This is a genomic window from Pontibacter kalidii (assembly GCF_026278245.1).
Classification (GTDB): Bacteria; Bacteroidota; Bacteroidia; order Cytophagales; family Hymenobacteraceae; genus Pontibacter; species Pontibacter kalidii.
In genome coordinates this window covers 773,873-889,215 of the sequence record NZ_CP111079.1, presented here as the reverse complement: position 1 = coordinate 889,215, position 115,343 = coordinate 773,873, and the positions used below count along the sequence as shown (strand labels likewise).

Here is a 115,343-nt window from a genome sequence, read left to right as displayed (position 1 = left end):
CGCCGGCATTGGCGGGGAGACGAACCCTGTAGGCGACATGAGCATAGAGGGCTGGGACAAAGTGATTGCGATTAACCTGAACAGCGTGTTCTATTGTATGCACTACCAGATCCGGCAGATGCTGCAGAACGGCGGCGGGGCCATCGTGAACAACTCGTCTATACTGGGGCAGGTGGGTTTTGCCACCTCGGCGGGCTATGTGGCAGCCAAGCACGGCGTAGTGGGTCTTACTAAAAGCGGAGCGCTGGAGTACTCGGCAAGAGGCATACGCGTGAATGCGGTGGGGCCAGCCTTTATCAGAACGCCTTTGATAGCAGATATGGGGGAAGAAACCCTGCAGATGCTAACACAAAAGCACCCCATCGGCCGGCTCGGTGAGGCAGAGGAGGTGGCAGAACTGGTGATCTGGCTGAGCTCTGATAAGGCCTCGTTCGTAACCGGCGCTTATTATGCCGTGGATGGCGCTTATCTGGCGCAGTAAGGTTAAAGCGACGCTGTCACCTGGTTGCCCCTGCGCCGTAATTGAACCCCTTGCAGGTAAGTATGCTCCTTACAAAAACAGGAAAACCTCCTGCCCTCGAATTTTCACTGCGGCAGGAGGTTTTCGCTTACTATTGCTTTGCAAAGGAGCTTAAATAGCCGGATCGGGTGGTGTGTTCGGGTTATTGAGTCGCTCTTGGTCCGGGTAAGGATAGAAGTTTCTGTTACGCTCTGCCGTACTTTCCGGAGGTCCCGGACGACCGAAACGGCGGCTGTCTTCCCATTTCTGCCCCGTTAAGAATAGCTCGGCAGAACGCTGCTTGTATACTTCCAATAACAGGGCCTCCCTTGTAACCGGGCCACTATACGCCGGCAGCGCAGCATTAACCCCAAACGGATCTCCGGATGTCTGTGTCCGCACTTCATTGATCAAAGCCAAGGCCTCTTCCAGCGAGCCATCACTACGAAGTATAGCCTCTGCTTTAATCAGCTTAATTTCGTCAGGCAGGTACACCGGAATAGGATCTGTTGGCTCTGAAAAGAAGCCTGTAAGTGTTCTTACCGGATCTCCGTTCACAACTGCGCTCGGATCACTCATATAAAAATCCTCTCGTGCATCCCCTTCTTCAAACAATTCTGCCGGTAAGCCAAAGTTATCGCGCGGCCTGAAGTACCCAAGTATAGCTACGGTATTATAAACTGGATTAGGACTAACCGTACTGTAAACAAACTCCGACGTACTTTCCAAGTCTACAAGATTAGCATTGGCCAGTGCCGCTTCGTAGTTGCCGGCATACAGGTTATACCTTGCATTATAGGCATAAAGTATATTTTTTAGATCAAAGGATGATCCTGTAACAAGCCTTGTGAATTCCGTAGAAACCGGTGTTTCATCAAGTATGGCAATGCCCTGGTTAAGGTGTGATATAGCCTCCGCCAGCACCTCTTCTCTGGGCTTAAAGGTCACTTTTTCGCCCCTGCTGGTTTCGGTATTTGCCTGCTCAAAAGTAGTGGCGAGTGTTGCAAGCGCGATAGCTTTAAATAAATGTGCGTTTGCAAGCATACCACTTAACATACCGTCTGTGATAGTCGGAACATTAGGGGCATTCTCCAGAATCTGCTCACTCATCAGCATCACCCGTTGCATCCTCGACCAGATACCAAGAATATTCCCGTTAAAACTGGGTAATGCCGTGCCTCCGGCCTCCAGTTCCAGCACGTTCGTGAACGTGGCCACCCCTTTCAACTCCCGGCCGGTAACTCCTCTGTACAGGTAGGCGGCTTCGATCCCGGAGGTGGAATAAAACTGCCTTACACCAACACTTAGTGCGATCAGGCCTTCCCGGGTTTCGACCACCTGCTCTTCATCCGGAGCGTTGGGGTTGGTGAGGTCAAGCTCACAACCGCTTATTAACAGTAGCATGCCTGAGAGGACACCTATTTTCAGGTTTTGAAGTATATTTTTCATGTTCGTATCGATATCAGGTAAGACAATTAGAAAGCCACAGTTACACCTAAGGCATAAGTTCTGGGTATGGGCACCTCCACAAAATCGAAACCGCGTACGGCATTGGTTTGCCCTGCAGCGTTCACTTCCGGATCGTAGCCGCTGTAATCATCAATGGAGAAAAGATTGCGGCCTGCCAGGTTTACGCGCACGCTGCTGTTTCCCAGAAATGCAGGCTTAAAGTCATAGCCAACCGATACTTCTCGGAGCTTGATGTAGGATCCGTCTTCGATGTAGTTTTCAAAAATACCGAACAAGGCAGCCGAAGTCCCTTTTGGCACCTCTCCTCTCAGTTCAGGCTCATATCCTGCAAGGCCACCGTACAGGTCGCGCTCTCCTACGCGGCGTGTAAAGTTAAATACATCAAAACCGTAGGCAGCATCAAACTGCGCCCGGAAAAAAAAGCCATTCGTCAGGGATATCTCGTTTATCCAGGATCCTGTCCAGTCGGGGTTAGGATCACCGATCACTTTCGGCACGGTTGCCCCAGCAGGTTGCCCTGTTTCGGGGTTTCGCCCTACACGTTCGGGCTGCGGCAGCCCCGCAGGGGTCAGTAAAAGCGATCCGTCAGGGTTTCTGGCAAAATAAGTACTGTAAAAAGCCCCGATCGGATACCCGTTTACAGCAGCCACCTGCCCGAAGCCGCCAGGAAAGGTTACTACGCCTCCCGGTATGTCGTTTAGCCTGTTCTTGTTCCTGGAATATATCAGCGTTGACGTCCACTTAACGCTCTCTTTTTGAAGCGGGGCGCCGGTTAGCAGAAACTCAACGCCCTTATTGGTCAGGGTGCCAATGTTTACATACTGTGTCAGGTAACCGGTGGTAGGTGCCAGCGAAATGTTGAGCAGCAGATCTTCCACGTCTTTGGTATAATAGGAGAACTCTAAGCCCAGGCGACCGTTGAGTAAGCTCATGTCCACGCCAAACTCTGTTTCTGTTTGCCGCTCGGGTTTGATTTCCGGGTTACCCAACAGGGTTGGAGAGGACACCCCGGGGAAACCAGGCAAGGAGGCGCCCACAAAGTTTGTTAAGCGGTCGTAGGCCTGAATAGCTGTTAAATTACCAGATTGGCCGTACGATGCTCTAAGCTTCAGGGTAGGCACCACCGAGCTCCAGCGCTGCCAGAACTGCTCATTGGAAATCAGGTAGCTGGCACTCACTTTGGGGTAAAACTGCCACCTGTCGTCGGGCCCGAAAACAGAGGACACATCATACCGGCCTGCACCTGTTAAGAAAAAACGATCACCGAACCCAAACGTCTGCTGGGCAAAAAAGCCTAGTATGTTGATGTCGGATCTTGCCTCACCGGTAACTATAATGGCGGCCGTAGAAGGAGTCTGTGCCTGCGGCACGAGCTGTGTACCTGTTATGCCTGTCGTGTATATTTTCTCAGTCTGAGCCGTAGCTCCCACACCGGTGGTAGATTCCAGCCAATCAGACAGCATCGTTCTGTAGGAAATGTTGAGGTCATTGTTCAGCAGGTAGGCCGTTCTGTCTGCACGTCGAGAATAACCTGCATCGTAGGAGGGAGTGGTGTTGCCTACCGGAATAAATCCGGTGGCTATCTGCGTAGAATTATCATAACCTAATGTATAGTTGATGTTAAGGTTGTCAATAGGCGTTACCATCAACTGGAAGTCACCAATAAACCTGCTGGTACGCTGGCGGAAGTCAAACCGGTTGATGGCCTCCAGTGGGTTTGTTCTTCTAAGTATAGCCGTAGGGGCCGTAGAGGGATATACTCCTGTTACCGGATCCGGCTGCGGATCAATAAAGTTGTTGCTAAAGATAAAGCCTGTCAGGGCACCATATGCCTCACTTAAGCCGCCGTTTGGTATTTCCTCGCTGGTGCTAAGCACATAGTTTGCCCCCACCGAGACGGATATCCAGTCTTTCAGAGTCTGGTCAACCCGGATGCGGGCGCCTCCCCTGTTAAATTTAGTGTTATCAATAATCCCCTGATTCCGTAAGTAGTTTCCGCTAAGAAAGTACTGTGTATTGGCGCTACCTCCCGAAACCGAAACGTTGTTCTCTGTTCCAAATGCTGTCCGGAAAATCTCGTCCTGGTAATCGTAGCGCTGCACCGGCTCCTGCGTCAGGTCAGTGGCAGTAGTATTTATAAAACGAAAAGGGTAATCGTTATACTCCAGTGTTTTGCGCACTTCGCTTACTCTGAATTGGGTAGATACCTGTATTTGTGGCTTACCTTCTACACCACGCTTGGTAAATATCTGCACCACACCATTGCTCGCCCGTGAGCCATAGATTGCCGCTGCTGCAGCGCCTTTTATAATTTCGATGCGTTCTATATCATTCGGGTTGATATCTACCAGACGGTTTTGGGCATATCCTCCCAGGTCAATCAGTTCCGGAGAGCTGTTGTTGATGATCACACCGTCTACGATATAGAGCGGGTCGCCGGACCCCACTACTGTACTGGTACCCCTCAGGCGCACACTGATACCACCGGCAGGGTTACCGGAATTCTGCGTGATCTGGGCGCCGGCCACTTTACCTGCCAGGGCCTGGTCTATGGAAATGGCAATGCTGTTTTCGATCGCTTCCCCGGATACAGTAGAAATGGCATTCCCTAGCTGCTTTTTACTTGTAGCTACCGAGGTACCTGTTACCACCACTTCATCCAGCCCCACAATATCCTCGCTTAGCTGAACGTCCAGATCAACTGCCTCTGCAGTACCCAGTACAACCGGCCTGGTCTCCGGTTTAAAACCGATAAACGAAAAATTTAGCTGGTATGTGCCCGGCGGTAAATTAGCCACTAGGTCGTACTCACCATTGGCATCTGTTGCCGTAGCGGTGTTGCTATTCTGAAACTTAACAACAACGCCCGGAAGGGGGCTTTTTGTACGGGCGTCTGTCACAGTCCCCGAAATGGTGTAGCGTGTGTTCTGTGCCAGCGCCGCCTGGTTTAGCAGACCAAGTAGGAGCAAACACAAAAAGGAAGCCTTTACATAAGACTTCCTTTTAATGTAGATCTTTTCCATAGTTAGGTTATTTTGTACTGTTCCTTCGCATTTATACTTTAATCCGGCAAGCTGATCTTCCCCATGTGCACAGAAGGGACACCTGTATGTTCAGGCCCGAAGTCGATGGCATTTCCTACAAGGCACTCGTTGGCAAGTGTGGCAAACAATACTGCCTCCTTTGCGTCCGGCGACACACCCAGTTCTGCCGTATTTCGTATCGTTACGCCTGTTATCATTTCCGCTATATTCTCCATCAACAGCGGGTTGTGCATGCCGCCTCCACTCAAAAATAGCTCGAAATGCTCCTTATTCATGGTTCTTTCCAAGGCCTCACAAATACCCGTTGCAGAAAAGCGGTTTAGGGTAGCCATTACATCTTCCGGAGAAAGATGCGTTGTCTCAGACCTTTGTTGTGCCTGTTCCAGGTAAGCAAGGTTAAAAAGCTCCGGACCTGTTGTCTTCGGAAAGCCTTGGTTAAAGAAAGGGTGATCTAAAAGGGCACTTAGCAGCCTTGTATTATACGTTCCTTTTTTTGCAATATCCGAATTAGCATCAAAATATTTACCCGGGTACTGTGTTTGTACATAAGCATCCATAAGGGTATTGCCCGGACCTACGTCTGTTGAGAAGATTCTGGAGGTGTTCAGGTCGCCGGGCAAGAACGTGAAGTTGGCTATACCGCCGATGTTTAGCATGATCCGGTTTTGCCCTTTTTCAGAAAACAGCAGGTAATCGCCGTATACTGCCAAAGGTGCGCCTTCGCCGCCTGCTGCAATGTGCTTCTGCCTGAAATCGCTTAAGGTTATAATGCCCGTCTTAACAGCGATATGGTCGCCATCCCCTATCTGCAGGGTAGCATTGGGCATCCCCGGGATCTGGTGCAAGGAGGCAGGAGCGTGGTAAATGGTCTGTCCGTGGCTGGCAATAACATCTACTTCCCGTGGCTGAATATTCCACGTTTGGAGGCACTCGTTGATTAAATCTGCATGGAAACTGCCAACGTAGGCATTCATCAGGCACACTTTCTCCAGGTCAGCCTCTCTTTTGGAAAAGATCGATTTCACCTGCGCTTTAAATGCGGTGTCATAGGGCATAGTAGCAAATTCAAGAAGCGTCATCTGTGTATCTGTTCCATGTCCCGTAAATTCGCACAGTGCAACATCCAGTCCGTCGAGTGATGTGCCGGACATAAGACCGATGATCCTTCTTCTATCTTTGTTCACGACATCGAATAAGCTGCTTAAACCTTTATTCATTCAAGTCCTCCATTGTACAGTTACAAAATAAATTCTCTTTCGTAGTGCTTGCTCCAGCACTATGACATGCATCCCATTTACTATTGATTCTAATCTAGAGAAAAGGAGCAAAATAACCACCTATCCTCTCTGATTTTAACCAGCTTTACCAGCCATAGCATGGCGGCACTTCCTCATTTTTTGTGCCTAGGTGTTTCCATGCTGTTCACCCTTGTATCAGTTGAGAAGAACATATACTATAAGGTTGCCAGGCGTAAAAGCGAGGCTGCCGAGCTAAAAGCTTAACCGCATACAGAATAAAAGCCATCAGGCGCAGATTTGCGCCTGATGGCTTTTATTCTGTATGCTTACCAAGCTTAAGTACCCGGCAAAGGCATGATGCTACGGAAGGATCAGCGCTCCATCAGGTTATAGAACCACTTTTTACGCTTCTTCTCCCCGGCGAACATAAGTACGGCAACGCCCACGACAGCGGCTCCAACGGCCATCTTGGTCACAAGGCTGCCCTTCTCATACTTCCATTCGGCTGGATAGCCTTTTTCGGCAAAGATGTTAGGCGCTTTCCCCTCCTTAAAATCCTCGATGATGCCCTCTACCACGTTCACGCGGTCGGCCAACAGGAGCGGAAGCCAGTGCAGGTAGCTGTTCTCACTATGCTTAAAGGCAAACCTGCGGATCATGCCACTCAGCCCGCTTGGAGGCATAGCCGTACCAAACACGGCGCTGATATTGGGTCGTTCGATAGAATGCAGCACCTCCATGTTGATGGGCTGCTGTGGCGGCCGCTCCCAGGAATAGCCGCTGTGCTCCTCGTTGGTACGGCGTTTCATGGGGTACGTAGGATCATTCTTCGGATCGGCGTCTATACCCCAGCCATTTATATGCGAATAGTCTTTTGTTGTGTCTTCCATAGTACTTTGATTTACATGTTGGCTGATGGTGGAATAAGCACTGGCTTGATACAGTTGTCCAGCTTATCAGAGAAAATGCGGTAGGCATCGGCCACCTCCTCCAGCGGCACGCGGTGCGTGATGAGCTGCTTCGGCTTGATCACCCCATTCATCACGTGGTCGATCAGGCGGGGAAGCAGGCGCTTCACAGAGGCCTGGTTGGCCCGTATGGTAATGCCTTTGTTCACCACGTTGCCGATCGGCACCAGGTTATCGGTAGGTCCGTACACCCCTACAATCGAAACGATGCCGCCTTTTTTAACCGAATTAATGGCCCAGTGCAGCGCCGTGGCGGACCCTGCCTGCAACAGCAGCTTGCGGCCCGTGATGGTCTGCAGCACGTTACCAGCGGCCTCTGCGCCAACGGCATCAATACACACGTCGGCTCCCATCCAATCGGTGGTCTTTTTCACGAATACCGCCGGGTCGTCCATCTCCATAAAGTTATAGGCCTCGCACTGGGAGTAGTTGCGGGCAAACTCCAGGCGGTACTCTTCCTTGTCTATCACGATCACGCGGCCTGCCCCGAAAAGCCAGGAGCACTTCGCCGCCATGATCCCGATAGGCCCGGCCCCGAATACTACCACGGTGTCGCCTTTCTGGATACCGCCCATTTCAGCGGCCTGGTAGCCGGTGGGCACAACGTCAGTGAGCATCACGGCATCATCCAGGTCCATACCCTCCGGGATGACGGTTGGCCCTACATCGGCATAAGGCACGCGCACATACTCTGCCTGGCCTCCGTTGTAGCCACCCGCAGTGTGCGAGTACCCGAAGATGCCTCCTACCGCCGAAGCCTGTGAGTTGGCCTCGTGGCAGTTGCCGTAAAGCTCCTGCTTACAGAAAGCGCACTTTCCGCACGCAATGTTGAATGGTACGATTACTTTGTCGCCCACCTTCAGTTTCTGTACATCGGGGCCAATTTCCTCCACTACCCCTACAAACTCGTGTCCGAAAGTAGAGCCCACGCGGGTGTCGGGTACGTTGCCGTTGTAGAGGTGGAGGTCAGAGCCGCAGATGCAGGAGCGGACTACCCGGACGATGGCATCCTCAGGATGCAGAATCTCGGGCATGGGTTTGTGGTCTATGCGAACCCGTTTGGGCCCACGATAATTCATTGCCAGCATAAGCTTGTTTTCTAGTTTACGTTATAAAAATCTTTGAACAGGTGCGTTTCCAGCTCTAAAACCATCCTTTCGGAGCAGAAACAGGTTCCAACAGCTTGGATATGTAGATACTTGTATACAGCCTCAAAGTTTCAATAACAGCATTTTTATCAGATAGCACTATATTTAAAAAGTACTATAAAGTAGAGCGAATCCGTTGTGCGGGAAGTATAAATCGGAAGGAGAAAACAGATACTCCAAAGTAAAAATTACCCCATGCCTTCCGGGATGGCAGGTGTACAGAAGCCTATTAGCTTACTTCCGGATGATCCTGCCATCCTCCATCTCGATGATGCGGCCGCTGCGTTCTGCGAAGCTTTGGTCGTGGGTAACGATGAGCAAAGTATGGTGGAGCACCTCTGTCAGTTTCTTGAAGATATCGAATACGATTTCGCTGTTGCGCACGTCGAGGTTGCCGGTTGGCTCATCGCCCATCAGGATAAGCGGGTCGTTGATGAGGGCACGGGCAATGGCCACGCGCTGCTTCTCGCCACCGGATATTTTATAGGCCTTGTTCTTGGCCAGGTGACCGATGCCCAGCATTTTTAACTTTTCCATGGCGCGGTACTCCACTTCCTGCTCGCTATACTTTGCCAGTTTCATGCCGGGCAGCATGACGTTCTGCAGCACCGTAAATTCGTTGAGCAGGTAATGGAACTGGAACACAAAGCCGATCTTCTCATTACGGACGCGGGCCAGCTCCACATCACTTCTGCCCGTCATCAGTTCCTGATCAAGCAACAGTTCGCCCTGATAATCGGTATCCATGGTGGATAGGATGTAGAGCAGCGTGGACTTGCCGCTACCCGATTTACCGATCACCGACACAAACTCGCCTTTCCGCACCGAAAAGGTAATATCAGTCAGCACCTGCACCGTTACCGGATCATGGAACTCCTTGTTAATATGCCTTGCCTCAAGTATGATGTCGTGCATGAGATGCCTGTATTCTATGCTATAAAGTATAAATAGTTTCGCTACGCGCGATGTCCCGCTTCCGGGAACAGCGCGGTTAAGTTCTACCCATTTGTCATCCTGAAAGGATCCTGGTGGCCAATTGCGATAGCTTAACCTGCCGGAGGAAGGGCCCTCTATTTCTACCAAGTTTCTTTACAACGTGACTGAATTTTTTGCTCAATCGTTTTAAGCTGAGCGGCCCTTTACTCACAGGGGATAAAAATTTATCCTGCAAGCTCTTGCCCTTTACTTCCCTCTTATGATCTCCACCGGGTCCACTTTACTTGCCTTTCGGGCCGGGAAGAAACCGGCAAAGTAGGTGGTGATCAGCGAGAAGGAAGCACCTATAAAGTAGAACATCGGATTATAATTAATGGGGTACGTCTTAATGGTGGGCAGCGCGGCCGTGTCGAACGGGATGTTGTCGATGATGACAGAGAAAATAAAGCCGAAGAGCAAGCCCACCAACCCGCCGAAAAAGCCTATACTTAAGGCTATCAGCAGGAAAATACGGTTCACGTCGGCGCCCGAAAAACCGGTGGCTTTCAGGATGGCGATCGAATCCATCTTCTCGTAGATCATCATGTTCAGGATATTGAAGATGCCAAAGCCCGCCACGATAAGCAGCACAATGCCTACCGCGTAAGAAATGATCGAGCGCACGCTGCTGCCTGTTTCAAACTGCGCGTTGGCCGTCTGGATGTCTTCTGCATCGATGTCAAACAACCGCTCATACTCTTTTGCCACGGCAGGCGCCCTGTCCAGTTCGTGCAGCTTTACCTGAATGTCGGTGATGTAATTGGCGGGTTTGCCCAGCAGCTTCTGGGTCGTGCTGATAGAGGCATAGCTCTGCACTTTATCGATCTCCTGAATGCCGGACTGGAAATAACCCACCACCTTGAGCGGGATACGTTCGCCCTGAATGGTGGTCACCTGCACCACATCGCCGATATCAGCAACCAGGATATCGGCCAGGCCTTTACCAAGTATAATGCTGTTGGCTACGTTCTTGGCGTCAATGGCATTCCCGGCAGTCACATAATCCCGGAAGTTGAACAGCCTGCTTTCTTCCTCCACATCCACCCCGTTTATCGTGCCGGTGATCTCGATGGTGCCTTCGTTAAAAAACACCTGGGCCGTGAGCTTGGGCGTTGCGCCCAGCACCCGCGCATCGTCTTTTACAGCCTGCAGAATGGGGCCGCTGTTGTAGATCTCCTGCCGCGAGATCCCGGACTTAACTGAGCTGATAAAGTTGTAGAAGTGTTTATACTCGGTCGCAGCATTTACCGGTTGGTTTTCGCTTGGTTTTATCTCGTTGTAGAGGCGCACGTGCGGGGTACGGTTCAGTATAAGGCCGTCGAGCAGGTCGTTAAGGCCGTTCATGAAGCCAAGCAGCGTGATGAACATGGCAATACTGAACGCAACCCCCACGGCAGCCACCAGCGTCTGGCGCCAGCGGGCCAGCAGCAGCGATTTTGCTATGCCGTATATGAGCCGGGTGTTCATCGGGCAGGTTTGAGTAGCACGTCTTCCTTCGTGATGCCTTCCACTATCTCCACTTTCTGATAATCTTTCAAGCCTGTCTTAACAGGTACTTTTTCTTCGCTTTCCGTCAGCACAAATGCCCCATCCACCAGGTATTCACGTGGGATAAGGAGCGCATCTTTTTTGGTCTGGATGAGGATATTGGCTTCGGTGGTAAGGTTCGGATACAGGGCCGGAGGTGTAGTAACAAAGCTGGCTTCTACGGTAAAGGAGCGCGTCCGCTCGTTCATGGCCGGGTTCACCTTGTATACTTTGCCCTCAAACACCTGTCCTTTGTAGCTGTCCAGGTTAAGCAGCACTTTCTGGCCCGGCTTTACACGGGCAATATCATACTCATCGACCTGCAACTCCAGTATGAACTCATCGGCATTGCCCACCACCGCCACCGGGGTCTGCGGAGTCACCAGTTCTCCTTCCTCCTTCAATACGCTGTATACTTTTCCATCGGTTTCGCTCCGGATCGTGTAATCTTCCGACATCGTCTCGCTTAGCTGCAGGTTTTTTTCTGATTGACGGGCCGCGAAGTTGAGTTGCTTTTTGAGGTCGTTGTAGCGAAGTATGGCCGATTTGTAAGCTGTAACGGAGTTTTTATAGTTTAGCTCCCGCTGCTCCAGTTGTACTTTCGTCCCTATGCGGTTTGCCCATAGGTTGCGCTGCCGCACCAGCAGCAACGAGTCATTCTCTTTCTTGCTCCGGGCCAGGTCGATGGCTTCCCGCAGCTCGTTCAGTTTTTCGGAGTTAGCGCTCACACGGGCGTACTCGGCGGCAATCCGGGCATTTTCGGTGCTCAGGCGAGCTGCTTTGTTGTCGAGCCTGAAAAGCGGATCGCCTTTTTTCACCACATCTCCCTCGTTCACCGGAATATCCAGAATAACACCACTCACCGTCGGGAAAACCTGGTACTGGCTGCGGCTCTTTACTACCCCGGAGGCATACACCGATTCTGTGATATCTGCTATAGTTGGCTGCGTTTTTTCCCGCTTCCCGGAGCAGGCGGTAAGTATAATCAGCAGCAGGGTGACAACAAAGTATGGCTTCATGGGCGCAATCCGGGTTCTGAGGTCGCAACAGCAAGGTATGTATTGGGGAGTCACACAGTGGCTCCCGCAAGTATAGATTTCTATACCCACCCGCCTTTTAAATTATGTCTCAAATGTACGGTATTTATATAACGGAGATATCTCAAAAAGCTTTCTAGGACTGCTTCTTTTGTAATGCTGAACACTGCTTCAGAAGGCACAGGAGCAAGGCTACTGAACAGCTTCGCTATTTCAACAAGGGCGATGCCTTAAATGGGTTCCAGGTCTAAGTAATCGATCATCAGCTTTTGGCCGAACCCCTCTGCCGGCAGCCATCTGAATTCCAGCACCTGTTTTCCCGGCTTCAACTCAAAGGTACCCAGTTCCACCACGCTGGCTTCAGCAGGGGTTACCTCACTTTTGAGGTTTAGCTCCTGTTGCACTTGCTGCCCGTTGAGCGCCAACCGGAACTTGCCGCCTTCCGGATTCCGGGCCACGTGCGCCCGTACCCTGTATTTGCCCGGCTTATCCACCTGAAAGCTCGTGGTGAGTTTGTTTTCTTTTTGGGGCTCCCCATGCCAGAGCAATAGCTTGTGCCCGCTTATCTGGTCGAACATTTTTTCATGAGCAAACTCGTCGGAGTTGGCCCATCCACCTGTGTTATTCTCCACCTTCAGATCCTCCCCTTCGATCACGCCCGGCTCGCGGTATACCTGGTAGGGGATTTCAAAACCATAAAGTTCCGCCGCAGGGGTTGGCCCGATAGGGTCCTTCCCACCTGGGTTGAGGTACCAGTAGGTAGTGACCGCATACTGTGTCGGCCACTTATCAGGGAAATACTTCTCCAGATAGGCCTTGAAAGACTTCTGAAATGGCACGTTATCAATAACCTGCCAGCGGTTCAGGGACTGGTAGCCCATGTTTTCCTCTGTATGGCTCTGGCTGTGATAAGCGTGGGTAAAGTAATTGGGCATGCACCAGGCATAGCCGAAATAATCCTCGGTGCCGGTACCAAAAGTAGAGGGAAATGTCTCGTCATCCACAAAGAACTTCTCATCGCCCTCGCCCCACCAGAAGTAGCCATCGCCGCCATACTGCCGACAGGAGCCGCCTTTCGGATTCCAGACCATCAGCGACATACCCAGGAAACGCCCTTTACCCTCGGTTTCCAGGACCGTCCAGTCGGGCCAGCGGGCGGTGTCCGCTATGGCTTCCAGGTTACGGTGCCATTTGGCATGGAAGCGGCTCGGGTTCTTTTCCTTACTGCTCAGGTTTTCCAGGCCTACGGTCAAGTTCAGGTCAACAGGCTGGTCAAAGTGGTTTATCAACGTTATCGTTGCCGACTGCTCAAAAGGCATATACCAGTAGCTGTACATATTTTCCTTCGTCATGCCCATGGGCAAGGTACGGTAGAGGTTGTAGCCCGGGGCAGAACCAAAGAAATCGCCGATCGGGGACCAGACGGCAGGCTCCTTTTCATTGTCCCACCGGATCTGCAGGATCAGCTTGCGCATGGCCTCCTCCAGCCGCTTTTCATCCGCAGTATTTAAATTAGCTTTGAGAGCATAAATCGCTTTCCTGCCCTTAAGGGTTATAGTTTTGGTTTCGCCAGGCGCTATTTTTTCCGCTATTTCCCTAGTCTCGGCCTCCTGCACCGGATAAGGGAGTTCTCCCATCTTGTTTTTGAAAAAACTGTTGACCTTGGCTAAGGCAGCCCGGCTCTCCGGGGAAAGCTTTGGATTGAAAGCTTCTGGTTGTACCTCCTTCGGGAAGGTGATGTAGTTGAAATGGTAATACTGACCCCACTCCGGTTCAGCCACTATTTTGCAGGATTTTTGATAAGTGATGGGCACGTAGTTATTGAAGCCCCGGGCAGCTGTTTCGTACACCAGCTGCGGATACGCAAATGCAGGGATGGCCGTTGTGTCAAAATATTGGATGAAGGGCATGTCGAGCACCGGTATCTGCTGCCCGTCGATGTAGACCTTTACGCGCCCCTTGGCCGGGTTGGCAGACCACATGCGCACAATAGCCCCCGGCCCCTCCATCTCGGCCAGCACCATGTTCTCCCCTTCCTTCCGGATGTACTGCGGGTTCAGCCCATCGTCGTTGGCGCCCCACGCTACGAACCGGCCGGTAGCTTCATCCACCTTCGTGCGCCTGTCATAACTCGACTCCATGCCGCTGCGCTCGCCCTCAACCGGTGGTACCGCCAGCGCCTTCAGGTCCGTGAGCCTGCCCACAAGCTCCGCATAGCTGATCTTTTTCCCCTGGCTCATGAGCGGAAAACTGACCAGCAGTAAGACGACAAGTACAAGTAGTAGCAGTTTTCTCATAGCTATTTCTTCTTATGCTCCTCTCTAACTGATGGCAGGCAGGGGCACTACTTCTACTATATTTTTCCACAATTAATTACGTATGCTACTTAAAGTTGATGTTGCCAATACTGCTGCCTTGCTTAAAACTTTATTCAGAACGGGACTTATACTTGCCACGCTATACCTGCTACTCATGGGCATATTATCTTTTCAACAGGAGCGCCTAATCTTCTTTCCCGAGAAGCTGCCCGACAATTACGCCTTCCGGTTTGAAGAGGACTTTGAGGAAATATTCGTGACAGCCGAGGACGGCACCCGGCTGCATGGACTGCTTTTCCGGGCACAGGAGCCGAAGGGGCTGGTGTTTTACCTCCACGGCAACGCAGGCTCTGTGGCCTCCTGGGGTTGGGTTGCCCAAACGTATACCGCCCTCCACTACGATATTTTTGTGCTCGACTACCGCGGCTACGGCAAAAGCGAGGGCAGGATCAGCAGCGAGGAACAGTTTTACGGCGATGTGCAGGCAGCCTATGATCACCTGAAAGCAAGGTATGAAGAGAAGCAGATAATCGTGATCGGGTACTCCATAGGTACGGCGGCAGCAGCCAGGGTGGCCGCTACCAATAGTCCCAGGCTGCTTATACTGCAGGCACCTTACTACAGTCTCCCCGACCTGATGCAAAGCCTCTACCCTTTTGTGCCCACGTTTCTGCTAAAGTATAGATTAGAGACGTTCCGGTTCGTGGAGAAAGTGACAGCGCCTGTCGTGCTCTTCCATGGCGATCGGGATGAGATCATTTACCACGGCTCTTCCGAGAAACTGAGACCCCACCTCAAGCCCACCGATCAAGTGATCTTGCTGCAGGGGCAGGGACATAACGGTATGAACGAGAACTCCGAATTCAGGCGGGAACTAGCCAGGGTGCTAAAGGAGGTGGAGTAGGCTTTTGCCCCTACTTCGCGCTGCTGGGGCAAAGGGAGAGCTATTCTATCGCTCGAAAGTAGATCATTTCCGGAAACTTCTGCAGCGCAAACAGCGTCACATCACAAAGCCAGACAGACTGGATGCTGTGATTCACAGGCTTGTAGTATGCTCCTCCCCCTGGCTCCCCCATTCTGACCAGTTCCAGGATAAGCGCGCCCGCAAACGGCTGCTCGCTCATCTCCACCTCCACCCTTTTGCCGCCCCTGGCCAGGTAGTCGAGCATATCATCGGCCCCGGCCACCATCGCCAGGTCTCCCTTCGGCCCCGGATAATCCGGCAGGTCGATGTACCAGGTGCCATGCGCCTCTTTGTAGAAGCTAAAGTTATTTCGATCAGCAGACATCTTACTTCCTCCTTACCCCGGATAACGGCTATACACCTTATCCAAACCTAATTACAGCTCACCTATTATACATATACTTTTAAGCGAGAAACCACGTCACCGCCTTTTCAGAAATGAAGCCCGGTATCTCGTGCTTTCCATCAAACTCCGTGTAGTTTACCTCGATTCCCTCCCGCCGGAGTTGCGGCACAATACGCCTGCCACAAGGGTCAATAGGCAATACAGGGTCATCAACACCATGCGAGATGAACACCTCGGGCTTCCCGTTTTTCTCTACTGTATGTGCAAAACCGGGGGAGAAAGCAAGGATGTGACTGAACAGGTCGCCATTGGTCAGGCCCAGGGACAAGGCATAGGAAGCGCCGTCAGAGAAGCCGCCAATAGCTACGCGTGCCGGATCAATAACGTAGTTTCGGAAAACCAGCGCCAAGGCCTGATCAATCAGCACGACATCCGGCCCGAAGGCTCTGCCGGCGATGATGTCCCAGGAGTAGGACCTGGAGGCCGGTGCCACAAGTATGAGGTTGTTGGCATCGGCATGGTTCCGAAGCAGAGACAGGCCCTGCTCTGCATGAGCGCCGGCACCATGCAGCATGACAGCCAGCGCCGCTGGCCTGCTGCTGTCATACCCTTTTGGAAGATAGATAAAGCCATCCTTGTGGCTGTCTAAGTCGAGTCGCTGCACTCCTGCCTGCTTTTTACCGCTACCGGCGGCGGCTACTCCTGGCTTTGTGGTTAACCTACCTGTTTTATAGCTGTCTCTTGCTGTTGCCATCGCATCACCTGAAAAATAAGGAATACCTACCTATCATACGGCATAGTGCCCTAATTATGCGCCTGAAACAAGGCATGAAAGCAAAAAAGGAGCGCCAGGCTCCTTTTCTGTTTAGTGATGCAGGCATTATATCCTGTTGGATGTATCGGCTTTGCCTACTGCTTCAAAATGCGTCGCTTGCTTGATGGTTTTTTCTTTGCCATCGGCATCTTCATAGTTGCGTTCTTCTACTTCAATAGAGAGGGATTTCCCTTTCAGTTCCTTCGAGTCTACCTCCTGTTTATGGATGCCTATTGCTTTGAGGAAAGAAGCCAGTATCGGTTGGCCTGGCTCGCTCAGGTAAAAGCGCTGGTTCACAAAACCATCCTCATTTTCCATTCGGCAGTTAATGAACGGAATATCTTTGTTTTCGCTTCTACCTTCTTCTACTTCCGTTATTTTCACCACGTGCCGGCCTTCCGGTAGAAATGGTTTTTCATCTATTTTCAGCTTCATACTTTTCTGTTTTTGCTAATATTTTACGCAAAACAGAACATCATGTTTCCATTTTAAAGTTATTACAACCCATAATACTAATATTATTAGTAAACAACCTATTATTTGGCCATTCTATGCAAGCTTTCCGAGTTGATGCAGTAACGCAGGCCCGCTGGCTCCGGGCCATCCGGAAACACATGCCCTAAGTGGCCACCGCATACATTGCACAGCGCCTCTATCCGCTCCATATGATGGCTGCTGTCGAAGGCATACCTGACGGCGCCCCTTTTGGCGGGTTGAGTAAAACTAGGCCAGCCGGAAATGGCATGGTACTTTTCGGTGGAGTTAAACAAAAGGCTTCCGCACCCGGCACAGGTATACTTGCCGGGTTCATACGACCGGCAGTAGGCATTTCGGTAAGGAGGCTCGGTTCCCTTTTCCCGCAGCACACGGTACTGTGCCGGCTTCAGCAGCTGTTTCCACTCCTCCTCCGTTTTTTCTACCCTACTGGCAGGTTCCGGATTGCTGTATTTAGCATAGTAAATGATGTCTTTCCAGCGTAGCATTTTCTCTAAGCTTACGCACTTAGCCTATTGCTAAGAACATAATTCCGCCCCGGTGTTCTTTACCGCACCTTCTTTGCAGCTTGCTATCATATCACCCGGTGGTGAGTTTCAGTGCCGGCCCGTACGCCCGTATGCCTGGCAGCATCCACGCTCCAGATACCGGAGCCCCGTGCGGCCATGTAGAGGAACAGGAAAGCGTACAGCAGGGCCAACTCGCCCTGGTTCAGGATAGGCCATGGGCCCTGTGGAACATGGGCCATAAAATAAGCTACTGCCATCTCGCCGCTGGCAATAAAGGCAGCCCAGCTGGTCAGAAAGCCGAAGGCGATCAGGAGGCCGCCCACCAGCTCAATGATGCCCGCCAGCCCCATCAGCGACGCCAGTTCCACGGTTTCGCCGTCTCCGGGCCATCCAAAAAGCTTCTGCGTGCCGTGCATGGCAAACAGCAGGCCGGCAACAATACGCAGCAAGGCGTAGAGCTGCGGGCTGTAATTTCCTAAAAATCTTTCCATAGTTTATCGTTTGTTAAACCAGGGCCACAGCAGGACAAATAACCCGCTGTAAGCCAAATAATTACACAACACAATAAACGTATATATGAAGCATTAGGTTAGTAAACGACAATCCGCAAAGGAATTGGGCGGGGGCAGTAAATTGTGCTGTTATCCGGCGGCTGGGGCTACTGGAAAGTATGGATAGCTATTGGATTTCGGTGAAGGCGGTATCGATCTGGTAGTGCTGTAGCACATCCATGAACTCATCGCAGAGCACCTGCGAGATATCTTCTCTTTCTTTGCTGTTGCTCAGCTTCACCTTATACTTTTCCTCCTCGCGCACTAGCAACAGGTGCTGCTTGTTCTGGCTGCTGTTCAGGGATAGCGAGTCTTCCTGTATCTGCCCTATGCGGCGCTCGTTATTCCCGAACAGAATATTGAACACATTCACGTCTAGACTTAGGCGCGCGCTACCTTTCATGGTATAGGATCCCCGCAGGTCGAAGGCCGACAGGTTGTTGTTCAAGCTGAAACCGGGTGCCACGAATTTGTTTTTGTAGAGCACGAAATCTGCCGCCACATCCTCAAAGTACAGGTGCCCGGTCCGCTCCTCCCGCATAAAGCCGAGCGCCTCCTGTATGGGTTTCACATTGATCAGTTCCATGTCACGGAAAGTAGTGCTGGCATAGGCGACCGTGCGGTCGAAACTTGGAACAAAGGCTTGGTCGAGTTTGGTAAAAACGGCCACGTTGCAGTCAGCCTTGCCTTTGATGTTCCGGCTCTCCAGCATATCCAGCTCCATCTGCTCGGCCACGGCAAACAGCTGCTCTAGGTCCACCTCCTGTACCTGCGCCTTCAGCCGGACCGGGATGGTGTCGGAAGGCTCGTTGAGGTACATCACGCCCTGTGCGTAGATGGTTCCCCCGAAAGCGTTCAGGTATAGCTTGTCCAACTGTGCCTGCTCCCGGTTCATGCGGGCGTCGATGGCCAGGTTTGTCCCTGTAAGGTACTCATACCGGAGCTCCTGCGCCTTCACGTGCAGGCCCAGGTCGTATACTTTCTCCCTGCGCTTGTCTTTTCCATTAGTCTTGTCCGGCAATGGCTCGGCCTCCGCTGGCGGAAGCAGCGTTTTGAGTGCGGCGATGTTCTGCATAAAGGCCTGCAGGTCGAGGAAACCATACTGCATGGTCACATCCAGGTAAGGCCGGGTAATTGTCGAGTTGATGAGGTAAAAGCCACCGTAAGCAGTAGCAGCACCACCTTTTGAGGTTTGAAAGAGCATGTCCCGCATCAGCACATGGCTCCTGTTTTTATTCAGCTGCACCGACAGGTTTTCCAGGTCTTCCGCCCCCGGCAGCTTTACCTGCTTTACATGCAGGTTGATTTGCGCCTTTTGCAGTGGCAGTACATAATCCAAGCCGCTCCCTTTTGCCGCTGCAGACTTTTTAGGGCCGGCTGCGCTGGCCAGGGAGTTGATCTGCTCCATGTTGGTCAGGTCCAGGGTATCGAGCCGGGCGGACAGCTGCAGGTCTGCGGCATACAGTTGCCTGCTGTCATTCAGAACCGACACCTTGCCACTGACCGCTATACCTTGCGTTGTCAGGCCAATGTCCGAGAGGGTCAGCCGCCGCCCATCGCTCCTTAGCCGGGCCCGCATGTTTTGAACGGAAGCCGACGGCAGCTCTAGTTGCTCGCACTGCAGGCGCATGTTCACGCGCAGGAAACCGGGAAGTATAGTTGTGGAGGCCTCCCCGGCGCCAGCATCTGACTTGGCAGGTATGGTCTTATTCTCCGGCGCCAGCTTGATCCAGCCCGTCTGTACCTGCTTTAGTTTAACTGCCCCCTCTACTGAAACTGTAGGGTGCTGTCCCAGGAGGTAATTCATCACATTTTTCACGGAGCCCTCCACGGCAAACGCCCGCCCGCCGACCTTGCCCCTAAGCTGGTGCAGTCGCAGCTCATTACCTGCCAGCCTGGCTTCGCCATTTACTTCTGTGCAGGGCACGGTTAGCTTTGCCGGCTGAAAACCGACCCCGAGCAGGCTGATCGCCCCCTGCCACTGCAGGTCCTGCTCCTGCCGGCGGTCCCCGCTGGCGTGCAGGTTCCCCTTAATGGCCACGTTACCGGAAAGCATGCCCCGGGGCAGGGAAACATATTCTGGCGGCAGAACCTCGGCCAGGCTGTCCAGAGTGTAGCGCCCACTCAGCTGGGCATCGAGGTATGGCTTGTTGAAGTTGGTGATGTTGGCTTTGAGCTGCAGGCTGTCGTTGCCGGTGCGGGCCGACAGGTGGTGCAGCGTAAAGGAGCTCGACTCGGGGGAGTGCTTTGGGCCGTTATCCAATTGCCCGGCGATCTGTATTTGCGACAGGGTGATGCGGCTGGTGGGCCAATGCAGCCTGCCGTCCTGTAACTCGAAGTGTAACCTGCTGCGGGGCCTTTGCGTGGGGCTGGAGTGGCCGGCAATATGGTACTGCAGCTTCACGCGGCCATCGCTCTCCACCTGCTTCAGCAAAGGGATAGACCGCACAGAGGCCATCTGGTTTAGCAGAAAAAAGAAAGGCTGCTCTCCCTCAAAATGAAGATCCAGTTCTGAGCCAACGCCGTGAACGGCCTTCTGGTGCGTGCCGAAGATCAGCACCTCGTTCCCGTTGAGGATGACGCGACTGTCTTTTATCCGACCCTGCTTCTTGTGGCGGTCGAAAGTATAAACGGCGTCGGCTGTAAACGCCCTGTCCCGGAAAAGCTGCAGGTCCCGGCTGGAGATATGGTTGATTCGGCCTTGTAGTTTGCCCTTCAGTTCCAGCCGGTTGCCCTTTACTTCCGCAGACAGATCAGAGTCTAGGAGTTGCAGGGAGAAAGCGCTCTGTTTGAAGTGATTTTCGCTTAATATTTGAGCACTCCGGATGCGCAGCTGCCGGATATCTAGCGCAAAGCCGCCCGAGTCCTGTTCCTCTTTCTCATCTTTCCTGAAAGAGATGCTGACCTTGTTGCCGGCAGAGTCTACCCGCTGGTGAAAAGACACCCCGTCCAGAGATACTTTGCTGATCCGGATGCCCCTGTTTGGCAACTGCAGCAGCGGCAGCAGCACCTCTGCATGTTGCACACGCAGCACCTCCAGGGGGTGGGCCTGCGTGGTGTCTGTTAAGGAGATATTGTCGAATGAAACCGTTAAGTAGGGGAAGTTCTTCCAACTGGAGATTTCCGTCTGTAAAGGAGCCAATACCATGTCTGAGTTACCAGCCAACTTCGCGCGCAGGTAGGCGGGTGCTTTTGCCTCGTAGAGCGGGGGAAGCAAAAGAAAAGCACCCAGAACCAGTAATAGGATCAGGCCCGTAATCAGCAAAAGGAATTTAACCGCAGGGTGCGTTTTCATATAGTAAGCGAAGGCATCTCCGGAAATAAACTCTTCCGGCTAGCTTATCCTTTAACTTACTTTTCCTAAATAAGTTTGGTGCTCGCAAAAGCGAACGCAGGCCTCTGTTATACTATAGCCTTGTTCTATATTTACAGGACTTGCTGGTACTGCTCCCGCCTTCCTACCCTATTGTAGGCAAGGTGTACGGTACCCGATGCTGAACCGGCAGAATTGCACTCTTTTTTAACCCTCTCCGTACTTTCATGCGTACAACAAGACTACCACGGAGCATTCCGATGGGTGACAATTTTAATCTAACACGAAAGGAAACAAACTATGAGTAGCAACAACAGAAATATCTCGGAAGACCCAAATTCAAGAAAAGGCGAAGGCGTGAGCGGACTAGGCAAGGGCAAACAGACCGGCCCTGTGGCTGGCGGTGCCGACAATACCCGTGGTGAGAACAAGCCAAGCCATGAAGGCAGCAGCGGCGGTGCCAAAAAGGGCAAGAATACGGATGGCAGAAGAGACGAGGTAACGCCACAGGACCCGCACGCGAACCTGACCACCACCTCCCGCGGCGCCGACAGCACGGACAAGGAGTTCCGCAACGACCAGCCTAACTCCAGCACCCTCAAGAGCCACAAAAGCAGTGCAGATATCAAGAAGAAGAAATAATTCTATACTTCAACTAACAAAGAAGGCCCGGTAATTCCGGGCCTTTTGCATTTATAGTATACTTTACCGAAAAGGCCTACTTGAGCTCATCGAGCACCTGGTACATCTTCTTGACAAGCGCGGAGGCCGAGCCGTTGTAGTTGTTGACGATAAAGGAAAAGACATACTCCTTGCCGTCCTTACCCTGATGGTAGCCGCAGAAGCCTTTTACGCCGCGTATGGTGCCGCTTTTCATCTTCATGCCGTTAAACACCGGCAGCGAAGCATAGAAGCCGTTGTACCAGGGCTGCGACTGAGCGTGCTGCAGCAACTGTACCTGGGCATGGGTGGTCACCCGGTTCAGCGGCGACAGCCCCGAGCCATCCACCATGCTCAACTCTGTTTCCGGTACGCCCCGCTGCTTCCAGAAAGTACGGATCTCCTTCAGACCATTACCTGTCTGGCTGTCGGAGGTATGCTTGTAGGCAATTGTCTTCACCAGCGCCTCGCCGTAGAGGTTGATGCTCTTGCGGTTAAACCAGTAGATGATGCTATCCAGCGGAGGGGATGTGACGGTGTGAAACACAGTATAGCCATTAGGCAACGGGGCGTTGTGCTCTACCGGCTGCTTTGGCAGCTTGATGCCCAGCGTCTGCAATGTATCGGATAAAGTGCTCACAAACTGGCGTGCCGCAGAGGGCATGGCACCCGAGATTTTAAAGCTGCTCTCGTTTACCGGGATAGTACCCCGGATGGTGGCCGATGGCGCGCTAAGCGGAAAGTAGATGTAGGCATTGTCGCCGGTGCCGGCCGCGGCTGATGTTAGCTCGGAGCGCAGGCCATAGCCGTTCAGCTCCGGCACCGTTTTCACGATCGCCACCGGGTCGCCTATACTTGTTCCTGACCTGAGTATAACGTCGTACTGGTTTTCGCGCCAGTTCAGCTTGGCCGGGCCTGCGCCGTAGTAGTTGGCAATGTCCTGCCACATCCAGCCGTCGGGCACGGTCTCGTCGTTCCAGCCTTCGTTGGCAACCGTTACATGCTTATAGGATTTTATACCTGTGCGCTGCAGCGATTTCGTCAGTCCCGCCAGTACCTGGTCTTCTTTGGTTTCGGCCCAGCGCCAGCTGCCAAAGGTAGGGTCGCCGGAAGGAAGTATGACGAGCTCGTTGTTCCCCTTGTTTTTGCGGTAGGCAAACTTTGTCTCATACCTGAAATCCCTGCCCAACAGCTCGTAGGCGCTGATGCTGGTGATCACCTTCATGGTGGAGGCGGGCGCCAGCCCGATCCGGCTGTTGCGGTCGAAGATAACCTCTCCGGTCTTGGCATCTGTGATGTAGAGGGAGGCAATGGCATTCTGCAGTTGCGGGTCCTGTTCGAACTTACTATAGGCAGCGGCCAGCTTTTGGGGCACCGCCTGCGACCAGGCAACGGTGTGCGCCAGCAAACAGGCCAGCACAAGTATAGCTTTGGGTGTAAAGAGTTTCATAGCCAAAATGTAAGCATTTCAGTGGACTTATACCTACCCCTCCTGTGATTTAGCTCCATAAGCCACGCTAAAACAAAAACAGCCGCCTGTTTCTCACAAGCGGCTGTTCAGATTCATACGCTAAAGTATAAATGTCAGTAAAAATTTGGTCTAAGCCTTATATGACAAACCGGGCTTGGCTACTGTTTGCTAGTTTTTGTCTTACCAGTTCTGGTGCCTGTTGCTGTTGCGCTCGTTGTAGCGGTGGTCATCTTCCTCACGATAATCACGGCTGCCGTAGGCGCTGCGCATGCGGTCTTCGTCGCGGTTGTTGTAGCCGGTAGCGCCGTAGCCGGTGCCGCCAAAATCGCGGTAGCCGCGGTCGTAGCCGTAGTTTTCGCGGCGCTCATTGCCATAGCCCTGGTTGCCCTGGTAGCTGTCGTCGTAGCGGCGCTGATAGCCACGGTTGTCCCTGTTCCGGTTCTCGTTTATATAACCGCCGTCGCTGCTGCGGCCAAAGCTGTCGCTGAAGCGCTGGTCGCGGTTGCGGTAATGCTCCGAGTCTCCGTAGGCATCGTACTGCCTGCTTTCATCCCAGCCTCTGTCGTGCTGCGTAAAACGTGGCCCCTCCTGGCCGGATAGGCCATAGTAGGAGTGGCCGTAGGCCGAACCTCCGCCCTCGTAGCTACCGCCTTCGCCGTAGCGGGTGCCGTGGCGCATGTCACCGTAGGCGCGGGCCGAGTTGGAGGTGTATTCTCCGTGGCGGCGCTCATCGCGCGCATCCCTGTCGCTGCCGTAGCCTCCTTCGGGATTATAGTGTGAGAGGCTGTTCCGGTTGCCGGTCAGCGGATTGCCGTGCTCGTCGAAATCGGCGTAATGGTTTTTGCGCTGGTAGTTGTTTTCATCGTATCTGTTCATAGCGTCGGTTCTTTTAGGTTAAAATACTTTCCCTACTAACGCAGCGAACAAATACTTGTTCCTTCAGCCCGGCCACCTCGCCTTTTGCCCAGCTTATACTTTGGTGTTACAACTTGTGCAGCTGGAAGTACCCCAGGTGCAGCTCGTCTTCTGCCGCGTTGTTGGTTTTGGTGACCAGCAGGCTATACTTTTGCTTCACGGCCTCCGGCAGAATATCCTGCACTTCAAAAAACTCATCCACATCCACGCCATACTTATCGTCGATGTGCGAGGTGGCTCCTTGAAAACCGGTGTGCTTGTAAAAGGCGGTTTGCTTGGCCTGTTGCACGGCACCGGCGGTATCCCCGGCCACAGCCAGCATCTTGTAGTGGAACTCATCAAACTCGCCCGGCTTGTACCCGCCCAGGTTCAGGAAGAAAAGCTTGTCTGTGGCTTCGGTCGCCTGCTCCTTCGGCACCACGTTTATACAATAGCCATTTACCTGCGTCACCTCGCGCCAAGCGTCTATGTGAATCTTGCCTTTCGCCTCGGGCCAGAAAGCCTTGATCTCAGGCACCAGGTCTTTTACCGTTTCGGCCACACTGAAGAACATGTCGTGCTGCTCGGTGTTTCTGCCGGCGGGCCTGCAGCCCAGCATCAGCATAAAAAGTTTAGGTGTTTGCATACCGCAAGATATGCAGAAGCAAGGGCAAAAATAAGCTCATGAAGCTTTCACCTCATGAGCTTTCCATTTCTCATCACACCTGCTATACTCTTGTAGCACAGGCCAAGGCTTCTATTTGCCGCTTTTCCTGATGAAGATGTTGCCGTTCATACTTTTCACCATGATCTCGGCACCTCCGCCGTTTACTTTTCCCGTCACGAAGTTTGCCGTGCTCACCCGGTATACGCCTCCCTCTGTTCTGGCGCCGGATTTTACCTGTGTCGGCTTGGTGTCTTTCGTGAGGTCGAAATCCGTGTATATCTCCCCTCTGTCGGAATTCAGCTTAGCAGTGAATTTTGAACCCGCCGGCAGGGTAATGTCCACGTCGCCGTTCAGGGTGGAGAAAGCCATGGGCGACTTGTTATCCCACTTCAGGAAGTTAGCCTTTACTTTGCCATTGGTGGTGTTGGCCAGCGCGTTGCCCGATACGTTCTCTAGCGTAATCGGTCCGTTCACGTTGTCCAGCTCAAAATTGCCGTTCACGTTGCGCACCAGAATCTCGCCATTGTTCACGGTCGAGAGTTTCAGGTTGAAGTTCTGCGGCACCTGTATCTCCAGGTTTACAATGCGGTTCATGGCCTCCGATAATACCTCCACGTTGTTGTTATGCTCTTCCACCGTAATGCCCAGGCTGGTGTTGGCAATTCTCCGCAGGCCGCCTACCTCCTCACTTGCCCTTTCTCGCCCCTGCCGCCTGGCGTCTCTTTCCCCCAGGCTGGCTTTGATCACCACCTCTTTAGCCTTCGTGCCTGTAACCCGGATCGCTCCGGAAATAAGCCCTACTTCCAGGGTGCCGGCTTCGTTGGGCTTGGTCAGGGGCACTACAATTTCTTCGGTTGTACTACTTTGGGCAAAGCCGTATGTGCTCATAACCAAAAGTAGTAATACAAGTATGCTGCGTTTCATTATGCTGTTTGTTGTGTTGGTTGAATATGATTCAGGGTAATAAATTAGCCTCTCGCCTTCACGATCACTTTTCCGTTAAAGGTTTTCAGCTCCAGCCTGGCTGCGCCCGCACCTGTTTTGAAGGATGCCGCCTGCCCCAGTTTATAAGTAGTCCTTGATCCGTCGGAGCTGCTGACCTTCTCCACCTTGGGCGAGAGCTTTTGCAGGTCCTCCAGGTCGGTATAGAAGTCGCCGTTAAAGGAGCTGAAGTCGATGGTGGCTGAAAGCGCTTTCTGGTACAGCAGCTCAATGTTGCCGTTCAGCGTTTCCAGCCTCGCCTGCTTTTTTGGGTTCTCGCGGTAACTCACCACCACATTCCCGTTGATGGTTTTGGCGTCCACTTCCGCGGCAATGTTCTCCAGCAGGATCGCCCCGTTAATGTTAGAGGCCTCAATGTAGTCCGTGGAGATGTTCCGGATCTTGATGTCCCCGTTGTTGATGGTGATGATGGAGAGGTTCGTGTGCTGCGGTACCTTGATCGTATAGTTGTGGGTAAAGCCGTACTCCAGCTTCCGGTCTATGTTAATCCCCCGGTTGCCTTTTGCGTTTGTTCGGTGGGATTGGATATAGGGCGCCTTCAGGTAACTGATGATGCTGTCGCCGCTTACCTCAAACTCCACGCTCAGCTCCTTGGCCTTCTCCAGTCCGTTTGCGGCTTTGGGCCGGATGATGCGCTCCACCTCAAACAGCACCTTATCGCCGTTGTAGGGCTCCACGTGCACGAAGCCGTCTATGTTCTCCACCTTCAGCACATTGGCCGCCGACTTACGGGCAAAGCTCAGCTCCCGCACGATCTTCTCGGTGTGGTTTTGCGCCACCAAACTTACCCCGTTTAGCAGGAATAGGAGCAGCACGATCAAAGACTTCATGTTTTCCATCATTTCTAGATTAAGACGTTTATACTTTCCTTGATTTTATCTTTTACCTGTTCGTTGGTGTTCTCATCCTGCAGCAGCTGCTTGAGCTGCGGCACCGCGTTTCGCTCCTGCAGGTCCTGCATCAGGTCGGCCAGTGCAATCTGCACCATCGGCGACTCCTGCTTGTTGATCGACAGGATGAGCTGCTCGCGCACCTGAGGGTTGGCGGTGTGCTTTTTCAGGGCCTCTACGGCGGCCAAACGCACGTTCACGTTCGGGTCGTGGTTGAGGGAGTTAAACAGGGCACCGATTACTTTCTCGTCGGCATCCACTATCTCGCTGGAGATGTTTACCGCCCGCAGCCGGTCTACTGCAGCCGGCTGCTCTATCAGCGTGGCAAACAGCATCTGCCTTACCTGGCTCAGCTCCATGGCCAGCATCTGGGTGTCTGTGTTTGGCTGCTGTTGCTGGCTTGGCGAGAAAGCCAGCCAGGCGGCAAAGAAGCCAAAGGCGAATACCACCAACGTATAAGCCAGCCGCACAGGGCTCAGAAGGGTCTGCATACTTTGCCACAAATCGGCCCAGGTATACTGCGGCTTTGCCAGCTCCGCCTGCTCTATTTTGGCGGCCAGCATGCGGTTGAACTTCGCCTGCAGGCCAGCGCCTGGCTGCGGGTCTGGCAGCACGCTCATACTTGTGAAGGTAGCCTGCAGCGCCTGTAGCTCCTCCTCACGGATCTCCCCTGTCTGCACCAGCGCCTCGAACTCCTTTTGTTGCGCCTCGTCCAGGTTTCCTTCCAGGTAATCCAGGATCAGCACCTGTTGTCTCTCGTCTCTCATATGTTTATACCCTTCGCTTGTAGTTTCATAAAGACCTCCCGCAGGTCGTTTACCGCCCGGAAAACCTTTACTTTCACATACGTCTCGGTGCAGTTGTGCAGCGTGGCGATGTCCTTGTACTTGAGGCCCTGTAGCTTGGTGAGCAGCAGCAGCTCCCGCTTCTCTTCACTCAGTTGGTCCAGTGCCCGCTCCATTAACTGCAGGTGCTCCTCTTTCTGCCTTGCCTCCTCCGGCACCGACAGGTCCGGCAGCTTGTCCTGTTTCTGGTCTATGTCTGTGCTGATACCGGCACGCTTTGTCTTCTTCAGGTGATCGGCCAGCACGTTGCGGGCCAGGTGGTACAGCCAGGTGGTGAACTTTCCGTCACCCCGGAACGTGTGGCGGTACTTCAGCACCCGCTCAAACACATCCTGCACCAGGTCCTCGCTCAGCTCCGCGTTCCGGGTCATGCGGAAGTAGAAGCCGTACAGGCTTTTACCGTACCGCTGGAACAGGAGGCCGAGCTTGTCAAGGTCACCGGCTTTTACCTTGAGCATCAAAGCATTGTCAGTAAATATTTCCAAATGATCAGGTTTGGTTTTGTCTTCCATAAAGGAAACTGCGGTTTTGGGAAAAGTTACAGTATTTCTGCCGTTTTTTTTCAGGAGCTGGATCAGGAACTACCCGGTGCCTATAAAAGCAAGAGGGACCCATAGAGCCCCACTTGCTTTTATCACTAAAACAAACAATGCTAAATCAACCTCCGGTGCGGTTCAGCTCCTCCAGGTTATTGCGCTTGCGCTCTTCCAACTTCGCGCCCCTGCTGAACTTGTAGCGAAGCGTTAAGCCTACGTTGCGCTGCCGGAAGTACTGGTCCCAATCACTCACGTTGCCTTCGCCCACATTGGCCCCGATGATGAGGTGCTGGGTATGGAAAATATCGTTGGCGTTGACGGTCAGATCCAGTTTTTCGTCCATAAAGCTTCGCTTCAGCCCCACATTCAGCCACCAGCGCGGGTCCACCCGATACAGCGCGTAGGCGCCGGGCCCCTGGTAGGTGCCGTTGATCTCAGCTTTCAGCTTCCAGGGCAGCAGGATGGTATGGTTGGACTGCAGCATGTAAAACACCTGATCATTCGTCACCTGCTGCCTATCCACGATGGTGCTAAACTCGTTGTAGGCCACCACCAGCGTGTTGCTCGTGTCCCACTTCTTCATGATCTGCACTGGCACTACCGCTGTCATGCTCAGGTTGATGGCGTCGTCCACGTTGCCTATGGTGTAAATGGTCGTGGAGGTTTCGGCATCAATGATAGGAAGCTCCGCAATCACGTCCTGCTGGAGCTGGTAGCTGAGCGCCAGGCTGTAGTTTTTCTTATAGGTCTGCGTGATGCCGAAGGAATGGGTGTACTGCGGCCTCAGGTAAGGGTTTCCGAGCCAGTAGGTGTACGGGTCGCGGTAGGAGAAGAAAGGGTTGAGCGAGCCGTAGTTTGGCCGGTAAATGCGGCGGCTGTAGTTGTAGTTCAACTCATAGTCGTCGCTCACCTTTTGCATCAGGAAAAGGCTCGGGAACAAATCCAGGTAATCGCGTTTGGTCACCTGCCCCGTGGTCAGCGACTCCCCTTTGGATACGGTTTGCTCTGCCCGCAGGCCAGCCTGCAGGTTAAAGCGCTCTCCGAGTTTGCTGCTCCAGTTCACGTAGGCCGCGTAAATGTCCTCGTCGTAGAGGAAGTGGTTCGTGCGCGAAAGGTCCGGCACACGCACATCGCCGTTGTTAAAATAAAAGCGGGAGTCAGCATCCGAGGCCACCCGGCTAGCTTTCACGCCTAGCTCCAGCTTGCGGCTATTGGAGAAGGCTTTGGTGTAATCTACCTTCCCAGAGAAAATATCGAAACCGGAGGGCGTCTCCGTGTAGAGGAAATCCTGTCTGTCGGCCCCCTCCCCCGTCAGGTCGTAGAAGTAGTTATAAAAGTAGGCGTCTCCCCTGTTTCGGATCTTTACCAGGTCCAGGTCCGCGCTCAGCTGCGTGCCCAGCGTATCGAACTTACCCACGTAGTGCACGTTGCCGGTATAGTTCGTGAAACGGTTCTCCCTAAAGTTATCCGCATCTATAAACTGCGTTGGCTGGCCCGGCGCATTGCCCAGGTAAGTCTCCGTTAGGAAATCAGCATTGAACTTGTTCGTCACAAAGTAGCCCATCACCCCCACACTATGGCGCTCGTCTATGCTATAATCGGTACCCAGGCGCACCGCTGGCGGTCCCTGTACCTCATAGTCCTCGGTCGCTTCCTGGTCGAAGTATACGGATTCTTCTTCTCCCTTGAACACACGGGTAAACGTAGCGTCGCGGCCTCCCACACGGCGGGCCGCATCCAGGTTCAGGAAGGAGTTCCAGTCACCGGATTTGTAGTTGATCGTGGCGCCGCCCGAATAGCCTACCTGCTTGCCGTTGTAGGTCGTGCCTGCATAAACACTGCCATTCACGCCCTGTTGTGTGTTCTGTTTCAGGTTAATGTTGAGGATGCCGGAGGATCCCTGGGCATCATACTTGGCGGAGGGGTTGGTGATGATCTCGATGTTACGGATGTTCTCTGCCGGCATGCCTTCCAGCAGAGAGCGGAGGTCGCGGGCCGAGAGGTAGGTGAGCTTTCCGTCCAGCATCACAGTTACCCCGCTCCTGCCATTGAGCTGTATATTGCCCTCCTGGTCTACAAACACACCCGGAGAGGTAGCCAGCACATCATAGGCCGTTTTGCCCGCTGCCAGGGCGGTGCCCTCTATACTGACCACCAGGCGGTCTGCCTCCTGCGTAATAGTGGGCCGCAGCGCCTGCACCTGCACCTCCTGCAAGGTGGTGGCCGTGGAGGTGCCCAGGGCAACCTTGCCTATACTTACCTGCGGCTTGCCGGCTGTTACGTTCACCTGCCGAACGGTCTTCGAAGTATAGCCAATAAAGCTAAAGGCCAGGTCATACGTTCCGAAACCGATATTTTCGAGCTTAAAGTGCCCTTTCTCATCTGTGAGGGTGCCGCCCACAGCCTGTGCAGATCCTTGTTGCAGCAGAGCCACAGTGGCATATTCCAGTGGTTTGCCCGTGAGCGAGTCGGTTAAGGTGCCTGTTATGGCGCCGTTTCCCTTCAGACTAGCCCCGGCTTGCTGCTGCGCGCCATCCTGTGCCAGGCCTGAGAAGCCAAACAGGCTGAGGAGAAGGCATAGTTGTCCCAGCAAGAAGAGTCTTCTTTTTTTCATAGTTCAGTAGTTAAGATGTGAATGTGATAATGTTGTTAAGGTATAGCGTAAAGACAAAAGCTGTGAGCCACAGTTGCACGCCTACCTGAATTCCTGTAAAATTTTACGCTATCTTCTCAAACCCGACAGATGCAGCATGGCTTCAGGTATGCTGTCTGCATTTCTAAACTTCCTTCTCAGCTGCTGCCACGCAAGGGTATCCTTACCAACTGGCCGGTGCTCAATTAGGTAAACTCGGGTTCTCGGAAAGGTTACAGCATCCGGAGCGATTTATTTTTGAAAGCTTGGCGAAGTATAAAAAAATAAGGTGCCCGCTATGCCTATTGCTTTCCTCAGTAAAAGCAATAGGCATAGGGGTATACTTAATCAAACCGAAGATTGGCGACCGGGTTCATTGATGCGGCTTTCAGTGCCTGATAACTTACTGTCAGGAAGGCCACCAGCGCGGCTGTTATTCCTGCCGCAAAAAACACCCATACGGGGATATCGATGCGATAGGCAAAGTTCTGCAGCCATATGCTCATGGCGTACCAGGCCAGCGGGAAGGCGATGAGGGCGGCTACGATAATAAGCGCCAGGAATTCCTTGGAGAGCAACGCTACAATGGTTGCGTTCTCGGCTCCCAGCACTTTGCGGATACCGATTTCCTTTTTCCGGCGCTCTGCTGCATAGGCTGCCAACCCGAACAAGCCCAGACAGGCCACAAAAATGGCGATGCCGGTGAAAATCCAGAGCAGCGTTTTCAGCTTGTCCTCCGCCTTGTACATTTTGGCAAAGTTCTCATCCATAAACACATATTCGATCGGGTAATCCGGCGAGAACTTGCTCCATACCTGCTTTACCTGCGCTATCGTGCCGGCCACATCGGCCGCGTCCATCTTTACGGCCACTTTCCAGTAAGCGCCCGGGAAAATCTGAAGCACCGTCGGTTCCACCCTCTCGTAGAGGCTCTTGAAGTGGAAGTCTTTTACCACACCGATGATCTTTCCCTCCTTGATGGAGTCAGGGTTCACATCGTTCCAAATGTTCCAGCGCAGCGGCTGGCCAAGGGCTTTCTCAGGAGTGCCGAAGCCTAGTTCCCTTACCGCTGTCTCGTTGATCATGAACGCCTGGTCGGCATCTGTCCGGAACTCTTTCGAGAAGGCCCTGCCCGCCCGCAGCTTCACGTCCAGCGTGTTCACATAATCATAGTCCACCATGAGCTGGGTCACGCTGTGGTTCGTTTGCTCTCCGTCTTTAATCGTGGTAATTCCGTCGCCGGCCGTGGCGTCGCCCGGAAACCCGTAGCCGATCGACACATTTTTAATACCGGGCACTTTCTTCAGCTCGTTCTTGAACGTCTCATAGTTTTCGAACATCTGCTCGCCCCGCATCTGAAAGAACATAACCTGCTCCCTGTTAAAACCCAGGTCTTTGCTGTGCAGATAGGTCACTTGCTTGAATACCACAAAGGCACTGATAATGAGAAAAATAGACAGAGCAAACTGCACCACAATCAGCCCATGGCGCAGCCACTGTATCCGGCCCACCCTGCTATCTACCATCACGGCGCTTTTGAGTACTTTTACTGGTTGGAAGCCGGATAAGACAAGCGCTGGGTAAAAGCCTGCTAAAACGCCTACTACCACAGTTAAAAAGAGCAGCAACAGGAGCAGCAAGGGATTGGTGAAGATGTTAAAGCTCATTTGTTTGCCAGTGAAAGCGTTGAGCGAAGGTAGCAGCAGCGAGGTAAGCGCGGCGGCAAAGATAACGCTGATGAGCGTGAGCAGCAGGGTCTCAGCGATGAACTGCACCACCAACTGGCTGCGGCTGGCGCCCACCGCTTTTCTCACCCCCACCTCTTTGGCCCGCTGCACTGATTTAGCCGTTGCCAGGTTCACGAAGTTAAAGCAAGCGATCAGCAGTATAAATACAGCCACAATGCTCAGGGCCTTCACATAGGTGATGTTTCCTCTTATAGCCTGGTCATACTTAAAATCGGCGGAATGCAGGTACACGTCGTGCAGTGGCTGAAAGTGCGGCACATAATCATACGGCCTGTTCTGGGCTGGGTCGATCTGCTTGCCCACAACATCCCGGAACTGTGCCTCCACGAACTGCGGATCTGTGCCCTCCCGTAGTTTAACGTACGTGTAAAACTGCTGCCAGCTCCATTTCTTCATGCGCTCGGCCGGAATCTCGGCAGCCTCCATCGGCTGAATAAAGTTCACGGGCAGGTGAAAGCGGTCGTTGCTGTAGAACACACCCCGCACAATGTACGGTATCTTGTTTACACTGATCTTCTCCCCCACCGGGTCTTTGTCGCCAAACACGCGCGCGGCCATTTTATCCGACAGCACAATGGAAGATGGGTCGGCCAGGGCCTTTTCGGGGGAGCCATACTTGAAGGGCAGCTGGAACACCTCAAAAAAGGTAGGATCGGTAAAGGTGCGGCCATTTTCGTACAAGCGTTTCTCCCCTACTTCCACCAGGTTGTTGGCATCAAACTGCAGCATCAGGATACGGGCTACCTGCTCTACCTGTGGGAACTCCTGCTCCAGGGTGGTGCCGAACATGGGGGGCACCGGGGCAACCGTGGAGCCCGCCTCTCTTGCCGACATGTCGTTATAGATACGATACACCCTATCCCCTTCTGGCAGGAACTTGTCATACTGCAGTTCGTCGTACACAAACAGGCCGATGAGCAGACAGGTGGTAAGCCCCAGAGCCAGGCCGGCAATGTTGATCATGGAAAAGGCCTTGTGGCGTACAAGGTTCCGGTAGGCGGTTTTCAGGTAATTCCTCAGCATAGTTTTATGGAATAAGAGCTTTGACTGTAACAGCAGTACAAGCGCGGCCACTTGGCGCCTCATCTGCCACAAAGCTGGCTTGCACACGCAGTGCCAAAACAAAATATCCTTGTTTATCAAGCCATTACCGCGTATGTATACTTTTACAGCGTGCAGTATCGCGCAGCAGGTGTGCGATTTCGCACGCTCACCCCTTGGCTACCATTGCCCTAGGGGCTCTGGTTGAGGTAGTTGTATCAATGGCATAATTATAGTTTCTTTAGGTGCTGTAAATGTAAGTGTATGCAGTTAAAAAAGGCCTCCGTACTGTTAGTAGATGATGACACCGATGTGCTGACCGCTGTTCGGCTGTTGCTGCGGCCACACGTGCGGGACATCGCCGTGGAGAAAAACCCGGACGCGCTTCCCGCCCTGCTCCGGCAGCAAAGCTTCGACCTGATCCTGCTGGACATGAACTTTAAGAGCGCCCTGAACACGGGCAACGAGGGTTTATACTGGCTCCGGAAGATAAAGGAACTGAAGCCGGATGTGGCCGTGATCATGATCACAGCTTATGGCGACATCGACCTGGCCATACGCTCCCTGAAAGAAGGCGCGGCAGACTTTGTGGTAAAGCCCTGGCATAACGACAAACTGCTGGCTATTCTGGCCGACGCTGTAGGAACAAAAAGTAAGGGTACCCCCTCCAGCGCGACAGAAAGCACTGCGGAGATCTTTGGCACGGAGCTGTTGGGTACTTCAGAGGCCATGCAGGATATCTTCCTGAAGATCCGAAAGGTAGCCCCCACCGATGCCAATATCCTGATTTTGGGTGAGAACGGCACCGGAAAGGAACTGGTGGCTAAAGCGATACACCATTTTTCCCTACGGGCAACTAAGCCCTATGTTAAAGTGGATGTGGGCGCCCTGACCGAATCGCTGTTCGAGAGTGAGCTGTTTGGCCACAAAAAAGGCGCTTTCACGGATGCCCGCGAAGACCGCGCCGGCAGGTTTGAGGCAGCCAACGGGGGTACGATTTTCCTGGATGAGATTGGCAACATCTCGCTGCACCAACAGGCCAAGCTGCTTAGCGTGCTGCAGAACCGGCAGGTTATCCGCCTGGGCACCAACGAGGCGGTGAATGTTGACGTGCGCCTGCTTTGCGCCACCAACGTGCCCCTGGCAGAGCTGGCGAACGAGTCCCGCTTCCGTAAAGACCTTGTCTACCGCATCAACACCGTGGAGATCACCATTCCGCCCTTGCGGAAAAGGGGCAATGACATCCTACTGTTGGCCAGACATTTTGCCGCTGTGTATGCCGATAAGTACATGAAACCTGCACCTGAGCTCAGTAAAACCGCCCTGGAGAAGCTGCTGCAATACCACTACCCGGGCAACGTGCGGGAACTGCAGTACGCCATAGAGCGCGCCGTAATCATGGCCGATGGCCCCGTGCTGCAGGCCGACGACATTATTTTCTCCCCCATCGAGTTGGCACCGGTAGAGGAAAAGCAGACGGAGGAAAGTAACCTGGAGGAACTCGAGCGGGTTACCATCAACCGGGTGCTGCAAAAGCATGGCGGTAACCTGACCAGGGCCTCCAAAGAGTTGGGTATCACCCGTACCGCCCTGTACCGAAGACTTGGCAAGTATGGGCTTTAAGGGGTTTGACTGGGATGTGCTGCTGCGGGTGGCCTTGCTCCTCCTTACCCTGAGTGCGCCGGCAATCGCCATCATCAACGGCTGGTCGGAGGCGCTCGTGTTCATACTTCCCATCATTGCTTACCAGGTGGCCGACCTGATCCGGTTTGTCAGAAAGTCGCAGGATGAGCTGAACCAGTTCATCGAGTCGGTGCATTACCGGGACTTCTCCAGGTTTTATAATGAGCAGTACCCCAGCGCCAGGCTACAGTTGCTGCACAAGGGTTTCAACGAGATCAACTCCACCCTTAAAAGTATCAACAAGGAGAAGGAAAGCCAGCACCTGCACCTGCAGAAGATCATGGAGCTGGTCGAGACCGGCATCCTGTCTTACGACACCGAAAGCGGTGAGGTGGTGCTGATGAACGACTCGCTGAAAAAGCTCCTGCACCTGCCTTTCATGAAGACGATCCACCACCTGGAGAAGCGGGACCAGGAGCTCTACCAGGCCGTGCAGGAGCTGCAGCCAGGCCGCTCCAAGATCGCCACGGCTTATACTTCCAACTTCGAGAAAAGCACCCTGAAAGTACTGCTCTCGGCCACCGCCTTCCGGAGCGAGGGACGCACCTTTAAACTGGTGGCTTTCCAGAACGTGAGCGAGGCCCTGGACGAAACGGAATCCCGAGCTTGGCAGAAGCTGCTGAACGTGATGACGCACGAGATCATGAACTCTGTGGCCCCTATCGCCTCCCTGGCCGATACCTTGAAAACCCGCCTGCACGAAACGGCCGCCACCGGCCCCTCGCCGCACGACCTGGAGGACTTTGAGCTGAGCGTGACCACCATTAAGAACCGGAGTGTGGGCCTGCTGCGCTTTGCCGAAGTATACCGCAACCTGAACCGCATCACCAAACTGAACCTGGCAGATGTGGCGGTGAAAGAGGTGTTTGCCAACTTAAGACACCTGATGCACCCGACCATGGCTCAGAAAAACATTGCGCTGGAGATCTCGCTGGAAGACCCTACGCTGCGCCTGCAGGCCGATAAAAACCTGCTCGACCAAGTGCTCATCAACCTGCTGGTGAATGCCATGGAGGCGGTAAAAGGGCAGCCGGAGCCGGCCATTGTGTTGTCGGCCTATACTTCTGGAGAGAACACGTTTATCAGAATTGCGGACAATGGCGCCGGGATGTCGCGAGAGGTGCAGGAGAAGATCTTCATCCCATTCTTCAGCACCCGCAAGAATGGCACCGGCATTGGCCTGAGCCTGTGTAAGCAGATCATCATGCTCCATTCCGGCTCTATCCAGGTGCAGTCGGCTGAGGGAGAGGGGACGGCATTTCTGCTGCGCTTCCCGCCTAACCGGTAATTGGTTTATACTTTCCTGCACCCGCTTTTATACCTGCATTGCCATACTTTATTAACTACCTTTGTAGCTGCAAAGTATACTAGCACATGAAGCTGATCGGAAACATCAACGATATAAAGTACACCCGCGAGAACAGGAACCAGGACATCGCCCTGCACATCAGCAGGATGGAGTACATCACGCACAAAAAGGACGGCCGCTTCTTCCAGCCCTTCGACCTGGAGGTGGAGCTGGAAGACCCTATAGTGCTTACCGGCGACCGCCTGGCCCGCATCCAGAACAAACTCCTGGCGGAAGGCGAGTATGAGTTTGAGGTGTACGATAAGGAAGGCGATGCGTACACGCTGAACCCCGATAAGCAGCTATCCTTAAGTATAGAATACGATTTTGACGCGGATGTAACGATCCTCTCCTCTTTATACTATACCGTGACGGTATCGAACGAGGAATTTAAGGAGTTGAAGGCGGAGCACATCAGGCAGAAGAAACAGCAGCAGAAAGGGCGCGGCAAGAAAGGCAGGTAGTTTATACTTTACCTAAAGAGACACGGCCTCTGCGCCTGCTAAAGTTTATACTTTATAGCGGGCGCAGAGGCCGTTTTTATACTTTGAGGGTGCTTAGGGTTTACTGCCCTTGCTGGCTTGTTTGACCCACCAGCAGTGCTTCGGAGGGCTTAAAGTTCTCCGCTCCAGTTACTTTATACTTTGCAGCAGCCGCGCGGAGAACTTTATATACTTTACACCTTCAGTTCATACTTTTGGACAATAATCAGGAAGCAAACACCTCCTCCGGGTTTTTGAATGCTTTGAACTCCAGCGGATTGCCGCTCAAATCGAGAACGAACATGGTGCGCTGCTCCCCCACCTGCCCCTCGTAGCGCGTGTGCGCCTTCACCACAAATTTAATATCATGCTGCTGCAGCCTTTCCTGCAACTGATCGAACTGCTCATAATTCAGGATGCAGCCAAAGTGCGGCACCGGCACGCTCACGCCGTCTACCTTGCCGCAGTAATCCAGCTCCGGGATGTTAGCGCTTACGTGGCCCGAGAGCTGGTGCCCGAAAAAGTCGAAGTCGATCCATTGCTCGGTGCTCCGGCCCTCCCGGCAGCCCAGGATATCCACATAAAACCTGCGGGTGGAAGCGATGTCTCTTATCTTGAAAGCGTAGTGGAAAGGGTTCATGCTAGTATCCTTTGATTCGTGAAACAAGATTGAGGAGCGGCTCGCCGTTCCGAAGCCTGTCGTAGTTTTCCAGGATCTGCCCCACCGCCGACTCGGGGTTGGTCACGCTGGCGATGTGCGGCGTCACGTGTATCCTGGGGTGCGCCCAGAACGGGTGGTTTTTCGGGAGCGGCTCCTCCCGGAACACATCCAGGCTGGCGCCCGCCAGATGGCCTGCTTCTATCATCTCCAGCAGGTCCTCATCGACCAGGTGCTCACCGCGCGCCACGTTGATCACGTAAGCGTTCTGCGGCAGCTTCTGGAACGTTTCTTTGTTCAGGATATTGGCCGTTTCCGGTGTAAGGGGCAGCAGGCAAATGAGGACATTGGCGGTAGCCAGGAAGGCATCCAGTTCCGCAGCCCCCGCGTATACTTTTATACTTCCCAGCTGCTTGGGGGAGTTTGCCCAGCCCGTTACCCTGAAGCCGATGCTGCTGAGGCGGCGGGCCACCTCCGTGCCGAGCGTGCCGATTCCCATCACGCCTACGGTTACTTCCTCGTTTCTCCTGTACCGCAGCGGCTCCCAGTTCCGCTCGTGCTCGGCGGCTTTGTACTGGTGCAGGTCGCGCAGGTGGTTCAGCACTAGGGCCATGGTAAAATTGGCCATGTCGCTGGTCAGGTTCTCGTCTTTGATGCGGGTGATCTGCACCGGCTCAGGTATGGCCGGATCCTTCAGGATATGGTCTACCCCCGCCCCTAAGGAAGAGATGCATTTTAGGTTCGGGTATTCGGTGAAGGCCCCCAGTGGGTGGTTCCAGGCCAGGGCAAAAGTTACGTCCTCGCGCGGCTGGTCATCCGGGTAGATGCGCACATCCAGCTCCGGCCTTTCCGCTTTCAGCGCTTTCACCCAGGGATTCAGGTCTCTGCCCTGGCTAAAAATAGAAATTGACATAAGTATGTTTCAGTATCAGCAGCTGCTTTATATTTTAGGATAGGAATTTGCAGCTACAGCCTCTAAGTTACAACCTATCCGCTTAAGAGCAGGCATGAAGTCGCCTAAAAATCAGGAATGCTTTGGGTCAGGATTAAAGTTTGAAGGCACCCTGGCCCGGGTACTAAAAAAATAACCTGCCTCAAGTCGGACTTGAGGCAGGTCTTTCTCTTTGCTTTCCGAACAAACGTAATTGTAATCGTCGCAAAGCTTCTACAAGCTTTAATCAGGCTTTCACCTGTCTGATCGAAAATAAAAGATGTATACTCTTTATACGAAGCACCTTACGGGAGGTTATGCTGTCGTGTCCTGCCCCTGTTGCCTGCCCAGGTAGATGGCATAGCCAATCAGGCCGAAGGCGGCGGCGAAGAGTAGATACTGCTGCTCCTTAACCGATAGCCCTTTGTAAAAGTCTAGTCCCTTTGTTGGGTCTTTGATGATGTCTGCCAGTTGAGAAGGGTCCTGTACAAGACTCCGCAGGGAGGTATTTGTCAATGAGTTTTCCATGTGTTCGTAGCTGTTTTAATGATCTTTTAGTAGATACGTCAGCAATAGTGGATTAGATATACCCGGCGCTGTTCTGTGTGAGGTGGAGGAGGCTATGAGCCAGGATTTCCGGAGTTGTACGGACAGGCAGGATGGATAACCACGACCATTTATACTTGCCGCGCCGGAGCATAATAGGAGCCAAGAGGTATAACACAAGAGTAAAAGGGCAATTAAAGCCTTCCAGGACAAGTATAAACTACCAAGTTTTGAAATAAGATTAAGAGCATTCCCCAACTAATTCCGCCTCATACTTGTTACCTTCAAGGCCACGCAAGTATACGCGCGTGCGGCAGAACATCCACCTAAACCAGAAACCTATGAAGAGCCTTCGCTCCGACAACTATAAAAAAGAATTCGTGACCACCTTTCCCGGCGACGAGACCGGCGACCTGACGCCCCGCCAGACCCCGGGCGTGCTGTACAGCAAAGCCGTCCCCACCCCTGTGGAGAAGGTAACCCTGCTGGCCTGGTCTGATGAATTGGCCGCAGAGCTGGGAATAAAGAAACCGGAAGAGCAGCAGGAGCTGGATATACTGGGCGGCAACTATGTGACCGATGCCATGTACCCCTACGCCGCCTGCTACGCCGGCCACCAGTTCGGCGGCTGGGCCGGACAGCTGGGCGACGGCCGGGCCATTACCCTGGGCGAGTGGCAAGCGCCGGAAGGAAAGACCTTCGAGCTGCAACTGAAAGGCGGTGGCCCTACGGCCTACTCCCGCCGCGCCGATGGCCGGGCGGTGCTGCGCTCCTCGGTGCGTGAGTACCTGATGAGCGAGGCCATGCACTACCTCGGCATCCCGACCACCCGCGCCCTGAGCCTGGTGGCTACCGGCGAGCCCGTGCTGCGCGACATGTTCTACAACGGCAACGCCGCCTACGAGCCCGGCGCCATCGTGATGCGCGTGGCTCCGAGCTTCCTGCGTTTCGGCAACTTTGAGCTGCTGAACGCCCGCAAGGAGCACGAGCACCTGCGCCAGCTCGTAGACTGGACCATCAGCCGCTATTACCCCCACATAGCGGGTGAAGACAAAGTGATGACGTTCTTCAAGGAGGTGGTGGAGCGCACCGCCAGCCTGATGGTGGAGTGGCAGCGCGTGGGATTTGTGCATGGCGTGATGAACACGGATAACATGTCCATACTTGGCCTCACGATAGACTATGGCCCCTACTCCTTCTTGGACGATTACGACCCGGACTTTACCCCCAACACCACCGACCTGCCGGGCAGAAGGTATGCCTTTGGCAAACAGCCTAGCATCGCCTACTGGAACCTGGGTTGCCTGGCGGCAGCGCTACTGCCCCTGGTGGAGAAAGATCAATTACTGACTGCGCTGGAAAGCTACAAGGAAGTATACTGGCGGAAGTACTATGCCATGATGGGCAACAAGCTGGGCCTGGATAAGCTTAAGAGCGGCGATACGGACCTGATCACGCAGTTTGAGCAGACGCTGGCCGCCCTCAAGCCCGACATGACCATCTTCTTCCAGCTCCTGATCGATCTGCCGCTGTTCATGGGCAGTGCCCAGGAAGTGGCCACCTACTTTAAAGAGAGTTTGTACGATGAGCTGAGCGAGGAGCAGCAGCAGGCGCTGTATTCTTTAATTGAGAACTACCTGGAGCGCCTCAACACGAATACGATCACGCGCCAGGCCTCGCAGGAGTTGATGCGCAAAACCAACCCGCGCTTCATCCTTCGCAACTACCTGCTGCACCAAGCCATAGAGGAGCTGGAGAAAGGCGAAACGGCGCTGTTCGAAAAATTGCAGCAAGCGCTTCGGGAGCCATACTCCGATAAACATGACGAATTCTTTGAGACAAGGCCGGGGTGGGCCACGCAGAAGGCCGGATGCTCCATGCTGTCGTGCAGTTCGTAATCATTTCCTGCAGCAAGCCTTTTACCTCATGCCTGAAATACCAATGGGTAAAAGGCTTGCTTTCGGTTGAACTATAACAGAAAAACCTTCAACTCTTCACTAGCCTCAAAGCTACTCCTGCAGAAGCCTCATTAAACAATCTATTATATTTTTCTCACCTTCTACCGTTTCTATTTGGCCCATTCTTTTTACCTGTTAGCTTTGTTTTTTTCAACTCCCGCAATTAAAGCACCTGATACCCAAACAGAAAGTAAGAAGCAATCGTATTTAACTTAACAAAGTTTAAATAAAACTTAACAAAGACAACACAATATCACCTTTGTTGTTTCTTTATTAAATATTTATAAAAAATATTCTTATAATCATTTTTTACACCCTAGACCCATAGCAAACTCGTTAAAACCGAGATTGGTTCATGGTATAGAAAATTAGGCTTGGTATGTTTCTGACTGCATAGCCTTCCGATATTAGTTCCATTTGGCTTCACCTAAGCATCAATTAGTGCAAATTGTACGCTCGATTCCGTGTTCTCAACCTACTTATACTCTTTATAGTATGCGAAGCCCTGAAAACAACCTGTTCTTAACTATAATCTACAAATACCAGCCATACTGGCCATTATTTTTAGCGATCTTAATTGTTTCCCTCATCGGGACATGGGGGTATCTAAGTTTTTTTGCAACCCCTACTTATGAGGTCTCAGCTTCATTGATCATCAAAGATGAAAAGAAGGGAGTTAACGATTCTAAAATGACGGAATCTATAGATGCATTTACCTCTAATAACATTATTGAAAATGAGATAAAAGTACTCTACTCCCGTGCGTTAATGAAGAATGTAGTAAATGACCTGCATCTGTATGCACCGGTGTTTGAAGAAGGAAAGCTAAAGACCACTTCGGCTTATACTTCATCTCCTGTCCAAATTAGAGTGCAATCCCCGGATAAGCTTAAAGAAGCATCAAAAATATACTTCACTGTGGACGAGGTGCATGGAGAAATTAAGATTGATAGTGACGTTTATCCTCTCGGAGAATGGGTTAGGACACCATTTGGTGTGTTACAATTTGTAACCAATGAAAAGCGGACTAATTTGGATACAAACCCGCTCTACTTTTCTCTAGTCAAGCCGAAAAAAATAACTGAAGAGTTATTTAAAAGCATAAATATTGAGGCGGAGAATAAACTTTCCACAGTTATAAATTTCACCATGTATGATCCGGTGCCTGAGCGAGGCGAAGACATTTTGAATGCGCTTATAAAGACCTACAATAGGGTAGCAATTAGCGAGAGAAATAGGCTGGCCGCTAATACACTCGAGTTTGTGGAGGGCCGAATTAAGCTTGTAGAAAAAGAACTAGAAAACCTTGAGAGTCAGGTTGTAAAATACAAATCAACAAAAGGCGTAATAAATCTAAGTGAACAGGGAAGATTATATTTAGAAAGTGTAGGCAACATTGATCAAAAATTAGGTGAAATCAGCCTGCAGCTAGCCGTTCTTGAAAAGGTAGAAAGTTACGTAATCTCAAAAAACAAATCGGCAGGTATAGTACCATCTACCTTGGGTGTCAACGACCCTGTCCTGTCGCAGCTTCTACACAAATTGTATAACGCAGAAATTGAGTATCAGAAACTAAAAAATACAACAGCTGAAAATAACCCTATATTGATTTTACTAGCTGAAGAGATTGAAAAAGTGCGTCCCAGTATACTGGAAAATATAAGCAACCAACGTGCGGCACTGCTGGCGAGCCGTGCCAACCTTACCTCTACAAACAGCCAATATCAAACCTCTTTAAAGTCTATACCTCAACAGGAAAGAGAGCTAATGGAGATTAGCCGACAGCAAGCCATAAAAAATAATGCCTACAGTTTTCTTTTGCAGAAAAGGGAGGAAACGGTTCTCTCGTACGCCCCGAGCGCTGGCGATAGCAGAATCGTGGATATGGCTGAATCTTCATCCATACCTGTCAGTCCTAAACCTACGCGTTTATATCTGATAGCGGTAATTTTCTCGCTTGCTTCGGCTGTTTCTACTGTCACGGTTAAAGAACTCTTCAATAGGAAGCTCTTATTCAGATCAGAAATCGAAGAGCATGTGCATGCACCTATTGTTGCGGAACTGTCTCTCATGAAGCAGGAAAAGGGAGGAATATTTAAGGCACCTACAGCGATTCCGACTGTGGAGCAGTTCAGAAAGCTAAGAATTAACATGGGACTGTATGGTAAATGTAACAAGAAGAAGATTATGGTTACCTCCAGTATCCCTGGCGAAGGCAAGAGCTTTGTCAGCTCGAATTTAGCTTACAATCTGGCCTGTTCTGGAAAGAAAGTGGTGCTTGTTGATTTTGACTTAAGGAATCCTAATACTTCCGTGCTTTTCGACATGTACAAGCAGGAAGGCATCATAGAGTACCTTTTTGGTGGAGCAACGTCTGAATCAATAGTAAAAAGTACCCCATTCATCCATCTGAACGTGGTGCCGGCTGGTATAGCTATAGGCGACCATACAGACCTGATCTTGAATGGAAAATTTAAGGCGCTCTTCAGCTACTTAGAGAAGAAGTTCGATTACATCATTGTAGATACGCCACCAATAGACCTGGTTTCAGATGCCTATGTTCTCTCTAAATATTGTGACGTAACACTGCTGGTAATGAGACATGCCCATACACCCAAAAACTTGGTTCAGGACCTTTCTCAAAACGATGTACTGAAGGCATTAAACAATGTGGCATTAGTATTTAATGGCGTTAAACCCAGGGGCTTTGTAAAAGGCCAATACGGCTATGGCTACGGTTACGGACGGGCAAGTATGTACAAAGACAAGACTTACCAGGCAAGGAAAGTGAAAGTTGGAGCATAATCTAATTTATACTTTGGAAGTAGTGCCATATAAGTACTTATTCTAAACATTTCTGATATGGATAAAGGTCTTACTTTGCCTTAGTACATATAAAGTGTTCAAGTTCAGAAGGGGAATTAAGCTTCCCACTAATCACCCATTTTAAGTTTCCTACAACCATTTTTCTCCGGTTACCAGATGTGACTGAGATAGGCGAAGCCTTGGACAATTAGGAAGATCGAGATACCTTTTTGGAACCAGGCTTTATTATGTGCTAGTACTGTACAGCTAAATTCACAAACATCGAAAAACTGAAAATGCTAAGGAATAATTTCTCTGCAAACTTAGAAGTAATGGGGCCAATTCAGTTAAAGCAAGAACTACAGGAGAAACTGAAATTACTAGGTGGTAAGCCTATGCGAGATGGCCTTGTTATAGGAATATTAGGCAGAGATGGGTGCGGGAAGTCTACTTTTATCAACGAGATAGCGGCAGGGCCATTAGGTTCTCTATTCAAGAATACAGTTACTTTCAAAAAAATGCCTGCTATTCTCTATAAAGGCGCTATACTAAACAAGAACGAAGGCTATCATTTTTCTAAGCCACACCAATATAAAGAAAGAGGTATCCTTGCTTCTTTCCTCAAGCTAAACCTTCTTCTAATTGAATTTATGCTTGGTTACTGGTTAAAAGTATACCCTTTTAAGGCAAAGTCGCACCTCGTTTTGTATGATCGTTACTTTGTTGATGTATTAGCTGATCCGCTACGCTATCGCATAAAGGGGAATAAATTTTATATCAAACTCATACATCATATTCTCCCGAAACCGGACCTCTGGATAATACTTGACCTTCCGACAGAGGTGCTACTACAACGAAAACAGGAGCTAAATTTCGAAATGGCAGAGAAGTTAAGGTATGAATATTTGAACCTCCACAGATTCCTCTCTAACTGCACTGTCATTAACAATGAACAAGATATGAAACAAACGGCACAACAAGCCACAGCAGTCATTTTGGATCATGTGTTACAAAGTAAAACGACCTTGAATTAGTGAGCCTTTATGAATTTCGAGCACTTGATTCCTGATGAGAGAGAGAAAGGAGAAACGCGCATAGAGCAATGCCATCTGGTACTGCTGAGAATGTTTAAGATATTCGATTTGCTGTGTCGGAAACACCAGATTCAGTATTTTTTATGCAGCGGCACACTAAAAGCGGCTGTCATTTACAAAGGGTTCAAGCCTTGGGACGATGACCTGGATGTAGGCATGACACGGGAAAACTATGAAAAGTTTGTGCAGCACGCCGTGCCCGAACTTCCTGGGGATATCTTCTTTCAGACACCCGAAACAGATGCTTTCTTTCCTGACTGCCACCGGGTGGAAGCCAAATTGCGAGACAAGTATAGCAGCTACAATATGCCGGAAAGTATGCAGCAGGTAAAGTGGCACTGCGGTTTAATGCTCGACATACTTGTTTTTGACAAAGCGTTTCTGCCACATAATTTTTTCATTTACCTGCAGAACCGTCTGCTCATCTTTTTCCTGCAGCGCAATGGCAACAAGGCCCGCGCTCGTGTGCTCCGCTGGATAACACAGCATACACCGATTCCGCTGGTGTATGCTAGCAGCTTTATCAACAGCCGCCAGATGGTAAAACTCGGGGCAAACTATTTTAAAGAAGAGGAAATCTCGGAGCTAGTAGAAATAGAGTTTAAAGGCGTAAGCACCTATATCCCAAAGGGCTGGCACCGTTACCTAACTAGGCGCTACGGCAACTACCTGCAGCCGCCTCCACCTGAAAAGCAAAAAGGTCACCACAGTATCGGTATACCTGATCCTTTCACCCCCTGCCACCACACTGAGGTTCTTCACTGGAAGGACAGACAGCAAGCACACGTCGTTGTTGAGCCGATAAAAGTATAGCAGGCATGTATCAAAATGTTTATGTCATAGGCGTCTTCGACCTCTTCCATAGAGGACACACCGAGCTACTGCGTAAAGCTAAAGCCCTCGGGCAAAGGCTCATCGTTGCGGTAAACGGAGATGAGATGGTAGCAGAATACAAGCGAAAGCCATTCCACTCGGAACAGGATAGGCTTGCCATAATCAAGGCCTGCAAGTATGTCGATGAAGCCTTCATCATCAGAGAGTACGATAATAAACCCTACCTTGAAAAGTATAAAATTGAGGCGATCGTGCACGGTGATGATTGGGAACGGCACAGCTATTTAGAGCAGATAAGGGTTACAGAGCAATACCTGAAAACACGCAACATCGAGATGGTTTTGGTTCCTTATACCTCCGGTATCAGCACCTCCAGCCTCATTGAGAAGATCAAAGGAAACAGGTATTGCCAAAACAAAACGGTTCAGCTTCCCACCATTTTCCAGGTGAATGAGAACATCCTCGATAAAATTCCGCTCTTTTTAAAACAAGCCAAGCTTACCTTCAAGCACATACTGGTTATATCCGGCAGTACCAGCTCGCTGGTCTATGCCAAAATCATACTTCAGACCCTGGAGGCAGATCACTTGATCGCTTATCGGAACAACGAGGAGACGGTAGAAGAACTAAAAGAATATTGTTTAACAAAAAACATTGACTTGCTTATTGGTGTTGGCGGCGGCTCTATCCTGGATATTGCAAAGCGGGTAAGTTTGCTGGCCGATATAGAGAATCTGCTTGTTCCCACCATTATCTCGAACGACGGGCTGGTGTCGCCCATAGCCGTTATCAAAGACAACCAGGGCCAAACCCTAAGTTTGCCTGGCAGAACTCCTTTCGGCGCGGTTATAGACATCAGCATCATCCGCAACTCTCCAACTAAATTTCTGCAGGCTGCCGCAGGCGATATCCTTTCGAATATTTCGGCAACAAACGATTGGGTCTTGGCCGCTCGAAACAAGGGAGAGCCGATTCATGACTTGGCTTACATGCTGTCGCGAAGCGCTGCCTTTGCACTTGTTCACCACGAGTCGAAAGACATCCGAAACAGAAATTTCTTAAAACAGGTGATCTATTGCCAGATCAACTCCGGTCTGTCTATGGCCCTGGCAGGTACCAGCCGCCCATGCAGCGGAAGCGAACACCTGATCAGTCATGCCATAGATTATAATAACCTTTCCGAAACGACGCTGCACGGGTATCAGGTCGGCTCCATCAGCATCTTTTGCCTTTACCTGCAGAAAAAGCTGGATGCCAAGTGTATCAACTACGCCCAGGAGCTTAATATCCCGCTGGCGTTCCATCTGCTGGATGAAAAGCTGGCAGACAAACTTTCCATGATCTATGAAACTTCCTTTAAGATGAGGCCCGGGCGGTTTACGGTGCTTGATACCTGTAAAAACATGCAGTTTGAAGATGTATACAACGAGTTTCTTGTCTTTCTGGAAAGATTTAAAGTATACGACACCTCGTACCATTTGTCCTGATCTTCTAAGTGAAGTAGGAACGTTAACACCAAAAGTATAATCTAGGAAGTAAGTCTACTCTAAAAAAGCCTGAGATGAATTTTGAACACCTCTTCCCTGACGAGCGAGAGAAAGAAAGTGACCGTTTCAGGCAGTGCCAGCTGGTAATGTTGAGAATGTTCAAGATCCTGGATTTCCTGTGCCGCAAACACCAGATCCAGTACTTTTTAAACGGAGGCACCTTACTGGGCGCCATCCGCCATCAGGGCATGATTCCGTGGGACGATGACCTGGACGTGGGCATGACGCGGGAAAATTACGAGAAGTTCGTCGAATTCGCTGTTCCCGAGTTGCCACAGGATATTTTTTTCCAGAGCGATGAGACCGACCGTTACTTTCCTGCAGGTCATATAATTGAAGCAAAGCTAAGAGACAAGTACAGCAGCTATGTCCGTCGTGCTGAAGACAAAGCATCCTGGTTGAAATGGCATGATGGCTTGCAGGTAGATATTGCCGTTTTTGATCAGGCTTATTTGCCGCATAATTTTTTCATCTACCTGCAAAACCGGCTGCTCATCTTTTTTCTGCAGCGCAAAAGCAATAAAGCCCGCGCGCGCGCGCTCCGCTGGATAGCCCGGCATTCACCGATTCCACTGGTGTATGCCAGCAGCTATATCAACAACCGCCGGATGGTTAAACTGGGCAAATATTATATCAAGGAACAAGAACTGGCAGAACTGCTTGAAACAGACTTCGAAGGCATGAAGGCTTACATCCCTATAGGCTGGGATAATTACCTGGCCAGGCGGTATGGCAACTATATGCAGCCACCTCCTCCCGAAAAGCAGAAAGGCCACCATAGCATTGATGTTCCGAACCCGTTTATACCATGTGATCATACTGAAATCTTGTATTGGTAACAAAACATCGAATGGAGCACTTCAATTGAGCGAATAGTTCGGCATTTAAATGTCAGCATTATGATATGTTAACTAAAACCACGGTGTCCGGGAGGGAAGATGTACAAATAGCGGAGGTTTCCGTGACTGTAGAAGTATTGGTCGGTTCCAAGGCACTGGAATTATTATCTGATAATCTGTTTTTAGAGAAGTGGGATTCACTTTACCATACTTGTCCGTGGGCCACCATTTACCAAAGCAAAGAATTTGTCATCAATTGGTATAGAGTATACCACGAGAAAAATACCCCCATACTTGTCAGAGCTGCTTGCGGAGCAGAATTAGTAGGCCTTTTACCTCTATGTAAGAAAGAAGCTGATTTGATTCTTGGGATTGGGGAGTATCATGTTTGGATTTCAAAAGTATGGAATGGAAACTCTTTTATAGAAAAAGCACTGCTAGAAATATGGAAGGAGTTTCCTGGCGCAAACTTCCAATTCAGGTTTTTACCTGGTGCAGCACCACTCAAGTGGTTAGCAAGACCACAATGGAAAAAAAGGTGTGTGCTCTTAACGTATGCTCAACCATTATTAGCTCTTGATAAGACCTATATTTCACAAGAACTCAGAAAGAAAAACAGGCGCGAAAAGATCAACCGGCTAAAAAGATTGGGGGATCTTCAATTTGTGCACGTCGAAGATAAAGAGACCTTTTCAAACATATTCGATGATATTGCTGCGCAATATGATTTTCGCAAAGGAGCGATGTACAACAAATCGCGCTTTTTCAGCTCTCCTTTAGCAAAACAATTTCTGTTGGCTTTATTCGATGCAGGACTCGTTCATGTCACCATCTTGAAAGTTAACGATGCTATCATTGCCTCCAATGTCGGAACAATAGGAAAACCGTGGGTACATCTATGCGGCATGAACACGCACTCCCCGCCCTATTCAAAATACTCTCCCGGTATCCTGCATTTTTTGATGTTGTGCAGGTTCTTGGCCGAAGAGGGTTTTAAGACGTTTGACTTAACTCCCGGAGGTGATAGTTATAAAAACCTTTTAGCAAATAAGCAGGCTGTCGCATATGAATTAAGAATTGCGGGGAGCACGAAGTATTATTTGCAAAGTGTCGTTACCATGAAGGTGGATGAGCAACTAAGTAATGAGAGTAGTATTTTAAACAGGCTGGTTAGAGCAGGTATTTTGCCTGCGTTTCCGAGAAACGACAAGCAAAAAGCGTTTCGAAACTTATTGGTTTATCTGGAACGACTACAAAACGCCAAACGAAAAGGACCGGGTCCTCTTTTCAGAGAACTAGTACCTTCTACAGGAAAGAACAAAAGGTATACTATCTATAAAGTTAATGCTCACGCAGTAGGTAACAACAGAGCCTCGGTTCAAAAGGATAATCTTCACGATCTGCTAAATTATAAGCCAACCGGGCGGGATCTGACAAAGTATGAATTTTTATCTGACGCCATGAGGAAGCTGGAAAATGGTTCTCATGTTTACACCATTTCAGATAATCATTCCTTGATATTTTGTATTTGGGCTATCAACCAATCCAACAGCATGGCTCCTTCCATTGCTTATAGTGCGATCCCTCCCCAAAGCGATTCTATTATCCTTTATGATAGTTATTGTCAGTATCAATTGAAGGATCAGATAGAGAGCTTCATCGAGGCGACCGTAGTAAGAATGCTAAGTGAGTGCCTTATAAGTAGTATCTATTTTGCTGCTGATACCAGGGATCGTATCCTGAATGAAAGGGTTAAAAAAGCTGACTTTGTTCAGATAGTAGGTAAAAATGAGATACCGAGGAAAGACTAAATATATTTCGCATTGCTTTAGTTATTGCCTCAATTTGAAAGTTCCGATGACCTACCACTTCAGAAATGACTTTTAATCCACGATAGCGTGGAGCCTAGAAGTTCATGGATAGAAGAACTTTTAAGTATCCTTAATTTATATGAGCCTGAATGAGCTATTTCCGGATAAGAGAGAAGAAGGTGAGACACTGATAAAGCAGTGCCAGCTGGTGATGCTGCGCATGCTCCAGATTATGGACCATCTGTGTAACAAGCACCATATACAGTATTTCTTAGTAGGTGGTTCTTTATTAGGTGCTATTCGCCATCAGGGCTTTATTCCCTGGGACGATGATCTGGACGTGGGCATGACCCGGGAGAATTATGAAAAATTTGTAGAATTGGTCGTACCGGCACTTCCACAGGATATCTTTTTTCAAAACAGTGAAACGGATCGAAATTACCCTTATAGTGAGCAGGTCGAGGCACGTTTAAGGGACAAGTACAGTAACTATACCCTCAACAACGACCAATGGCATGAAGGGCTGCAGGTTGATATCTTCGTTTACGACCGGGCGTTCCTGCCGCACAACTACTTCATCATTTTACAAAACATGCTCCTCGGCCTGTTAGGCAGCGATGCCAAAAGGGCAAAAGCGTTGAAGTGGATTAACAAACACGTGCCCCTCCCTTTGGTATATGCCAGCAGCTACCTGCAAAAACCGGGGATGTGGAAATTTGGAGCAAATTATATCGAAGAAGAAGAGCTCCGCAAACTGATCAAAGTCAAATACGAAGACATGCAGGCCACCATTCCTGCCGGATGGGACAAGTGTCTGAAAAGGCAGTACGGAAACTACATGCAACTCCCCCCTCTTGAAAAACAGAAAGGACACCATAGCGTAGCAGATCTGCCAAATCCTTTTACACCGTGTCGGCATACAGAAATACTCTACTGGCAAGCAGCAAAACAAGCTTAGCTCTACTATAAAACAGTTTTATACTTCAGTCGGAAATTAAATTGGCAACGGTTCGGATGATTGGGATTGCGAAAGAAGAAATGGAGGAGAGAAAGGTCGCTATAAAGGCTGCTGTGCCCTGTAGTTTCATAGAATTGCTTGCAGGACATGATGCATTGGAATTGTTGTCTGATCCTACTTTCCAGGCCGCGTGGAACGAGCTCTATGAATCATGTCCCTGGGCTACTGTTTTTCAGAGCAAAACGTTCGTGCTAACCTGGTATTCGCTTTATACAGAAGAGTATTTACCCATTCTTGTTAAGTCTTCCACCAACGATAAACTAACGGGCCTTCTCTTGCTGGCAAAAAGTAACAAAGGAACTATCGTTGGAGCGGGAGCAAACCGAGCCGAATACCAGACCTGGTTGGCTGAGGCTGCGGAGGGAGTAAAGTTTATAAAAGAAGCACTGGGTGAGGTCAGAAAAGCCTTTCCAACGTGCGACATAATACTCAAATTTATACCTCCCAATGTACCTCTGGAATGGGCACGTAAAGAGGCGCCTTGGAGGAGAATATGCGTCTTACGAGCTTTTAATCAACCTCTATGGGAACTTGAAAACGAAAAGATTGCAAGACGTTTAAAAAAACAAAAAAGTAAAATCAACCACTTAAAAAAACTGGGCGAACTGACGCTGGAAGTGATCACCACTGTCGAACAGTTTAGATCTATTATAGACTTTATTATAATACAATCAGATTTTAGAAAAGGAGCAATTTATAATACCACACCTTTTCAGGAAGATCCACAGCGAAAAGAGCTCTTACTAAAACTATTTGAGAAAGATTTCCTACATGTGAGTATCATCAAGCTGAATGAGAAAATCATCGCGGCTAAGGTTGCCACAAAAGCTGACAATTGTATCATTTCGCAAGGTGTGAGCTCTTACGCACCCGCTTATGCGCCTTATTCCCCCGGCATGCTGCATTTCCTGTTCTTGGCAAAGCGTTTGATGCACGAAGGCTGCTCTACATTTGATCTTACGCCAGGAGAAGACGCTTTTAAAAAGGAGTTGGCAACAAAAAACTTGCTGGCTTCTGAGTTACATATTACCGGTACTGCGAAATCCTTGGTGACCGCCCGATGCACGAAGCTATACTTTGATAATGTAGTAAAGAAGAAGGCAAAGATCTATGCTCTCTTTTCAAGGATTGGCATTAGCCCTAAGACATTAAGACAAACTATACGGAAAATAAAGATAGTTGCAGAAACAGTACGGCACACTAAACCCAACGATTCTGAGGCCACACTTTGGGGAAGTCAGTTTCTGTTGAAAAGCAGAATCTCCCTAAAGTATAAAGTCTTTAAAATCAGAGCAAGCAGTGTTGCCAAGCTCAAAGAAAATATAAAGATAGATGATCTGGAAGATCTGTTAAAGTATGATTCAAGTTCTAAATTATTGCGCGGAGAGTTCTTGACTAACGCAATGGGAAAATTTGAACTGGGCCAACATGCTTATACTTTAACAGAGGGCACCTGTTTACTCTGTTGTGTATGGGTAAAAGAACAGGCCCGTAACTCTAAGGGTTCTGCTGTTGAGTTGAAACACGCAATTCCGGATGGATCGAAGCTAATCTACAATGTGTACTGCCACCCCAAAGGCAGGAGCCAACTCCAAGATTTTCTCGCTACTGTTTCAAATTTAATTTCATCTGATAGAGAAATATATGCCGTGATTAATGTTGCAGATAAGTTTCTTTGTTCAACTCTTCAGAAAGAGGCCTTTATAGAAAGGGTTTCTTAACAATGTATAACCCCATACCCAACGTCTTACAGAACAGCTATAATGCCTGTAGGAAAACGCCCTATTTTTCTTGAAGTGAAACATAAAGATGAGCATGAAATTAACGGTCTAGCTGGTGACAGTACGACAAAGGACCTAAAACTTTCCTCGGTTAAGGCTACAGGACTTGTCTTAGGTTTTATCATGCAGCTAGTATTTACAAGAGTTATCGGGGTGAGGGAGTACGGTCTTTATGTCCTTTTCCTCACATGGACTAACTTCTTTTCTATACTTTTATTCCTGGGATATGACAGACTGATCATTAAAGAACTGAGCTATTTGTATCTTCAGAAGAAACAAAACACTTTCAAAGCAACACTCGACAAATTAATGCACATGGTTGCATTGAATAGCGTTATTTTTCTTTTGTTTGCTTTTTTAGTGCCGCACCAAGTATTAACGTCTAGTTTTTTTTCGAAAGAAATATCCAGAACTACCTGGCTTCTGGTTGCGACAGGAACCGTTTTATCCACTGCTTTCACCCTGTTTGGAAAAGTACAGATTGCAACCCAAAGAGCCGAGTTAAGTTCTATAAGATCAGAAATTGTATACAAAGTCATCTGCTTCTGCACCGTCTTACTTCTTTACTTCAATGTAAGAAGTATTGTAGGAGATAATATCATTATCGCTGGTGTAGTAGTTGCTTATTTCTTCTCTTTACTGCTGTATGTCTTCATCATAGACTGGAAAAAAATAAAACAGTATTTAGCCATTAAGAAAGAAAACATTATAATTAGCAGAGAAAACTATACCTTCTTTTTCACTAGTCTGAACTACTACATCGTACTTCAGCTAGACAAAATAATCCTTAGTAAATATGTTTCTTTAGAGACGTTAGGGGTTTATGGACTTGTTTCAACCTTGGTTATTCTTATATCTTTTTCGACAGTAGTTTATAACCGGTTCCTTCCAAAAATTTCAAATTATATCTTTTTAGGTAGGATTAGCGAATTGGAAAAAGAATTTAAAATTACTACCAGAAACTCCTTGTTGATCGCCCTCCCCTTCATTATGTTCCTCATCATTTTCACCGAGGATATTCTATTATTTTTTGGTAAAGAGTTTACCTCTGGCACACCTATTTTAAGGGTGCTGATATGGGGGCAATTGTTGCAGTTTCTGACAGGACCTAACGGGAGCCTACTTGTTATTGGCAAATTTGCGAAGGTGGATTTAATAAACTCCATATTATTCGTCGTGTTAGCTATTGTATTAAACTTTATAGGCTTTAGATATTATGGAGTGCTCGGTGTTGCCGCAGCGTCTAGTCTTAGTCTGGCTTTGATCAACCTAATAAAGGTGATCGAAGTAAAATATTACTATAACATCTTCCCATACGAGCTTGAAAATTTGGTACTGATCGTACTTGCCTTTATGGCCTTTTATGCGGTAAGCCTGCTGCCAATTACAATTGATAATTTATTGCTGAGGCTATTAACAAAGTTTACCCTAAGTTTTGCTTTAGCAGCTATACCGATAGCATTTTTCTTCTTCTTAAAGTATGGGGATAAACCGAGACTAAAAGGGCTTCTGGGTTAACAATTCCTAACTACTTCTTCACACCTTTTTCCGAAAAGTGCATCAGATATGAAGGTAAGTTTACTGGTGCTTGCATTGCTACTGGCAGGTCTTGACTATTTTGTAAGCAAGGAGCTTAATTTCCTGATAATCTGTGGGGTATTGCTTCTGCTGTTGCCACAAGATAAAGCAGCAGTGTATGGGCAATTGTTCAGACTCCTCTGGCCAGTTACACTTTTAATAGGAATTGGTTTTCTAGCGGGTTTAATGAATCTGCAAGAATTGAACAGAGACTTTTACCGGGATATTTTCCTGTTTGCAGGTGTGCTCGTCTATATAATTGGTGGTGTGCTGTTAAGCAAGTATGTCCAAAGCTCCGATACCTTTTTCCAGTACTTTTCTTTGGTAGTGGTTTTATCCTCTATCCTTCACCTCGGGCTGGTGGCAGCCAACTTTGGTCACTTTGAGTCTCTTCAGAAATACCGGGAGGCAACAGGCATGACCAATCTGAGCGAAGCAATTTATGTTAGTTTTCTATTCGCCCGCCTTTTCAATAAGGAATTTCGAAAACTGATTCCCTCTCTTTATGGGGTTAACAAGATTTTTGCTGCTGTTATCCTTGTTTCTTTTTTGCTGTACTTCTCCAGAACAATGATCTTAACATCTGTCGTACTTACTTTTTTCTTAAGCAACCTAATTAACATCCGGTACTTTATTTCGAGCAGAAACAGACGTCTGCCCTATGCTGTGCTCTTCTTAGCACTCATCATTGTCTCTTCTGGCTTTGTCGTTTCTTTACTCCCACCACAGGGGTTTGTCACCACTTTGGTTGAAAAATTTGAAAGGGCTCCTGAAGAAGTACTCTGGGAAGATAAAAATAACTATGCCACGCCCCTGGCTGATATTCGGGATAACTGGAGAGGGTATGAAGCCTCACAAGGTTTAAAGATGTTTTACAAGGCGAGTGACCTAAAGAAATTTTTTGGTCATGGCTTCGGAGCATTAATTGATTTAGAACTTAGAATGAGATTAGCGGGAAAAGAATATGAGAAGGTACCCATCATACATAATGGATATGTAGCCTTACTAGTGAAGAGCGGAATCTTAGGCTTACTATTTTACTTAGTCTTTATTTACAAAGTTGGCTTCTCTAAAATTGATGAGCATGCTAATCAAGATGTAGAACTTTACTACTATTACCAGATGCTTTCCGGGATAAGTGTTGTACTCATTCTAAATACGTTTACTATGACAGGACTTTTTAGTCAAGGTAGTGCCTATATATCCATTATCATGGGACTGTTTATAGGAATTATTAAGAGAAAGGAGCTTTCAGGCTCAATCAATTCCTTGCATACAAGTTCACATAAGAAACATGTATACTCTACAGTAAGAGGGTAACTTCCTTAGGCCTGCATCAGGTACTCCACTTTTGCCAGTGTATTTCGCTGAAGTGATATCTCCTTTACCCATGTATTAAATAGAAACTCCAATGTATAAATTGTCATTTCTTTTACTGGTTATCATAATTGTACTATTGTCATTTCAGAACCATAAAACGGCTACTGAGCAACCTGTCGCCTTAGGAGCCTATTATTTTAATGGTTGGAGGCCCGACAGTACCCATATAACCCAATACCTTGTTGATTCTTTTCCTGAAAGAGAGCCTATTTGGGGATGGGTTACTAACACTCAGGAAATTATGGATGCACAAATAAACGAAGCAGCCAATGCAGGTTTGACCTTTTTTAGTTTTTGCTGGTATTACAACAAGCGAAAGCCACTGGAAGAATCCAACCCCATTATTAAAGTATACCTGAACTCACCAAACCGCGAGCGCTTAAAGTATTGCCTGATGGTTGCTAACCATCCTCATAATGAAATAGGGCCCAACGATTGGAACAAAGTGACCACAGAATGGATAAAGCTTTTCAAGGGTGATTCGTACATGACTGTAGATGGAAAGCCCCTGCTAATTTTCTTCGAGGTTAGCTCTCTAATCGAAAGGTTTAATAGTGCTGAACATGTAAAGGAAGCTTTTGACTTGCTGCGAAAGAAAGCTCAGAAAGAGGGTCTAAAAGGAGTTGTAATAGCTGTGTGCGCTTCTCCTTCTACAAAAGGCATCGCTAAGGCTGAAGCCTGTGGCTTTGATATCATAACTGCTTACAATTATCCCAGTGTTGGTTTCAATGAAGGAGAAAGCCGCCAGACTCCGATTGATAGTTTAATTGTATCAGAAAAGAGAATTTGGGACAGAGTTGCTCAATTGAGTAAACTTCCTTATGTACCTGCCTCAACGCTTAACTGGGATGCCCGCCCATGGGCTGACTCTGCTGAATATCACACCAAGCGTTATTACACAGGTTTTTCATCTAACTCTGTCTACAAGTCAACTAAATCATTGACAGCATGGATAAAAGAGAATAAAGAACAAACAACAAAAGATCCGATAGGCTTGCTTTATGCATGGAATGAATATGGAGAAGGTGCTTGGTTAACACCTTCTAAAAATTCAGAAGATAATTTGTTGGATGGGGTTAAAAAAGCGCTGACGGAGTAATTCGTTTTTTGCCTCTTTGAGCATTAGGTCCCATTACCTGAAAAACAAATAAAGATCAGTTCTATGGCAATTCTGATGATCGCCCGATCCACCCTTTACAAATCTCCGGGTGGAGATACGACCCAGATTGAGATGACAGCGAAGTATCTGAGGCTTTTGGGTGTAGAAGTTGCCATTGCTTTAGCCGATGAGACGATAGATTACACCAAGTACAGGTTAATACACTTTTTCAACCTGATCAGACCAGATGATATTTTACCCCATTTAAGCAGTGGCTTGCCATTTGTCATTTCTACAATCTTTGTCGATTATTCGGAATTCGATAAACAGGCAAGGAAAGGGCTATCGGGATTGCTTTTCCGACTTTTATCCAAAGGGCAAATTGAATATCTGAAAGCTGTTGCCAGGTATTTTGTTAAGGGAGATAAGATTAAATCCTTATACTTTTTACTGCATGGACAAAATAAATCTATTGAGTACATTCTTAGGCGCTCCGAATTACTTCTGCCCAATTCCCATAGCGAGTACAGGCGCTTAAGTAATTGTACTACTCTGAGGCCTCCCTATCTAAAAGTAGTCAATGCAATAGATCATCAGGTTTTCAGCGCTTCAGTTAAAAGAAATTTAGCTTATGATAACCATGTCCTATGTGTCGGCAGAATTGAGGGTTTGAAGAATCAGTTGAATTTGATAAAGGCCCTGCTAGATACTGCTATCCCACTTGTAATAATTGGGAAGCCTGCTTTAAATCAGCAAGCCTACTATAATGAATGCAGAAGATTGGGGGCCACAGCATCTAACATCCAATTCATTGAACATATTGATCATACAAAACTGGCAAGTATCTACAAGGCCGCAAAGGTTCATGCGTTACCCAGTTGGTTCGAAACGACCGGCTTAAGCTCCCTGGAAGCTGCTGCAATGGGATGCAATGTCGTGATCACAGAAAAGGGCGACACCAAAGAATATTTTGGGAACATGGCATTCTACTGCGAACCCGACGATGTAGGATCTATAAAAAGGGCTGTTATAAGGGCGTTAGAAGCACCTCGTAACAGTCAATTACAGGCACACGTTCTGCAGCATTATACCTGGGAGAAAACAGCCAGACAAACCCTGCGTGCCTATGAGCATGTATTGAATAGTGCTAACATTCGAACCGGTCAGGAAATCACAGTTACTTATTAGCAAGCGATCACAGAAACACTCGATCGCCTTGGGCTACCAGCAGCCTGCAAGTTGCTAAACTTGATTACGTCCTTCTAGTTTCAATGAGCCAGAACTGGAGCCTACAGTCGTTGCAGCTATACGCTGCTCCTACAATGCTGGGAAAGTTGGATGCCATTGAAGACCTGTATCCCTTTTTAAGCCTGCACAACTATGAGTGGAATGTTATCCAGCTATTATCTTTCTAGGGCAACAGGGTCGGATTATTTAACCCACTGTTCTCCGTCATAGCTTTCCTGGCCATCCGGAAAAATACTGTCATCAAAATCAATGCCTTTACTATCATCAAAGCTGGCAGCCTGCCTCTTGCCAAGTACTACCTTGATCCTAACATATCAATCATAATTAAAACAAACATCCTATGGTAACTTCCTTAGTAACTGGTGGCGCTGGCTTTATTGGCGGCCACGTAACAAATGAATTAATCGGCCTTGGTCATCGGGTAATTGTTGTTGATGATTTAAGTGGTGGCTATGAAGACAACATCAACCCCAAGGCTGAATTTATACTTGGATCTATAACCGATCATGAGCTGGTCCAAAAGATTTTTGCTGATAACCGGATTGATTATGTTTATCACTTGGCAGCCTATGCCGCTGAAGGATTGAGTCATTTTATCAGGAGGTTCAACTATACTAATAACCTCATTGGTAGCATCAACCTGATCAATGAATCCATTAAAGCAAAGGTTAAATGCTTTGTTTTTACATCTTCTATAGCTGTTTATGGTGCCGGACAGCTCCCGATGAGTGAAGACATGGTACCTGCACCAGAGGATCCCTATGGTATATCAAAATTTGCAGTGGAACAGGACTTAAAATCTGCACACAGCATGTTTGGTCTGGACTACATTATCTTCAGGCCACACAATGTTTATGGAGAGTATCAGAACATTGCGGATCGCTATCGAAACGTTCTGGGCATTTTCATGAACCAGATACTTCAGAACAAACCTCTGACAGTTTTTGGAGATGGATCTCAAACCCGTGCTTTTAGTTACATAGGGGATGTAGCTCCTTACATAGCCAATTCGGTTAACGTTCCAGAAGCGTACGGTCAGACTTTTAACATCGGTGCCGATCAGGACTATTCAGTCAATGAGCTAGCTACTACCATCATGGAGATAATGGGAAAGGAAGTAGCGATAGAGCATCTACCTCCCCGAAACGAAGTGCTCCATGCCTATTCAGACCATACCAAAGCTAAAGAAGTCTTCCACATTACAAACTATACAACATTAAGGGAAGGGGTGGCTCGAATGGCTGATTGGGTAAATCAACATGGAGCTCGTAAAACCAAACCCTTTCATGAAATCGAAATTTTGGAAAAGCTTCCATCGGTATGGGTTAGTGATCAGGAACCTGCTAACATTGTTTCCTCAGATAACAACATTTTAAAGTAGAAAATTATGAAAATAGCAATATTAGGTACCAGAGGTGTCCCAGCCAATTACGGAGGATTTGAGACCTGTGCTGAGGAAATAAGTGTGGAATTAGCCAGAAGAGGCCATGAAGTTTTGGTATATGGTAGAAAGGGAAACTACAATGATCAGGAAAATTATTACAAAGGCGTCAGAATTTATCACATCCCGAGATTGAAAGGGAAAGTCACTGAGACATTTTCAAATACATTGCTTTCAATGTTTCATGTATTAGCCCAGAAAGTAGATATTATCTATGTAATGAATACCGCCAACAGTCCCATTTGCATCATACCTTGGCTCTTAGGGAAAAGGGTAGTAATTAATGTTGATGGGCTGGAGTGGAGGCGAAAAAAATGGGGTTGGTTTGGTCGTAATTATTATCAGTTTGCGGAAAGGCTGTCTACTATTTTTTCAGACAGGGTAATTTCAGACTCAATGGGTATCAGAGACTACTATCTTGAAAGGTATAAAACAGATTCTACATTTATCGCTTATGGTGCCCAGATAGAACAGTCTACAAGGCCTGAGATACTACAAGAATATGGGTTAGAACCAGGCAGCTACTTTTTTGTTGCGAGTCGACTAGAGCCAGAAAACAATGCTGATTTAACGGTAAAAGCTTTTGAAAAAGTAAAGACAGACAAACAACTGGTGATTGCGGGTGGTGCTAATTACAAAAGCAGCTTTATTAAAAACCTAGAAAAAACAACAGATAAAAGGATCCGTTTTTTAGGTCCTGTATACAAAGAAGGGCACATCAAAGAGCTGCATTGTCACTGTTATGCCTACGTCCATGGAAATGAAGTTGGAGGCACCAATCCAGCTCTGTTAAAGGCCTTGGGATATGGTAATACAGTTTTGGCATTAGACGTGCCTTTCAATGCTGAAGTAATAAAAGATGCAGGAATTATGTATCAAAGATCATCAGAGGATCTTGCCGAGAAGATGCAATTTCTTGTAGACAACCCTTACGTGAGGTCAACCTTCAGTACGAAGGCAATCAACAGAATACTAGAAGATTATACCTGGACGAAAATAACTGACGAATACGAACAATTTTTTAAGGATGTAATGGCTGGTGCATTCAAGAAAGGTGTCAATGAAAAGGAGCTTATTCGTACTTCATAATCCGTCCTTACCATACTTCCAGCCCAGGCATAGCTCTTCATGTTATAGCGGCCCGCTTACTTATGGTGCAAATTCTTCAAAGCAACTAGCCAAGTAACTGCTAAAGTATAAACAGGTATAATTTGTGATATTCTTATACTTCCCGTTATCCATTACCTCTTCGTCTGCTGGAATACTATACCGACAAAGTAACTTTCCAATTACACATCACTCGCTTTTTACTACCTGAACTATAAGGAAGTGGTAAGGTGTGCATGTGGCTCCGGACGGTTTATACAGTTACAGATCTTTAATTTCTGCTCACCTTATTTGACAACAACATGAGCAAATTTATTTACCTAGCAGCCTGTGTCCTGCTGATTTCCTTTAAATTAACAGCACAATCAAGTGTCATACCCTTTAAATCTACCTGGAAATACCTCGACAACGGTACCAACCAAGGCACTAGCTGGCGAGACGTGTCTTTTGATGATGCGACTTGGAAAACAGGCAACGGCAAACTCGGCTATGGCATAAGCGATGCCGCCACGGTAGTCAGCTACGGAGGCAAGTCCAACAGCAAATACATCACTACCTATTTCCGGAAAAGTATAACCATTGCCGATGCTGCGCTTTTCTCTTCCTACCAAGCCAAAGTGAACCGGGATGACGGAGTGATCGTGTATGTAAATGGGGTGGAAGTATACCGCAATAACATGCCATCGGGTACGATTTCCTACACTACGCTGGCAGCAGGAACCTCCGGTGGCGATGACGGCGCTACCCCGATCCCTTTTACTATTACGGCTTCCGCCTTTAGAAGTGGAGTTAACACCGTTGCCGTAGAGATTCACCAGGCCAGTCTGACCAGTTCTGATATTGCTTTTGACCTGGAACTGTTAGCCACAGGAGTTACTGCTCCGACAAATCAGCCTCCCATAGTACAGATCGAGAGTCCTACAAATAATACAAGTTATACTTTAGGGCAGGATGTTCAAATCACAGCAAGTGCCTCCGATCCGGAAGGTTCTTTGGCAAAGGTTGAGTTTTTCGCCAACGACACCAAAGTAGGGGAAGATGCCTCCAGCCCCTACAGCATTTCCTGGAACCCTACAAGTGTGGGCACCTACCAACTCTCAGCCAAGGCAACCGACGGGGCGGGTGCCTCCACCCCGTCTACAGGTATAAGCGTCACTATCACATCTGCGACACCTGTAGATCAGACGGCACCTGCCGTACTTAGCATAAATCGACAGTCCCCCACCACGTCAATCACAGAGGCCACCAACATTACATTTAGGACCACCTTCTCAGAACCGGTGACTGGGGTAGACCGAGGCGACTTTAACCTCACCGAAGTTTCCGGCAGTGTAACAGGCATACTTTCACCCGATGCAGTAGCCGCTGTTGGCACAGCGGGTAGTACCTATGACGTAACTGTAAACTCGGTGAGCGGCAATGGCGTACTTCGGCTTGACCTGAAAAGCAACGAAACGGGCATTGCAGATACAGCCGGAAATGCCATCAGCAGCGGCTATACTGCGGGGCAGACATACACCATTGAGCAGGATCTGACCGGAGAAGAACCAACAGATCCAGCTCCTCCACAGGCAAAAGGCTTTGCTTCTTTAGTCCGTCTGAATCCCGTACCCATTTCTACCAGTACAGGCGAAAAGCCACAATCCAAAGTATGGACCTATGACGGAAAGCATTGGGCGGTATTACCCAACTCTTCGGGTACTTATCTTTGGCGGCTCGATGGAACATCCTGGACGAACGTGCTCAAGTTATCCTCCCGTACAACCACAAAAGCAGACTGTAAACTAGTCAATAACATAGCACACATTCTGCTATATCAGGGCCCTTCATCGCAAATGGCCTCGGTAGAGTATGTTCCTTCCCTGGGAACGTACAAACTCTGGTCGCGAAGAACTTCCACTGTAGGTCTTTCCCTGGACACCGGCGTTGAAACGGCCACCATCGACATCGATAGCGAGGGCAGGATGTGGGTAGCTTCTGCTGGCGTGAGTGACGTGAACGTGCGTTGGAGCGACGCTCCTTATTCAAACTGGAGTGCACCGGTCACCATCGCTACCGGTGTAAAGGATGATGACATATGTGCCGTTATCGCTCTACCCAAATCAAAAAAAATTGGGGTACTTTGGTCGAATCAGAACACCAAACGGTTTGGTTTCAAAACCCACAGCGACGGAGCAGCGCCTTCCGACTGGTCGGCAGATGAAGCGCCTGCTGCGAATGAGGCCTTAGAGGTAGGTAATGGCATGGCTGATGACCACATGAACATGGCGGTCGGAAGCGACGGCACCTTGTACTGCGCCGTTAAGACCAGTTACGACATCAACGGATATCCTAAGCTTATCCTGCTCGTTCGCCGCCTATCCGGCAACTGGGATCCTTTATACGAGGTATCTCCAAACGGTACCCGCCCTATCGTGATCCTGAACGAAACCAACAGTAAATTCAGAATAGTATATTCTTCTCAGGAATATGGAGGAGATATTTTATACAGAGAGTCCTCAACCTCCAATATTTTGTTAAGTACTCAACTCACGTTGATCAAGGGGGGCACTTATGATAACTCCACCAGTACTAAGGCCAATTTCAATACCGATGTAGTTATACTTGCATCTAGCAGTACGGAAGCCGTAGGTGTCCTGGCAAGTGATGGAACGATTGAATCGGTACCGTCGGTGCCTGTTTTGGCTTCCCCTACCAACGGCGCAACAGGAGTTGAGTCAGCTCCAACTCTGGGTTGGAATAGTGCATCAGGTGCAACTTCTTATCAGGTGCAGGTATCCTCAGTTGCTGATTTCAGTAGCGTAATATTTGATGACGGAACCACCAATACATCCGTTGACATCTCCGGTTTAGCTTTTAACACAAGCTATTTCTGGCGTGTGAAAGGTATCAATGCAGATGGTAGCAGCAGTTGGTCTAGTGCCTGGAGCTTTAAAACCAGTTCTGCCCCAACCAATACATTGGTAGGCCACTGGAAGATGGAAGAGGCAAGCGGCACAACACTTTTAGACGCCTCTGAGTATAAAAACCATGCCACCACGGTTGGAAACCCAACCTGGACTGGCGGAGTCGTAGGGCAGGCTTTGCAATTGAATGGATCTTCTCAATATGCAACTGTTCCAGATAATACCTCGCTGGATATAACCGGGTCTATCACATTAGCAGCCTGGATCAAGCCCGAGAAAGTGGCCACGCAGTACCTACTGAAAAAGGCAACCCAAAGCGGCACCAACGGCTATGAGCTTTCACTTTCAAATGCTGGCAAGGTATTCTTCAGGTTTAACCAGGCCTCTTCTGGTGATATGTACCGGCAAAACTCCGTAGCATCGTACCCTACGGATGGTACTACCTGGATGCACGTTGCTGCCACTTATGATGGCACGGTAATCAACATATATATAAATGGGAAACTAAACAGCTATAAAACTCTCTCTGCCCCATCTTCAATAAACGTCAACGCCCTTGCTCTGGGTATCGGAGCGCAGAGTGACGGGGGCAGTAAATTCCAAGGGGCAATTGATGATGCACGCGTCTATAATACGGCCTTAAGTGCATCACAAATTATGGAGTTGACTACAGTTTCCCCTTCCATGTTAGCCTCCGCTTCCTCTGCTTCCTTTGTCATATTACCAGAGGAAGGTGTACAAGGTAAATTGGCTGTTTTCCCAAACCCCTATCAAACTCAGGCAACAATTACGTTTAGCCTTGTTAAAGATGGAGACTATGTCCTTATGTTAAATGATAGCAAAGGCATGCAGATAGCTGAATTAAAAAGGGGAAGAGCCATTGCCGGTGAACAGTACCAAACAATTATTGATAGAGCGACACTATCTGTTGGCATGTACATTATTAGATTGCAGACTAATCAAGGCACAAAATCAATTAAACTATTATTAAGTAACTAACTTATAAGTCACATTTGTTGTGCTTCCCTATCAGTCTATAAGAACCTTTTTCTCAGGTACCTAAAGCCATCCAATACAGTAAAGCTATCGCTGAAATTATAAGTGTGGGTGCCTAGTATACCATTGCCCTTATCTGGTAAAATTTTTGTCAAAAGATGCTCATTATATTCTGTTTCGGACAGAGCCGTTACCTGGTTTATATTGATAGCTTTGCCATACATACCCGAACAATCCTGTGAAGGGCGATATATTTTGTTATCTTTCATGAAGATCCTGCCTGCTGGCCTGGCTCTGCTTACGTCTGTAATAATCGGGTTGCAAGGATGGCTTATCCACTCCGTAGAGAAGAGTTCCTCTGAGTAGTACAGGTGTAGTTCATCCAGCATACCAATGTTCTGATCTGTGCCATCGACACAACAGAACATCCACCACTTTCCATTGTAGAAAAACAGGGTGACGTCAGCAGTTAAAACATTTTCCATCAGGTTCATTACAAACTCCCACTTATAAGGAAACTCGGTACATCGGTAAAGCTCCACAGTTCTATTTGCCCCTGTTTCGGGTATCATATAATAGGTGTTGTTGTGGTTTAGAAGAAAAGGGTAAGACAAGTGATACTCCTTTTCAAGCACTTTTTCAAAATGAAGCACTTCCCCATTACTATTTGTCTCCACAACCGTTATATGACCTTTACCCGTCCTATTAAGTAACTCCTCAACAAAGAGGTAATGCTTTTCGGCATGAGTTACTAGGAATGGATCAGCCCAGAACCTGTCTGCGGGCTGGGCAAGCCTTTTATACCTGGAGAGAGAGGTTGTCAGTGGGTCTTCAGTTTGGGTGGAAAACAGGATGAACCAGTGGTCCCTATACATGATTTTTCTCCACACCCGGTACAGAAGATAGGTAAAATGACTGACGGCTTTAGTTAATGCTTGCACAGGGTTAGGTAGAGCTTCCAATCTGCCTTTGGGATCCTTGGTATCAAACCTCTTCGCTAGATTCTGTAGATAACCTTCTCCATACTTGAATAGGCCCTGCAAAATCCGGGGCATGGCAAGGGAAGTTCTCCAGTAAGCCGCGTGCTGTGTATTGATGATAGAAAGGTGGTCTGGCAGCATGAACGAGCGGTAAATGAGTTGGCCATTTGGAAAGAAGGGACTAAAAAGCAGTAGATCTGTGCGGAGGGTATCCTGCTGGTTAACTACCTCCATATAACCGACCGGGCAGTCGTTTACTTTATGTTGGTAAGCCCACACACCATACCTAGGAACAGAAAGAATTTCACCTGATAATTTGTCTCCTGCCAGTTGAAGTATCACATCCAGGTCATAGTAGTTTATCTGTGAAACTATTTTTGAATTAGAAATAGCACTCCCCGCACTTTCTTCTTTCAGGTATACACTTAGTATATCAGTTTGACCAAGTGCTTCCTTCAGGTCCGATGGTCGGTCAAAATTTGTAGTGCTGCCAAACAACATTCTATCCACTTGCAAATGGAGGTTCACTACAGCAGTATACTTCTTTCCAGCCGCCCTTTTCCTGCACCTTTTGTTTGTAGCAAGGGAGGTGAGCATCAGCACCAAGCTTATCTCAGCATAAGCTGATTTTACTAAAGTTTCAATCAACTGGTACTGCCATAGTGGAATTATCTCCTGGTCTAAGATTAGGGCGACTTTCAGCTTTTCAAAATTCATTTCAGAGTTCTTGTTACCTGGGAAGCCCCTATGACTACCAGTGGATTTGCCTCCTGAGACTTGCCTATGGCAGCTAGATTATGTTTATTTTATCATAAATCGCTCTGAAACACATCATTAGCTAGAACATCAACGAGTATAAGAATAAGTTAATTTAATCTTCGTATCATTAAAAAGATCATTTACTCTCCATTATATCTCTTTACCTAAAGAAAGATGAAAACTATGATCGTTTTCCCTTAAACGATGTATAAATTATCATGTTATATTTACATTAACTTTTACAAGTTAACATCAGCTTAACAAGCTGCTTATATAACTCCCAAACTGTGTTTCTGTATTGTATGTGTAAATAATACAAACTCCAGAATCGTCTATATTTAATATTTCAGTATACACTAGGTTAACATATATAGTTTACTAGAGAAGGTTTACTATGCAGCATAAATACACAACGCTTTTCAAGTGGATAAATATCTTAGTAGACTATTTAATACTAAATATTATCCTATTTATATCCTTCCTCATTTTTAACCCGAACCTGGGGGTAATGGGTCTGTATGACTTCAGATTGATTCTCTTGATATCTAATTTATGCTGGTTCTTCTGCTCCAACATTTTCGATCTTTACAACAATATCTTGAAGCGCGAAGCTGTCCCTACGATGACGGCTAACATTGCCTGCTTGGGGCTTTACATCCTCCTCTCGGTAAACCTCAAAATTATATTACCAGACCTGAACATTTCCTTCCTCTCCTTAGCATTTATGGCAGTATTCTTTTCTTTGCTGCTACTGCTATGGAGAACGGCATTTCTCTTACTAAGAAAATACAGGCGACAGTTCTGGATACAGTACACAAATGTAGTAATAGTGGGCACAAGTACTGTAGGCACTGGCTTGTACAAATACATAAGCACGAATACACAGTTAGGGTATAACGTTCTCGGCATCTTCGGCGAAGATACGCCTCAGCTTTCCCCTGATGTAAAATACCTAGGGCACATACAGGATTGTATCGATTATGCCTGTGCGCATGATGTCCAGGAAATATATTGCGCTCTGCCTACAAGTGATAGTGAAACCATAAACAGGCTCCTACAGGAAGCTGATAACCATATGATCCGGTTTAGGCTGGTGCCGGATGTAAAAGGTACGATTGACAGAAACTTTATGGTTGAACTCTACGGCTTTATGCCTGTACTCATACCTCGGCAGGAACCGCTAAATAATAAGGCTAACGAAGTAGTAAAAAGAGTTTTTGATATTCTTTTCTCCTCTCTCGTAATTACCTTTCTGTTAAGCTGGCTGATTCCTCTACTGGGCATTATTATAAAACTAGATTCCAGCGGACCTATATTCTTCAGACAATTGCGCTCAGGTAAAAATAATAAGCCATTTTACTGCCTTAAGTTCAGGAGTATGGCTCAAAACAACCAATGTGACGACCTGCAGGCAAGTAAAGATGACATGAGAATAACCAGGGTCGGAAGATTTATAAGACAAACAAGTATAGATGAGTTGCCCCAGTTCTTTAACGTGCTACTGGGAGACATGTCAGTGGTTGGTCCTCGCCCTCACATGATTAAGCATACACAAGACTATTCACAGCTCATCAACAGCTACATGGTTCGCCATTTACTGACACCTGGTATAACAGGTTGGGCTCAAATCATGGGCCACAGAGGCGAAACAAAAGAAACCAGCGCTATGATAAACCGCGTGCAGGCTGACCTGTGGTACCTGGAGAATTGGTCAATGTTCCTGGATCTTAAGATAGTACTGCTAACAGTATGGCAAGTGCTCAAAGGAGATGAAAAAGCATTTTAGCCCCCCACTCAGCACCTGTACTAGTGGCATTCTTTTCTGACTACTAATTGCTTAGGACACCTTCTCTCCCCTGATTCCCATAGCGAAGCACCTGACAGTGGTTCCCAATGCTGCTTCTCTCGCCCTGGGAAACCAACCCGCGCTTCATCCTTCGCAACTACCTGCTGCACCAAGCCATAGAGGAGCTGGAGAAAGGCGAAACGGCGCTGTTCGAAAAATTGCAGCAAGCGCTTCGGGAGCCGTACTCCGATAAGTATGACGAATTCTTTGAGACAAGGCCGGGGTGGGCCACGCAGAAGGCCGGATGCTCCATGCTGTCGTGCAGTTCGTAAAAATGCAAGTATAAACAAAGGCGGCTCCTGAAACAGGGTGCCGCCTTTGTTGTTTTATCAGCTTTATACTTCAGGTTTTGAAAAAGGATGATGTATTATCTCAAACAGCGCTAGAGGTTCTCTTAAAATCTCCCTGTGCAAACACCGAATAGGTCGTGCGCAAAATGACACCTTACTCCTTCTGAACTCACCCCTCCACAGGTTCCACAACTCCCTTGCTTATTACCTTCCCTTCTTTTAGCTGCAGCACCTTATCCACCGATTCAGGGATTTCTTCCTGGTAGTGGGTAACGTACACCAGTGTTGTGCTGCTGTGCGTGCAGATAGTATCCAGCAGCTGTTTAAAGTATAACTTCTGGTGCTGATCCATCCCCTGGCAAGGCTCATCCAAAATCAGCAGCGGCGGATTCTTGACAAGGGCCCTGGCCAGCAGGCACACCCGCTGCACACTCACAGGAACATGTTTCAGGAGCTTGTCTGATTCCTGCTCCATGCCCAGAAGTTTCATCCAGCGTCGGGCTTTTTCGCCATTAGCAGCCTCGCCCGGGCGAACGAGGCCAAGGGTATCATAGAAGCCAGACTCCACCACCTCCAGGCACGTACAGTTGTCAGGGAAGTACTGGTACAGCTCCGGAGACACAAACCCAATTCTTTTTTTAATGTCCCAGATGCTCTCGCCGCTACCCCTTTGGCGGCCGAAGAGTATGATTTTCTTAGCGTAGGCCTGCGGGTTATCGCCCGTAATGAGGCTAAGCAACGTAGACTTACCAGCACCGTTATGCCCCAGCAGTGCCCAGCGGTCGCCTTGCCTTATCCGCCAGTTTATACTATCCAGCACCAGCTTATCGCCATACTTGATCGACACGTCTGTCAGCTGCACCACTATACCGCATTGTACGGACGGATCGGGAGAAAACAGCTCCTGCAGCTCCTGCTTGGTTATGGTAACTGCAGGAAAGTTTCTTGCCTGCAGGGGCAAGTAGGCTTCTTTCAGTACAGCCGCCGCGATTTGCCTTTCTTCCAGCACCGCCACATGCGTTATTCCTTCCGGTATCTCCGTAGCGGAAGATGTCATGATCACCGTTATACCTGAGGCAATGATCTGGTTAATGACGTCGCTGAAAGAAGCGCGGGACTCCACATCCAGCCCCGTTAGCGGATAGTCGAGGAGCAACAGGCTGGGGTTCCGCAGCAACGCAGCAGCAACAAGCAACCGCTTGGTTTCCCCATTCGACAGCTTGATCAACTCTTTCTCCAGCAGGTTTCCCAGCCTGAACGTATGCACAACCTGGTCATAGTTCCAGACAGCCGGAGTAGTGGTGGCCGGCTTTATCTCCGATAGATACGTTTTAACTTGTGGAGCATCCTCAGAGTCACGGGCATGATAGCGTTGCTGGTAGTAAAACTCGGTGGCGTTAGATGACAGGTTTCGGAAGTTGTGCTTCTGCATAACCTCTGCCACCAGATCGGAAGGCGTGAAGGGCAACTTCTGCTGGGGATTCTCCTTCAGGTACTCCTCGTAATACACATGCCGCACGCTTCCCTGTGTTACATTATACTTCCCGGCAATGGTTTGCAACAAATCTGTTGCCCCCTCCCCTGTTAATGCCCAGTGCTCGCCTTTGTTAACCGTAAAGCTCAGGTTTTGGAAAAGCTGCTGGTTTAAATAGCGAACAGTAATGCTATCGAGGCTAAGAATAGTAGGTAATGTGAGCATGGCGTGTGTTATTTTGATTTTGCTGGCGTAGTTGCGGTTCACCCTGAGTCTTACAGGCAGCATGTTTCATGATGGGCTATGGTGCTCTCCCAGGCCGAAACTCCTCCCTAAATGCCTTGGGTTAAACCAATCCCGGGAAATCAGGGAGAGTTGTTCTTTAATCAGGCAAAATCAGCGCCTTACGTTTCCGGAGTATCGCTGTTATACTTCCTGACATTCATTTGACTTACCGCAGCAGGCGTTCATCCTTTCAGAGTACAGCACTTTAAGCTCCTGTAAAATATAAGTCTCCGCCCGATATGCACCCGGCGGAGACTTATACTTTCAGATAGGGTTGGTTTACACCAGCAGATTCAGGAAATCCTGCTTTCCGTTCAAGTATTCGTAGGCAAAACCCTCTTCGGCCATGCGGTGCTTGATGTTCTCCACATCGTGCGGCTGTTTTACCTCGATGCCGATAAATACAGGGCCTTTTTCCTTGTTGTTCTTCTTGATGTACTGGAAATGGATGATGTCATCGCTGGGGTGTAGCACCTGGTTCATGAACGTACGGAGGGCACCGGGCTTCTGGTTGAAAGTCACCATGAAGTAGTGTTTCAAACCCTGGTGCTGCATGGCCCGCTCCTTTATATCCTCCATGCGGGTGATATCGTTGTTGCTGCCACTGATCACGCAGACCACGTTCTTTCCGGCGATTTTATCAGCATACGTTTTCAGTACCGACACCGTAAGCGTACCCGCCGGCTCCAATACGATTCCTTCCTCGTTGTACATCTTCAGGAGGTCTTCGCAAACCTGTCCTTCCGGCACCAGCACGATGTCATCCAGCAGTTCCCGGCACAGCTCATAGGTCAGCTCACCCGGGCATTTCACCGCGGCCCCGTCCACAAAGCTATCTATGCTTTCCAGCGCCTGCCGCCTGTCCTCCCGGATGGAAGTATACATGGAAGGCGCCCCCATGGGCTGCACGCCCACGATCTTTGTTTTCGGGCTCAATTGCTTGAACACGCTGGCCACTCCGGACGCCAAGCCGCCCCCGCCTATCGGCACAAAGCAGTAGTCGATGTCGAAGGTAGCGTCCTGCAGCACCTCCAAGCCCACCGTTGCCTGCCCCTCTACAATGGCCATGTCGTCGAAGGGGTGAATAAAGGTGGCGCCGTGGCTATCACATAAATCCTTGGCAGCGGCATAGGCTTCATCGTACGTGTTGCCGGTAAGCACCACCTCCACCTTATCCTTTCCGAAAAGCCGCACCTTGCCCACCTTTTGGGCGGGTGTGTTGGCAGGCATAAAGATGTAGCCTTTAATACCGAGCAGCTGGCAGGCATAGGCCACTCCCTGAGCATGGTTGCCGGCGCTGGCGCACACTATCTCCCGCTCCGCCTGCTGGGCAGAAAGCGTAGAAATCTTGTTGTACGCCCCCCTGATCTTGTAGGAGCGCACGATCTGCAGGTCCTCGCGTTTCAGGTAAATGTCGGCACCATAGGTCTGGGAAAGCCAGTGGTTCTGCAACAGGGGCGTCTTGTAGATCACTCCCCTCAAATTCATTGCCGCCCGCTGCACCCTCTCCAGGGCTACGACGGTATTCTCTAAAGCTACATCTTTATCCATACTACTAATTACTTGGAGCGGAGCTTACGCACCGTTGCTCCCGTTTGCCATAATTCTGATTCGCGTATCTCTGCCAGTTCTGCCTCCAGTTCCTTGCGGTATCCCGGTGTAGAGCCGCGCTGAATGGTACGCTCCGCCTCTTTGCCGGAGGCCACGCTGTCGTACAGCTCGTTGAGCACCGGCAGTGTTGCTTCTCTGAACTTGCCTTTCCAATCCAGGGCGCCACGCTGAGCCGTTACCGAGCAGTTGGAGAACATCCAGTCCATGCCGTTTTCGCCTACCAGCGGCACCAGGCTTTGGGTTAGCTCTTCCACGGTTTCGTTGAAAGCCTCCGACGGCGAGTGGCCACGCTGACGCAGCACCTGGTACTGTGCCTCAATGATACCGGCCAGGGCGCCCATCAACACGCCACGCTCGCCTGTCAGGTCGCTGAATACTTCTTTTTTAAAGTCAGTCTCGAACAGGTAACCTGAACCAATGCCGATGCCCATCGCCACAGCCTTCTCATAGGCTTTGCCTGTGGCATCCTGGTACACGGCGAAAGAAGAGTTAAGGCCGCCGCCGCTCAGGAACAGCCTGCGCAGGCTCGTGCCGCTGCCTTTCGGGGCCGCCAGAATCACATCCACATCGGCAGGCGGTACAATGCTCGTGTGCTCCTTAAACGTAATGCCGAAGCCGTGTGAGAAGTATAGCGCTTTGCCTGGCTTCAGCCTTTCTTTCAGGGTTGGCCACACGGCAATCTGGCCGGCATCCGACAGCAGGTTGGCGATGATGGTGCCGCGCTCCGCCGCTTCCTCGATCGAGAAAAGGGTTTCGCCCTCTACCCAACCGTCGCTTTTTGCTTTCTCCCAGGAGGCCGAATCCTGGCGCTGGCCCACGATCACGTTAAAGCCGTTGTCTCTCAGGTTCAGTGCCTGGCCTGGGCCCTGCACGCCATAACCGATCACGGCGATCACCTCGTCTTTCAGCACTTCGCGTGCCTTTGCCAGCGGGAATTCGTCGCGGGTGATAACGGTTTCGTCTACTCCTCCAAAATTGATAGTTGCCATTGGTTTAATTTGTTTTAAGGTTGATTTATACTTTTGATGAAAGACTGTTTGACAAAGGACAAAAGACTAGTAGAGATCGATGCTTTATACTTCCCGATTGTGTTGTCTTTTGTCAAAACGTCCTTTGTCTTTTGTCTAAATAATTACATGGTAAAAACTTTCTCGCGGCTGCTCAGGTACTCGTTCTCCACCACCTCGTCGCCAGGCTCGCTTTGCTCGAACTCCTGCAGTTTACGGTGGAAGCCCTCGCTGTCTTTGATGATAGCGATGCGGGCGCTGCGCACGAACTCGATCAGCCCGTAAGGCTCCAGCACTTTGATCAGGTTGTCTGTCTCTTCGCGCTGGCCGGTGGTCTCGAACACGGTATAATCCTTGCGGATCACCACGGCGCGGGCACCGTTCTCCCGCAGCAGGCGCTCCACGACGGCACGTTCGGCAATTACATCGGTAGGCACTTTGTAGAGGGCCATCTCCTGCCAGATCACGTCCTGGTTGGTGTTGAAGTATACTTTCAGCACGCCCACCTGCTTTTCGATCTGCCCGGCTATCTTACGCACCACTTCCGCTGTTTCTGTGATCACGATGTTAAAGCGGTGAATGCCCTCGATCTCGGATGGTGAGGTGTTGAGGCTTTCCACGTTGATCTTTCTCCGGGAGAAGATGATGGCAACGCGGGTGAGAAGCCCGATGTGGTTCTCGGTATAAACCGTGATGTTGAACTCCTGCTTGTCGGTATGGGTCTCGTTACGCATACTTATACTTGTTTATGCGGCTACTATTTCAGCCTGATCTCACTTACACTACATCCCTGCGGTACCATCGGGAACACGTTGTTCTCTTTGGTCACCATCACTTCCAAAAGGAAAGAACCTTTGTGCGAGAGCATCTCCTGCAGCGCCATTCTTAGCTCCTCTCTTCTGTTGATGCTTTTGCCGCTGATGCCATAGCCGCTGGCTACTTTCACAAAGTCCGGGCTGGTGATGTCTACAAAAGAGTAGCGACGCTCGTGGAAAAGCTCCTGCCACTGGCGCACCATGCCCAGGAACCGGTTGTTGAGGATCAGGATCTTCACATCGATCCCGCTCTGCATGATGGTGCCCATTTCCTGCAGCGTCATCTGAAAACCGCCGTCGCCAATCACGGCCACCACGGTTCTGTCGGGTGTGCCGAATTTGGCGCCAATGGCAGCCGGCAGGGCAAAGCCCATGGTGCCCAGGCCACCGCTGGTGATATTGCTGCGGGTATGGTTCAGCCGGGCATAGCGGCAGGCTACCATCTGGTGCTGCCCCACATCCGATACCACAATGGCGTTACCGTCCGTCAGCTCGTTGAGCTGCTGCATCACCTCCCCCATCGTCATCTCCTCGGAGGTAGGGAAAAGCTCCTCCTGTATCACCGCCTCCACTTCCTGGTCGTTATACTTCCGGAACTGCTGCAGCCACTCCTGGTGCTCCTTTGCCTCCACCAGTTGGGTCAGGAGCGGAAGCGTTTCCTTACAATCGCCCCACACGGGCACGGTTACTGGCACATTCTTGCCGATCTCTGTCGGGTCTATGTCCAGGTGGATGACTTTGGCCTGCTTGGCATACTTGTCCAGCCGGCCGGTTACGCGGTCATCGAAGCGCATGCCGATGGCAATGAGCACATCGCACTCGTTGGTGAGCACGTTAGGGCCATAGTTGCCGTGCATGCCCAGCATGCCCACGTTCTGTGGGTGGTCAGTGGGCAGGGCGCCTGCGCCCAGGATGGTCCAGGCAGCCGGAATACCGCTCTTTTCCACAAAAGCTTTGAACTCCTGCTCGGCCGTACCCAGCATCACCCCCTGGCCCCAAAGTATAAATGGTTTTCTGGCCTGGTTAATCAGCTCGGCCGCCTCCACAATGTACTCGTGCCGCACGGTTGGCTTTGGCTTATAACTGCGGATGTGTCTGCAAGGCTGATAACCGGTAAATTCAAACTGCTGCAGCTGGGCATTCTTGGTAATGTCGATCAACACCGGCCCCGGACGACCGCTTCGGGCAATATAGAAAGCTTTGGCCAGCACATCAGGTATCTCACTCGCATCGGTGACCTGATAATTCCATTTGGTAACCGGGGTGGTGATGTTGAGGATGTCTGTTTCCTGAAAGGCGTCGGTGCCCAGCAGGTGCGCGAACACCTGCCCCGTAATGCAAACAAGCGGCGTACTATCGATCTGTGCATCCGCCAACCCGGTTACCAGGTTGGTAGCACCGGGGCCGCTGGTGGCAAACACCACGCCTACCTTACCCGAGGAGCGCGCGTAGCCCTGGCCGGCATGAATGCCTCCCTGCTCGTGGCGCACCAGCACATGGTTCAGCTTAGCTGTATAGTCGTACAGGGCGTCGTACACCGGCATGATGGCCCCGCCCGGGTAGCCAAAGACGGTGTCTACCTTCTCTTCCAACAGGGCAAGTATGAGCGCCTCGGCCCCGGAAATGGTTTTAGCCTCCCTAGGCGATGCTGGCGCTTGTTTCTCTTTCGTTAACATGAGATTCCTCTAAATCAGTTATACATCCGTTACTGGCGTCGCTCACCGTTCGCATGTACTTCAGCAGCACGCCCTGCTTTACATTAGGCGCTGGTTGCTGCCAGTTGGCACGGCGCAGCTGCAGCAATGCCTCGTCCACGTGCAGGTGAATGCTGTTGGTAGTAGCATCTAGGGTGATCAAATCATCGTTTTCCACCAGGGCGATGGCGCCGCCATCGTACGCCTCCGGGCAAACATGACCGATCACGAAGCCATGCGTGCCACCTGAGAAGCGACCGTCTGTGATCAAGGCAACCTTATCGCCCAAACCGGCTCCCATGATGGCAGAGGTTGGCTTGAGCATCTCCGGCATGCCCGGCCCGCCTTTCGGCCCTACGTAGCGGATGACGACCACATGACCGGGTTTTATCTTGCCCTGCGTGATGCCTTCGTTAAGTTCTTCTTCGGAATTAAACACGATCGCCGGTCCTTCGAACTTTTGCCCCTCTTTGCCGGAGATCTTCGCCACCGCGCCTTTCGTAGCAAGGTTGCCAAACAGCGTCTGTATATGACCGTCTGCCTTGATCGGGTTGGACAGCGGGCGGAGCAGGTCCTGCTCCTCGCCCAGCGGCTTTACATCGGCCAGGTTCTCGGCCACTGTCTGTCCGGTCACTGTCAGCAGGTCTCCCGTCAGCAGGCCCTCGTCCAACAGGGTGCGCATCACGGCAGGCACGCCCCCCAGCGCCGACAAATCCTCCATCAGGTACTTGCCGCTGGGCTTCAGGTCAGCCAGCACCGGCACCCGGTTGCTCACCTCCTGGAAATCCTGCAGCGAGAGCTTCACACCGGCGGCATGCGCAATGGCGATCAGGTGCAGCACGGCATTGGTGGAGCCACCTAGCACCGTGATCAGCACCAATGCATTTTCAAAAGCCTCGCGGACCAGTATATCCCTTGGTTTGATGTCGCGCTCGAGCAGGCGCAGCAGGTAGTGGCCTGTGGTGAGGCACTCGGCCTGCTTCTCGGCGCTGATGGCCGGGGAAGAGGAAGAAAACGGGATGGACATCCCCAAGGCCTCGGCTGCAGAGGCCATGGTGTTGGCCGTATACATGCCGCCACAGGCACCCGGCCCCGGACAGGCATTGCGGATGATGCCTTTGTAATCTTCCTCAGAGATGGCGCCGTTCAGTTTTTTGCCGTAGGCCTCAAAGCAAGAAACGATGTTGAGCTTCTGCCCTTTAAAGTCGCCGCCCTTGATCGTACCGCCGTACACCATCAGCGAAGGCCGGTTGAGGCGCGCCATGGCCATCAGGGAACCCGGCATGTTCTTGTCACAGCCCACCACGCAGGCCAGCGCATCGTAGTTATGCGCCCCAGTGATGGTTTCGATGGAGTCCGCGATCACCTCGCGGGATACCAGCGAATAGCGCATGCCCGGCGTGCCGTTGGTAATGCCGTCGCTCACGCCAACCGTGTTGAAGCGCAGCCCCACCATGCCCAGTTGGTTCACGCCCTGCTTTACCTCGTCGGCCAGGCCGTTGAGGTGCATGTTACACGTGTTCCCGTCAAATCCCGTGGAGCAGATGCCCACAAAAGGTTTGCGTAGGTCGGCTTCCGACAGGCCCGAGCCAATGAGCATGGCCTGTGAGGCCGGTAGGCTATCGTCTTGGGTGTAGATGCGGCTGTATTTGTTTAATGCCATTGTTTTAAGGTGGTTAGAGGTAAACTAAAGCTCTCCGAGGAGGGCTACGTTACAGGTTAATTCGATGCATGCCATAGTGCTGAGAGCAGCCAATCTATAGCATCTGCATCCGCAAGTTCAGGTATCTAAATAGTAGGCTGAGGCAATCTTTCGCCACTTCCATCCTTTCTAACCCTATAACTAAAACACATAACTAGTTGATTTTAAGCAAGTACAAAAAGAGCAAACTACCATCTCTAACTAGTGATTTTATATTTGCTCATGCGCAAACAGCTGTTAAGCCGGTACAAGCCCGCCAGTTACCAGGGCCGAATATCTCCGAGCTAAAAAGGCCCCAATACTTTCCTCAAACGGCTTTTTAAAAACATGCGCATCGATGGACTGCACCCCTACTACCTCTGCCGCGGTACCCGTCAGGAAAGCGGCATCCGCCTCTTGCAGCACGTCCGGAGTAAAGAATTTTTCATGCACGGTTATACCGGCTTCGCGGGCCAGATCGATGATGGTGTTGCGGGTGATGCCCCGAAGTATACTTCCGGGAGGCGCGGTAAAAAGCTTCCCGTCCTTCTCATAGAAGAAGTTCGAACCAGGGCCTTCGGCCACAAAACCGTTCATGTCCAGCAGCAGTGCCTCGTCATACCCCTTGGCCTTGGCATCGGAGCAGGCAACGGTCGAGTTCACATAGTGTCCCGAAACCTTCGCCTCCACCGGCACCGACTTTGGGTTTGGACGCTCGTAGGGAGAGACCATCACACGCAGCGTTCTATCACCCAGATACTTCCCCCACTCCCAGGCCGCAAGCATCAGGTTGCTCTCCTGCGGTGCGGTCAGGCTCATGTTCGGCGTTGCGGCATAAACCAACGGGCGGATGTAGGCATCCTGCAGGTTGTTCAGTTCCAGCAGCTGGTAAGTTAACTGCGTAAGCTCGGCCACGGAGTACTTTAGCGGAAGTCCAACCGTGCGGCAGGAGAAATGCAGGCGATCGTAATGCTCCTCAGCCTTGAAAATACGCGTGCCATCCGGCGTTTTGTAAGACCGGATTCCTTCGAAAACAGAGAAACCGTAATGCAGGCTTTGGGCATAAACGGAGCAGGAGGCATCATCGGCCTTCACAAATTTTCCGTCGAGGTAAACGAGCGTGTTACTGTTGAAATACATGGTTTTAAAAGTATAAGGTTAGATATTCATACATAAAAAAGCCCTTCCAACCGGGTGGTCAGAAGGGCGCATTCAGATAATAGTAGGCCATTCCTTCAACCCGGCGGTAGAGGACGAATGAGAATAATAATGACTACTACAAGTGCTAAAAACATAGTTTTCTTTGAATGTCAGCCTGAAACAAAAACAGCCATCTCTTTTAGGAGATGGCTGCAGTTCGTATAAACTTTAAGTTATATTCAGCGTCGGCATACCATCTCTACTTCACGTGGAATGACCACGCGAATAATAATAGAAATGGATAGGACTAGCTGCTTCATACTTTGAATTTCTTTTCTAATGAATGCAAATGTAAAGGCTGGTGCCGAAGATGCAAGATAAATTTGGTTTATTTTTTACGCAATCGTTTGCTTTAGAGGCAAAAGTGGCTGACCTTCTTTATACTTTGTGCACCAGGCTTGTTTCCTCCTCCAGCTTTATCAGGTCCTTTAGCAGCGAGAGCGTCACCTCCCCCGGCTTACCCGATCCGATCGCCTGCTCATCTACCTGCACAATGGGCAGGATGCGTTTGGTGGTGCTGGTCAGGAATACCTCCCTGGCCTGGTACACGTCCTCCAGCGTCACCGTTCCCTCTTTAGCTTTATACCTCTTGCCGGCCAACGCCAGTACATTTTTCCGGGTTACGCCCAGCAGCACGTTCTCAGCAGGTGTTATCACCGTATCCTCATGGGTTACGATGAACAGGTTGCACCGCGGAAACTCCGACACCACGCCATCGCGCTGGTAGAGTACATCGCTGGCGCCGCGCCTGCGGATTTCCTCAATCAACCGGATGCCCATGGTATAGTTGATGGTCTTGGCACGCGGCACCTCCCGCACATAGTCATGGGTGATAACTTTGATGCCCCTCTCCAGCATGTCCGGGCCGGGCAGGTTAAGCGGCTGTTGAAGTATAACCAGGCTTGGCTCGGCAGGGTCGAAGCCATTAGCAGAGTAGCCTCCCGTCAAAATCATCTTCATGCCGGACGCAGGCATAGCATTTTTATGGATCAACTCCTGGACTACCTCTTTCAACTCATCATCCGAGAGCAGCACCGGCAGGTGCAGCGCCTGTGCTGATGCGCGTAAACGCGCCAGGTAGTCATCCAGGAAAACGGGCTTGCCATTGTATACCCTGAAGTAATCGAACACGCCGTAGCCGCGTTGGATGGACAAGTCGCTGATGTGCAGCGTGGCCTGCTCGAGTGGCAGCACCTGGCCGCGCACGTAGGCATAGTTAGGGGTTGATTGCATGGTGTTTCTTTAACAGCTTTAGAACCTTGTTAAGCGGCAGCGCCTCCACCTTTCTACCATCTTTGCCGGTCATGGTCTCGGCCATAAACAGGGAGTTGATGATGGCCTCCTCGGTGGCCTCGATCACCGCCATAAAGAGCGGCGACATTTCATCGTTGCGAAGTATAGGAGTTGCCTGGGTTTTATCAGTTGAAGTATAGGGAATGCGTAAATCTTCGTTGGTGGAGAAGGCGATCACGTAATCGCCGCTGCCGTTGGAGGCGATACCGCCTGTTTTGGCAAGGCCCAGCATGGCCCGGCTGGCCATGCGCTCCAGGTTGCGCGCATCCACGGGCGCATCGGTAGCCACTATGATCATGCAGGAGCCGTCGGCGCTGTCCTTGATCTGCTGGTTCATGAAATACTGGTCCAGTTCCTGCCCCACCGGCACACCGTTTACCTGCAGCACACCGCCAAAGTTAGTCTGCACCAGTACGCCCACGGTATAGCCCCCCGCGCTCTGCGGCAGCTTACGCGACGAGGTTCCGATGCCGCCTTTAAACCCGAAGCACACGGTGCCCGTCCCGGCACCCACATTTCCCTCCTGCACCGCTCCGCCTTTTGCCTGCTGCATGGCCTCCAGCACATGCTCCTCCCGCACATGCCTGCCCCGAATGTCGTTCAGATAGCCGTCGTTTGTCTCTCCCACCACGGCATTCACCGACTGCACCTGCTCGTTGCCGGGCTGCTGCAAGGTATGGCCTACCACCGCGTTCAGGGCAGTGCCCACGCCTAGGGTGTTGGTAAGTATGATGGGGGTCTCGAGGTTTCCCAGTTCCTGCACTTGCGTGCTGCCGGCCAGTTTGCCAAAGCCGTTGCCCACAAAAATGGCAGCCGGCACCTTCTCTTGGAAAATATTCCCCGCATGCGGAAGGATGGCCGTGACGCCGGTGCGGATATGCTCTCCTTGCATAAGTGTGGTCTGGCCAACACGAATTCCGTCCACGTCGGTGATGGCATTATACTTCCCTGTTGGCAGCACTCCTATCTTTACGCCATAGTCCCTGGCCCGTTTGCGCTCCTGCCCCCATGCCTGCGTGTACAGCATCACCAAAAGTATAAGTATAAGGGTTGGTCTCATTTACGTCTCCTAAGTATGGCGCAGCCTAAATATAGAGAGGCTGCAGCAGAAATGCTATACTTTGTAAATTTGAATCACAAGCTACGCTGTGACAGGGACGCACACTTCTATACTTCCCTGTAAAATTCAAAAGCCACCGGGTAACAACCCCGGTGGCTTTTGGATGCAATCAGCATGCTTTATACTTAACACTATAGGTGCACGGGCTATCAGCCTTCAGTATTTTAACCAAGGCAGACCAACTGGCCAGGCATTTGGGCCAGCTTACGCACAGCACGCACTACCAATAGTGGTCGTAATGCTTACGTGAGCGCCCTTGTTTTTTACCATAACAGTAGTAGATGAAGTAGGCTACTCCATACAGGGCCAGAACCAAACCTATAATCAGCGTTTCCATACCCCCAATATACGTAATAAAAAAGAGAAGTTATAGTGTAAACAGAAGATAAATAGTGGCTATCAGCAGAAATTTAGGGGTAAAACCTCTTTCAAGAGGTTCTCTATCTACCTGAGGAACAATTTTTTATAAAATTCATATAATTTTTAGGCCATATATTTTAATTAATCGTATACAACGATATTCTTTTTGATCTCCCACCCAAAAAGCCAAAAGGAGGTAGCTATGGGCACAGTAAGGCATATTCTTCAGAAGAAAGGGCACACCGTTCTCTCCATCGGTCCATCCACCACCGTCTACTATGCGCTGGAATGCATGGTAGAGCAAAATGTGGGAGCCCTGCTGGTCATGGATGGGGAGCGGTTCGCAGGTATTTTTACGGAAAGGGACTATGCCCGAAAAATTATCCTCAGAGGCAAGGCATCCAAAGAGACGCAGGTGCGGGAAATCATGAGCGAGCACCCTGTCACTGTAACACCGGATGACACAGTGGAAAACTGCATGAACCTCATGACGCAGAAGTATATCAGGCACCTGCCCGTACTGGAGGACGGCAAGCTGGTTGGTCTGGTTTCGATCGGCGATATCGTAAAATACATCATTGAGGATCAAAAGTTCATCATCGACAACCTCGAGCATTATATTACAGGGCATTGAAACGGGTTGGCAACATTGCCACCCGGTAAAACCATAAACTCTATTCGCAGGGAGGCGAACAACTATGGATGCTACCAGTATGAACACAACCGTACTTTGGCCCTTGCTGGTGTATGGCGCCATTGTGCTGAGCCTGGTGGGGCTTATACTTGGCCTCTCTTACGTGCTGGGGCAACGGCATAAGGAGCGCGCCACCGGCGAGCCTTACGAGGGCGGCATCATAAGTGCGGGTGGCGCCCGCATGCGCTTCTCCTCGCAATTCTACCTGGTGGCCATGTTGTTCGTCATCTTCGACGTGGAGGTGGTGTTTATACTTTCGTGGGCCATCGCTTTCCGGGAGCTGGGCTGGTACGGGTATGCCGGCGTGGCGGTGTTTGTGCTGATGCTGGTGGTGGTGCTCGTGTACGAGTGGCGCAACGGAGCCCTGGATTTCGGCCCGGACGGAAACAAAATCCTGGCCGCCTACAAGCGCCTGACGCAGAAACCTGCGGCGTGAGCTAAAGTGTATAGTTATGGGTTATGGGTTATTAGTTGCTAAAAAGCCAATAAACCTGCAACAAGTAACGCCCCTCGCCCATACCCTGGTGCCCTAACAACGAATAACTAACAACGAATTACTATAACGCCCATGAAATGGTGGCTAAGCAAACCCGATGATCCTGTAAAGGCAACGAGCGGCACCAGCTCCTACGAGGAAACGGTGCAGCAAAGTATTATGCTCACCACGGTGCAGGACCTGGTAGCCTGGGGGCGAAAGAACTCCATGTGGCCCTTCCACTTCGGGTTGAGCTGCTGCTTTGTGGAGATGGCCACTAGCATGACGCCCAAGTATGACCTGGCCCGCTTCGGTGCTGAGGTAATCCGGGGCACCCCGCGCGAGGCCGACGTGATGATCATTGCCGGCACTGTTTTTATAAAAATGGCCCCGATCATCAAGCGCCTGCACGAACAGATGATGGAGCCCCGCTGGGTGATCTCGATGGGCAGTTGCGCTAATTCCGGCGGCATGTTCGACATCTACAGTGTGGTGCAGGGGGTGGATAAATTCCTGCCCGTGGATGTGTACGTGCCCGGCTGCCCTCCCCGCCCCGACGCCTTTATGGAAGGCCTGATGTTGCTGTCCGAGTCGGTTGGCAAAGAAAGAAGGCCGCTTAGCTGGACCATAGGCGAACAGGGCGTGATCAGGCCTGAAAAGATAGACGTGAAGGAAAGACGGCAGGAAACCCGCTCGAATATGACGGAGTTTCGCTCGCCGGACGAAGTGTAGGAATGTAGAGAGTTAGAAAGTTTAGGAGTTAGAGAGGTATAGAAGTTTAAAACACAGTGTCATTCTAGAAGAAACTTGATTGAAGGGGGGGTAAGCTTCTGAAAATGGCAAACAAAAACTTTGCAGGGTAACAAAAAAACACTGAGACACCTTACATCAACAAAGAATACAAAAAATTTTACTTACCATAAAAAATCAACTACAGAAGGCATAGCATGAGGTAGCATAGTACGGTCATTTTTCAGATTTCACCCATGGAAAACGGGAACAGTACATTAGAGCAACTGCAGGCGCGGTTCGGGGTAGATACGTTTACCCCACAAACAACAAAGGATGAGGTGCTCACCCTCTGGATGCCGCATGATAAGATCGTGGAGGTACTCACCTTCCTGAAAAAGGAGATTCCGCAACCCTTCCGTATGCTCTACGACCTCACGGCCATCGATGAGCGCACCCGCAGGCCCGAAAACGGCCATGTTCCCTACGCTTTCACCATCATCTACCATCTCCTTTCTTTTGAGCGCAACAGCTTTATCCGGCTTAAGATAGGCTTCCGGGATGAGTTCCCGACCGTGCCAAGTATAAGCAGCCTCTGGGCCAACGCCAACTGGTACGAGCGCGAAGTATACGATATGTTCGGCATCCGCTTTACAGGACATCCGCACCTGTACCGCATCCTGATGCCGCGCACCTGGGTGGGCCACCCGCTGCGCAAGGAGCATCCGGCCCGTGCCACCGAAATGGGTCCATTCCAGCTTTATGACGACAAAATGGACCTGGAACAGGCCGCCCTGCAGTTCAAACCGGAAGAATGGGGACTGCAGCGGCAAAGTGATGACAGTGATTTCATGTTCCTCAACATAGGCCCGCAGCACCCGGGCACCCACGGCGTTCTCCGCATCATACTTCAACTAGATGGCGAAGATATTGTAGATGCCATACCAGACATCGGCTTCCACCACCGGGGTCAGGAGAAAATGGCTGAGCGGCAGTCGTGGCACACGTACCTCCCCTACACCGACCGCGTGGATTACTTAGGCGGCGTGATGAACAACCTCGCTTACCTGATGGCTGTGGAGAAACTGGCAGGCATCCAGGTACCCGACCGCGTGAAGGTGATCCGGGTGATGATGTGCGAGCTTTTCCGCATTGCAAGCCACCTGGTATGGTACGGCACCTTTGCCCAGGATGTGGGGCAGCTCTCCCCGGTGTTCTACATGTTCACAGACCGTGAAAAGGTTTTTGACATTGTGGAGGCTGTAACGGGTGGTCGCATGCACCCCAACTGGTTCCGCATCGGCGGCGTGGCGCAGGACCTGCCCAAAGGTTGGGAAACACTGGTGCAGAACTTCCTGGATTACTTCCCGAAGCGGCTGAAAGAGTACGATGCCATGGTGCTGAAGAATAGCCTGTTCAAGGCCCGAACCAAAGGCATCGGTATTTTTACGTTAGACGAGGCCATGGAATGGGGCGTAACCGGACCGAACCTGCGCGCCTGCGGTATGGAGTGGGACTTCCGCAAAAAGCAGCCCTACTCCGGCTACGAAATGTTCGATTTTGAGGTACCTACTGCTGCCAACGGCGACTGCTACGACCGGGCCTTGGTACGGGTGGCAGAGATGCGCCAGAGCCTGCGCATTATTGAGCAGTGCCTGAAAAACATGCCGGAAGGACCTTATAAAGCAGATCATCCGCTCACCACCCCACCCCTTAAGAAGCACACGATGCACGATATCGAGACACTGATCACGCACTTTTTAGGGGTGAGTTGGGGGCCAGTGATGCCAGTGGGCGAAGCGATGAGCTGCATCGAGGCCACCAAAGGTGCCAACGGCTACTATGTGACCAGCGACGGCAACACCTCACCCTACCGCCTGCGCATACGCACTCCCTCGTTTCCGCATATGCAGATGCTGCCTTACATTACCAAGGGTTATACTGTGGCAGACTTGCTCTCTATACTTGGTGCGATGGATTATGTATTGGCAGACATTGATAGGTAAGATCTTATGAGTTGATAAATAAAGTATAGTTGTCGCTGGTGCGAGCTTGCAGCTCGTACCGCCTTACACAAAAAGCTTAAAGTATAGAAAAAGTACGAGCTGCAAGCTCGCACCAGCACATACACAAGTATAAAAACAACAATTTAACATTCAACAAATCAACAATTAACCACCATGCTAACCGCCGAGGAAAAACATCAGATCGACCACGAAATCAGCCTGGTACCGTCGCCAAAGAATGCCTGTATTGAGGCGCTCAAGATTGTGCAGCAAAGCCATGGCTGGGTATCGGATGAGAGCCTGAAGGATGTGGCCGAGTATGTGGGCATGTCCACGGCAGAACTCGACAGCGTGGCTACTTTCTACAACCTGATCTTTCGCAGGCCGGTTGGCAGGCACGTAATCCTTCTCTGCGACAGCATCAGCTGCTATGTGATGGGCTACGAAGACATCCGCAACCAGCTTTTTGAAAAACTGCACATACAGTATGGCCAGACAACAGCAGATGGCCGCTTTACCATACTTCCTAACTGCTGCCTTGGCACCTGCGACTGTGCCCCCGCCCTTATGATAGACCACGATTTGTACCGTAACCTGACGGTGGAACAACTGGATGAGATCCTGAGCAAGTATACCTAAAACCAAAGCGGGCACCTATGGAGAAGCCCCTGACCCAATACATTGTACCAGGCCGCAAGCCACTCAACTTAAAGGAGTATGAGAAAGTGGGCGGCTATGCGTCTGTGCGCAAAATCCTGAAAGAGATGGCGCCCCAGGAGGTGCAGGCACTGGTGAAAGAATCGAACCTGAAAGGCCGTGGCGGAGCCGGCTTTAACACGGGCCTGAAGTGGAGCTTTGTGCCCATGGGGCCTGAGGCGGCACAGCCCAAGTACCTGGTGGCCAACGCCGATGAGATGGAGCCCGGCACGTTTAAGGACCGCCTGTTGCTGGAGGGCAACCCCCACCAGCTGATCGAGGGCATGATCGTGGCCGCGTATGCCATCCAGGCAAGTATAAGCTATGTGTTCCTGCGCTGGGCCTACAAAGTGGCCGCCCGGGAAATCACCCAGGCCATACAGGAAGCATACGAGGCCGGTTATCTCGGCAAAAACATACTGGGTTCTGGCTTCGATCTGGAGATGCACCTGCACACGGGCGTAGGCCGCTACATGTGCGGCGAGGAAACCGCCTTGCTCAACGCGCTGGAAGGCAAGAGGGCCAACCCCAGAGCCAAGCCCCCTTTCCCGCAGGTCAGTGGCCTGTTCGGTAAGCCAACTATTGTGAATAACGTGGAGACGCTTTGTTGTCTGCCCCACATCATCAATAACGGGGCAGAATGGTTCAAGAAGCTAGGGTTAACAGAGGATGCCGGCACCAAACTATACGGCGTGAGCGGTCGCGTCAAAACCCCCGGCTGCTGGGAGTTGCCCATGGGCACTACTATCCGGGAGCTACTCGAAGAGCATGCTGGTGGCATGCAGGACGGCTATCTGTTCCGGGGCCTTTTGCCTGGCGGGGCCTCCACCGATTTTCTGGTAGAAGAGCACCTCGATCTGCCCATGGATTATCCTTCCATTCAGGTGGCTGGCAGCCGCATGGGTACCGGCACGATGATTATCCTAGACGACCAGACCTGCCCCGTGGGTTTTACGCTGAACCTGCAGCACTTCTTTGCGCAGGAGTCCTGCGGATTCTGCACGCCTTGCCGCGAAGGGCTGCCCTGGGTAGAGAAAATACTCCTGGCCATCGATAAAGGCGAGGGTAAACCCGAACACCTGCTCACCCTTGACTTCCATACCAAATACCTCGGCCCCGGCAATACCTTCTGCGCCCTCGCGCCCGGCGCCATGGAACCCCTGCAGAGCGCTCTGAAATACTTCAGAGAGGATTTTGAACGGCATATTCACGAACACCACTGTCCCTGGAGCAAAAGCAAAGCATGGCAACCATCTATATAGATAACCACCCCTACGACGTGCAGACAGGCAAGAACCTGCTCGAAACCTGCCTCACCCTCGGCAAGGACCTGCCCTACTTTTGCTGGCACCCGGCCATGGGCTCCATCGGGGCCTGCCGCCAGTGCGCTGTGAAAGTATACAAGGACGAGAACGACACCAAGGGTAAGCTCTTTATGTCGTGCATGGAGCAGGTGCGAGATGGTATGCGTATTTCTATTGCCGATCTGGAGGCCAAGGAATTCCGGGCGCACATCATCGGCTGGCTCATGACTAATCACCCCCACGACTGCGCCGTGTGCGACGAGGGCGGTGCCTGCCACCTGCAGGACATGACCGTGATGACAGGCCACAACTACCGGGCGTACCGCTTCGATAAGCGCACCTATATCAACCAATACCTTGGCCCCTTCCTGAACCACGAAATGAACCGCTGCATCCAGTGCTACCGCTGTGTGCGCTATTATAAAGACTATGCCGGCGGAAAGGATCTTGACGTGTTCGCCGCCCACAACCATTTGTACTTTGGCCGCGCCGAAGACGGGGTGCTGGAGAGCGAGTTCAGCGGCAACCTGGCAGAAGTGTGCCCCACCGGCGTGTTCACAGATAAGACCTTAAAGCAGCACTACACCCGTAAATGGGATCTTACTTCTGCCCCCTCTGTCTGCCACCACTGCAGCCTAGGTTGCAACACCATCGCTGGCGAACGCTACGGTACCCTGCGCAACATCACCAACCGGTATAATGGCGAAGTGAACGGATATTTCCTCTGCGACCGTGGCCGCTTCGGCTATGAGTTTGTGAACAGCGCAGGTCGCGTTAGAAAGCCTTTGGTAAGAAGCAGACTGCCTGAGGCAACCGAGAAATATCCGGCCCTGAAAGCAGCGTCTTCCGCCATCAGCGCCGGCCGCGTCATCGGCATCGGCTCTCCGCGGGCATCCCTGGAATCGAACTATGTGCTGAAAAAGCTGGTGGGCGAGGATAATTTCCACCACGGCGTGTCGGATGTGGACCATGACCTGGTAGACCTGGCGCTGCATATACTTCGAAATGGCCCCGCCCGTACGCCTTCTTTGAGGGAAGTAGAGAAAGCCGACGCCGTATTTATACTTGGCGAGGACCTCACCAGCACCGCTCCGATGCTGGCGCTGGCCGTGCGGCAGTCGGTACGACAAAAACCTATACTGGAGGAGGTATCCCAGGCGAAGATTCCTGTGTGGCAGGATGCTGCCGTGCGGGAGTTGGTGCAGTCGGAGAAAGGGCCGCTGTTCATTGCCCACTACACGCCTACCAAGCTCGACGAACTGGCTACCCTTTCTTTCTTCGATTCCCCGGACACCATTGCCCGGCTGGGTTTTGCGGTGGCCAACCTGATCGATCCGGATTCACCCGAAGTGAGAGGCATCACGGAGGAAGGGCAGGAACTGGCCCAGCAGATAACCGACGCCTTGCTGGCTGCTAAAAACCCACTCATAATTTCCGGTACTTCGTCCGGAAGCGAGCGCGTACTGAAGGCCGCCGCCAACATTGCCCATGCATTGAAGACCAGAGAGAAAGCCGTCGGTATAAGCCTGGTGGTGCCCGAGTGCAACAGCATGGGCCTGGCTATGCTCGGGGGCCATAAGTTGGAGTCAGCGTTTGAGGCGGTGATGAACGGCTATGCTGACACCGTCATCATCCTTGAAAATGACCTTTATAGAAGAGCCAGTGCCGCCACGATAGACCAGTTTCTGAAAAACTGCAAACAAGTGATCGTGCTGGACCACCTGCACAACGCCACCACCGAGAAAGCAGGTATACTTTTGCCGGCCGCGCCCTTCTCCGAAGCGGATGGCACACTCATTAATAACGAAGGACGCGCGCAGCGCTTTTTCCAGGTGTATCCTACTGCCGAGGAAATTCAGGAAAGCTGGCACTGGCTGGCCGAGATCGGCACCATCATGGCCGACGAGCAGATCACCAGTTGGCATGGCTACGATGCTATTGTAAAGGCTATCGCCAAAGAATATCCTGAACTGGAAGGCGTCAGCAAAACGGCACCACCTTCGGATTTCCGCGTTGCCGGCCAACGCATTCCGCGCGAGCCGCACCGATTCAGCGGCCGTACTTCCATGCTAGCCAACATCAATGTAAACGAACCTAAACCAGCCGAAGACCCCGACTCCCCTCTCTCCTATACCATGGAGGGCTACCGTGGACAGCCGCCTTCCTCCATGATTCCGTTCTTCTGGGCTCCCGGATGGAACTCGAACCAGCAGGCCACTAACAAGTACCAGGAAGAGGTAGGCGGGCATTTAAAAGGCGGAGACCCCGGCGTGAGATTGATAGAACCTGCCGGTACCGCGCCCTTCTCCACAGCCGTGCCGCAGAAGTTTGTCCCGCTGGAAGGGCACCTGTACATGCTGCCACTGCACCATACCTTCGGGTCAGAGGAGCTAAGCAACCAATCGCCATCTATCAGGGAGCGGATTCCGGAAGCGTATGTGGCCATCAACGCAGCCGATGCCATACGCATGAAGCTGGACGAGGGGCAGCTGCTGAGCTTCTCCATCGAAGGACAGATCTATCAGTTACCAGTGAGATTAAGCCAAACCATTCCGAGCGGCACCGCCGGCATGCCCACTGGCTTACCTGGGGTACCTTTTGCCGAATTACCTGCCTGGGCCATCCTAAACCGAGACATCAAATGGAAACAGCAACCCCAAACTACTTTCTGATCATCGGCGGCGTGCTGTTCGTCATGCTGAACGTGGCCGCCTTGCTTATCTGGGTGGAGCGCCGTGGCCTCGCCTTGTTCCAGGACCGCTACGGCCCGAACCGCGCAGGTCCCTTTGGCCTGCTCATCGTGGCTGCCGACTCTATCAAGCTATTTTTTAAACAGGATTGGATTCCGCCTTTTGCAGACAAGCCGGTGTTTGTGCTGGCCCCGGCGATTGTGGTGGTCACCGTGCTCATGAGCTTTGTGGTGATACCGTTCGCGCCGGGGATAATTGTAGCTGACCTGAACATCGGGCTGCTCTTCTTCCTGGCCATGTCGTCCATGGGTGCTTACAGCATCATCCTGGGTGGCTGGGCCTCTAACAACAAGTATAGTTTACTGGGTGCCATGCGTGGGGCGGCGCAGATGATCTCCTACGAGGTATTTATGGGCCTCTCGCTCATGGGGGTGGTCCTGCTCAGCGGCTCCTTTAGTTTGGTGGAGATCGTGGAAGCGCAGCGGGGGTTGTGGTTCTTCATCCCGCAGATCGTCGGCTTTGTCATCTTCTTTATTGCAGGCATCGCCGAAACGCACCGCCTGCCTTTCGATATACCGGAGGCAGAAAGCGAGCTGATTGCTGGCTTCCACTCAGAGTATTCGGGCATGAAGTTCGGCATGTTCTTCATCGGCGAGTACATGGGCATCACGCTCATCTCCTGCATGATCGTGACTTTATACTTTGGTGGCTGGCTCGGCCCAGATTTCCTGCCGCCCATTGTGTGGTTTATACTTAAGACACTCTTCTTCCTGCTGATCTTCGTCCTCCTCCGCGCCTCCATGCCCCGGCCAAGGTATGACCAGCTGATGGAGTATGGCTGGAAGGTGCTACTGCCGCTCACGCTGCTGAACCTGATGGTAACGGCTGGCGTGGTGCTGTGGCTGAGTGAGAGTTGAGGAGTTTAAGGGAGTGAAGGAGTTAGAGAGTTGAGGAGTTTGGGAGTTAGAGAGTTGACTCCCAACCAACGCTCTTTCGGATTTGCAATCCGAAAGTATAGTAGCCGCGGATTAGTAATCCGCATTGCAAAGGCAGTGGCTAATGGCAAGCAAGCGGGTTGCAAACCCGCAATTCAGCGAGGTACGGATTACAAATCCGGAACAGCAACAGCAAAAAATAAATTAAACCGCTGGTGCGAGCTTGTAGCTCGTACCGCACACACTGAATGAAAATGGAGAAGCTTGTGCTAAAGAACAACTCAGAATAAGTAGTAAGAAAAATTCCCCGCCTTAGACAAGCGAGAACGCGAGTTCGAAGCTTGCGAGCGTAGCTCTGAGGGGTTAGGGGTGGTTGGACCCGGCACAGCCCAAGTATAAAAGAACTATAAAACGAAAGGAGCAGCTATGTTTAGTTTGTTGCGCAGTATGTGGCTCACGTTTCTGCATGCTTTTCATAAGCGGGAGACCATACTTTACCCGGAGCAGAAACCTATACTTCCGACCCGGTGGCGGGGCCGCATTGTCCTCACGCGCGACCCCGACGGCGGCGAGCGCTGCGTGGCCTGCAACCTGTGCGCCGCCGCCTGCCCCGTGGACTGCATCGCCCTGCAGCCTACCGAAGACGAGACCGGCCGTCGCTACCCTGATTTTTTCCGCATCAACTTCTCGCGCTGCATCTTCTGCGGCTACTGCGAAGAGGCCTGCCCTACCTACGCCATCCAGCTCATCCCCGACTTCGAGATGGGCGAGTACAACCGGCAGAACCTGGTCTATGAGAAAAAAGACCTGCTCATCAACGGCCAGGGCAAGTACCATGGCTATAACTACTACAAAGTGGCGGGCATGGCCATTGGTGGAAAAGGAAAGGGCGAAGCCGAAAATGAATTGCCCCCAGTTGACATCAAAAGTTTACTCCCTTAAGGCCTATGGAACTGACATTTTATATAGCCGCAGCAGTTGCCGTGCTCTCTACGATCATGGTGATCACGCGCTACAACATGATTCACGCTTTGCTCTACCTGGTGGTGTCTTTCCTGGCGGTGGCGGTGGTGTTCTTCACCTTGGGTGCTCCCTTTATGGCGGCCCTGGAGGTGATTATTTACGCCGGTGCTATTGTGGTGCTCATCATCTTTGTGATCATGATGCTTAACCTGACGCAGGAAGATGTGCAGCGCGAGAAGGAGTGGCTCAAGCCTTCGGTCTGGGTTGGACCCACTATACTATCAGCAGTGCTACTGGCGGAGCTCGTCTACATTGTTGCGGCCGGCACGCCTCCGCAAGCCGAGGCTGTCGTTGCTATAGATGCCAGATTGGTAGGCCTGTCGCTATTCGGGCCTTACATACTGGGCGTGCAACTCAGCGGTATTCTGCTGACGGCAGGCATTGTGGGCGCCTACCACCTAGGCAGGCAGAAGAAGAAAGTTATTCACCGGTTTTTACAGGAAAGGAGCGCAGCCGCATGAACGCATCAACCATGGAAGCCGCCCTGCTGCTGGCAGGTGTTCTTTTTATGCTGGGGCTGATCAGCGTCCTGATTCGCCGCAATGTCATTTTTATGCTGATCTCCGTGGAGATTATGCTTAACGCCGCCGGGCTGGCTTTTATCGTGGCTGGCTCTAAATGGGTGCAGCCCGATGGGCAGGTGATGTTCATTTTCATACTAACCATGGCGGCCGCAGAAGTGTCGGTGGGGCTGGCGCTGATCCTGCAGATCTATCATCAACTTAAAACCCTCGACAGCGACGCTGCCAACTTTATGAAAGGATAAGACTATGGAAAACTTCATCTGGCTCATACCTGCCCTGCCTTTTCTGGGGTCGCTCCTGCTCCTCCTTTTCGGCACCCGCTTGTCGCGCACAGGCGTGGCTATACTTGGTGTGGGCAGTGTAGGCATCTCGGCACTCGTTACCATATTGCTGGGCTTGCAGTTCTTGTCTGAGAAACCTGCCTTTTACCACCAGGAAGTATGGCAGTGGTTTAACGTAGCGGGTTTTAGTCCGTCTATTGCCTTTCACCTGGATGCGCTCTCGATTGTCTTTATTTTCGTCATTACGTTTGTGGGATTCCTGATTCACCTCTACGCCACCGCCTATATGGCGGAGGATACGGACTTCTCCCGCTTCTTTGCCTGCATGAACCTGTTTGTGGGCTCTATGCTGATGCTGGTAATGGCTGACAACCTGCTGCTTTTATACTTAGGCTGGGAAGGGGTGGGCCTCTGCTCCTACCTGCTTATTGGCTTCTGGTACAAAGACCCCGCCAACGGCTACGCAGCCCGCAAGGCCTTTATCATCACGCGCGTGGGCGATACGGCTATGGCGATCGGGCTCTTTATACTTTTCCAGACCTTCGGCACGCTAAACATACAGGCTATACTGACCCAGGCCCCTGAAGTATGGAGTGTAGGGGCACAGATGGCGGTGCTCGTGGGATTGCTGCTGTTAGGCGGTGCGGTAGGTAAATCGGGTCAGCTGCCGCTCCAGACCTGGCTACCCGACGCAATGGCGGGCCCTACACCGGTTTCGGCGCTGATACATGCTGCTACCATGGTAACGGCTGGCGTGTACCTGATTGCCAGAATGTATGTGATCTTCGACCTGGCACCCGTGGCGCAGCTGGCGGTGGCCGTCGTGGGTGCGGTTACGCTGCTGCTGGCCGGTTTCTCTGCCCTCACCCAATACGACCTCAAGCGGGTGCTGGCCTATTCCACGATCAGCCAGATCGGCTACATGTTTTTGGCTTTGGGTGTGGGTGCCTGGTCGGCGGGTATTTTCCACTTCATGATCCATGCTTTCTTTAAAGCGCTGCTCTTCCTTTGTGCCGGGGCTATTATTCTGGCCCTGCACCACGAGCAGGACATGCGCCAGATGGGCGGCCTCCGCAAAAGTATGCCCGTCGTGTTCTGGACCTTCCTGATTGGAGCGGCTTCGTTGGCAGCGTTGCCGGTTATCACTTCCGGTTTCTACAGTAAAGACCAGATCCTGTGGTATACCTTGGCTGGTCCGCAAGGCAGCATCTGGCTATACCTGGCCGGACTTGTAGGGGCCTTTATCACCTCCATTTATACTTTCCGGATGGTGTTTATGACCTTTTACGGCGAAGCTAAAACACATATAGCGCACCCGCCGGGCATGGTCATCACCATACCTTTAGTCATCCTAGCCATACTTTCGCTGGTAGGCGGATTTATAGAGTTGCCGCACAATTTCGCCCACATAGCCTTGTTCTCCGGACTGATGGCGCCTGTGTTGCCCGGCATTACGGCCAACGAGCTGTTGGCGGCTAACGAATGGCTGTTCCAGGTATTGGCGGCTGTGGTATCGCTGGGTGGTGTATTTGTGGCGTACCTGTTCTACCAGAGGAGCCCGGCGCTGCTGCAAAATCTGGAGCGCTCGAGCTTTGCCATGAAACTGCACCGCTTCTGGTTCTCGGGCTGGGGTTTTGACGCCTTATACGACAACCTGTTCGTGCGGCCCTACGTGTTCCTGGCCAACCTTAACAAGCGCGACATTATCGACAGCTTTTACACCGGCCTGGCCCGCATGGCCGAGGGCTTCCATGTGATGTTCTCGCAAACCCAAAGTGGCGTACTCCGCAACTACGTGGCGGGTATTGTGGTCGGTGCCATTATGATTCTCACCATAAGCCTACTGCTATGATACTCCTCTGGATGATCGTGATCCTGATGGCCGGCGGACTGCTGGCGTGGCTCTCCAAAAAGTGGCACCCTGAGCTGCCCCGCTGGATTGCCCTCTTCGCCGTGCTGGCTGATTTTATACTTGCCGTATACTTATGGCTTGATGCCCCTACTGCTACCTTAGGCGCATCGCCCTGGCTCCTGCAACTGGAGATTCCCTGGATACCGCAGTGGGGCGTAAACTTTATACTTGCCCTCGACGGACTGAGCCTGCTCATGCTGCTGCTTACCTTTTTTCTGGGCATCCTGTGCGTACTTATCTCGTGGCGGGAGATCAAAGTCAAGACCGGTTTTTTTCACTTTAACCTGCTGTGGGTGCTGGCGGGCATCACGGGCGTTTTCCTTACCATGGATTTGTTCCTGTTCTACTTTTTCTGGGAGGTGATGCTCATTCCGATGTACTTTCTGATCGGCGTCTGGGGCCACGCCAACCGCAACTATGCCGCCTACAAGTTCTTTATTTTCACACAGGCCAGTGGGCTGCTGATGCTGCTTTCCATACTTGGTTTATACTTCATACACGGCGCCCAGACTGGTATTTATACATTCAACTACTTCGAGCTGCTCGGAACGAGTATGGCTCCTGAGGCGGCCCGCTTGCTGATGTTCGGCTTTCTGGCCGCCTTCCTGGTGAAGCTGCCGGTGGTACCGTTCCACTCCTGGTTACCCGATGCGCACTCAGAGGCACCCACGGCCGGTAGCGTGATCCTGGCAGGGCTGCTGCTGAAAACCGGCGCCTACGGCCTGCTGCGCTTCGTGCTGCCGCTCTTTCCGACGGCAACGGTAGAGTTTGCCCCGTGGGCGATGCTGCTGGGCGCCGTCGGTATTATCTACGGCGCCATACTTGCCTACTCCCAAACCGACCTGAAACGGCTGGTAGCCTATACTTCGGTGAGCCACATGGGCTTTATTATACTTGGGGTGTTTGCCTTTAACGAATGGGCCCTGCAGGGCGTGGTCATGCAGATGATTGCCCACGGCCTGAGCACCGGCGCGCTGTTCATCATTGCCGGTTTTCTCTACGAGCGCCTGCATACCCGCGACATCGGGCAAATGGGCGGTTTCTGGGCCAAAGCACCGAAGATGGGCGTCATCGCGCTGGTCTTTGTCATGGCTTCACTCGGACTGCCGGGTTTGGGCAATTTCATTGCAGAGTTCCTGACGCTGGTGGGCTCCTGGCAGGCGAACAACTGGCTGACGGTGGTAGCCACCATAGGCTTGGTGCTGGCCACGGCCTACTCGCTGCGCATCATGCAGAAAGTATTCTACGAGCCTGCTCCCACTGATCACCCGCTCCCCGACCTTACTGCCCGCGAAATGCTTATCGCAGTACCGATGGTGGTGCTCATCCTTTGGCTGGGCCTATACCCACAACCCGTGCTGGACACGGCGCGGCCAAGTATAAACCAGCAACTGCAGGCCTATCAGGAGCCGGAGGTGGAGGAGAAAGTCGCGGTGGTGGCTGAAATTCCAAAAGCGGAGCTAAACATTGAAAAAGTTAAGAAGAGGTAAAATGCGCTGGTGCGAGCTTACAGCTCGTACCGCAAATCCGTTGAAAATTGACACGAGCTAAGAGCTCGCGCCAGCAATAATGACCAGCAAGAATGATTAGCAATCACAAATTTCCAGATACTCAAAACTCCAAATCATACTTACCATGAGCCAAACAGACTTCCTGCACCTGATGCCGCTGATTATACTGACCGTGGCGGCCCTTGTGAACATGCTGGTGGTAGCGGCATGGCGGAACCACAAGATCATCTATGTCATCTCCGCAGTGTCGTTTGTGGCGGCTTTTCTGTCGTTGTTTGAGCTGCGGGGCATCACGGCTTATACCATATATCCGCTTTTCGTGATCGATGGCTTTGGCGTGTTCTATATTGGGTTGATCCTGGCGACGGCGCTGCTTATCAGCATGCTCTCCTATGCCTATTTTGAGCAGCGCGAGGAGCAGAAGGAAGAGTATTATATCCTACTGATTCTATCCACCCTGGGGGCCTGTACTCTGGTCATCAGCACGCACTTTGCCTCGCTCTTCCTGGGCCTGGAGGTGCTGAGCGTGGCGCTGTACTCGCTCATATCCTACTTAAGAGCCCGCAAGCGCTCCGATGAGGCGGGCATCAAATACCTGATACTGGCTGCCTTTTCTTCTGCCTTTCTACTCTTCGGCATGGCGCTGGTATATTTCAGTGTGGGCACTATGACCTTTGCCGGCATCGCCACGGCTATGGCTGGCTTGCAGGAACTCCCCCTACTGCTGCTTACCGGCTTCGGCATGATGATCATCGGCATCGGGTTTAAGCTGAGCGTGGTGCCCTTCCATATGTGGACGCCCGACGTGTATGAAGGAGCGCCGGCTCCGGTTACGGCTTTTATCGCTACGGTGTCCAAGGCAGGTGTGTTGGGTATCATGATCCGCTTTTTTATGGAGGTGGATGGTTTCCGCTACCCCACCCTCATCACCATTTTCACCATTGTAGCCATTTCTTCTATGATTGCCGGTAACCTGCTGGCCCTAATGCAGACGAACGTCAAACGCATCCTGGCTTATTCTTCGATCTCGCACCTGGGCTACCTGCTGGTTGCCTTTTTGGCTGGTAATCGGATGGGTGTCGAGGCAATCACCTTCTACCTGGTGGCCTACTTTATCACCACCGTGGGTGCCTTCGGGGTGGTGGCCATGCTGTCGGACCCGGAGCAGGATGCAGAGCTGCTGGAGGATTACCGCGGCCTGCTCTGGCGCCGCCCCTGGACAGCCACCGCCTTTACCGCCATGCTGCTCTCGCTGGCGGGTATTCCGCTCACTGCCGGTTTTGTGGGTAAGTTCTATGTGCTGGCCGCCGGCGTGAACGAGCAGCTATGGCTGCTCGTGGCCATGCTGGTGCTCAACAGCGTCATCGGCTTATACTATTACATCAAGATCATCGCCGTGATGTTTCAGCAGCCGGAGGCGGAGGAAGAGACACCCAGGCGAAGGTTGCGCCCCTCTATTTATGTGGCCAGTGTGGGCACGCTCGCCATACTTACGCTGCTGTTGCTCCTGGTGGGCGTATACCCCACTGCCCTTGTCGATATTATACAGAATGTGTTCTCTTCGGCTCCAGCTATGGTGAACAGGTAAGTTTTTCCTCTTCAAGGCAGTGCCGTTTCTTACTACTCACACTGGCTCTAAATAATTTACCACTCTATGAAATACCCCCGGTGAAACTAAAGGCACCTTCTTCGGGAGTTTAAGCCGCTGCAATTGGCTACCAGTATCCTTCCAGGATGACATCATAGAGCCCATGGAATTCTGTCCCTTCGAATGGGGAATTTTACTTTGACCAATCAGGAAAAATACCCCTGGCACCTGATAAAACACAACTTCCCGCTCTTTCCCATAGTATGTATACTTAGGAGGATGTGGGGAAGATGGGGGGATTTCTGAGGCTTATCGTTATACTTCTTTTATTGCCTGTTGCAGGCCTTGGGCAAGGCAGGACTTGGGAAGTAGCCGTGGCAGGCGGCGCTGTGCATAACTTCCGGACGCCGCTGCACATCCGGCAGAGCGATGCTGCGGATATAGAAATCGACGCTACGTACCACACAGAGCCTTTCAACCCGCCCGTTTACTACGATATCCGGGTAAGCACCTGGCAAAACGACAAAGGCTGGGAGTTGAAGTTCACGCACCACAAACTCATCCTCGATAACCTCCCGCCAGAAGTGCAGCGCTTTTCCATTACCGATGGTTACAACCTGCTTACCCTAAACCGCCTCTGGCTGGTGCATGGCCTCACCCTCTCCGCCGGCGCTGGACTCGTCATCACACATCCAGAATCCACTATACACGGAGTACCTTACCCCGAAAACAGAGGTATCTTTAACAAAGGCTACTATATATCCGGGCCGATGGCAGAGGCAGCCGTGGCCAAACGCTACTACCTTGCCGACAGGTGGTTTATACTTGGGGAGGGCAGGGTAAGTGCCTCTTATGTAGAAGTGCCCGTGGCCAATGGCGAAGCGCGCCTTTCCAACATAGCCCTGCACGGACTGCTGGGAATGGGGTTCAAGATCAGGTGAAGGAGTTTCGCATCTAAATTTCAACTCTTCCTTAACGTTTTAATGCGGCTTTCATCTCTTTAAAGTACAGCAATATAGCCTCCGTCTCTACAAGTATAACCCACCCCTAACCCCTCCGAGGAGGGGAATTATACTTGCTGATGCTATTGCAAACTTACTAAGCCAGATTCTGCAGCACCGGGTCCAACCACCCCTACCCCTACTCCTTTCCATGCGGGACTTGGTTTCAGCTAGCTCCGTCAGCAGTGGCTATCTAACCAGAACCCAGTCTTTGGGTTGAGCGCCTATGCGAGTTTTTCCGGTGCCGAACGCCAGTGAGGCAGCCCGAGGTACGAGGGCAGGAAAAGCTCCCAGCGCGATGCCCGAAGACGAGCCCTCTCGGGCTGGAGAGCACCAAAGTATGATGTGCAACTATTGGTAAGTTAGTCTGGAGGATGAACGGCAGCTAGCAAGTATAGCTTGTGTCCAGTTACAAACAGCAGCGGTTAAACGAAGGCACAAGCGGACGCTTGCACCAGCTAAGAACTATCGAAGTACAGCAGATATCTTACCAGAAACCTACACAAAAAACGCCTCAAAAATCCCTAAACTCCTTTCCGGCCTTTCCCCAAAGCCGTACCTTTGCGCCTCATAACAAGAATACATGCGCACCAATACACGATACCCAAAAACCCCTTTTGAGGTAAAAGGCTGGGAACGGGAGGAGCATTTCCACTTTTTCAAAAGCTTCGCCAATCCCTTCTTCAATGTCCATACCGAGATAGAGATCACCAACCTCTATAATCACTGCAAACAAAACAACCTTTCGGTCTTTCTGGCTTACATGCATGCTGCCACTGAGGCCGCCCGAAAAACAGAGAACTTTCTGCTACGGCTAGATGGCGAGGAAGTGGTAAGGTATGCGGCCGTGGATATCTCCACCACCGTGCTCACGGAGCGCAAGACAGTGTCTTTCGTGCACCTGCCCCACCACCCGGACCTCGCTACTTTCTGCACAGAGGCCTCAGCTATTGTGGCCGAGGCAAAGCAAGGCAGTAAGCTGTTTCACGGCTACAACGGGCCGGACCTGCTACACGCCACCACTTTGCCATGGTTCAAGTATAACGGCATGGAGCACGCGCATATGGATGATCCGAACGATGCCGTTCCGAAGCTGGCATTCGGCCGGCTGGAGGTGCAGGAGGCGAGAGTAGTGCTGCCCCTGAGCGTGCGGGTGCATCATGCGCTGGTCGACGGCTACCACATCCACCTGTTCCTGCAGCACATGGAGGCAAGTATAAAGGCCTTGGCCTGATCAGCAGAAAAGCACATTATCCTGGGGCCGCTGGCGGGAGCTGTACCGCCACCACAGCCCCCTTTCACTCAGGGCACCTGCCCCACGCATATCCATACTGCCACTTCTCCGTATGTATGATTTGCTATATTTTCCGACGCTATGTTAGGAGGTACGGCAACATATGTATCATCAATTAACCAAAAAACTATGAAACGTTTTAAAGCAACATTGCTGGCTATCCTGTTCATGATCCCCTTGCTCTATGCCTGCAGCGAAGGCACCGATGTCGTGGAGTCGGGCACGTACCAGGGCACCGTGGATGAAGTGGAGCCAGAAAAAACGGAGATCTACGTAGAGACACAAGACAACAAGCGCCTGGAGCTGTACTTCAACGAAAACACCTCACTGACCAGGAACGGCGAAACCGTTGCCTTCGACCAACTGGAAAAAGGTCAGCAGGTAGAAGTGGAGGTAGAGAAGGTGGGCCAGCGCCTGGAGCCGATCGCCGTAAGAATTATGGAATAGCATGGCAGAACCAACCTTCTGGCGAACCGAAGTATGGCACCCGCTCACGGTGCATTTTCCGATTGCACTGCTGACGTTTGCCACGATTGTAAAACTGTTGGCCTTGTTCTTAAAGCCCGCTTCTGCCGCGTTCTGGCAGAAGGCGGGCTCTTTCTTGCTGTATGCCGGCACCCTTGCCGCCTGGATCAGCCTCTACACCGGCGACATGGCCGATGGCGTGGTATCCCGCAAGCTGTGCGACCCCACCGTGCTCAAAGACCATGAGATCTTCGCCGAATACCTGACTTATACTTTTACTGTTGCCGCGCTACTGGACGTGGCCCAGCGCTACCGCTTGCTAACGTACAAGCCGCGTTTAACACAGGTGCTGGTGGTCGTGCTGCTGCTGGTTGGCACCGGCTTTCTGACTTATGCCGGCCATTTGGGTGCCCGCGTAGTGTACCAGCAGGCAGGCGGCGTGTATGTGCCCTCTTCAGATTGCGCTGAGTTCAATTAACCTGCTGTTTATCGGTTGCTGTCCGGCTTCTGCCGTGAAGGATAGGAAATGATATAAAAGATTTTGATAATTGTGTAAGCATGCTTGCCGCACAGGTTGTACCTTTGTAGTAAGTATAATCTCAACTGATGAACCTATACCGCCAGATCATATTGCTGACCCTAACGCTGCTGGTGCTCGTCTCCTCGACGGGTATGGCCGTGGGCATGCATATTTGTGGCGGTGAGTTGCGCGATGTTACCTTCTTCGGGGCCGAGGCCGATTGCCCGATGGATATGGAAAAGCCTGTGAAGAAAGCACCGGCCTGCCATACCCCTCCCTCGGATGCTGATGACGAAGCCTGCTGCGCAGACCACCAGGTGATCGTGGAGCGGCTCGATGTGGCCGAGCTCAAGGCCATTAACCTGCACAAGCTCCAGGACATCAAATTTATTGCTACTGTAAAGGCGGTTATACTGCTGTGGTTCGCCCCTGAGGCTGACCTGAAGCCAACCTACGCGCTTTACGAATCTCCCCCGCTGGCCCGCGACATACCAGTGCTGGTACAGTCTTTCCTGCTATAAATCCCGCTTTTTTCGATGATACCCGCCTTTGTGGGCTGGTGTGGTTTTGTGCTGCCTTTTCGGCAGTCCTACTTCCTTGCATTCAATCGAATAAAGCATGTTAAACAGCATTATAAAATTCTTCCTGGAGCAGAAACTGGTCACAGTGCTGCTCCTGCTGCTCATCGTTGGCTGGGGCATTGTAGTGGCTCCCTTCAACTATAAAGTAGGTTTCCTGCCAAGCGACCCGGTTCCGGTAGACGCCATTCCGGACATCGGCGAGAACCAGCAGATTATTTTCACCGAGTGGATGGGCCGCTCCCCGCAGGACGTGGAGGACCAGATTACCTATCCCCTTACCACCTCCTTACTAGGGATGCCGGGCGTGAAAACGATCCGCTCCACTTCCATGTTCGGTTTCTCCAGCATCTACGTCATCTTTGATGAGGATACAGAGTACTACTGGAGCCGTTCCCGCATCCTGGAGAAACTTAACTCCCTGCCCAACGACCTGCTGCCAGAAGAGGTAACGCCTAAGCTTGGGCCGGATGCCACGGCACTGGGGCAGGTATACTGGTATACGCTGGAGGGGCGCGACGAGAATGGCAACCCCGCCGGTGGCTGGGACCTGCACGAGCTGCGCACCATTCAGGACTTCTACGTACGCTATGCCCTGACAGGTGCCGAAGGCGTGGCCGAAGTAGCCTCCGTAGGCGGCTATATCAAGGAGTACCAGGTAGACCTGGATCCGGTGGCGATGAAGGCGAACAACGTCTCGATGATGGAGGTGATGACAGCCCTGCAGAACAGCAACCAGGATGTAGGCGCCAACACCGTGGAGATAAACCAGGTAGAGTACCTGGTGCGTGGCCTGGGTTACGTGCAGGACCTGGAGGACATTGAAGAGGCCGTGGTGAAAGTGACGTCTAACGTGCCGATCCGCATCCGCGACATTGCCCGTGTGAACATTGGCCCTGCCGACCGCTCGATGCTGGGCATCCTGGACAAGAGCGGCGCCGAGGCGGTGGGCGGTGTAGTGGTGGCCCGCTATGGCGATAACCCGCTGGCCGTGATCAACAACGTAAAAGAGAAGCTGGACGAGATTGCCGCCGGCTTGCCTTCCAAAAAGCTGGCCGATGGGCGCACCTCCAAAGTAACTGTGGTGCCGTTCTATGACCGCACGCAACTCATTAACGAAACGCTGGGCACGCTCAACGAGGCGATCATCCTTCAGATTCTGATTACCATTATCGTGATCATCGTGATGGTTTATAACCTGCGCGCCTCGCTCCTGATATCTGCCCTGCTCCCACTTGCTGTGCTCATGACCTTTATCATGATGAAGCAGTTCAACGTGGATGCCAACATCGTGGCGCTGTCTGGTATTGCCATTGCCATTGGCACCATGGTGGATCTGGGGATTATCCTGAACGAAAACATCCTGCGGCACCTGGACGAGGCCCCTCCCGGGCAATCGCTGCTAAAAACGGTGTATAATGCCACCACCGAGGTGGCCACGGCCATCATCACGGCTGTTTCTACCACCATCGTCAGCTTTTTGCCTGTCTTCACGCTAGAGGCGGCCGAGGGCAAGCTGTTCGGTCCGTTGGCCTTCACCAAAACCTTCGCGCTGGTGGCCTCGCTTATCTTCACGATCCTCATTATGCCGGCTTTCGCCCATTCCATACTTGGTCTGAAGTCAAAGAACGTGGCTTGGTCCAGGATGCTGAACATCGGCCTCTTTGTACTGGGTGTGGTGACGCTGTTTATACTTCCACTGGCTGGCCTGGTGCTTATACTTATCGCTGCCAACAACCTGCTGACTTATTACCAGCCGGAGCGCTACGGCAAGTATAACACGCCTGTAATGGTGGGCATTGCGGTATTGGCCGTGTCGTGGCTACTGGCCACGCAATGGATGCCGCTGGGCGCAGCCGTCAGCCTGCTTGTCAATTTCCTGTTTATCCTGCTCGTCATTGGGTTGGTGCTGGGGCTGTTCGCCCTGTTCATTGGTGCGTACCCGCGCATCCTGATGTGGTGCCTCGATAACAAAGGCACTTTCCTGCTGCTCCCGGCCTTTATCATGCTAATCGGCCTGAATGTATGGCTGGGCTTTAACGGGGTGTTCGGCTGGGTGGCCAGCGGCATCGACAAAACAGGCTATAACATCCGCACCACCTCCGCTTGGAGCGGGCTCGTGCATACCTTCCCTGGCCTGGGCGAGGAGTTTATGCCTTCGCTGGATGAAGGGGCCTTCCTGCTGATGCCGACCTCCATGCCGCACTCCGGCGTGGAAGCCAACAAGCGTATTCTGCAGCAGCTGGACATGCTCATCACGGCCATTCCGGAAGTGGAAGTGGTGGTGGGTAAAGCCGGACGTGCCGAAACAGCTCTGGACCCGGCCCCTATGTCGATGTACGAGAACGTGATCCAGTACAAGTCAGAGTATAAGACGGATGCCAGCGGACAGCGCATCCGCTTCAAAGTAGACGACAAAGGGGAGTTTGTGCGCGATGCAAAAGGTGAACTGATTCAGGATAAGAACGGAGAGTATTTCCGCCAATGGCGCGACCACATCAAGAGCCCGGACGACATCTGGGATGAGATCGCGGCCGTAGCCAAAATCCCGGGTGTTACCTCGGCACCGAAACTGCAGCCCATCGAAACACGCCTTGTGATGCTGCAGACGGGCATGCGTGCGCCCATGGGTGTGAAAGTATACGGCCCGGACCTGCAAACTATCGAGGATTTCAGCCTGCAGTTGGAGCGCCTGCTAAAAGAGGTGCCGTCGGTGAAGCCGGAGGCTGTGTTCGCAGACCGCTCGCTGGGCAAGCCTTACATGGAGATAGAGCTGAACCGCCGCGCCATGGCCCGCTATGGCCTGAACGTGACGGATGTGCAGGAGTATATTGAGGTGGCGATGGGCGGCATGGCCCTGACCACCACCGTGGAAGGGCGTGAGCGCTACTCCATCCGTGCCCGCTACGCCAGAGAGTACCGGAACGGCCCGGAAGCCATAGACCGCATTATGGTTACAACGGCAGGAGGCGCACAAGTGCCGCTCGGGGAGATTGCCGAGGTGGTTTACCGGCCCGGCCCGATGATGATCCGCGGCGAAAACTCGTTCCTGACCGGCTATGTGCTGCTCGATAAGCGGGATGGTTTTGCCGAAGTATCGGTGGTAGAGGATGCGCAGCGCTACCTGAGCCAGAAGATTGAGTCGGGCGAGCTGGTAGTGCCTGCTGGCGTGAGCTATAAGTTCTCGGGCAACTACGAGAACCAGGTGCGCGCCGAGCAAAGGCTGGCTGTCATTATCCCGCTCAGTTTGCTTATCATCTTCCTGATCCTTTACTTCCAGTTCCGCTCCGTATCTACCACGCTGTTCATTTTCACCTCCATTGCCATGGCTTTTTCGGGTGGTTTTATGATGTTGTGGCTCTACGGGCAGGACTGGTTTCTGAACTTCTCGTTCGGCGACACCAACATGCGGGAGCTCTTCCAGATGCGCACGTTTAACCTGAGTGTGGCCGTGTGGGTGGGCTTTATCGCCCTGTTCGGCATTGCCACCGACGATGGCGTGGTGATGGGCACGTACCTGAAGCAGAGCTTTGATAGGTTTAAGCCGGATACAAGGAAAGGGGTACGCAAGGCCGTACTGGAAGCAGGTATGCGCCGCGTAAGGCCCTGCCTGATGACCACCGCCACGACCCTGCTGGCGCTGCTGCCGGTGCTCACCTCCACCGGTCGCGGCTCTGATATCATGATCCCGATGGCCATTCCTACCTTCGGTGGTATGGTGGTGGCCCTGATTACCTTGTTTATTGTGCCGGTGCTTTACAGCTGGCGCGAAGAGTCTAAAGTTAAAGAGGAGACGGTATGAAAAAGATCATTCTAAGTATACTGCTACTGCTGGCGCTCAGCCCATACCTGCAGGCACAAACCCTGGAGGAGTACCTAGTAATGGCCGGAAAGAATAACCCCCAGCTAAAGGCCCGCTACGCCGAGTACCAGGCCGCGCTGCAGAAAGTGCCGCAGGCCGGTGCCCTGCCCGACCCGGAAGCTACGTTCAACTTCTTCCTCAAACCTATGGACAGGTTCATGGGCAAGCAAGTGGGTGATGTTTCGGTGATGCAGATGTTCCCGTGGTTCGGCTCATTGGATGCCGCCAAAACAGAGGCCAACTACATGGCACAGATGCAGTTTGCCTCTTTTATCGAAGCCAAAATCAACCTCTACCACACCGTGCGCACCACCTGGCTTACCCTTTACCAGATCGATGAAGAGGTAAAGCTACTGGAACGGGAGCTGGAGATACTGCAGGCGCTGGAGCGGGTGGCATTGGCCAAGTATAAATCGGCCCCGGCGGCTAGTACGGCAGCCCCGGCCACGCAACGTCCAAGCGCAGGCACCTCGTCAGCAGCGGCTGCGGGTGGTGGTGCCTCGGGCGGCATGGCAGGTATGGGCGGTGGCTCCGCTGGCAGCACCAGCTCCTCCTCCGGAGGAGGAAGTATGGGCGGCGGTGGCATGGCCTCCTCTGGTAGCAGCATGGTGGATGTGATCCTGATCCGGGTGCAGGTGAAGGACCTGGAGAACCGCCTGCAGCTGCTCCGCGACTCCAGAAGGCCAAAGGAAATAGCCTTTAACAGCATGCTCAACCGCGACCTTACCCTGGAGGTGCAGTTAGCGGACACCTTAACGCCTGTTGCCTTACCTGCCTCCCTGGCCCTTATCCAGGACTCCATCCGCCTGAACCACCCCATGCTGAAGATGTATGAGTGGGACGAGAAGGCGCGCGAGGCACAGTACCGTATGGCCAAGCTGATGGGCAGACCGATGTTAGGGCTTGGCCTGAACTACATGGTGTTTAAACCGCGCACCGATGAGATGACGCAGATGCCGATGGGTGGCGAAAACATGGTGATGCCCATGGTAACAGTTACCCTGCCGATCTACCGCAAGAAGTATAAGGCCGCCCAGAAAGAAGCACAATACGCGCAGGAAGCTGCCGTGGCCAACCGTGAGGCTGCAGAAAACATGCTCTTTGCCGAGATGAGCAGCCTCTTATACGACTACCAGCGTGCCACGAGCACGCTGCAGCTATTGGAGGAGCAGATCAGGCTGAATGAGCAGGCTATCCGGCTGCTGACCACCAACTACAGCGTGGCGGGCGCAGGCATTGAGGAGATACTGCGGCAGCGCCAGGCCATATTGGGCTACAGGCAGCAGCAACTGCAGGCCATCACCGATCAGCATACGGCTGTGTCTGCCATTAACCGCATGATGAACAGCGACAGTTAATAACTGGCGCGAATCTTCTCATGCGTGACCTGGGGAATGCTGAGTCTCTGACTCAACCGGGCCAGAAGCCTAGGAATAGTATACAGCGCTCAAGGCAGCACCATATTTAGAATAGAAAATTTTATCTATCAGATAAACAGATGAAACCAAGAAATAAGCAAATCGCAACATACCTGCTGATAGCCTTAGGAGGCCTGCTGTTGGGCTGGCTGATCTTTGGAGGACGATCTTCCGATGAGGCGCACGACCATGCAGGAGAGACAGCGGGTGTAACAGAGTATACTTGCTCCATGCACCCACAGATCCGCCAGAACGAGCCGGGCAAATGCCCTATCTGCGGCATGGACCTTATCCCGGTCGCTACCGCCGGTGGCTCAGGGGAGCCAAGCCCTTATGTGCTGGAGATGACACCAGAGGCTGTCGCGCTTTCCAACATTCAGACCTCACCGGTGCAGTCGGTTAACCCGGAAAACGAGTTGCTGCTCTCAGGCACCGTGCAGCTAAACGAGCAGCAGGTGTCTTCCATCACTGCCAAGTTCCCGGGCCGCATCGAAAAGCTGTACGTGAATTTTACGGGCCAGGAAGTACGTAAAGGCGAGCGCCTTGCCTCCGTCTACTCGCCCGAACTGCTAACGGCGCAGCGCGAGCTGCAGGAGGCGGCTAAATCCAAAGACATAATGCCGGAGCTGTACGAGGCAGCCAAAACCAAGCTAAGGCTGTGGAACATCTCCAATAGCCAGATCCAACGCATCGAAAAGGCCAATGAGCTGCTGACCAGCTTCGATATTTATTCGGATGCCGCTGGCGTGGTAACCGAGCGCCTGGTAGCCGTGGGCGATTATGTGAGCACTGGCTCCGTGTTGTTCGAGGTGGCCAACCTGTCGTCGGTGTGGGTGGTGCTGGATGCCTACGAGAGCGATCTTTCGTGGGTAAAGGAAGGAGCCACCGTAAACTTTACGGTACCGGGCATTCCAGGCAAGGAGTTCACGGCCAAGGTACAGTTTGTAACGCCGGTGCTGGACGCCGCCACCCGTGCGGTGCAGGTACGCGCCGAAGTAACCAACCCCGGCAACCAGCTGAAGCCGGGTATGTTTGCCAATGCCCGTATTAAAACATCCTCGAAAACAACGGCCAAAGAAAACGCGCTGGCTGTGCCAAGAACCGCCGTGCTCTGGACAGGCAAACGCTCTGTGGTTTACGTGAAGGTGAACGACCGCGAGGCGCCTGCCTTTGAGATGCGTGAGGTAACGCTGGGTCCGCGCCTGGGTGAGATGTACCTGGTGGAAGCGGGCCTGAGTGAGGGTGAGCAGGTGGTCACCAACGGCGTGTTTGCCGTGGACGGGGCAGCACAACTAAGTGGCAACTATAGTATGATGTCGGCACCAGCCAACAAGCAGATGGAGGTGCCGGAGGCGTTTCAGCAGCAGGTGACGGCGCTGGTGGACACCTACTATACGTTAAAGAATGCCCTTGTGGCCTCTGATGCGGATGCCGCCCGCCAGGCGGCCGGCAAGTTTAACCAGGCATTGAACAAAGTGGACATGGGCCTGTTGGATGGCAGTACCCACGCCAAATGGATGCAGCTGATGCCAGCGCTGCAGGCCAACGCCTCGGCCATACAGAAAAGCACCGCTATTGAGAAGCAGCGTGAGGTGTTCTCCCCGCTCTCCGACCACTTAATTGAAGTGGTGGAGACCTTCGGCACAAACAAAGAAATCGTGTACAAGCAGAAGTGCCCGATGGCCTCTAACGACCAGGGTGCCTACTGGCTGAGCGAGCAGAAGGAAATCCGTAACCCATACTTTGGCGAGGCCATGATGACTTGCGGAGAGACGGAGCAAACATACAGACAGGGCACAGGAGCGCCTGCAGCAGACAAACCTGCACCGGTGCAAAGCCATGCCCATTAAACTATTAAGCCATGAAAGATTGTTGCAGAACCGGAGACGAAAACCCTAAAACCAACCAAAAGCCCTGGCTCAGGTGGCTCCTGTACCTTGCCCTTGTACTGGCGCTGGGGTTTGTCCTTTTTGAACAGATAACGACTTAACTATACCTGAATTCATGAGAAAGAACTTATTTTACAGCGCAGCTTTGGCAGCTGTAGTGCTGGCCTCCTGCTCTTCTGAGAAAGCACCGGAAACGCAGGCCACCACAGCCGCAGAGGCTCCAGCCAACCATGAGGCACATATGGCCAGCATGCAACCACAGCAACAGGCATCCCCGGCTGACCTGATGACCGAGGAAGGCTTACCGAAAGACCTGGTGTGTATGGTGAACAATGCCTTTATGGGCAAAGAGCAGTTTCCGGTGGCCTTCGAGGACAAGATGTACTATGGCTGCTGCGAAATGTGCGTGAACACCATTAAGAACCAGCGGGAAGTGCGGTACGCCAAAGACCCTGTCACTGGCCAGGAGGTAGATAAGTCGCAGGCATTTATCGCTTTGAAACCCGGCGGAGCGAATGGGGAGGTGCTGTACTTTGCCTCTGAGGAAAGCTTCCGTAAGTATGCGCAGTAGACGGGCCGGCCTTGCGTGTGGCAAGGTTTAGTCATGTCAGGCTATCTTGTAAGGAATGATTACTTAACTTTATACTTTCGTACAACCAAAGAATCAACCATGAGAAAGACACTTTTTGCAGCTGCTGTTTTAGCCGCTTTTACCTTTACCTCGTGCTCGGAGAGCAACACAGCAAACACAGAAGCTACAACGGAGCATCAGGGCCACGGCCATGACGAAGCGGAGCACGGCGACATGACCAACGCCACCGCCGCTAACCAGACCGTGGTGGAGACACCGGACTACTCTTCTGTGGCTGAGCCAGTAAAAACGCAGGTCTCGCAGCTGGTGGATGAGTACCTGAAGCTGAAGGATGCCCTGGTTGCCTCTGACGCCAAAGCTGCCAAGGCCACGGCCAACGAGGTGCTGCAGGTTGCCAAGGCCATGCCTGTTGCCGCCATCCTAGAAGCGGAGTCCAAGGCGTATGCGGAGGAAAAAACCGGGAATATCATCAGCAGCGCCACCAGCATTGCCGGTGCAGCCAACATCGACGCACAGCGCGAGAACCTGGAGTTGCTTTCAGAGTCTGTTTATGCTCTGGCCAAGGCCTATGGCGCCAACGACCAGAAACTGTACTACCAGCACTGCCCAATGGCCCTGAACGACAAGGGCGGCTATTGGCTGAGCTCTAACGAGGAGATCCGCAACCCTTACTTTGGCGATAAAATGCTGAAATGCGGCAGCACCGAGGAAGTGCTCGACTAAGTATAAAGAATAAACAACGCGGAAAGGCAGAGCACTCGGAAGGGGCTCTGCCTTTCTTTTTGGTATATGGGTCGCGCGCTTCACTACCCCTGTTGATTCTCACCGTGCCTCAGCAAAAAATATTCTCCGCCACCAGGCAACCCTTCCACCAGCTCCCACATCTTTCTACCCAAAGCCCCTCGCGAGGAGTTTGCCAGCCTAAAATCAGCTTCCCTGCCTGGGTTGGGCTGGTGTTAGAAGATAAAAAATCCCTGTTCGTCTAAAAGCCATTCGAAAAACACAACAGTACCTTGCTATACAAAGTACTATAGTATAAGTTTGCATCATCGATCCATTTATCAACACTACACAAAATAAAACCATGAAAAGATTTTACGTTTACCTCGCTTTCCTCTTCTTTCTCTGTAGCAGCCAGGCTTTTGCACAGTCTGCAGGAATGCTGACGGGCACCGTGCTCGACGACAAAGAGCAGCCGGTGGGCTTCGTGAACGTGGCCGTGCTGGAGGCTGCGTCCGCCAAGGTGGTTACCGGTGCCATTGCCGACATGGACGGAAACTTCCAGATCATGACACCCGCCAAAGGCACTTACCTGCTGAAGCTGAGCGGCCTGGGCTATGTGGAGCTACAGACCCCTGCCTTTGAGGTGACAGGGCCAAATTTCTCCAAGGACTTCGGCAAGCTGCAGGTAAAGCCGGATGTGAAAACCCTGAAGGAGGTGCAGGTGCAGGCCATGCGTCCCACGGTGACCACAGAGCCTGACAAGATGGTAGTAAGTGTGGAGGGCACGGCCCTGGCCAGCGGCAGCACGGCCTACGAGGTGCTCTCCAAGTCGCCGGGCGTGTGGATTGACCAGGACGGCAACATCCAGCTCAACGGCAAAGCCGGCGTGCAGATCATGATCAACGGCAAGCGCAGCTACCTGTCTGGCAAAGAACTGCAGACGCTGCTGCAGGGCATGACCGCCGAGAACGTGAAAGACCTGGAGATCATCACCAACCCTTCGGCAAAGTATGAGGCAGAAGGAGCCTCCGGCGTCATCAACATCAACCTGAAAAAGGCTGTGGGGATGGGCATGAGTGGCAGCGTGTACGCCGGCTACCAGTACAACAACCTGAGTACTTATACTTCCGGCGCGGAGCTGAGCCACAAAAGCGGCAAGTGGAACTCCTTCGGAAGCCTGGACCTGGCCAACCGCCAGCGTTACCGCGATATGGAAATGCGCCGCATCTTCCTCAACAAGGACGGCAGCACCAGCAATTTCGACCAGACCGGGCGCGAGGAGAGCGAGCGCTTTGAGCCTTCGCTGCGCATCGGTACCGACTATGACATTAACGACAGGCACAGCATCGGGGTGATGGCCAACATCATCGGCAGCAGCAGCGACAATAGGTTCCTGACCGCTTCTTACCTGAACGATGTGAACACCGGCGAAAAACTTTTTATCGATGCTACCAACAAGTCAGAAGGCGAGTATAGAAACGGCACTTTTAACTTCCACTACCTAGGCAAGCTGGATACTACGGGCACAACCCTCTCGGCCGACCTGGACTACGTGCACATCACCAGCGACGATGACTTTAAGTTCATCAACCGAAAGGAGTTCCTGAACAGCAACGCGCCGACAGAAGAGGAATTGTTGCTCAGCGAAAACCCGACCGGCTACGACATTTACTCGGCTAAAGCCGACTTTACTAAACAGCTGAACAAGCAGACGAAGCTGGAACTGGGCGCCAAGGCCAGCCATGTGGTATCGGATAACGAGCTACGTTTTTTCGAAACCACCGACGGCAGAAGAACACTCGACCCACAACGCAGCAACCACTTCGTGTATAAGGAAAACATACTGGCAGCCTATGCGAACCTAAACGCTACGCTGGGCGTGAAATGGACCCTGCAGGCGGGCCTGCGGGCGGAGCAGACTTTTGCCAAAGGCGAATCTTTGGACAAGGCGGAAGGAAAGATTGACCGCGATTACCTGGACCTGTTCCCGAGCGTATTTCTGCAGCAGAAGCTGAGCGATAACTACCAGATCGGCTACAAGTATAGCCGCCGCATTAACAGGCCTAATTACCAGGCGCTCAACCCCTTCATCTTCTACCTGGACCCTTATACATGGGCGCAGGGCAACCCGCAGCTAAAGCCGCAGTATACCAACTCCTTCGAGATGACGCACACCCTAAAGCAGACCTACAACCTGATCCTGGGCTATGCCGTGACCAAGAATTTTATAGCCGAGATTCCGAACCAGAACCCCGAGGACAACACCACGGTTTTCCAGCAGCAGAACGTGCGCGACATGAAGAGTGCCCGGGCTACGCTGGTGGCCCCGATCAAAATCTCCAACAACTGGGATATCAGCAACAACGTGATCGTAATGTACCAGGAGTTCACAAACTTCAACAACGGCAAAATGGTGGTCAACGATCAGGTAACAGCCATTGCCCAAACCACCAATAACATCCTGCTGCCTAAAGACATCCGCCTGGAGCTGGGCGGCAGCTATCAGGGAGCAGCGGTATATGGCCTTTACAGGGTAGAGCCGCAGTGGTGGGTGGATGCCGGCCTGAAGCGCAGCTTCCTGGACGACCGCCTGACCCTGAGCATGAACGTGACCGACATCTTTAAAAGCCGCGTGATGAAAGTAGACACCAAGCTGAACGGCAACGTGAACGCCATTGAGCAATACTGGGGCAATCGCTCTTTCCGGGTTAACCTGCGCTACCGCTTCAGCAAAGGCTCCGAGTTCGAGTCTAAGAAGCGCAACGTGAACCTGGATGAGTTGAACCGAACTGGGGGTAACTAATACCTATTTTGTGTAAGTCTGAGAAAGGCCTGCGGCGTTTGCTGCAGGCCTTTCTCGTTTTCTCCCCAATTCCTTTAAGCTTCTTAATCCGTGTGCGCTGGGCTTATACTTATACTTATACTTATACTTATACTTATACTTATAATTCGGCTATACTTGCATAGCCCCTGCTTCCTGCACCTGGAACCAAGCTATCCTTATTAGCTCCTGTTCAACCTCCAGACTTACAAACCTACAGTTGTATTTCTGGCTTTGGTGCTCTCAAGCCCGGGAGGGCTCGTCTTCGGGCATCGCGCTGTGTTCCCTTCCTTTGCTACCCTTCGGTCGCAATGCCGCCAAGGCGGCACCGGAATCTCACAAGGCGCTCAACCCAAAGACTGGAAACAGATTCGATAGCTGCTGCTAACGGAGCTTCAACAGAGCTCCCTCTCCTTGTTTTTTTTCGAGGGCCCCTACCCCAGGAGGGGAGCCTGGAGTTACTGTAGCTAAAGTATAAGTTTCATGGCAGCTTGTATTGCGCGAACAGGTCGCGACCTGTCCCTACAAAGTATAAACCCACCCCCAGCCCCTCCGAGGAGGGGAATTGCATTTACTCCCTTCCCTGTCATCTCGAGCAGGGCGAGAGATCTATCCGGAATTCTAGAAAGATCTCTCCCAAAGGTCGAGATGACAGTAAGGGCAGCGGCTATCGAACTGACACCCAGTCCTTGGGTTGAGCGCCTTGTAGATTTACGGTTTCGCTTCAGCGAAATTGCGGCAGCAAAGGAAATGTACACCGCGGGATGCCCTTATCGAGGGCCCCTACCCCCAGGATAAGGCCTCCCGGCCATGAGGGAGCCACAGCCAGAAATGAAGCGAGTAGGTTGTAAAGCCGTGGTTGAACGGCAGCTAGCAAGTATAGCTTGCTTCAGGTTAGGGTTAGCAGCGGCTATAAGAAGGCACAAGCGGACGCTTGCACCAGACAAATATAAAAGTATACCCAAAGTATAAAAGGCTAATTAAGCACCCCTAAAATAACCAGACACCTCCACACCCTGTTCATAAAGAAAGACACTACCTTATACTACTGCACCGAACATCCATACTTTAGCGTAAGCAACCGCATGAAGGCTAACCATACTTTACCCACCGACCACTATACCCTGACCGTAACCGGCATCCGGGAGGAACTGCCGGACTTTAAAACCTTTACACTGGAGCCAGACCAACCCCTGCCGTACAAAGCCGGGCAATACCTCACGCTAGTACATACGGATAAGGATCAGGACATTCGGCGCTCGTACTCCTTCACCTCCTCCCCTGCCCTTGATGAGCCGCTCAGTATCGGCGTGAAGCGCATAGAGAACGGGTTTTTCTCCAGAAGGCTGGTGGATGACGTACAGGTGGGTGATAAACTCCACGCCGCCGGGGCAGCCGGCCTGTTTATACTTCCGGAGAACATGCAGGACTACCGGCAGGTATTTCTGCTGGCAGCCGGGAGCGGCATCACTCCGGAGCTCTCGTTGCTCAAAACCATACTTTATTCTCACCCGGATATGGCCGTAACGCTCATCTACAGCAACAGCAACCCGCAGAAGGCTATCTACAAAAAAGAGCTGGAGCAGTTGGCAGAGGCATTTCCGGATCGCTTCAGGCTGCAGTATCTGTTCAGCAACTCCCCCGACCTGGCGCAGGCCAGGCTGTACAAAGACCTGCTGCAGCAGTTTGTGCGGCAGTATGCGGTGGCACCGCTGCACCAGGTGCTGTTCTACATATGCGGGCCGCTCGGCTATATGCGCATGTGCTTTTGGGCACTTACACAGCAGGGGGTACCACATGAAAACATCCGCCGCGAAAACTTCGACACCACCAAAGTAGCCGTAAAACAGATGCCTCCTGACACCGATCCGCATGAGGTTATACTTCATTTTAAAGAACAGGAGTATAAGCTGACGGTGGAATACCCGGATACTATACTGCGGGCTGCACGCAAGGCAGGCCTGCGCCTGCCCTACAGCTGCGAGGCCGGCAAGTGCGGCAATTGCACCGCCCGCTGCACCACAGGCAACGTTTGGATGTCGTACAACGAGGTGCTGACGGAGCGCGACCTGCACCAGGGGCTGGTGCTGACCTGCGTGGGCTACCCGGTGGGCGGCCCGGCCCGCTTAGAGCTCAAATCCTGACAAAGCCTTTCTTCGCTTCCCTGTTTTTCCGGCTGAAACCCGTAACTTTAAGCCTGCGGCAACTGCTGCATCAAAAATGGAATTTAAAACTATATAAACTATGAGCTCTGAAGTACGTAGCCTGGAGCCAAAGGCGCTCTGGGAAAACTTTGCTGACTTAAACGCTGTGCCACGCCCCTCCAAGAAAGAGGAGCGCGTGATACAGTTTATACTTGATTTTGGCCACAAGCTAGGGCTAGAGACTTTTAAGGACGAGGTGGGCAACGTCATCATCAAAAAGCCGGCAACCCCGGGCATGGAGAACCGCCAGACAGTGGCCATGCAAAGCCACCTGGACATGGTACACCAAAAGAACAACGACACAGACTTCGACTTCGACACACAGGGCATTGAGATGTACGTGGACGAAGATTGGGTAAAGGCACGTGGCACCACGCTGGGCGCTGACAACGGCATCGGTGTGGCCACCATCATGGCCATACTTGCCTCTAAGGATATCCCCCACCCGGCTATTGAGGCTTTGTTTACCATTGATGAGGAAACCGGCATGACAGGTGCCCT

At 51.2% G+C, this 115,343-nt stretch carries 88 protein-coding genes (2 of these 88 running past the window's edge); 51 read left to right on the top strand and 37 right to left on the bottom strand.

The window, feature by feature from the left end; genetic code table 11:
* Positions 1-481 carry the 3' portion of an SDR family NAD(P)-dependent oxidoreductase gene (locus tag OH144_RS03665; protein WP_266204941.1) on the top strand. It extends 284 nt beyond the left edge of the window, so only the last 481 of its 765 coding nucleotides appear in the window; the start codon falls outside the window, past its left edge; its stop codon occupies positions 479-481.
* A 150-nt stretch (positions 482-631) separates the two neighbouring features.
* Here the strand turns inward: OH144_RS03665 and OH144_RS03660 are convergent, their stop codons facing one another.
* The 9 genes from OH144_RS03660 to OH144_RS03620 all read right to left on the bottom strand — a co-directional run bounded on the left by OH144_RS03660 (position 632) and on the right by OH144_RS03620 (position 14,203).
* Complete coding sequence (locus OH144_RS03660; protein WP_266204940.1) at positions 632-1,948, bottom strand: RagB/SusD family nutrient uptake outer membrane protein; 1,317 nt, start codon at positions 1,946-1,948, stop codon at positions 632-634.
* A gap of 26 nt (positions 1,949-1,974) precedes the next feature.
* On the bottom strand, positions 1,975-4,992 hold the full coding sequence (locus OH144_RS03655) for a SusC/RagA family TonB-linked outer membrane protein (RefSeq protein ID WP_266204939.1): 3,018 nt from the start codon (positions 4,990-4,992) through the stop codon (positions 1,975-1,977).
* A gap of 38 nt (positions 4,993-5,030) precedes the next feature.
* A complete protein-coding gene (locus tag OH144_RS03650; RefSeq protein ID WP_266204938.1) occupies positions 5,031-6,230 on the bottom strand; it encodes an anhydro-N-acetylmuramic acid kinase in 1,200 nt (399 codons plus the stop codon).
* Between the two features lie 392 nt (positions 6,231-6,622).
* Positions 6,623-7,141 carry a hypothetical protein gene (locus OH144_RS03645; protein WP_266204937.1) on the bottom strand — a complete coding sequence of 173 codons (519 nt, stop codon included), beginning with the start codon at positions 7,139-7,141 and terminating at the stop codon, positions 6,623-6,625.
* Positions 7,142-7,152: 11 nt separating this feature from the next.
* The gene (locus OH144_RS03640) at positions 7,153-8,307 is read right to left on the bottom strand and encodes a zinc-dependent alcohol dehydrogenase (protein ID WP_266204936.1); all 1,155 of its coding nucleotides are present in this window, start codon (positions 8,305-8,307) and stop codon (positions 7,153-7,155) included.
* Positions 8,308-8,601: 294 nt separating this feature from the next.
* Entirely contained in the window at positions 8,602-9,282 is a 681-nt protein-coding gene (locus OH144_RS03635; RefSeq protein WP_266204935.1) for an ABC transporter ATP-binding protein, read from the bottom strand.
* Between the two features lie 267 nt (positions 9,283-9,549).
* Complete coding sequence (locus OH144_RS03630) at positions 9,550-10,809, bottom strand: ABC transporter permease (RefSeq protein WP_266204934.1); 1,260 nt, start codon at positions 10,807-10,809, stop codon at positions 9,550-9,552.
* Positions 10,806-11,888, bottom strand: a complete 1,083-nt coding sequence (locus tag OH144_RS03625) for an efflux RND transporter periplasmic adaptor subunit (RefSeq protein ID WP_266204933.1) — start codon at positions 11,886-11,888, stop codon at positions 10,806-10,808. Before OH144_RS03625 ends, OH144_RS03630 begins: the two co-directional genes overlap by 4 nt.
* 248 nt (positions 11,889-12,136) lie before the next feature.
* Positions 12,137-14,203 (bottom strand): glycoside hydrolase family 172 protein, encoded by a 2,067-nt coding sequence (locus OH144_RS03620; protein ID WP_266204932.1) that lies wholly within the window; start codon positions 14,201-14,203, stop codon positions 12,137-12,139.
* A gap of 82 nt (positions 14,204-14,285) precedes the next feature.
* Between OH144_RS03620 and OH144_RS03615 the strand changes: the two genes are divergently transcribed.
* Entirely contained in the window at positions 14,286-15,128 is an 843-nt protein-coding gene (locus OH144_RS03615) for an alpha/beta hydrolase (protein ID WP_266204931.1), read from the top strand.
* A gap of 40 nt (positions 15,129-15,168) precedes the next feature.
* On the opposite strand, the gene OH144_RS03610 is transcribed toward OH144_RS03615, so the two are convergent.
* The 6 genes from OH144_RS03610 to OH144_RS03585 all read right to left on the bottom strand — a co-directional run bounded on the left by OH144_RS03610 (position 15,169) and on the right by OH144_RS03585 (position 21,198).
* On the bottom strand, positions 15,169-15,513 hold the full coding sequence (locus OH144_RS03610; RefSeq protein WP_266204930.1) for a DUF6717 family protein: 345 nt from the start codon (positions 15,511-15,513) through the stop codon (positions 15,169-15,171).
* Positions 15,514-15,592: 79 nt separating this feature from the next.
* A complete protein-coding gene (locus tag OH144_RS03605; RefSeq protein ID WP_266204929.1) occupies positions 15,593-16,288 on the bottom strand; it encodes an alpha/beta hydrolase in 696 nt (231 codons plus the stop codon).
* Positions 16,289-16,414: 126 nt separating this feature from the next.
* On the bottom strand, positions 16,415-16,783 hold the full coding sequence (locus OH144_RS03600; RefSeq protein ID WP_266204928.1) for a hypothetical protein: 369 nt from the start codon (positions 16,781-16,783) through the stop codon (positions 16,415-16,417).
* 101 nt (positions 16,784-16,884) lie between these two features.
* Positions 16,885-17,331, bottom strand: a complete 447-nt coding sequence (gene msrB, locus OH144_RS03595; protein ID WP_266204927.1) for a peptide-methionine (R)-S-oxide reductase MsrB — start codon at positions 17,329-17,331, stop codon at positions 16,885-16,887.
* Between the two features lie 86 nt (positions 17,332-17,417).
* Complete coding sequence (locus OH144_RS03590) at positions 17,418-17,843, bottom strand: DoxX family protein (protein WP_266204926.1); 426 nt, start codon at positions 17,841-17,843, stop codon at positions 17,418-17,420.
* A 187-nt stretch (positions 17,844-18,030) separates the two neighbouring features.
* The gene (locus OH144_RS03585; protein WP_266204925.1) at positions 18,031-21,198 is read right to left on the bottom strand and encodes an AsmA family protein; all 3,168 of its coding nucleotides are present in this window, start codon (positions 21,196-21,198) and stop codon (positions 18,031-18,033) included.
* Between the two features lie 318 nt (positions 21,199-21,516).
* Between OH144_RS03585 and OH144_RS03580 the strand changes: the two genes are divergently transcribed.
* The gene (locus tag OH144_RS03580) at positions 21,517-21,858 is read left to right on the top strand and encodes a hypothetical protein (RefSeq protein ID WP_266204924.1); all 342 of its coding nucleotides are present in this window, start codon (positions 21,517-21,519) and stop codon (positions 21,856-21,858) included.
* Positions 21,859-21,934: 76 nt separating this feature from the next.
* Here OH144_RS03580 and dacB read toward each other — a convergent pair whose 3' ends face one another.
* From dacB to OH144_RS03535, 9 genes are all read right to left on the bottom strand, one after another.
* Positions 21,935-23,326, bottom strand: a complete 1,392-nt coding sequence (gene dacB / locus OH144_RS03575; RefSeq protein ID WP_266204923.1) for a D-alanyl-D-alanine carboxypeptidase/D-alanyl-D-alanine endopeptidase — start codon at positions 23,324-23,326, stop codon at positions 21,935-21,937.
* Between the two features lie 201 nt (positions 23,327-23,527).
* On the bottom strand, positions 23,528-24,223 hold the full coding sequence (locus tag OH144_RS03570; protein ID WP_266204922.1) for a hypothetical protein: 696 nt from the start codon (positions 24,221-24,223) through the stop codon (positions 23,528-23,530).
* A 106-nt stretch (positions 24,224-24,329) separates the two neighbouring features.
* Positions 24,330-24,887: a DUF1543 domain-containing protein gene (locus OH144_RS03565; RefSeq protein WP_266204921.1), complete on the bottom strand. Its 558-nt coding sequence runs from the start codon at positions 24,885-24,887 to the stop codon at positions 24,330-24,332.
* 111 nt (positions 24,888-24,998) lie between these two features.
* Positions 24,999-25,796, bottom strand: coding sequence for a DUF4097 family beta strand repeat-containing protein (locus OH144_RS03560; RefSeq protein ID WP_266204920.1), 798 nt, complete (start codon positions 25,794-25,796; stop codon positions 24,999-25,001).
* Between the two features lie 80 nt (positions 25,797-25,876).
* Complete coding sequence (locus tag OH144_RS03555) at positions 25,877-26,740, bottom strand: DUF4097 family beta strand repeat-containing protein (protein ID WP_266204919.1); 864 nt, start codon at positions 26,738-26,740, stop codon at positions 25,877-25,879.
* Between the two features lie 14 nt (positions 26,741-26,754).
* On the bottom strand, positions 26,755-27,567 hold the full coding sequence (locus tag OH144_RS03550; protein ID WP_266204918.1) for a HEAT repeat domain-containing protein: 813 nt from the start codon (positions 27,565-27,567) through the stop codon (positions 26,755-26,757).
* Positions 27,564-28,157: an RNA polymerase sigma factor gene (locus tag OH144_RS03545; RefSeq protein WP_266204917.1), complete on the bottom strand. Its 594-nt coding sequence runs from the start codon at positions 28,155-28,157 to the stop codon at positions 27,564-27,566. Before OH144_RS03545 ends, OH144_RS03550 begins: the two co-directional genes overlap by 4 nt.
* A gap of 145 nt (positions 28,158-28,302) precedes the next feature.
* On the bottom strand, positions 28,303-30,795 hold the full coding sequence (locus OH144_RS03540) for an outer membrane beta-barrel family protein (RefSeq protein WP_266204916.1): 2,493 nt from the start codon (positions 30,793-30,795) through the stop codon (positions 28,303-28,305).
* A 362-nt stretch (positions 30,796-31,157) separates the two neighbouring features.
* Entirely contained in the window at positions 31,158-33,584 is a 2,427-nt protein-coding gene (locus tag OH144_RS03535; RefSeq protein WP_266204915.1) for an ABC transporter permease, read from the bottom strand.
* Between the two features lie 282 nt (positions 33,585-33,866).
* On the opposite strand from OH144_RS03535, the gene OH144_RS03530 reads away from it, so the two are divergent.
* The 3 genes from OH144_RS03530 (at position 33,867) to OH144_RS03520 (ending at position 37,097) form a co-directional block, all read left to right on the top strand.
* The gene (locus tag OH144_RS03530; RefSeq protein ID WP_266204914.1) at positions 33,867-35,225 is read left to right on the top strand and encodes a sigma-54-dependent transcriptional regulator; all 1,359 of its coding nucleotides are present in this window, start codon (positions 33,867-33,869) and stop codon (positions 35,223-35,225) included.
* Positions 35,215-36,573, top strand: coding sequence for a sensor histidine kinase (locus OH144_RS03525; protein WP_266204913.1), 1,359 nt, complete (start codon positions 35,215-35,217; stop codon positions 36,571-36,573). The genes OH144_RS03530 and OH144_RS03525 overlap by 11 nt, the downstream gene beginning before the upstream one ends.
* 86 nt (positions 36,574-36,659) lie before the next feature.
* Positions 36,660-37,097 (top strand): hypothetical protein, encoded by a 438-nt coding sequence (locus tag OH144_RS03520; RefSeq protein ID WP_266204912.1) that lies wholly within the window; start codon positions 36,660-36,662, stop codon positions 37,095-37,097.
* A 244-nt stretch (positions 37,098-37,341) separates the two neighbouring features.
* Here the strand turns inward: OH144_RS03520 and OH144_RS03515 are convergent, their stop codons facing one another.
* The 3 genes from OH144_RS03515 to OH144_RS03505 all read right to left on the bottom strand — a co-directional run bounded on the left by OH144_RS03515 (position 37,342) and on the right by OH144_RS03505 (position 39,232).
* A complete protein-coding gene (locus OH144_RS03515) occupies positions 37,342-37,755 on the bottom strand; it encodes a VOC family protein (RefSeq protein WP_266204911.1) in 414 nt (137 codons plus the stop codon).
* A 1-nt stretch (position 37,756) separates the two neighbouring features.
* A complete protein-coding gene (locus OH144_RS03510; protein ID WP_266204910.1) occupies positions 37,757-38,686 on the bottom strand; it encodes a 2-hydroxyacid dehydrogenase in 930 nt (309 codons plus the stop codon).
* A 333-nt stretch (positions 38,687-39,019) separates the two neighbouring features.
* On the bottom strand, positions 39,020-39,232 hold the full coding sequence (locus OH144_RS03505) for a hypothetical protein (protein WP_266204909.1): 213 nt from the start codon (positions 39,230-39,232) through the stop codon (positions 39,020-39,022).
* A 359-nt stretch (positions 39,233-39,591) separates the two neighbouring features.
* Here OH144_RS03505 and OH144_RS03500 point away from each other — a divergent pair, with 359 nt between their 5' ends.
* From OH144_RS03500 to OH144_RS03425, 16 genes are all read left to right on the top strand, one after another.
* A complete protein-coding gene (locus OH144_RS03500) occupies positions 39,592-41,148 on the top strand; it encodes a protein adenylyltransferase SelO (RefSeq protein WP_266204908.1) in 1,557 nt (518 codons plus the stop codon).
* A 555-nt stretch (positions 41,149-41,703) separates the two neighbouring features.
* Entirely contained in the window at positions 41,704-44,013 is a 2,310-nt protein-coding gene (locus tag OH144_RS03495) for a GumC family protein (protein WP_266204907.1), read from the top strand.
* 296 nt (positions 44,014-44,309) lie between these two features.
* Positions 44,310-45,047: a nucleoside/nucleotide kinase family protein gene (locus OH144_RS03490; protein ID WP_266204906.1), complete on the top strand. Its 738-nt coding sequence runs from the start codon at positions 44,310-44,312 to the stop codon at positions 45,045-45,047.
* 9 nt (positions 45,048-45,056) lie between these two features.
* Positions 45,057-45,920: a LicD family protein gene (locus OH144_RS03485; RefSeq protein WP_266204905.1), complete on the top strand. Its 864-nt coding sequence runs from the start codon at positions 45,057-45,059 to the stop codon at positions 45,918-45,920.
* 5 nt (positions 45,921-45,925) lie between these two features.
* Positions 45,926-47,428 carry an iron-containing alcohol dehydrogenase gene (locus OH144_RS03480; RefSeq protein ID WP_266204904.1) on the top strand — a complete coding sequence of 501 codons (1,503 nt, stop codon included), beginning with the start codon at positions 45,926-45,928 and terminating at the stop codon, positions 47,426-47,428.
* A gap of 74 nt (positions 47,429-47,502) precedes the next feature.
* The gene (locus tag OH144_RS03475; RefSeq protein ID WP_266204903.1) at positions 47,503-48,327 is read left to right on the top strand and encodes a LicD family protein; all 825 of its coding nucleotides are present in this window, start codon (positions 47,503-47,505) and stop codon (positions 48,325-48,327) included.
* A 65-nt stretch (positions 48,328-48,392) separates the two neighbouring features.
* Positions 48,393-50,138, top strand: coding sequence for a GNAT family N-acetyltransferase (locus OH144_RS03470; protein ID WP_266204902.1), 1,746 nt, complete (start codon positions 48,393-48,395; stop codon positions 50,136-50,138).
* A 139-nt stretch (positions 50,139-50,277) separates the two neighbouring features.
* Positions 50,278-51,096 carry a LicD family protein gene (locus OH144_RS03465; RefSeq protein ID WP_266204901.1) on the top strand — a complete coding sequence of 273 codons (819 nt, stop codon included), beginning with the start codon at positions 50,278-50,280 and terminating at the stop codon, positions 51,094-51,096.
* A 56-nt stretch (positions 51,097-51,152) separates the two neighbouring features.
* A complete protein-coding gene (locus OH144_RS03460; RefSeq protein ID WP_266204900.1) occupies positions 51,153-52,877 on the top strand; it encodes a GNAT family N-acetyltransferase in 1,725 nt (574 codons plus the stop codon).
* A gap of 42 nt (positions 52,878-52,919) precedes the next feature.
* A complete protein-coding gene (locus tag OH144_RS03455; RefSeq protein ID WP_266204899.1) occupies positions 52,920-54,455 on the top strand; it encodes an oligosaccharide flippase family protein in 1,536 nt (511 codons plus the stop codon).
* 48 nt (positions 54,456-54,503) lie between these two features.
* Entirely contained in the window at positions 54,504-55,835 is a 1,332-nt protein-coding gene (locus OH144_RS03450; protein ID WP_266204898.1) for an O-antigen ligase family protein, read from the top strand.
* 91 nt (positions 55,836-55,926) lie between these two features.
* Entirely contained in the window at positions 55,927-56,994 is a 1,068-nt protein-coding gene (locus OH144_RS03445) for a glycoside hydrolase family 99-like domain-containing protein (protein ID WP_266204897.1), read from the top strand.
* 63 nt (positions 56,995-57,057) lie between these two features.
* Positions 57,058-58,182, top strand: coding sequence for a glycosyltransferase family 4 protein (locus OH144_RS03440; RefSeq protein WP_266204896.1), 1,125 nt, complete (start codon positions 57,058-57,060; stop codon positions 58,180-58,182).
* Positions 58,183-58,582: 400 nt separating this feature from the next.
* Positions 58,583-59,623 carry an NAD-dependent epimerase/dehydratase family protein gene (locus OH144_RS03435; RefSeq protein ID WP_266204895.1) on the top strand — a complete coding sequence of 347 codons (1,041 nt, stop codon included), beginning with the start codon at positions 58,583-58,585 and terminating at the stop codon, positions 59,621-59,623.
* A gap of 6 nt (positions 59,624-59,629) precedes the next feature.
* Entirely contained in the window at positions 59,630-60,772 is a 1,143-nt protein-coding gene (locus OH144_RS03430) for a DUF1972 domain-containing protein (protein WP_266204894.1), read from the top strand.
* A gap of 320 nt (positions 60,773-61,092) precedes the next feature.
* On the top strand, positions 61,093-64,695 hold the full coding sequence (locus OH144_RS03425) for a LamG-like jellyroll fold domain-containing protein (RefSeq protein WP_266204893.1): 3,603 nt from the start codon (positions 61,093-61,095) through the stop codon (positions 64,693-64,695).
* A gap of 35 nt (positions 64,696-64,730) precedes the next feature.
* On the opposite strand, the gene OH144_RS03420 is transcribed toward OH144_RS03425, so the two are convergent.
* The gene (locus OH144_RS03420; RefSeq protein WP_266204892.1) at positions 64,731-66,389 is read right to left on the bottom strand and encodes a glucosamine inositolphosphorylceramide transferase family protein; all 1,659 of its coding nucleotides are present in this window, start codon (positions 66,387-66,389) and stop codon (positions 64,731-64,733) included.
* Between the two features lie 436 nt (positions 66,390-66,825).
* Between OH144_RS03420 and OH144_RS03415 the strand changes: the two genes are divergently transcribed.
* Positions 66,826-68,217 (top strand): undecaprenyl-phosphate glucose phosphotransferase, encoded by a 1,392-nt coding sequence (locus OH144_RS03415; protein WP_266204891.1) that lies wholly within the window; start codon positions 66,826-66,828, stop codon positions 68,215-68,217.
* A gap of 107 nt (positions 68,218-68,324) precedes the next feature.
* Positions 68,325-68,549, top strand: a complete 225-nt coding sequence (locus tag OH144_RS03410; RefSeq protein WP_266204890.1) for a hypothetical protein — start codon at positions 68,325-68,327, stop codon at positions 68,547-68,549.
* Positions 68,550-68,736: 187 nt separating this feature from the next.
* Here the strand turns inward: OH144_RS03410 and OH144_RS03405 are convergent, their stop codons facing one another.
* The 9 genes from OH144_RS03405 to OH144_RS03365 form a co-directional block, all read right to left on the bottom strand.
* Entirely contained in the window at positions 68,737-70,329 is a 1,593-nt protein-coding gene (locus tag OH144_RS03405) for an ATP-binding cassette domain-containing protein (protein WP_266204889.1), read from the bottom strand.
* Positions 70,330-70,605: 276 nt separating this feature from the next.
* A complete protein-coding gene (gene ilvA / locus OH144_RS03400; RefSeq protein WP_266204888.1) occupies positions 70,606-71,877 on the bottom strand; it encodes a threonine ammonia-lyase IlvA in 1,272 nt (423 codons plus the stop codon).
* Positions 71,878-71,885: 8 nt separating this feature from the next.
* Positions 71,886-72,926, bottom strand: a complete 1,041-nt coding sequence (ilvC, locus tag OH144_RS03395) for a ketol-acid reductoisomerase (RefSeq protein WP_266204887.1) — start codon at positions 72,924-72,926, stop codon at positions 71,886-71,888.
* Positions 72,927-73,069: 143 nt separating this feature from the next.
* Positions 73,070-73,678, bottom strand: a complete 609-nt coding sequence (gene ilvN / locus OH144_RS03390) for an acetolactate synthase small subunit (RefSeq protein WP_266204886.1) — start codon at positions 73,676-73,678, stop codon at positions 73,070-73,072.
* Between the two features lie 23 nt (positions 73,679-73,701).
* Complete coding sequence (gene ilvB / locus OH144_RS03385) at positions 73,702-75,435, bottom strand: biosynthetic-type acetolactate synthase large subunit (RefSeq protein WP_266204885.1); 1,734 nt, start codon at positions 75,433-75,435, stop codon at positions 73,702-73,704.
* Positions 75,398-77,116 (bottom strand): dihydroxy-acid dehydratase, encoded by a 1,719-nt coding sequence (gene ilvD, locus OH144_RS03380; RefSeq protein ID WP_266204884.1) that lies wholly within the window; start codon positions 77,114-77,116, stop codon positions 75,398-75,400. The genes ilvB and ilvD overlap by 38 nt, the downstream gene beginning before the upstream one ends.
* 276 nt (positions 77,117-77,392) lie before the next feature.
* On the bottom strand, positions 77,393-78,274 hold the full coding sequence (locus tag OH144_RS03375; RefSeq protein WP_266204883.1) for a branched-chain amino acid transaminase: 882 nt from the start codon (positions 78,272-78,274) through the stop codon (positions 77,393-77,395).
* A 438-nt stretch (positions 78,275-78,712) separates the two neighbouring features.
* The gene (locus OH144_RS03370; RefSeq protein WP_266204882.1) at positions 78,713-79,567 is read right to left on the bottom strand and encodes an aminotransferase class IV; all 855 of its coding nucleotides are present in this window, start codon (positions 79,565-79,567) and stop codon (positions 78,713-78,715) included.
* The gene (locus OH144_RS03365) at positions 79,551-80,687 is read right to left on the bottom strand and encodes a DmpA family aminopeptidase (protein ID WP_323134774.1); all 1,137 of its coding nucleotides are present in this window, start codon (positions 80,685-80,687) and stop codon (positions 79,551-79,553) included. The genes OH144_RS03370 and OH144_RS03365 overlap by 17 nt, the downstream gene beginning before the upstream one ends.
* A gap of 622 nt (positions 80,688-81,309) precedes the next feature.
* Here OH144_RS03365 and OH144_RS03360 point away from each other — a divergent pair.
* From OH144_RS03360 to OH144_RS03230, 27 genes are all read left to right on the top strand, one after another.
* Positions 81,310-81,741, top strand: coding sequence for a CBS domain-containing protein (locus OH144_RS03360; protein WP_266204881.1), 432 nt, complete (start codon positions 81,310-81,312; stop codon positions 81,739-81,741).
* A 79-nt stretch (positions 81,742-81,820) separates the two neighbouring features.
* Positions 81,821-82,237: an NADH-quinone oxidoreductase subunit A gene (locus OH144_RS03355; RefSeq protein WP_266204880.1), complete on the top strand. Its 417-nt coding sequence runs from the start codon at positions 81,821-81,823 to the stop codon at positions 82,235-82,237.
* 132 nt (positions 82,238-82,369) lie between these two features.
* Positions 82,370-83,008: an NADH-quinone oxidoreductase subunit B gene (locus OH144_RS03350; RefSeq protein ID WP_266204879.1), complete on the top strand. Its 639-nt coding sequence runs from the start codon at positions 82,370-82,372 to the stop codon at positions 83,006-83,008.
* A gap of 254 nt (positions 83,009-83,262) precedes the next feature.
* Positions 83,263-85,011, top strand: coding sequence for an NADH-quinone oxidoreductase subunit C/D (nuoC, locus tag OH144_RS03345; protein WP_266204878.1), 1,749 nt, complete (start codon positions 83,263-83,265; stop codon positions 85,009-85,011).
* A gap of 174 nt (positions 85,012-85,185) precedes the next feature.
* Positions 85,186-85,650 carry an NADH-quinone oxidoreductase subunit NuoE gene (gene nuoE / locus OH144_RS03340; RefSeq protein ID WP_266204877.1) on the top strand — a complete coding sequence of 155 codons (465 nt, stop codon included), beginning with the start codon at positions 85,186-85,188 and terminating at the stop codon, positions 85,648-85,650.
* A 17-nt stretch (positions 85,651-85,667) separates the two neighbouring features.
* Entirely contained in the window at positions 85,668-86,969 is a 1,302-nt protein-coding gene (gene nuoF / locus OH144_RS03335; protein WP_266204876.1) for an NADH-quinone oxidoreductase subunit NuoF, read from the top strand.
* Complete coding sequence (nuoG, locus tag OH144_RS03330) at positions 86,951-89,683, top strand: NADH-quinone oxidoreductase subunit NuoG (RefSeq protein WP_266204875.1); 2,733 nt, start codon at positions 86,951-86,953, stop codon at positions 89,681-89,683. Before nuoF ends, nuoG begins: the two co-directional genes overlap by 19 nt.
* Positions 89,653-90,618: an NADH-quinone oxidoreductase subunit NuoH gene (nuoH, locus tag OH144_RS03325; protein WP_266204874.1), complete on the top strand. Its 966-nt coding sequence runs from the start codon at positions 89,653-89,655 to the stop codon at positions 90,616-90,618. The genes nuoG and nuoH overlap by 31 nt, the downstream gene beginning before the upstream one ends.
* Before the next feature lie 444 nt (positions 90,619-91,062).
* Positions 91,063-91,578, top strand: a complete 516-nt coding sequence (nuoI, locus tag OH144_RS03320) for an NADH-quinone oxidoreductase subunit NuoI (protein WP_266204873.1) — start codon at positions 91,063-91,065, stop codon at positions 91,576-91,578.
* A gap of 5 nt (positions 91,579-91,583) precedes the next feature.
* Complete coding sequence (gene nuoJ, locus OH144_RS03315; RefSeq protein ID WP_266204872.1) at positions 91,584-92,120, top strand: NADH-quinone oxidoreductase subunit J; 537 nt, start codon at positions 91,584-91,586, stop codon at positions 92,118-92,120.
* Positions 92,117-92,425, top strand: a complete 309-nt coding sequence (nuoK, locus tag OH144_RS03310) for an NADH-quinone oxidoreductase subunit NuoK (RefSeq protein WP_266204871.1) — start codon at positions 92,117-92,119, stop codon at positions 92,423-92,425. Before nuoJ ends, nuoK begins: the two co-directional genes overlap by 4 nt.
* 4 nt (positions 92,426-92,429) lie before the next feature.
* Positions 92,430-94,316 carry an NADH-quinone oxidoreductase subunit L gene (gene nuoL / locus OH144_RS03305; protein WP_266204870.1) on the top strand — a complete coding sequence of 629 codons (1,887 nt, stop codon included), beginning with the start codon at positions 92,430-92,432 and terminating at the stop codon, positions 94,314-94,316.
* Positions 94,313-95,866: an NADH-quinone oxidoreductase subunit M gene (gene nuoM, locus OH144_RS03300; RefSeq protein WP_266204869.1), complete on the top strand. Its 1,554-nt coding sequence runs from the start codon at positions 94,313-94,315 to the stop codon at positions 95,864-95,866. Before nuoL ends, nuoM begins: the two co-directional genes overlap by 4 nt.
* A 145-nt stretch (positions 95,867-96,011) precedes the next feature.
* Positions 96,012-97,475, top strand: a complete 1,464-nt coding sequence (locus OH144_RS03295) for an NADH-quinone oxidoreductase subunit N (RefSeq protein WP_266204868.1) — start codon at positions 96,012-96,014, stop codon at positions 97,473-97,475.
* A 329-nt stretch (positions 97,476-97,804) separates the two neighbouring features.
* On the top strand, positions 97,805-98,416 hold the full coding sequence (locus OH144_RS03290; RefSeq protein WP_266204867.1) for a hypothetical protein: 612 nt from the start codon (positions 97,805-97,807) through the stop codon (positions 98,414-98,416).
* A gap of 643 nt (positions 98,417-99,059) precedes the next feature.
* On the top strand, positions 99,060-99,710 hold the full coding sequence (locus tag OH144_RS03285) for a CatA-like O-acetyltransferase (protein ID WP_266204866.1): 651 nt from the start codon (positions 99,060-99,062) through the stop codon (positions 99,708-99,710).
* A gap of 189 nt (positions 99,711-99,899) precedes the next feature.
* Entirely contained in the window at positions 99,900-100,217 is a 318-nt protein-coding gene (locus OH144_RS03280) for a hypothetical protein (protein WP_266204865.1), read from the top strand.
* Position 100,218: 1 nt separating this feature from the next.
* On the top strand, positions 100,219-100,713 hold the full coding sequence (locus OH144_RS03275) for a DUF2231 domain-containing protein (protein ID WP_266204864.1): 495 nt from the start codon (positions 100,219-100,221) through the stop codon (positions 100,711-100,713).
* 128 nt (positions 100,714-100,841) lie between these two features.
* Complete coding sequence (locus OH144_RS03270) at positions 100,842-101,276, top strand: HYC_CC_PP family protein (protein WP_266204863.1); 435 nt, start codon at positions 100,842-100,844, stop codon at positions 101,274-101,276.
* 97 nt (positions 101,277-101,373) lie between these two features.
* Positions 101,374-105,135, top strand: coding sequence for an efflux RND transporter permease subunit (locus tag OH144_RS03265; protein WP_266204862.1), 3,762 nt, complete (start codon positions 101,374-101,376; stop codon positions 105,133-105,135).
* Positions 105,132-106,553 carry a TolC family protein gene (locus tag OH144_RS03260; protein WP_266204861.1) on the top strand — a complete coding sequence of 474 codons (1,422 nt, stop codon included), beginning with the start codon at positions 105,132-105,134 and terminating at the stop codon, positions 106,551-106,553. Before OH144_RS03265 ends, OH144_RS03260 begins: the two co-directional genes overlap by 4 nt.
* A 140-nt stretch (positions 106,554-106,693) precedes the next feature.
* Complete coding sequence (locus tag OH144_RS03255; protein ID WP_266204860.1) at positions 106,694-108,463, top strand: efflux RND transporter periplasmic adaptor subunit; 1,770 nt, start codon at positions 106,694-106,696, stop codon at positions 108,461-108,463.
* A gap of 154 nt (positions 108,464-108,617) precedes the next feature.
* Entirely contained in the window at positions 108,618-109,073 is a 456-nt protein-coding gene (locus OH144_RS03250) for a hypothetical protein (RefSeq protein ID WP_266204859.1), read from the top strand.
* A gap of 99 nt (positions 109,074-109,172) precedes the next feature.
* Positions 109,173-109,817, top strand: coding sequence for a DUF3347 domain-containing protein (locus OH144_RS03245; RefSeq protein WP_266204858.1), 645 nt, complete (start codon positions 109,173-109,175; stop codon positions 109,815-109,817).
* A 361-nt stretch (positions 109,818-110,178) separates the two neighbouring features.
* Positions 110,179-112,620, top strand: a complete 2,442-nt coding sequence (locus tag OH144_RS03240) for a TonB-dependent receptor domain-containing protein (protein WP_266204857.1) — start codon at positions 110,179-110,181, stop codon at positions 112,618-112,620.
* A 1,103-nt stretch (positions 112,621-113,723) separates the two neighbouring features.
* The gene (locus OH144_RS03235; RefSeq protein WP_266204856.1) at positions 113,724-114,782 is read left to right on the top strand and encodes a ferredoxin--NADP reductase; all 1,059 of its coding nucleotides are present in this window, start codon (positions 113,724-113,726) and stop codon (positions 114,780-114,782) included.
* Between the two features lie 100 nt (positions 114,783-114,882).
* Positions 114,883-115,343 carry the beginning of an aminoacyl-histidine dipeptidase gene (locus tag OH144_RS03230; protein ID WP_266204855.1) on the top strand. It continues 1,000 nt past the right edge of the window, so the window shows 461 of its 1,461 coding nt (coding positions 1-461); the start codon lies at positions 114,883-114,885; its stop codon lies beyond the right edge, outside the window.

Excerpts from the sequence above, each read along its gene's own strand:
- OH144_RS03660 (WP_266204940.1), bottom strand. The coding sequence starts at position 1,948 with ATGAAAAATATACTTCAAAACCTGAAAATAGGTGTCCTCTCAGGCATG.
- OH144_RS03655 (WP_266204939.1), bottom strand. The coding sequence starts at position 4,992 with ATGGAAAAGATCTACATTAAAAGGAAGTCTTATGTAAAGGCTTCCTTT.
- OH144_RS03650 (WP_266204938.1), bottom strand. The coding sequence starts at position 6,230 with ATGAATAAAGGTTTAAGCAGCTTATTCGATGTCGTGAACAAAGATAGA.
- OH144_RS03645 (WP_266204937.1), bottom strand. The coding sequence starts at position 7,141 with ATGGAAGACACAACAAAAGACTATTCGCATATAAATGGCTGGGGTATA.
- OH144_RS03640 (WP_266204936.1), bottom strand. The coding sequence starts at position 8,307 with ATGCTGGCAATGAATTATCGTGGGCCCAAACGGGTTCGCATAGACCAC.
- OH144_RS03635 (WP_266204935.1), bottom strand. The coding sequence starts at position 9,282 with ATGCACGACATCATACTTGAGGCAAGGCATATTAACAAGGAGTTCCAT.
- OH144_RS03630 (WP_266204934.1), bottom strand. The coding sequence starts at position 10,809 with ATGAACACCCGGCTCATATACGGCATAGCAAAATCGCTGCTGCTGGCC.
- OH144_RS03625 (WP_266204933.1), bottom strand. The coding sequence starts at position 11,888 with ATGAAGCCATACTTTGTTGTCACCCTGCTGCTGATTATACTTACCGCC.
- OH144_RS03620 (WP_266204932.1), bottom strand. The coding sequence starts at position 14,203 with ATGAGAAAACTGCTACTACTTGTACTTGTCGTCTTACTGCTGGTCAGT.
- OH144_RS03615 (WP_266204931.1), top strand. The coding sequence starts at position 14,286 with ATGCTACTTAAAGTTGATGTTGCCAATACTGCTGCCTTGCTTAAAACT.
- OH144_RS03610 (WP_266204930.1), bottom strand. The coding sequence starts at position 15,513 with ATGTCTGCTGATCGAAATAACTTTAGCTTCTACAAAGAGGCGCATGGC.
- OH144_RS03605 (WP_266204929.1), bottom strand. The coding sequence starts at position 16,288 with ATGGCAACAGCAAGAGACAGCTATAAAACAGGTAGGTTAACCACAAAG.
- OH144_RS03600 (WP_266204928.1), bottom strand. The coding sequence starts at position 16,783 with ATGAAGCTGAAAATAGATGAAAAACCATTTCTACCGGAAGGCCGGCAC.
- msrB (WP_266204927.1), bottom strand. The coding sequence starts at position 17,331 with ATGCTACGCTGGAAAGACATCATTTACTATGCTAAATACAGCAATCCG.
- OH144_RS03590 (WP_266204926.1), bottom strand. The coding sequence starts at position 17,843 with ATGGAAAGATTTTTAGGAAATTACAGCCCGCAGCTCTACGCCTTGCTG.
- OH144_RS03585 (WP_266204925.1), bottom strand. The coding sequence starts at position 21,198 with ATGAAAACGCACCCTGCGGTTAAATTCCTTTTGCTGATTACGGGCCTG.
- OH144_RS03580 (WP_266204924.1), top strand. The coding sequence starts at position 21,517 with ATGAGTAGCAACAACAGAAATATCTCGGAAGACCCAAATTCAAGAAAA.
- dacB (WP_266204923.1), bottom strand. The coding sequence starts at position 23,326 with ATGAAACTCTTTACACCCAAAGCTATACTTGTGCTGGCCTGTTTGCTG.
- OH144_RS03570 (WP_266204922.1), bottom strand. The coding sequence starts at position 24,223 with ATGAACAGATACGATGAAAACAACTACCAGCGCAAAAACCATTACGCC.
- OH144_RS03565 (WP_266204921.1), bottom strand. The coding sequence starts at position 24,887 with ATGCAAACACCTAAACTTTTTATGCTGATGCTGGGCTGCAGGCCCGCC.
- OH144_RS03560 (WP_266204920.1), bottom strand. The coding sequence starts at position 25,796 with ATGAGCACATACGGCTTTGCCCAAAGTAGTACAACCGAAGAAATTGTA.
- OH144_RS03555 (WP_266204919.1), bottom strand. The coding sequence starts at position 26,740 with ATGAAGTCTTTGATCGTGCTGCTCCTATTCCTGCTAAACGGGGTAAGT.
- OH144_RS03550 (WP_266204918.1), bottom strand. The coding sequence starts at position 27,567 with ATGAGAGACGAGAGACAACAGGTGCTGATCCTGGATTACCTGGAAGGA.
- OH144_RS03545 (WP_266204917.1), bottom strand. The coding sequence starts at position 28,157 with ATGGAAGACAAAACCAAACCTGATCATTTGGAAATATTTACTGACAAT.
- OH144_RS03540 (WP_266204916.1), bottom strand. The coding sequence starts at position 30,795 with ATGAAAAAAAGAAGACTCTTCTTGCTGGGACAACTATGCCTTCTCCTC.
- OH144_RS03535 (WP_266204915.1), bottom strand. The coding sequence starts at position 33,584 with ATGCTGAGGAATTACCTGAAAACCGCCTACCGGAACCTTGTACGCCAC.
- OH144_RS03530 (WP_266204914.1), top strand. The coding sequence starts at position 33,867 with ATGCAGTTAAAAAAGGCCTCCGTACTGTTAGTAGATGATGACACCGAT.
- OH144_RS03525 (WP_266204913.1), top strand. The coding sequence starts at position 35,215 with ATGGGCTTTAAGGGGTTTGACTGGGATGTGCTGCTGCGGGTGGCCTTG.
- OH144_RS03520 (WP_266204912.1), top strand. The coding sequence starts at position 36,660 with ATGAAGCTGATCGGAAACATCAACGATATAAAGTACACCCGCGAGAAC.
- OH144_RS03515 (WP_266204911.1), bottom strand. The coding sequence starts at position 37,755 with ATGAACCCTTTCCACTACGCTTTCAAGATAAGAGACATCGCTTCCACC.
- OH144_RS03510 (WP_266204910.1), bottom strand. The coding sequence starts at position 38,686 with ATGTCAATTTCTATTTTTAGCCAGGGCAGAGACCTGAATCCCTGGGTG.
- OH144_RS03505 (WP_266204909.1), bottom strand. The coding sequence starts at position 39,232 with ATGGAAAACTCATTGACAAATACCTCCCTGCGGAGTCTTGTACAGGAC.
- OH144_RS03500 (WP_266204908.1), top strand. The coding sequence starts at position 39,592 with ATGAAGAGCCTTCGCTCCGACAACTATAAAAAAGAATTCGTGACCACC.
- OH144_RS03495 (WP_266204907.1), top strand. The coding sequence starts at position 41,704 with ATGCGAAGCCCTGAAAACAACCTGTTCTTAACTATAATCTACAAATAC.
- OH144_RS03490 (WP_266204906.1), top strand. The coding sequence starts at position 44,310 with ATGCTAAGGAATAATTTCTCTGCAAACTTAGAAGTAATGGGGCCAATT.
- OH144_RS03485 (WP_266204905.1), top strand. The coding sequence starts at position 45,057 with ATGAATTTCGAGCACTTGATTCCTGATGAGAGAGAGAAAGGAGAAACG.
- OH144_RS03480 (WP_266204904.1), top strand. The coding sequence starts at position 45,926 with ATGTATCAAAATGTTTATGTCATAGGCGTCTTCGACCTCTTCCATAGA.
- OH144_RS03475 (WP_266204903.1), top strand. The coding sequence starts at position 47,503 with ATGAATTTTGAACACCTCTTCCCTGACGAGCGAGAGAAAGAAAGTGAC.
- OH144_RS03470 (WP_266204902.1), top strand. The coding sequence starts at position 48,393 with ATGTTAACTAAAACCACGGTGTCCGGGAGGGAAGATGTACAAATAGCG.
- OH144_RS03465 (WP_266204901.1), top strand. The coding sequence starts at position 50,278 with ATGAGCCTGAATGAGCTATTTCCGGATAAGAGAGAAGAAGGTGAGACA.
- OH144_RS03460 (WP_266204900.1), top strand. The coding sequence starts at position 51,153 with ATGATTGGGATTGCGAAAGAAGAAATGGAGGAGAGAAAGGTCGCTATA.
- OH144_RS03455 (WP_266204899.1), top strand. The coding sequence starts at position 52,920 with ATGCCTGTAGGAAAACGCCCTATTTTTCTTGAAGTGAAACATAAAGAT.
- OH144_RS03450 (WP_266204898.1), top strand. The coding sequence starts at position 54,504 with ATGAAGGTAAGTTTACTGGTGCTTGCATTGCTACTGGCAGGTCTTGAC.
- OH144_RS03445 (WP_266204897.1), top strand. The coding sequence starts at position 55,927 with ATGTATAAATTGTCATTTCTTTTACTGGTTATCATAATTGTACTATTG.
- OH144_RS03440 (WP_266204896.1), top strand. The coding sequence starts at position 57,058 with ATGGCAATTCTGATGATCGCCCGATCCACCCTTTACAAATCTCCGGGT.
- OH144_RS03435 (WP_266204895.1), top strand. The coding sequence starts at position 58,583 with ATGGTAACTTCCTTAGTAACTGGTGGCGCTGGCTTTATTGGCGGCCAC.
- OH144_RS03430 (WP_266204894.1), top strand. The coding sequence starts at position 59,630 with ATGAAAATAGCAATATTAGGTACCAGAGGTGTCCCAGCCAATTACGGA.
- OH144_RS03425 (WP_266204893.1), top strand. The coding sequence starts at position 61,093 with ATGAGCAAATTTATTTACCTAGCAGCCTGTGTCCTGCTGATTTCCTTT.
- OH144_RS03420 (WP_266204892.1), bottom strand. The coding sequence starts at position 66,389 with ATGAATTTTGAAAAGCTGAAAGTCGCCCTAATCTTAGACCAGGAGATA.
- OH144_RS03415 (WP_266204891.1), top strand. The coding sequence starts at position 66,826 with ATGCAGCATAAATACACAACGCTTTTCAAGTGGATAAATATCTTAGTA.
- OH144_RS03410 (WP_266204890.1), top strand. The coding sequence starts at position 68,325 with ATGCTGCTTCTCTCGCCCTGGGAAACCAACCCGCGCTTCATCCTTCGC.
- OH144_RS03405 (WP_266204889.1), bottom strand. The coding sequence starts at position 70,329 with ATGCTGCCTGTAAGACTCAGGGTGAACCGCAACTACGCCAGCAAAATC.
- ilvA (WP_266204888.1), bottom strand. The coding sequence starts at position 71,877 with ATGGATAAAGATGTAGCTTTAGAGAATACCGTCGTAGCCCTGGAGAGG.
- ilvC (WP_266204887.1), bottom strand. The coding sequence starts at position 72,926 with ATGGCAACTATCAATTTTGGAGGAGTAGACGAAACCGTTATCACCCGC.
- ilvN (WP_266204886.1), bottom strand. The coding sequence starts at position 73,678 with ATGCGTAACGAGACCCATACCGACAAGCAGGAGTTCAACATCACGGTT.
- ilvB (WP_266204885.1), bottom strand. The coding sequence starts at position 75,435 with ATGTTAACGAAAGAGAAACAAGCGCCAGCATCGCCTAGGGAGGCTAAA.
- ilvD (WP_266204884.1), bottom strand. The coding sequence starts at position 77,116 with ATGGCATTAAACAAATACAGCCGCATCTACACCCAAGACGATAGCCTA.
- OH144_RS03375 (WP_266204883.1), bottom strand. The coding sequence starts at position 78,274 with ATGTATTTCAACAGTAACACGCTCGTTTACCTCGACGGAAAATTTGTG.
- OH144_RS03370 (WP_266204882.1), bottom strand. The coding sequence starts at position 79,567 with ATGCAATCAACCCCTAACTATGCCTACGTGCGCGGCCAGGTGCTGCCA.
- OH144_RS03365 (WP_323134774.1), bottom strand. The coding sequence starts at position 80,687 with ATGAGACCAACCCTTATACTTATACTTTTGGTGATGCTGTACACGCAG.
- OH144_RS03360 (WP_266204881.1), top strand. The coding sequence starts at position 81,310 with ATGGGCACAGTAAGGCATATTCTTCAGAAGAAAGGGCACACCGTTCTC.
- OH144_RS03355 (WP_266204880.1), top strand. The coding sequence starts at position 81,821 with ATGAACACAACCGTACTTTGGCCCTTGCTGGTGTATGGCGCCATTGTG.
- OH144_RS03350 (WP_266204879.1), top strand. The coding sequence starts at position 82,370 with ATGAAATGGTGGCTAAGCAAACCCGATGATCCTGTAAAGGCAACGAGC.
- nuoC (WP_266204878.1), top strand. The coding sequence starts at position 83,263 with ATGGAAAACGGGAACAGTACATTAGAGCAACTGCAGGCGCGGTTCGGG.
- nuoE (WP_266204877.1), top strand. The coding sequence starts at position 85,186 with ATGCTAACCGCCGAGGAAAAACATCAGATCGACCACGAAATCAGCCTG.
- nuoF (WP_266204876.1), top strand. The coding sequence starts at position 85,668 with ATGGAGAAGCCCCTGACCCAATACATTGTACCAGGCCGCAAGCCACTC.
- nuoG (WP_266204875.1), top strand. The coding sequence starts at position 86,951 with ATGGCAACCATCTATATAGATAACCACCCCTACGACGTGCAGACAGGC.
- nuoH (WP_266204874.1), top strand. The coding sequence starts at position 89,653 with ATGGAAACAGCAACCCCAAACTACTTTCTGATCATCGGCGGCGTGCTG.
- nuoI (WP_266204873.1), top strand. The coding sequence starts at position 91,063 with ATGTTTAGTTTGTTGCGCAGTATGTGGCTCACGTTTCTGCATGCTTTT.
- nuoJ (WP_266204872.1), top strand. The coding sequence starts at position 91,584 with ATGGAACTGACATTTTATATAGCCGCAGCAGTTGCCGTGCTCTCTACG.
- nuoK (WP_266204871.1), top strand. The coding sequence starts at position 92,117 with ATGAACGCATCAACCATGGAAGCCGCCCTGCTGCTGGCAGGTGTTCTT.
- nuoL (WP_266204870.1), top strand. The coding sequence starts at position 92,430 with ATGGAAAACTTCATCTGGCTCATACCTGCCCTGCCTTTTCTGGGGTCG.
- nuoM (WP_266204869.1), top strand. The coding sequence starts at position 94,313 with ATGATACTCCTCTGGATGATCGTGATCCTGATGGCCGGCGGACTGCTG.
- OH144_RS03295 (WP_266204868.1), top strand. The coding sequence starts at position 96,012 with ATGAGCCAAACAGACTTCCTGCACCTGATGCCGCTGATTATACTGACC.
- OH144_RS03285 (WP_266204866.1), top strand. The coding sequence starts at position 99,060 with ATGCGCACCAATACACGATACCCAAAAACCCCTTTTGAGGTAAAAGGC.
- OH144_RS03280 (WP_266204865.1), top strand. The coding sequence starts at position 99,900 with ATGAAACGTTTTAAAGCAACATTGCTGGCTATCCTGTTCATGATCCCC.
- OH144_RS03275 (WP_266204864.1), top strand. The coding sequence starts at position 100,219 with ATGGCAGAACCAACCTTCTGGCGAACCGAAGTATGGCACCCGCTCACG.
- OH144_RS03270 (WP_266204863.1), top strand. The coding sequence starts at position 100,842 with ATGAACCTATACCGCCAGATCATATTGCTGACCCTAACGCTGCTGGTG.
- OH144_RS03265 (WP_266204862.1), top strand. The coding sequence starts at position 101,374 with ATGTTAAACAGCATTATAAAATTCTTCCTGGAGCAGAAACTGGTCACA.
- OH144_RS03260 (WP_266204861.1), top strand. The coding sequence starts at position 105,132 with ATGAAAAAGATCATTCTAAGTATACTGCTACTGCTGGCGCTCAGCCCA.
- OH144_RS03255 (WP_266204860.1), top strand. The coding sequence starts at position 106,694 with ATGAAACCAAGAAATAAGCAAATCGCAACATACCTGCTGATAGCCTTA.
- OH144_RS03250 (WP_266204859.1), top strand. The coding sequence starts at position 108,618 with ATGAGAAAGAACTTATTTTACAGCGCAGCTTTGGCAGCTGTAGTGCTG.
- OH144_RS03245 (WP_266204858.1), top strand. The coding sequence starts at position 109,173 with ATGAGAAAGACACTTTTTGCAGCTGCTGTTTTAGCCGCTTTTACCTTT.
- OH144_RS03240 (WP_266204857.1), top strand. The coding sequence starts at position 110,179 with ATGAAAAGATTTTACGTTTACCTCGCTTTCCTCTTCTTTCTCTGTAGC.
- OH144_RS03235 (WP_266204856.1), top strand. The coding sequence starts at position 113,724 with ATGAAGGCTAACCATACTTTACCCACCGACCACTATACCCTGACCGTA.